93 protein-coding genes, 2 tRNA genes and 1 pseudogene (2 of these 96 running past the window's edge) are annotated in these 115343 nt (G+C 64.1%); 53 read left to right on the top strand and 43 right to left on the bottom strand.

Annotated features, from left to right (window positions below; genetic code table 11):
* Positions 1–628: the 3' portion of a lactate utilization protein gene (locus JIN95_RS06830; protein WP_095636937.1), read on the top strand. The gene continues 29 nt to the left of window position 1, outside the view; only the last 628 of its 657 coding nucleotides appear in the window; the start codon falls outside the window, past its left edge; its stop codon occupies positions 626–628.
* A 144-nt stretch (positions 629–772) separates the two neighbouring features.
* Positions 773–1594, top strand: coding sequence for an alpha/beta hydrolase (locus tag JIN95_RS06825; protein WP_200530927.1), 822 nt, complete (start codon positions 773–775; stop codon positions 1592–1594).
* A 174-nt stretch (positions 1595–1768) separates the two neighbouring features.
* On the opposite strand, the gene JIN95_RS06820 is transcribed toward JIN95_RS06825, so the two are convergent.
* A tRNA-Lys gene (locus tag JIN95_RS06820) sits at positions 1769–1842 on the bottom strand.
* 111 nt (positions 1843–1953) lie between these two features.
* Here JIN95_RS06820 and JIN95_RS06815 point away from each other — a divergent pair.
* Positions 1954–3345 carry a M20/M25/M40 family metallo-hydrolase gene (locus JIN95_RS06815; protein ID WP_200530926.1) on the top strand — a complete coding sequence of 464 codons (1392 nt, stop codon included), beginning with the start codon at positions 1954–1956 and terminating at the stop codon, positions 3343–3345.
* Here the strand turns inward: JIN95_RS06815 and JIN95_RS06810 are convergent.
* Positions 3318–3986 carry a hypothetical protein gene (locus JIN95_RS06810; protein WP_095636940.1) on the bottom strand — a complete coding sequence of 223 codons (669 nt, stop codon included), beginning with the start codon at positions 3984–3986 and terminating at the stop codon, positions 3318–3320. The two genes, JIN95_RS06815 and JIN95_RS06810, sit on opposite strands and share 28 nt — an antisense overlap.
* 164 nt (positions 3987–4150) lie before the next feature.
* Between JIN95_RS06810 and JIN95_RS06805 the strand changes: the two genes are divergently transcribed.
* Positions 4151–5284 (top strand): aminopeptidase, encoded by a 1134-nt coding sequence (locus JIN95_RS06805; RefSeq protein ID WP_200530925.1) that lies wholly within the window; start codon positions 4151–4153, stop codon positions 5282–5284.
* A 380-nt stretch (positions 5285–5664) separates the two neighbouring features.
* On the opposite strand, the gene pheT is transcribed toward JIN95_RS06805, so the two are convergent.
* Positions 5665–7401 (bottom strand): phenylalanine--tRNA ligase subunit beta, encoded by a 1737-nt coding sequence (gene pheT, locus JIN95_RS06800; protein WP_200530924.1) that lies wholly within the window; start codon positions 7399–7401, stop codon positions 5665–5667.
* Positions 7401–8909: a phenylalanine--tRNA ligase subunit alpha gene (locus JIN95_RS06795; protein ID WP_095636943.1), complete on the bottom strand. Its 1509-nt coding sequence runs from the start codon at positions 8907–8909 to the stop codon at positions 7401–7403. The genes pheT and JIN95_RS06795 overlap by 1 nt, the downstream gene beginning before the upstream one ends.
* Before the next feature lie 288 nt (positions 8910–9197).
* Here JIN95_RS06795 and JIN95_RS06790 point away from each other — a divergent pair, with 288 nt between their 5' ends.
* Positions 9198–9515 (top strand): HalOD1 output domain-containing protein, encoded by a 318-nt coding sequence (locus JIN95_RS06790; RefSeq protein ID WP_200530923.1) that lies wholly within the window; start codon positions 9198–9200, stop codon positions 9513–9515.
* 33 nt (positions 9516–9548) lie between these two features.
* Here JIN95_RS06790 and JIN95_RS06785 read toward each other — a convergent pair whose 3' ends face one another.
* The 3 genes from JIN95_RS06785 to JIN95_RS06775 all read right to left on the bottom strand — a co-directional run bounded on the left by JIN95_RS06785 (position 9549) and on the right by JIN95_RS06775 (position 11830).
* Entirely contained in the window at positions 9549–10268 is a 720-nt protein-coding gene (locus tag JIN95_RS06785) for a peptidase (RefSeq protein WP_200530922.1), read from the bottom strand.
* Between the two features lie 108 nt (positions 10269–10376).
* A complete protein-coding gene (locus tag JIN95_RS06780) occupies positions 10377–11027 on the bottom strand; it encodes a chromosome partitioning protein ParA (protein WP_095636946.1) in 651 nt (216 codons plus the stop codon).
* A complete protein-coding gene (locus JIN95_RS06775) occupies positions 11024–11830 on the bottom strand; it encodes a hypothetical protein (RefSeq protein ID WP_200530921.1) in 807 nt (268 codons plus the stop codon). The genes JIN95_RS06780 and JIN95_RS06775 overlap by 4 nt, the downstream gene beginning before the upstream one ends.
* Positions 11831–11920: 90 nt before the next feature.
* On the opposite strand from JIN95_RS06775, the gene JIN95_RS06770 reads away from it, so the two are divergent.
* The 8 genes from JIN95_RS06770 to JIN95_RS06735 all read left to right on the top strand — a co-directional run bounded on the left by JIN95_RS06770 (position 11921) and on the right by JIN95_RS06735 (position 20851).
* A complete protein-coding gene (locus tag JIN95_RS06770) occupies positions 11921–12382 on the top strand; it encodes a 6-pyruvoyl tetrahydropterin synthase family protein (protein ID WP_200530920.1) in 462 nt (153 codons plus the stop codon).
* Entirely contained in the window at positions 12382–13188 is an 807-nt protein-coding gene (locus JIN95_RS06765; protein WP_200530919.1) for a 7-carboxy-7-deazaguanine synthase QueE, read from the top strand. The genes JIN95_RS06770 and JIN95_RS06765 overlap by 1 nt, the downstream gene beginning before the upstream one ends.
* A gap of 57 nt (positions 13189–13245) precedes the next feature.
* Entirely contained in the window at positions 13246–13938 is a 693-nt protein-coding gene (queC, locus tag JIN95_RS06760) for a 7-cyano-7-deazaguanine synthase QueC (RefSeq protein ID WP_200530918.1), read from the top strand.
* Between the two features lie 110 nt (positions 13939–14048).
* On the top strand, positions 14049–15218 hold the full coding sequence (locus JIN95_RS06755; RefSeq protein WP_200530917.1) for a hypothetical protein: 1170 nt from the start codon (positions 14049–14051) through the stop codon (positions 15216–15218).
* 54 nt (positions 15219–15272) lie between these two features.
* Positions 15273–16553, top strand: a complete 1281-nt coding sequence (locus JIN95_RS06750; protein ID WP_200530916.1) for an amidohydrolase — start codon at positions 15273–15275, stop codon at positions 16551–16553.
* 108 nt (positions 16554–16661) lie between these two features.
* On the top strand, positions 16662–17309 hold the full coding sequence (locus tag JIN95_RS06745; RefSeq protein WP_095636950.1) for a hypothetical protein: 648 nt from the start codon (positions 16662–16664) through the stop codon (positions 17307–17309).
* A gap of 419 nt (positions 17310–17728) precedes the next feature.
* Complete coding sequence (locus tag JIN95_RS06740; RefSeq protein ID WP_198951538.1) at positions 17729–19420, top strand: BCCT family transporter; 1692 nt, start codon at positions 17729–17731, stop codon at positions 19418–19420.
* 69 nt (positions 19421–19489) lie between these two features.
* Positions 19490–20851 carry an aminotransferase class III-fold pyridoxal phosphate-dependent enzyme gene (locus JIN95_RS06735; RefSeq protein ID WP_095636951.1) on the top strand — a complete coding sequence of 454 codons (1362 nt, stop codon included), beginning with the start codon at positions 19490–19492 and terminating at the stop codon, positions 20849–20851.
* A gap of 110 nt (positions 20852–20961) precedes the next feature.
* Here the strand turns inward: JIN95_RS06735 and ilvA are convergent, their stop codons facing one another.
* A complete protein-coding gene (gene ilvA, locus JIN95_RS06730) occupies positions 20962–22236 on the bottom strand; it encodes a threonine ammonia-lyase (RefSeq protein WP_200530915.1) in 1275 nt (424 codons plus the stop codon).
* Positions 22229–23554, bottom strand: coding sequence for an amidohydrolase (locus JIN95_RS06725; protein WP_095636953.1), 1326 nt, complete (start codon positions 23552–23554; stop codon positions 22229–22231). The genes ilvA and JIN95_RS06725 overlap by 8 nt, the downstream gene beginning before the upstream one ends.
* Positions 23555–23689: 135 nt before the next feature.
* Here JIN95_RS06725 and JIN95_RS06720 point away from each other — a divergent pair, with 135 nt between their 5' ends.
* A complete protein-coding gene (locus tag JIN95_RS06720; protein ID WP_095636954.1) occupies positions 23690–24694 on the top strand; it encodes a D-2-hydroxyacid dehydrogenase in 1005 nt (334 codons plus the stop codon).
* Positions 24695–24754: 60 nt separating this feature from the next.
* Here the strand turns inward: JIN95_RS06720 and gdhB are convergent, their stop codons facing one another.
* Together gdhB and JIN95_RS06710 are read right to left on the bottom strand one after the other, a co-directional pair.
* Positions 24755–26077, bottom strand: coding sequence for a glutamate dehydrogenase GdhB (gdhB, locus tag JIN95_RS06715; protein ID WP_200530914.1), 1323 nt, complete (start codon positions 26075–26077; stop codon positions 24755–24757).
* A gap of 134 nt (positions 26078–26211) precedes the next feature.
* A complete protein-coding gene (locus JIN95_RS06710; RefSeq protein WP_200530913.1) occupies positions 26212–27393 on the bottom strand; it encodes a M24 family metallopeptidase in 1182 nt (393 codons plus the stop codon).
* A gap of 130 nt (positions 27394–27523) precedes the next feature.
* On the opposite strand from JIN95_RS06710, the gene JIN95_RS06705 reads away from it, so the two are divergent.
* Together JIN95_RS06705 and JIN95_RS06700 are read left to right on the top strand one after the other, a co-directional pair.
* A complete protein-coding gene (locus JIN95_RS06705; protein ID WP_200530910.1) occupies positions 27524–29191 on the top strand; it encodes an aldehyde ferredoxin oxidoreductase C-terminal domain-containing protein in 1668 nt (555 codons plus the stop codon).
* Between the two features lie 175 nt (positions 29192–29366).
* On the top strand, positions 29367–29960 hold the full coding sequence (locus JIN95_RS06700; protein WP_200530908.1) for a type IV pilin N-terminal domain-containing protein: 594 nt from the start codon (positions 29367–29369) through the stop codon (positions 29958–29960).
* A 26-nt stretch (positions 29961–29986) separates the two neighbouring features.
* Here the strand turns inward: JIN95_RS06700 and JIN95_RS06695 are convergent, their stop codons facing one another.
* Together JIN95_RS06695 and JIN95_RS06690 are read right to left on the bottom strand one after the other, a co-directional pair.
* On the bottom strand, positions 29987–31348 hold the full coding sequence (locus tag JIN95_RS06695; RefSeq protein ID WP_200530907.1) for an aspartate aminotransferase family protein: 1362 nt from the start codon (positions 31346–31348) through the stop codon (positions 29987–29989).
* Between the two features lie 147 nt (positions 31349–31495).
* Positions 31496–32917 carry a hypothetical protein gene (locus tag JIN95_RS06690; RefSeq protein ID WP_200530905.1) on the bottom strand — a complete coding sequence of 474 codons (1422 nt, stop codon included), beginning with the start codon at positions 32915–32917 and terminating at the stop codon, positions 31496–31498.
* A gap of 449 nt (positions 32918–33366) precedes the next feature.
* Here JIN95_RS06690 and JIN95_RS06685 point away from each other — a divergent pair, with 449 nt between their 5' ends.
* The 5 genes and pseudogenes from JIN95_RS06685 to JIN95_RS06665 all read left to right on the top strand — a co-directional run bounded on the left by JIN95_RS06685 (position 33367) and on the right by JIN95_RS06665 (position 38251).
* Positions 33367–33876: a type IV pilin N-terminal domain-containing protein gene (locus JIN95_RS06685; RefSeq protein WP_321169253.1), complete on the top strand. Its 510-nt coding sequence runs from the start codon at positions 33367–33369 to the stop codon at positions 33874–33876.
* Positions 33877–34941: 1065 nt separating this feature from the next.
* Positions 34942–35382 carry a DDE-type integrase/transposase/recombinase gene (locus JIN95_RS06680; protein WP_234699171.1) on the top strand — a complete coding sequence of 147 codons (441 nt, stop codon included), beginning with the start codon at positions 34942–34944 and terminating at the stop codon, positions 35380–35382.
* A 66-nt stretch (positions 35383–35448) separates the two neighbouring features.
* The gene (locus tag JIN95_RS06675; RefSeq protein WP_200530903.1) at positions 35449–36279 is read left to right on the top strand and encodes an IS5 family transposase; all 831 of its coding nucleotides are present in this window, start codon (positions 35449–35451) and stop codon (positions 36277–36279) included.
* Between the two features lie 48 nt (positions 36280–36327).
* Positions 36328–36528, top strand: a pseudogene (locus tag JIN95_RS06670) (IS6 family transposase); the annotation flags it as partial.
* Positions 36529–37240: 712 nt separating this feature from the next.
* Complete coding sequence (locus JIN95_RS06665; protein WP_200530901.1) at positions 37241–38251, top strand: tyrosine-type recombinase/integrase; 1011 nt, start codon at positions 37241–37243, stop codon at positions 38249–38251.
* Positions 38252–38321: 70 nt separating this feature from the next.
* Here JIN95_RS06665 and JIN95_RS06660 read toward each other — a convergent pair whose 3' ends face one another.
* Positions 38322–39167, bottom strand: coding sequence for a hypothetical protein (locus JIN95_RS06660; protein WP_200530892.1), 846 nt, complete (start codon positions 39165–39167; stop codon positions 38322–38324).
* On the bottom strand, positions 39164–40114 hold the full coding sequence (locus JIN95_RS06655; protein WP_234699170.1) for an HTH domain-containing protein: 951 nt from the start codon (positions 40112–40114) through the stop codon (positions 39164–39166). The genes JIN95_RS06660 and JIN95_RS06655 overlap by 4 nt, the downstream gene beginning before the upstream one ends.
* Positions 40115–40395: 281 nt before the next feature.
* Here JIN95_RS06655 and JIN95_RS06650 point away from each other — a divergent pair, with 281 nt between their 5' ends.
* Both JIN95_RS06650 and JIN95_RS06645 read left to right on the top strand, forming a co-directional pair.
* Positions 40396–41220 carry an IS5 family transposase gene (locus JIN95_RS06650; RefSeq protein WP_050034033.1) on the top strand — a complete coding sequence of 275 codons (825 nt, stop codon included), beginning with the start codon at positions 40396–40398 and terminating at the stop codon, positions 41218–41220.
* Positions 41221–41494: 274 nt separating this feature from the next.
* Positions 41495–42364: a DNA adenine methylase gene (locus JIN95_RS06645; protein WP_095636966.1), complete on the top strand. Its 870-nt coding sequence runs from the start codon at positions 41495–41497 to the stop codon at positions 42362–42364.
* A 15-nt stretch (positions 42365–42379) separates the two neighbouring features.
* On the opposite strand, the gene JIN95_RS06640 is transcribed toward JIN95_RS06645, so the two are convergent.
* A complete protein-coding gene (locus JIN95_RS06640; RefSeq protein ID WP_095636967.1) occupies positions 42380–43417 on the bottom strand; it encodes a restriction endonuclease in 1038 nt (345 codons plus the stop codon).
* A 269-nt stretch (positions 43418–43686) separates the two neighbouring features.
* Here JIN95_RS06640 and JIN95_RS06635 point away from each other — a divergent pair, with 269 nt between their 5' ends.
* The 4 genes from JIN95_RS06635 to JIN95_RS06620 all read left to right on the top strand — a co-directional run bounded on the left by JIN95_RS06635 (position 43687) and on the right by JIN95_RS06620 (position 46909).
* Positions 43687–44697, top strand: coding sequence for a site-specific integrase (locus JIN95_RS06635; protein WP_200530890.1), 1011 nt, complete (start codon positions 43687–43689; stop codon positions 44695–44697).
* Positions 44698–45035: 338 nt separating this feature from the next.
* Positions 45036–45686, top strand: a complete 651-nt coding sequence (locus JIN95_RS06630; RefSeq protein WP_200530888.1) for a hypothetical protein — start codon at positions 45036–45038, stop codon at positions 45684–45686.
* Positions 45687–46214: 528 nt separating this feature from the next.
* Positions 46215–46607: a hypothetical protein gene (locus JIN95_RS06625; protein WP_200530886.1), complete on the top strand. Its 393-nt coding sequence runs from the start codon at positions 46215–46217 to the stop codon at positions 46605–46607.
* On the top strand, positions 46604–46909 hold the full coding sequence (locus tag JIN95_RS06620; RefSeq protein WP_094590572.1) for a hypothetical protein: 306 nt from the start codon (positions 46604–46606) through the stop codon (positions 46907–46909). Before JIN95_RS06625 ends, JIN95_RS06620 begins: the two co-directional genes overlap by 4 nt.
* 326 nt (positions 46910–47235) lie before the next feature.
* Here JIN95_RS06620 and JIN95_RS06615 read toward each other — a convergent pair whose 3' ends face one another.
* The 3 genes from JIN95_RS06615 to JIN95_RS06605 form a co-directional block, all read right to left on the bottom strand.
* On the bottom strand, positions 47236–48351 hold the full coding sequence (locus JIN95_RS06615) for a site-specific integrase (RefSeq protein WP_200530884.1): 1116 nt from the start codon (positions 48349–48351) through the stop codon (positions 47236–47238).
* Positions 48352–48353: 2 nt separating this feature from the next.
* Complete coding sequence (locus JIN95_RS06610; protein WP_200530882.1) at positions 48354–48611, bottom strand: hypothetical protein; 258 nt, start codon at positions 48609–48611, stop codon at positions 48354–48356.
* A gap of 1016 nt (positions 48612–49627) precedes the next feature.
* Positions 49628–50581, bottom strand: a complete 954-nt coding sequence (locus JIN95_RS06605) for a DUF4268 domain-containing protein (RefSeq protein WP_200530881.1) — start codon at positions 50579–50581, stop codon at positions 49628–49630.
* Positions 50582–50951: 370 nt separating this feature from the next.
* Between JIN95_RS06605 and JIN95_RS06600 the strand changes: the two genes are divergently transcribed.
* Complete coding sequence (locus JIN95_RS06600; protein WP_200530879.1) at positions 50952–52220, top strand: AAA family ATPase; 1269 nt, start codon at positions 50952–50954, stop codon at positions 52218–52220.
* Between the two features lie 104 nt (positions 52221–52324).
* Here JIN95_RS06600 and JIN95_RS06595 read toward each other — a convergent pair whose 3' ends face one another.
* The 7 genes from JIN95_RS06595 to JIN95_RS06565 form a co-directional block, all read right to left on the bottom strand.
* A complete protein-coding gene (locus JIN95_RS06595) occupies positions 52325–54751 on the bottom strand; it encodes a putative phosphothreonine lyase domain-containg protein (protein ID WP_200530878.1) in 2427 nt (808 codons plus the stop codon).
* Between the two features lie 80 nt (positions 54752–54831).
* Positions 54832–55716, bottom strand: coding sequence for a phospholipase D-like domain-containing protein (locus tag JIN95_RS06590; protein WP_200530876.1), 885 nt, complete (start codon positions 55714–55716; stop codon positions 54832–54834).
* Positions 55709–57775, bottom strand: coding sequence for a hypothetical protein (locus tag JIN95_RS06585; RefSeq protein ID WP_200530875.1), 2067 nt, complete (start codon positions 57773–57775; stop codon positions 55709–55711). Before JIN95_RS06585 ends, JIN95_RS06590 begins: the two co-directional genes overlap by 8 nt.
* Positions 57772–61632: a helicase-related protein gene (locus JIN95_RS06580; protein WP_200530874.1), complete on the bottom strand. Its 3861-nt coding sequence runs from the start codon at positions 61630–61632 to the stop codon at positions 57772–57774. The genes JIN95_RS06585 and JIN95_RS06580 overlap by 4 nt, the downstream gene beginning before the upstream one ends.
* Before the next feature lie 157 nt (positions 61633–61789).
* On the bottom strand, positions 61790–62488 hold the full coding sequence (locus JIN95_RS06575; RefSeq protein WP_200530872.1) for a DUF6339 family protein: 699 nt from the start codon (positions 62486–62488) through the stop codon (positions 61790–61792).
* A 1-nt stretch (position 62489) separates the two neighbouring features.
* Positions 62490–63500: a hypothetical protein gene (locus JIN95_RS06570; RefSeq protein WP_200530871.1), complete on the bottom strand. Its 1011-nt coding sequence runs from the start codon at positions 63498–63500 to the stop codon at positions 62490–62492.
* A 2-nt stretch (positions 63501–63502) separates the two neighbouring features.
* Positions 63503–65398, bottom strand: coding sequence for a hypothetical protein (locus tag JIN95_RS06565; protein WP_200530870.1), 1896 nt, complete (start codon positions 65396–65398; stop codon positions 63503–63505).
* A gap of 95 nt (positions 65399–65493) precedes the next feature.
* Here JIN95_RS06565 and JIN95_RS06560 point away from each other — a divergent pair, with 95 nt between their 5' ends.
* The 3 genes from JIN95_RS06560 (at position 65494) to JIN95_RS06550 (ending at position 69649) form a co-directional block, all read left to right on the top strand.
* Positions 65494–66672 (top strand): DNA cytosine methyltransferase, encoded by a 1179-nt coding sequence (locus tag JIN95_RS06560; RefSeq protein ID WP_234699169.1) that lies wholly within the window; start codon positions 65494–65496, stop codon positions 66670–66672.
* 148 nt (positions 66673–66820) lie between these two features.
* Positions 66821–67618 carry a hypothetical protein gene (locus JIN95_RS06555; RefSeq protein WP_200530868.1) on the top strand — a complete coding sequence of 266 codons (798 nt, stop codon included), beginning with the start codon at positions 66821–66823 and terminating at the stop codon, positions 67616–67618.
* Positions 67619–67792: 174 nt separating this feature from the next.
* Entirely contained in the window at positions 67793–69649 is a 1857-nt protein-coding gene (locus tag JIN95_RS06550) for a hypothetical protein (protein ID WP_200530866.1), read from the top strand.
* Between the two features lie 194 nt (positions 69650–69843).
* Here JIN95_RS06550 and JIN95_RS06545 read toward each other — a convergent pair whose 3' ends face one another.
* Positions 69844–70728, bottom strand: a complete 885-nt coding sequence (locus JIN95_RS06545) for an IS1595 family transposase (protein WP_200530865.1) — start codon at positions 70726–70728, stop codon at positions 69844–69846.
* A 104-nt stretch (positions 70729–70832) separates the two neighbouring features.
* On the opposite strand from JIN95_RS06545, the gene JIN95_RS06540 reads away from it, so the two are divergent.
* Together JIN95_RS06540 and JIN95_RS06535 are read left to right on the top strand one after the other, a co-directional pair.
* A complete protein-coding gene (locus tag JIN95_RS06540) occupies positions 70833–71642 on the top strand; it encodes a hypothetical protein (protein WP_200530864.1) in 810 nt (269 codons plus the stop codon).
* Positions 71635–72366, top strand: coding sequence for a DUF6339 family protein (locus tag JIN95_RS06535; protein WP_200530863.1), 732 nt, complete (start codon positions 71635–71637; stop codon positions 72364–72366). Before JIN95_RS06540 ends, JIN95_RS06535 begins: the two co-directional genes overlap by 8 nt.
* A 3-nt stretch (positions 72367–72369) precedes the next feature.
* On the opposite strand, the gene JIN95_RS06530 is transcribed toward JIN95_RS06535, so the two are convergent.
* The 5 genes from JIN95_RS06530 to JIN95_RS06510 form a co-directional block, all read right to left on the bottom strand.
* Entirely contained in the window at positions 72370–73335 is a 966-nt protein-coding gene (locus JIN95_RS06530; RefSeq protein WP_200530861.1) for a restriction endonuclease, read from the bottom strand.
* Positions 73336–73503: 168 nt separating this feature from the next.
* Positions 73504–73800 carry a hypothetical protein gene (locus JIN95_RS06525; protein WP_200530860.1) on the bottom strand — a complete coding sequence of 99 codons (297 nt, stop codon included), beginning with the start codon at positions 73798–73800 and terminating at the stop codon, positions 73504–73506.
* A 477-nt stretch (positions 73801–74277) separates the two neighbouring features.
* Positions 74278–74350 (bottom strand) — tRNA-Arg (locus tag JIN95_RS06520).
* Positions 74351–74377: 27 nt separating this feature from the next.
* The gene (locus tag JIN95_RS06515; RefSeq protein ID WP_200530858.1) at positions 74378–77056 is read right to left on the bottom strand and encodes an MMPL family transporter; all 2679 of its coding nucleotides are present in this window, start codon (positions 77054–77056) and stop codon (positions 74378–74380) included.
* Entirely contained in the window at positions 77057–78841 is a 1785-nt protein-coding gene (locus JIN95_RS06510; RefSeq protein ID WP_200530856.1) for a CARDB domain-containing protein, read from the bottom strand.
* A 217-nt stretch (positions 78842–79058) separates the two neighbouring features.
* Here JIN95_RS06510 and JIN95_RS06505 point away from each other — a divergent pair, with 217 nt between their 5' ends.
* From JIN95_RS06505 to JIN95_RS06495, 3 genes are all read left to right on the top strand, one after another.
* Positions 79059–79865, top strand: a complete 807-nt coding sequence (locus JIN95_RS06505; RefSeq protein ID WP_095636970.1) for a helix-turn-helix domain-containing protein — start codon at positions 79059–79061, stop codon at positions 79863–79865.
* Between the two features lie 135 nt (positions 79866–80000).
* Entirely contained in the window at positions 80001–81617 is a 1617-nt protein-coding gene (locus tag JIN95_RS06500) for a PAS domain-containing protein (RefSeq protein WP_200530855.1), read from the top strand.
* A gap of 57 nt (positions 81618–81674) precedes the next feature.
* The gene (locus JIN95_RS06495) at positions 81675–83093 is read left to right on the top strand and encodes an IS4 family transposase (protein WP_200530274.1); all 1419 of its coding nucleotides are present in this window, start codon (positions 81675–81677) and stop codon (positions 83091–83093) included.
* On the opposite strand, the gene JIN95_RS06490 is transcribed toward JIN95_RS06495, so the two are convergent.
* Entirely contained in the window at positions 83057–84406 is a 1350-nt protein-coding gene (locus tag JIN95_RS06490) for an RNA-guided endonuclease TnpB family protein (RefSeq protein ID WP_200530851.1), read from the bottom strand. The genes JIN95_RS06495 and JIN95_RS06490 overlap by 37 nt on opposite strands.
* Positions 84407–84632: 226 nt before the next feature.
* On the opposite strand from JIN95_RS06490, the gene rimI reads away from it, so the two are divergent.
* The 6 genes from rimI to JIN95_RS06460 all read left to right on the top strand — a co-directional run bounded on the left by rimI (position 84633) and on the right by JIN95_RS06460 (position 90524).
* Entirely contained in the window at positions 84633–85115 is a 483-nt protein-coding gene (rimI, locus tag JIN95_RS06485; RefSeq protein WP_095636972.1) for a ribosomal protein S18-alanine N-acetyltransferase, read from the top strand.
* A gap of 73 nt (positions 85116–85188) precedes the next feature.
* On the top strand, positions 85189–86988 hold the full coding sequence (gene pepF, locus JIN95_RS06480) for an oligoendopeptidase F (protein WP_200530850.1): 1800 nt from the start codon (positions 85189–85191) through the stop codon (positions 86986–86988).
* A gap of 54 nt (positions 86989–87042) precedes the next feature.
* Positions 87043–88884 carry an SLC13 family permease gene (locus JIN95_RS06475; protein WP_095636974.1) on the top strand — a complete coding sequence of 614 codons (1842 nt, stop codon included), beginning with the start codon at positions 87043–87045 and terminating at the stop codon, positions 88882–88884.
* 116 nt (positions 88885–89000) lie between these two features.
* Positions 89001–89903 (top strand): tetratricopeptide repeat protein, encoded by a 903-nt coding sequence (locus JIN95_RS06470; RefSeq protein WP_095636975.1) that lies wholly within the window; start codon positions 89001–89003, stop codon positions 89901–89903.
* Positions 89904–90203, top strand: a complete 300-nt coding sequence (locus JIN95_RS06465; RefSeq protein ID WP_095636976.1) for a DUF424 domain-containing protein — start codon at positions 89904–89906, stop codon at positions 90201–90203. It begins immediately after the preceding gene.
* A gap of 9 nt (positions 90204–90212) precedes the next feature.
* Positions 90213–90524 (top strand): hypothetical protein, encoded by a 312-nt coding sequence (locus tag JIN95_RS06460; protein WP_095636977.1) that lies wholly within the window; start codon positions 90213–90215, stop codon positions 90522–90524.
* A gap of 30 nt (positions 90525–90554) precedes the next feature.
* Here the strand turns inward: JIN95_RS06460 and JIN95_RS06455 are convergent, their stop codons facing one another.
* A complete protein-coding gene (locus tag JIN95_RS06455; protein ID WP_200530847.1) occupies positions 90555–91667 on the bottom strand; it encodes an alanine--glyoxylate aminotransferase family protein in 1113 nt (370 codons plus the stop codon).
* A 206-nt stretch (positions 91668–91873) separates the two neighbouring features.
* On the opposite strand from JIN95_RS06455, the gene JIN95_RS06450 reads away from it, so the two are divergent.
* Positions 91874–94237, top strand: coding sequence for an amino acid permease (locus JIN95_RS06450; protein ID WP_200530843.1), 2364 nt, complete (start codon positions 91874–91876; stop codon positions 94235–94237).
* A gap of 504 nt (positions 94238–94741) precedes the next feature.
* Here the strand turns inward: JIN95_RS06450 and hisA are convergent.
* Together hisA and JIN95_RS06440 are read right to left on the bottom strand one after the other, a co-directional pair.
* Positions 94742–95482: a 1-(5-phosphoribosyl)-5-[(5-phosphoribosylamino)methylideneamino]imidazole-4-carboxamide isomerase gene (gene hisA / locus JIN95_RS06445; protein WP_095636980.1), complete on the bottom strand. Its 741-nt coding sequence runs from the start codon at positions 95480–95482 to the stop codon at positions 94742–94744.
* Between the two features lie 60 nt (positions 95483–95542).
* Complete coding sequence (locus JIN95_RS06440) at positions 95543–96448, bottom strand: hypothetical protein (RefSeq protein ID WP_234699168.1); 906 nt, start codon at positions 96446–96448, stop codon at positions 95543–95545.
* Positions 96449–96618: 170 nt separating this feature from the next.
* Between JIN95_RS06440 and JIN95_RS06435 the strand changes: the two genes are divergently transcribed.
* The 3 genes from JIN95_RS06435 (at position 96619) to JIN95_RS06425 (ending at position 100877) form a co-directional block, all read left to right on the top strand.
* The gene (locus tag JIN95_RS06435; RefSeq protein WP_200530841.1) at positions 96619–97902 is read left to right on the top strand and encodes a thiamine ABC transporter substrate-binding protein; all 1284 of its coding nucleotides are present in this window, start codon (positions 96619–96621) and stop codon (positions 97900–97902) included.
* A gap of 106 nt (positions 97903–98008) precedes the next feature.
* Positions 98009–99751 carry an iron ABC transporter permease gene (locus tag JIN95_RS06430; RefSeq protein ID WP_234699300.1) on the top strand — a complete coding sequence of 581 codons (1743 nt, stop codon included), beginning with the start codon at positions 98009–98011 and terminating at the stop codon, positions 99749–99751.
* Entirely contained in the window at positions 99732–100877 is a 1146-nt protein-coding gene (locus JIN95_RS06425) for an ABC transporter ATP-binding protein (RefSeq protein ID WP_200530839.1), read from the top strand. Before JIN95_RS06430 ends, JIN95_RS06425 begins: the two co-directional genes overlap by 20 nt.
* Positions 100878–101280: 403 nt before the next feature.
* On the opposite strand, the gene JIN95_RS06420 is transcribed toward JIN95_RS06425, so the two are convergent.
* Positions 101281–101538 carry a hypothetical protein gene (locus JIN95_RS06420; protein ID WP_095636984.1) on the bottom strand — a complete coding sequence of 86 codons (258 nt, stop codon included), beginning with the start codon at positions 101536–101538 and terminating at the stop codon, positions 101281–101283.
* A 515-nt stretch (positions 101539–102053) separates the two neighbouring features.
* On the opposite strand from JIN95_RS06420, the gene hisB reads away from it, so the two are divergent.
* The 5 genes from hisB to JIN95_RS06395 all read left to right on the top strand — a co-directional run bounded on the left by hisB (position 102054) and on the right by JIN95_RS06395 (position 109126).
* Positions 102054–102650: an imidazoleglycerol-phosphate dehydratase HisB gene (gene hisB / locus JIN95_RS06415; protein WP_200530838.1), complete on the top strand. Its 597-nt coding sequence runs from the start codon at positions 102054–102056 to the stop codon at positions 102648–102650.
* A 91-nt stretch (positions 102651–102741) separates the two neighbouring features.
* On the top strand, positions 102742–105225 hold the full coding sequence (locus JIN95_RS06410) for an ATP-dependent DNA helicase (RefSeq protein ID WP_200530837.1): 2484 nt from the start codon (positions 102742–102744) through the stop codon (positions 105223–105225).
* Entirely contained in the window at positions 105222–105824 is a 603-nt protein-coding gene (gene cgi121 / locus JIN95_RS06405; protein WP_200530836.1) for a KEOPS complex subunit Cgi121, read from the top strand. The genes JIN95_RS06410 and cgi121 overlap by 4 nt, the downstream gene beginning before the upstream one ends.
* 453 nt (positions 105825–106277) lie before the next feature.
* The gene (locus tag JIN95_RS06400) at positions 106278–106886 is read left to right on the top strand and encodes an IMP cyclohydrolase (RefSeq protein WP_095636988.1); all 609 of its coding nucleotides are present in this window, start codon (positions 106278–106280) and stop codon (positions 106884–106886) included.
* 98 nt (positions 106887–106984) lie between these two features.
* On the top strand, positions 106985–109126 hold the full coding sequence (locus JIN95_RS06395; RefSeq protein WP_200530829.1) for a S9 family peptidase: 2142 nt from the start codon (positions 106985–106987) through the stop codon (positions 109124–109126).
* A gap of 4 nt (positions 109127–109130) precedes the next feature.
* Here the strand turns inward: JIN95_RS06395 and JIN95_RS06390 are convergent, their stop codons facing one another.
* The 4 genes from JIN95_RS06390 to JIN95_RS06375 form a co-directional block, all read right to left on the bottom strand.
* On the bottom strand, positions 109131–109508 hold the full coding sequence (locus JIN95_RS06390; RefSeq protein ID WP_095636990.1) for a helix-turn-helix domain-containing protein: 378 nt from the start codon (positions 109506–109508) through the stop codon (positions 109131–109133).
* Between the two features lie 114 nt (positions 109509–109622).
* Positions 109623–109865, bottom strand: coding sequence for a hypothetical protein (locus JIN95_RS06385; RefSeq protein ID WP_095636991.1), 243 nt, complete (start codon positions 109863–109865; stop codon positions 109623–109625).
* A gap of 76 nt (positions 109866–109941) precedes the next feature.
* Positions 109942–110628 (bottom strand): DUF5828 family protein, encoded by a 687-nt coding sequence (locus JIN95_RS06380; protein WP_095636992.1) that lies wholly within the window; start codon positions 110626–110628, stop codon positions 109942–109944.
* A gap of 232 nt (positions 110629–110860) precedes the next feature.
* Entirely contained in the window at positions 110861–111121 is a 261-nt protein-coding gene (locus tag JIN95_RS06375) for a hypothetical protein (RefSeq protein ID WP_095636993.1), read from the bottom strand.
* 139 nt (positions 111122–111260) lie between these two features.
* Between JIN95_RS06375 and JIN95_RS06370 the strand changes: the two genes are divergently transcribed.
* Together JIN95_RS06370 and JIN95_RS06365 are read left to right on the top strand one after the other, a co-directional pair.
* Entirely contained in the window at positions 111261–111671 is a 411-nt protein-coding gene (locus tag JIN95_RS06370) for a cupin domain-containing protein (protein ID WP_095636994.1), read from the top strand.
* A complete protein-coding gene (locus JIN95_RS06365; protein WP_200530828.1) occupies positions 111664–112332 on the top strand; it encodes a hypothetical protein in 669 nt (222 codons plus the stop codon). The genes JIN95_RS06370 and JIN95_RS06365 overlap by 8 nt, the downstream gene beginning before the upstream one ends.
* Positions 112333–112403: 71 nt before the next feature.
* On the opposite strand, the gene JIN95_RS06360 is transcribed toward JIN95_RS06365, so the two are convergent.
* Positions 112404–114260 carry a carbon starvation CstA family protein gene (locus JIN95_RS06360; protein WP_095636996.1) on the bottom strand — a complete coding sequence of 619 codons (1857 nt, stop codon included), beginning with the start codon at positions 114258–114260 and terminating at the stop codon, positions 112404–112406.
* 294 nt (positions 114261–114554) lie between these two features.
* Positions 114555–115343, bottom strand: partial view of a TRC40/GET3/ArsA family transport-energizing ATPase gene (locus tag JIN95_RS06355; RefSeq protein ID WP_095636997.1) — the 3' portion only. 219 nt of this gene lie beyond the right edge of the window; the window shows 789 of its 1008 coding nt (coding positions 220–1008); its start codon lies beyond the right edge, outside the window; the stop codon is at positions 114555–114557.

Genomic DNA, 115343 nt, shown 5'->3' with positions numbered 1-115343 from the left:
CGACGCCGAGATCGACGCGGAACTAGACGAGCTTCCGGACGAGGAGACGGTCGAGGCGACGGTCGAAAGCCTCGAGGAGCGCGGCTTCGACGTGGTTGTCGTCGACGACGCCGACGAGGCGTTGGAGGCGGTCCAGTCGCAGATTCCGGCGGGCGTCTCCGTGATGAACGGGCACTCGACGACGCTCGAGGAGATCGGGTTCGACGACCTGCTCGGCGAGGGCGACCACGAATGGGAGAGCCTCCCCGACCAGATCTGGAGCATCGACGACGACGACGAGCGACAGACCGCGCGACGGGAGTCACAGACGGCCGACTACTTCCTCGGCGGCATCAACGCGATCGCGCAGACCGGCGAGCTCGTCGCCGCCGACCTCTCGGGCAGCCGGATCGGCGCGTACCCGTTCGCCGCGGGCAACGTCGTCATCGTCTCCGGGACGAACAAGATCGTCCCCTCGCTCGACGACGCGCTCGACCGCCTCGAGTCCGTCGCGTACCCGCTCGAGAACGAGCGCGCGCAGGAGGCGTACGGCGTCGAGTCGGCGATCGCCAAGCAGCTCATCTACCGCCGCGAGACCGAGGAGGGCCGGACGACGGTCGTCCTCGTGCGCGAACAGCTCGGGTACTGAAACACGAATACGCCGTCGGTCGACGGCGACACGCTCACCTTTCCCCCGGTTTTCACCGCCGTGAGCGCCGCGGTTCGCGGCGTCGAAGCCGCGAGACCGCAACCCGTTTGCCGCCCCTCCGAGAAGCGGCACGTAGGTCCCATCATGACGCCCCGCCCAACCGATCTCCGGACGGACGCGTGTACCCTCTCCGACGGACGTACCCTCTCGTACGCGACCGGCGGCGACCCGGACGGTCACCCGGTCGTCGTTCACCACGGCACGCCGGGGTCGCGGCTGTTCGGGGCGCTGTTGTCGGCGCCCGCGACCGAGGCCGGCGTCCGGCTCCTCGTCCCCGATCGGCCGGGATACGGTCGGTCGTCGCCGCCACCGAGCGAGTGGTCGAGAGAAGAGTGGGCGGCGGACGTGACCGAGCTCCTCGACGCGGAATCGATCGACCTGGCCGGCGCGCTCGGCTTCTCCGGCGGCGGTCCGTTCGCGCTCGCGGCCGCGGCCGACGATCGAGTGACCCGAGTCGGCCTGATCAGCACCGTCGTCCCCCCGGCCGAGAACGCCCTCGCCACGCTGGCGTCGGTCCCGTTCGCGCTGCGCGCGATGTTCCGCCTCTCGAAGGCGTTCGCGTCGGTCTCCGGGCCGAACGCGGTCGTCTCCCAGTACACGGACCGGGACGTGTCCGACGCGGTCGCCGAGGCGGTCGCGGCCGACTTTCACGAGGCCCTCGACCGCGGCGCCCGCGCGGTCGAGCGCGAAAACCGGTCGTTCGCGAGCGCGACGCTCGATCCCGACCCGTCGGGCGTCCCCCTCCGCGCCTGGCACGGCACGGGCGACGAGAACACGCCGCTTCCGCCGGTTCGGTCGCTCGTCCAGGAAAGCGGCGGGACGCTGGAGACCGTCGACGCCGATCACCTCGGGACGCTGCTCGACCGCCGGCGGGCGGCGTTGGAGTGGGTCGGCGAGACGCGGTGACCGCGGCCTCGACGCGGTCGGCGGCCTCGCGGCTCACAGTTTGCTCGCGGCGGTACAGCGGGCCGGGAGGGATTCGAACCCCACTCGCACGGTCGCCTCGCTCCGCTCGGCGCTGCGTGCTCCCTGGTTCGAATCCCTCTGGCGTTTTCACTGCTCCCGTTGGTCGCAGGAAAACGGGCCGGGAGGGATTCGAACCCCCGACCGTCCGGTTAAAAGCCGGACGCTCTCCCTAACTGAGCTACCGGCCCAGACAGGAATCCGTACGGCGAGACCACGGATAAACGTTTAGAAACCGCGTGCGGCGGGGCGATCGCCCGTCGATCCGAAACGGTTTCCGAGCCCCCGCCGTCGCCGACGGCATGGACTTCGACATGCGCGCGTTCGCCGCCGACCTCTGCCGGTTCGCCTCCACGGCCGGCGAGGAGGCGGCCGCCGCCGACTTCGTCGAAGGCGAGCTCGACGCGCTCGGCTTCGAGACGTACGCGTGGGACGCCGACCCGGACCTGCTCGCCGACCACCCCTCCTTCCCGGACGACCTCGACGAGTCCGACGTGGCGGGCCGCCGGAGCGTCGCCGGCGTGCTCGAACTCGGCGGGACCGAGGAAGGAGGAGGCGACGGCGAGGACGCGACCGACGACGCCCCCACGGTCGTCCTGAACGGTCACATCGACGTGGTACCGGCCGAGCCCGCCGAGTGGTCGATCGATCCGTTCGAACCGGTGTGGGGAGCGGCCGAGGGGGGGAGCGCAGGCGACGAGCGTGGCGAGACCCTCACGGCCCGCGGCGCGGCGGACATGAAGTCGGGGGTCGCGGCGTGCGTCGGCGCGGCCGTCGACGTGCGAGAGGCGGTCGCGGCCGGCGCGATCGACCTCCCGGACGCGGGGCTCCGGGTTGTCGTCGAGGCGGTCGCCGGCGAGGAGGACGGCGGGTACGGGGCCGCGACCGCGGCGCTCGCGAACCCCTACCCCTTCGAGCGCGACGCCGCGATCGTCGCGGAGCCGACCGAGCTGCGTCCCGTGGTCGCCTGCGAGGGGTCGCTGATGGCGCGGCTGGAGCTGACCGGGCGGAGCGCGCACGCCGCCACGCGCTGGCGCGGCGAGGACGTGCTCCCGCGGTTCGAGGCGATCCGGGAGGCGTTCACGGAGCTGGAGACGGAGCGCGGCGAGGCGGTCGACCATCCCCTGTACGGCGAGTTCCCGGTCCCGTGGCCCGTCGTCTGCGGGACGGTCGAGGCCGGCTCGTGGGCGTCGACGGTGCCGGCGACGCTCTCCGCGGAGTTCCGGATCGGCGTGGCGCCCGGCGAGACGGTCGACGAGGTGGAGGAGACGTTCCGCGAGCGACTCGCAGAGGTGGCCGACGACGACCCGTGGCTCCGCGAGCACCCGCCGTCGTTCGAGCGGTTCTCGGTGCAGTTCGAGCCCGCGGAGATCGCCGTCGACGAGCCGATCGTCGAGGCGGTCCGCGCCGGGATCGCCGACGCCGGCCTCCCCGACGCGGAGCCGACCGGCGCGACCTACGGCGCCGACTCCAGACACTACGTCGCGGCGGGGATCCCGACGGTCCTGTTCGGTCCCGGCACGATCACGGAGGCGCACTACCCGGACGAGACGATCGCGTGGGAGGAGGTCGAACGGGGGCGCGAGGCGATCGCGGCCGCGGTCGACCGGTTCGCGGCGGGGTACGCGGCCGGACCGGAGGGACACTCCGCGGCCGGATCGGGAGATTACGCCGCGTCAGACTCGGAGAAGTAGTCGGCGAGCGCCTCCGCGACGAGGTCGCCGGGGTCGACGTTCCGGTTCGAGGCGCGGCGCCTGAGCTCCACGTAGGCGTCGAGCGGGAGCCCGATCTCGACGCGGCCGAGCTCGACGCCCGCCTCGCGGACCGCGGCCTCGACGTCCTCGCCGTCGTTGACGGCGGAGGCGATGGAGCGCACCTCCCGGACCGTGAGGTCGCCGTCGATCGTCGCCCACGCCAGCAGGTAGCGGTCGGTCCCGCCGAGGCGCGCGACGTGTTTCGCCGCGCTCGGCGCAATCTGCCCGCTCGCGACCTGCCGGCGGATCGCCTGCGGGAGGTCGTGGACGCGGGCCCACTTGCGGATGAACGCCACCGAGACGCCGTCGCCAGCGCGCTCGGCGGCCGCCTTGTACGAGCCGACGCCGCGGACCAGCGCGGCGCAGGCGGCCGCCCCCCGGAGCATCAGCACGTGGTCGTCGTCGCCAACGTCGCCGGCCGCGAAGCGGGCGACCGTCTCGGCCGCTTCGGCGACGCTCTCGGGGTCGTCGGGGTCGAACCCCACCGCCTCGGCGGCGCGCTCGCCCGTGACCTCCGGGTCCGCCCGGACGACGGGCTCGCCGACGGGAGAGCGTCTGTCCGCGGGTGACTCCTCGTTCATGTCCTACCACTTCGGGTGCGCGCACATAAGCGGCCGGCACCGGGGCAGGTTTCGCTGACGACGGCGACGGCCGAGACGGCCGGTTCGGCGGGCGGGCGGGACCGCGTCCCGGCGCGTGCGGCCGACGAGGAGGGATTTTTACCGGGGGACCGACACCTCACGGCATGGACGAACGCGTACGCGAACACGCGGAAGTGCTCGTCGACTGGAGCGCGCGGGTCGAGGCCGGCGACGACGTGGTCGTGAGCGTCGCCGAGGACGCCCACGACCTCGGCGTCGCGGTCGCCGAGGCGCTCGGCGAGCGAGGGGCCAACGTCACGACGCTGTACGGGTCGGCGGAGCTGTCGCGGGCGTACCTGAAGGGCGCCGAGGCGGGGGCCGACGGCGACGTCCCCGCCTTCGACGACGACCCGGCCGTCGAGCGCGCGCTGTTCGAGGCCGCAGACGCCTACCTCCGGATCGGCGGCGGGCGCAACACCACCGCGACCGCGGACGTGGAAAGCGAGACCCGGCAGGCGTACGCGAAAGCGCGGCGGGACGTGCGCGAGGCGCGGATGGACACCGACTGGGTGTCGACGGTCCACCCCACGCGCTCGCTCGCCCAGCAGGCCGGGATGGCCTACGAGGAGTACCAAGAGTTCGTCTACGACGCGGTGCTCCGCGACTGGGAGGCGCTCGCCGACGAGATGGCGGCGATGAAAGACGCCCTCGATCAAGGCGACGAGGTACGGATCGTCACCGAGCGCGACGACGCGCCCGACACGGACATCACGATGTCGATCGCGGGCCGCACCGCGGTCAACTCCGCCGCCTCCGTGGCGTACGACTCCCACAACCTCCCCTCCGGCGAGGTGTTCACCGCGCCCTACGACACCGAGGGGGAGGCGTTCTTCGACGTGCCGATGACGATCGACGCGACCCGCGTCCGGGACGTGCACCTCGTCTTCGAGGACGGCGAGGTCGTCGACTTCTCGGCCGGCGCCGGCGAGGACGCGCTCGCGAGCGTGCTGGACACCGACGCCGGCGCCCGGCGGCTCGGCGAGCTCGGCATCGGGATGAACCGCGGGATCGACCGGTTCACCGACTCGATCCTCTTCGACGAGAAGATGGGCGACACGATCCACCTCGCGGTCGGCCGCGCCTACGACGCCTGCCTGCCGGAGGGCGAGTCCGGCAACGACAGCGCGGTCCACGTCGACATGATCAGCGACGTGAGCGCGGACTCCCGGCTGGAGATCGACGGCGAGGTCGTCCAGCGGAACGGGACGTTCCGGTGGGAGAACGGCTTCGAGGGCTGATCGGGGAGGCTCGGCGGCGGAGAGACGGTATATAAACGACAAACGGTGCGGTGGCGCGTGCCTTCGAGGCCGCCCCGCGGCCGAGAAGCACGCGCGAGGGAGTCGCGACGCGAGGGGGCGACCGAAGGGAGCCCCGAGCGAGCGACGAGGCTGGGGAGGCCTGAGGCTGCGGTGCCGTGCGGTCGGGTGGGACTCAAAGGGGCAGTCGCGCTCGGCGAACCCCAGCGACGTAAGCACCGCAAGGAGCGAGCAACGCGAGCGACTGAGGAGCACAGCGAGCTGTGGGAGCCGAGCGCGACTGGGGCTTTGGAGATCCTCACCGTCGATCTGGAGTCAACGCCGTATAAACGACCGACAGCAACGTGAAGATCGACTCCGAATTACTGCAGCGCGTTAAGGTGGAACTCGAAGGCGGCGACGGGCACCTCCAGGTCGTGTTCGACGAGCACGGCGGGATGGATCTCACCGATCACGCCGACTTCCTCGCCGTCGATCACGACCGCGGCGGTCCGGCCGTCGATGAACGAGGGGTGCTCCGTGCGCGGCGTCTCCAGCTCGGCGCCGAAGTCGTCGCACACCGCCTGCAGCCGGCCCTTGGCGGCCTCGTAGGAGGCGTCGCGCCGGGCGACCGCGCCGGCGACGTGGCGGCGCTCGGCGACGTTGGTGTCCTCGGTCTCGTCGCGCTCGGCCGCGAAGCCGACCTCCGCGACGTCCTGCGGGTAGGCGTTGTGGGTGTTCCGCTCCAGCAGCATCAGCAGCGAGGGAGTCGCCCACGTGCGGAGCTGGGTGTACTCCTCGCTGTACGGCTCCGTGATCTCGACGGGGTCGCCGCCGCCGAAGGCGTCGCTTCCGGACCCCAGGTTCATCCGGTCGTAGTTCTCGGTCCCGCTCGTCATGTGGAAGTTCAGGAGATCCTCGAAGCCGAGGCCGACGAGGCTCGTCCGGACCGCGTCCTCCAGCCGGGAGCGCTCGTGGCGCCCGCCGACCGTCCCCACGTCGGGGTAGCGCGGCTCCAGGTTGTCGAAGCCGTACGCGCGGCCCACGTCGTCGACCAGGTCGAGGGGGTGGAGCACGTCGACGCGGTACGGGGGAATTTCGACCTCGTAGGTCACGTCCTCGTCGAGGGTGTAAGAGGCGTCGAGGCCGGCGCGCTCGAAGCAGTCGACGACCTCCTCGGGCTCGAAGTCGACGCCGAGGAGCGTCTCGATCCGGTCGTGGCCGACCGCCTTCTCGTCGGTGTCGAAGTTCGGACGGACCAGCTCCGCGCCGTACTCGCTCGGGTGCGTCGCGCCGTCGGCGTAGTGCACCTCGACCTCCTCGATCGTCGCGCCGCGGGCCGAGAGGGCGTAACAGATGATGTTGCACATCCGGTCGATCGTCCATTGGTCGGTGCCGGTGAGCTCGACGAACAGCTCGCGGGAGCCCGTCGTCACCTCGGTCCGCTTCCCGTTGATGACGGGCGGGAACGAGAAGAGGCCGAGCTCGTCGTAGATCGCGGGGTACCGGTCCAGGTCCTCGACGAGGTCGGCGTACGTCTCTCCGGTGGCGTGCTCGTCGAGCACCTCGTTCGGCGTCAGCTCGTCGTTCGAATCGAGCGGGACGAACGTGTCGCCGTCGGGGTCGACGCCGCGGTAGGTGATCGACGGCTCCGCGCCCTCCTGTAAGGGCGCGCCCTTGACCATCGCGAGGTCGTGGATGCCGATCGCGCCCTTCGCGCGGCCGCGCCCCATCGTCGCGTGGAGCTTCTCCTGCAGCTGGATCAGCGACTCCAAGGCCCCCTCGTCGAGGTCGACACCGCGGACCACGGCGCCGGTGACGTACGGGCGCTCGTCGGGGACCGACTCGTCGACCTCGATCGTCCACTCGGGGTCGTTCGTGTCGGGCACGTAGACGCCGCGGTCGTCGCCGTAGTGGTAGCGCAGTGAGCGCGCGACGCCCTCGACCGAGAGCCGGTCGAGCCGGTCGGGCGCGAACTCGAACTGGAGGAGGCCGTCGTCGGTCTCCCCCTCGAACTCTAAGCCGAGCCCGAACAGGTCCTCCTTGAACTCCTCGTCGCTCGTGTCGGTGCGACCCGTCAATCCGCGCAGCTCGTCGGTGTCGATGTCGACGACGGGCATCAGTAGCTCACCTCCGCGTCGCGCAGGAACTCGATGTCTGCCAGCGTCCCGTGGAGGTCGCGGATGTCCTCCGCGCCCGTCGTGAGCATCGCGAGCCGCTCCAAGGCGAGCCCCCACGCCATCACGTCGCAGTCGACGCCGAGCGGGCCGGTGACCTCCTCGCGGAAGACGCCGGAGTTCCCGATCTCGATCTCCTCGCCCGTCTCCGGGTGTTCGCCGAACAGCTCGAAGGAGGGCTCCGTGTACGGGTTGTAGTGCGGCTTAAAGCGGATGTCCGTGATCCCGAACTGCCGGTAGAACTCCTCGAAGGTGCCCATCAGGTCGCGCACCGAGAGGTCCTCGGCCATCACCCACCCCTCGATCTGGAAGAACTCCAGTAAGTGCGTCGGGTCGAGCGTGTCGTTGCGGTACACCTTCTCGACGGAGAAGTAGCGCTGCGGCGGTTCGAGCTCGGCGCCCGCGATCCCGGAGAGGTACCGCATCGACAGCGAGGTGGTGTGTCCGCGGAGGGCGACCTCGCGGGCGAAGTCCTTGGACCACGGCGAGTGGTAGCCGTCGCCGTCGATCCCCCAGCCGTCGCGGTGGGCGGCCTCGACGCGGGCCATCAGCTCGTCCGGGATCCCCTCCATCGGCGGCACGTCCAGCGCGAACCGGTCCCAGTGGGTCCGCGCCGGGTGGTCCTGCGGCATGAACAGGCAGTCGTTGATCCAGAAGTCGCTGTCGGCGTGGGGGCCCTCCATCTCCTGGAACCCCATGCCGACTAAAACGTCCTTCACGCGGTCGGCGGTGCGGCGGAGGACGTGTTTCCGGCCGCCCTGCGCCGTCGGCGCGTCGGCCTCGACGTTGTACTCGGAGAACTCCACGTCGCGCCACTCGCCGCTGGCGAGCAGCTCCGGGGTGAGCTCCGAGACGGTCTCGGTCGCCTCAACGCCCGTCATCAGGGCGTCGACGCCGTCGTCGGTGAGCGTCACCGACCGGGTGACCGACTCGCCGCGGTCCACGAGCCCGCGGGAGTCGAGCTGGTCGAGGACCGCGTCGTCGACCGCCGGGTCGTCGCCGTCGGCGAGCGCCGCGAGCGCGGCCGCCTCCCGGTCGGCGTCCGGGTCGGCGTCGGCGGCGATCCGGAGCTCGCCCGAGTCGATCGAGCCGAGTCCCTTGCGCGCGAAGTTCGAGAGCGCGATGTCGACCTCGGGCCCGTCGAGGTCGGCCTCGCCGATGACCCGCCCCATCGAGACCGCGGCCTCGTCGGCGCCGAGCGCGAGCCCGGCGCGGTAGAGCCGCGTCTCGGGGAGGTCGTCGTCGACGTACCGCCGGCCCTCGTCGGTGAGGCCGAGCGTCTCGGCGGCGGTCTCGACGACGGAGAGGAGTCCCTCGTCGCGAAGGTCGAAGGCCGCGCCGGTGACCGTCTCGGGCTTCAGTCCGGTCTCCGCCGCGATCTCGTCTATCGTCCGTTCGTCCGTCGCGCTCGCGGCCTCGAGGACCGCGAGCTGTCGTTCCGGGAGTCGCATTCGAGTTGTCTGTATACGCGTCTGGCTGGTTGGTAACGGTTCCGGCACGTCGCCGCCGATCCGCCCGGTTTCACCGCCCCGCCGCGGGGCGGATCCGCCGCGCGCGGATCAGGCGAAAAAGAACCCGAACGCGTCGCCGTCGGCTCCGGTGGCGATGCCCGCTCCGGCGCGTTCGAGTGCCATGGTGTCGCGTGGCAAGCGAACGGTAATAGTCGTTTCGCCCGGCCAAATTTCAGCGACGATAAACGAGCCCGGAGAGTTATATGTGAGTTCGACGCGGAAACGAGCATGAGCAGCGCACCGGCGGAACCGCGGGGTCACGGAGCGAACTCGGGGGCGGTCCCGGAGACAGTCCGCGTCGAGCACGGCGACGACGGTCCGGCGCCGAGCCGCGCCGTCGTCGAGGCCGTCGCCGGCGCCGCCGGCGTCGAGCCGGTCGATCTGGCCGACGAGGCGGGGATCGTCCTCTACGATCACGTGGATTTGGACGCACTGGACGCGCTCGTGGCCAGCCGTCACGGAGGCGACATCGACGTCACCCTCTCCGTCGCCGGCTACGAGGTCACCGTCGACGCGACGGCGGTCGTCGCCGAGCGCGCGCGATAGCGATACCGACCCCGGGCTCGTCGAGAGGCAGACTTACGAAGCGTCCTCCGACGCGTTCTCCGCCCCGTCGCGCTCCCGCAGCGCCGCGATCCGATCGCCAAGCGGCGGCTGTACCTCGAACCACGTCGACCAGTCGCCGGTCGCCGGCTCGACCCCGCGGATCGCCGCCGCGCGCTCGAACGCGTCGGCGACCCGGTCCGCGCCGACCGCGTCCGCGGCCCGGTCGTCGGCCGCGTACTGCACCCGCCGGCCGACCCAGAACGCGGCGAGCCCGACGGCGACGAGCGACGCGAACCCCGCGTCGAACGGGACCGTCGCGGTGACGATCGCGGCCAGCACGCCGACGACCGCCGCGACCGCGACGGCCCGGAACTCCCCGTAGTACGTCTCGACGCGGCCGGCCTCGGCGGCGAGAAGGCCGATCGCGACGTCGTCGTCCAGGTCGTCGAGCACCGCCTCGGAGAGGAACAGCACGCGCCGGCGGGGCGGCCCGCGGACCGCGACCTCGATGGATCCGGCGTTCTCGCCGGCGTCGTCGCCGGTTTCCCCTTCGGCCCCGTCCGCGCTGCGGCGCTCGATCGCGACCCGATCCACGTCAAGCCCGGCCGTCTCGCGAAGGTAGTCGAGGCGGCCGCGCTCGGCGTCGGTCGGCTCCCGGAGGTCGCGGAACCGGTCGACCGCGTACAGGGGCCCGATCTCGACGGCGAGAAACGCCACGGCGGCGACGCCGACGAGGAAGACGGGCGTGAGCATCGTCCGCGGGTCCGTCCCCGAGCGGTAAAAAGGCGGGAGTTCGCGGGTCGCCGGGGAGGGGAAGGGAAAGAAAGGAAAGGAAGGGAGGGCGCCGCGGGCCCGCCCCCGTCAGCGGGGAACCCGCCGAGCGAGTTCGCGGACCGCCTCCGCCGCGGCGCTGTCCGGCGCGGCGTCGACGACCGGTCGCTCCTCGGCGACCGAGCGACCGACCCGCGGGTCCGCGGGGACGACGGACGCCGGCGCGCCGAGCGCGTCGGCGATCGCGTCGGTCGGCGGCTCCTCCGTCACCCGGTTGACCGCGCAGCCGACGAGCCCGGCGTCGAGTTCGCGGGCGAGCGCCCGCGTCCGGATCGCGTCGGCCAGCGCGAACGCCCGCGGCGACACGACGAGCAGGCAGGCGTCCGCGACCGCGAGCGGGACGCCGGCGTCCGCGCGACGCCCCGCGGGACAGTCGAGCACGACGGTGCCGCGCTCCCGCTCGATCGCCGCCACCGCGGACTCGAGCCGGCGGAGGTCTGCCGCCCGCGCGCCGGCGAGGGTCCGGCCGCAGGGGACGACGTCGACCGGGCCGGCCCGCAGCGTCTCGCGCGGGTCGGCCGCGCCCGCGAGCGCGTCGTGGAGGTCCGGGCCGCGCCCGCCGGGGAGGTCCGCCATCCCGAGGTCGGCGTCGACGACGACCGCGTCGAGCGCGGCGGCGACGTTGTACGCGAGCGTCGTCTTCCCGACGCCGCCCTTTCCGCCGGCGACCGCGAGGATCACGCGAGTTGCTCCAGCGCCTCGATCGGCGCGTCGGTCGCCTCCGCGCGCGCCGCGAGCGCCGACGCGCGGTCGCTCAGCTCGCGGAGCCGGTCGGCGTCCGCGGCGACACTCTCGTCGAGCCCGGTAAGTGCCTCGACGCCGTCGACCGCTTCGACCGTCTTCGTCGCGGTCGCCAGGTCGGCGTCGGTCAGCCGCTCCGCCCGGTCGATCCGGGACTCGACCGCGTTCAGTCGGGCGTCGACCGCGTCGAACCACTCCGTCGTCGCTCCCGGCGGCGCGGGAGCGGTGGGGTCGGGCTCCGGTTCGGCCCCGTCAGCGACGGCGGGTCCGGGCTCTGGCTCCCCGCCGCCGTCGCCGGCGGATCCGGTCGCCACCACCGGATCCGCGTCGGCGAGGCGGTCAGAGCCGTCTGCGACCGCGTCCCTCGGCGGACGGTGGTCTCCGAGCCGCCGAAGGGCGGCGGCCGTCGCCGACGCGGTCGATTCGTCGCCCTCGCCGGGGTCCGCGTCCCCAGACCGCTCCGTCGGATCGACCGCCGCCACCTCGGCGATCTCGACCGGCGGCTCGGTCGGGGGAGCCCGGGCCGCGAAGCCGAGCGCCCGCCGTTCGCCGGGGTCGAGACGAAGCGTCGCGCCCGACTCGTCCCACCCGTCCTCCGGGACGCCGCCCCGCCGAGGCGGGAGCACGGGCGCGTCGAGCCGGCTCTCGATCCGGACGCGCCGCGGGACGGCGTCGTCGTTGCGCACGCGACACCGGACCAGCGACGCGTCCCCTTCCCGGTCGACGTCCCACGCGAGATCCATACGGCGGGTGCCGCGGTATCGCACTTAAACTGCGGGGCCGTGAGCGAGCGAGAATGCAACCGTTAAATAGCCCCTCAGTATTCTCCGAGTATGTCTCAAGGCATATCGGGAGCGGAAGACGACGCCGACCTCCTCGGAGCCGCCGGGGAACGGCGGCTCGTGATCGGCGACGACAGGCCGATCCGGATCAGCGCCGGTCACCGCCTCCTCCACCACGACGGCAAGTGTTCGCGGCCGCACGGCCACAACTACGAGATCACCGTCGCGGTGACGGGAACGCTCGGCGACGAGGGGTGGGTCGTCGACAAGGGGGACGTGACCGACGTCGTCGACGCGTGGGACCACCGATTCCTCGTGGAGCGCGGGGATCCGCTGGTGGAGGCGTTCGACGCGTCGGGCGACCGCGAGTCGCTCGTCGTCCTCGACCACCCGCCGACCGCGGAGGTGATGGGGGCGCTCTTGGAGGAGCGGCTGCGCGAGTCGCTCCCGGACACCGTCTCGGACGTGTCGGTGAGCGTGCGCGAGACCGGGGAGCTCTGTGCCACCTACTGATGCCAGTCGCCAGCGACGTCGAGGCGGTTGCGCGAGACGGCGGGGCGACCGACGACGAGACGGCAGGCGACGAGACAGCCGGCGACGGGCTCCCGGTCAACGAGGTGTTCTACTCGCTCCAGGGAGAGGGGCGGCTCGCGGGCGTTCCGTCGGTGTTCGTCAGGACCGCCGGCTGTAACCTCCGGTGTTGGTTCTGCGACTCGTACGACACCTCGTGGGAGCCGAGCGGCGCGTGGCTCGACGTCGACTCGATCGTGGAGGAGGTTCGGTCCTACGAGCAGGCCGACCACGTGGTTCTCACCGGAGGTGAGCCGCTGATCCACGAGGAATCCGTGCGGCTGCTCGACGAGCTTTCCGACGCCGGCTACCACACGACCGTCGAGACCAACGGGACGATACACCGGGACGCCGCGATCGATCTGGCGAGCGTCAGTCCGAAGCTTTCGAGCAGCGCCCCGACACCCGAACGGGACCCGAAGGGCGACGGCGAGTGGGCGGAGCGACACGAGGAGCGTCGGATCGACGTGGACGCGCTCGCGGCGCTGGTCGACGACTACGAGAGCCAGCTGAAGTTCGTCGTGACCGACGGCGACGACCTCCCGGAGATCGCCGCGGTCGTCGACCGGGTCCGGGAGGCGTCGACGACGGGGGTGCGCGACGACGAGGTGTTGCTCATGCCCGAGGGGATGACGCGAGACCAGTTGGACCGCACTCGAAACGAGGTCGCCGAACTGGCGATAGAGTACGGCTATCGGTACACGCCGCGGCTGCACGTCGACCTCTGGAACGACGCGAAGGGGACGTGAGACGCGGACCGGTAGCGGCATAGTGACGACACCGAACGCAGTACATAAGCGATACACATGAGCAACGACGACGGCGCGGTGATTCTGGTATCGGGCGGCATGGACAGCGCGACGGCGGTCTACGAGGCGATGGACCGCGGCTACGAGCCGTACTTCCTCCACACCTCGTACGGGCAGCGCACCGAGGACAAGGAGTACGCGTGCGCCGAGGCGCTCGCCGACGAGGTGGACGCCGCGGAGTTCCTCCGGGTCGAGACGGGTCACCTCTCGGCGATCGGGGCGTCGAGCCTCACCGACGAAGAGATGGACGTCGCGGACGCGGACATGGAGAGCGACGAGGTCCCGACCTCGTACGTCCCGTTCCGGAACGCGAACCTCCTCGCGATGGCGACGTCGTACGCCGAGGCGAACGACTGCTCGGCGGTGTTCATCGGCGCGCACTCCGAGGACTTCTCGGGGTATCCCGACTGTCGACCGGCCTTCTTCGAGGCCTTTCAGCAGGTGATCGACGCCGGCACGAAGCCGGAGACGGAGATCGAACTGGTCGCGCCGTTCGTCGAGTGGTCGAAGACGGAGATCGCGGAGCGCGGGCTGGAACTCGGCGTGCCGTACGAGCTGACGTGGTCGTGTTACCGCGACGAGGAGCCGGCGTGTGGCACCTGCGACGCCTGCGCGTTCCGGCTGGACGCGTTCCGGCGGGCGGGGACTCGCGACCCGATCGAGTACGCGGAGCGGCCGGCGTTCGACTGAGCGGTCCGCGGTTCGACGAGCCGGTCCGCGGTTCGACGAGCCGGTCCAGCTCGACCGGGACCCCCGAGACCGCACGGAGGATTTAGGACCCGACGCGATCACGGACCGGTATGAACGAGCCGGCGGTGTTCGACCGCGTGGTGACCGCGCTCGACGAGCGGAACTACGAGCCGCTGGTCCACGTTCCCGAGGCGCACGCCGACGCGTACGCGGACGTGCTCGACCGCTGTCGCCGTCACCGGATCGCGATCCGCGGGCGGTACCCCGACGTGCTCGGCTTCACCGACGCGAACCGCGTGTTCGCGATCGAGGTGAAGGGCTCTTCGAACCTCCTGCGGGGAATCGGCCAGGCGCTCACCTACCAACAGGGCGCGCACGTGTCCTACCTCGCCGGCCACGGCGACGCCGTGCGGCCGCACGCCGACCTGCTCCGGTCGAAGGGGATCGGCGTCATCGGCGTCGACGACGACGGCGCGACCGCGTGGCGCTCGCCGCCGAGCGCGGAGTCGACCGCGGAGGTCGCGGACGTGGAGGGGCAGCTCTCCCTGCGGCTCCGCGGGGACGAATTCGGCGGCGACGTTACGACGCTGAGCCTCGCGCAGCCCTTGAACTACTTCGCGCCGGTCGTCGCGCTCGACCGGGACGGCCCCCGCGCCCGCGACGAGATCGTCGACGCGATCGCCGACGAGTACGGGTTCGGCGCCGGCGGCGAGACCGTCGCGAGCGCGCAGACGCTCGGACTGGTCACGGCCGGCTCGCCGCACGAGCTGACCGAGCAGGGGGAGCTGGCCGCGACGGTGCTCCGCGGCTACGGGGTCGAGGACCTCGACGACCTCCGCCTGACGAAGGAGGACGTGGGGCGACGCACGGTCGCCGAGGTCCACCCCCCGCTCGCGGTCCTGCTGAAGAACTCGTTCGTCAGACACCCCGAGTTCGGGCTGCTGCTCGACGCGCTCCGGAAGGAGGGGCCGCGGGTCCACTTCCTCGATCTCGTCGAGCGGCTGGTCCGCGAGTACCCGAACGTCTTCCTGAGCGCGTTCTGCACGACCCGCGGCGCGGCCCGCGCCCGGGAGCTGATCGAGCGCGGCGAGACTTCCCGGCTCTACCGAGACCGGGGCGTCTGGACCGACGTGATACGCACCAACGTCCTGTTCAACTTCGTCCAGCAGCTGAAACACGTCGGCGTCCTCGCCCCCGAGACGCGCAGCCACAGCGGCGCGATCGCCGACTACGACCCGGACGCGAAGCCGTGGATCGTCGTCGGGGGCGGGGACGACTGACGCGGTGAGTCATCGGCTACGGTTAAGTAGCCTGACCGCTTCCCCTTCGGACAGATGCCCCACGACGCGCGATCCACACTGACCGAACTTCGACGGGCGTTTCACCGACACCCGGAGCCCGGATGGCGCGAGTTTCGGACGACCGCCCGCGTCGTCGAGGAGCTGGAGCGGATCGGCGTCGACGAGATCGCGGTCGGCCGCGACGCGCTCGCGACCGACGAGCGCATGGCCGTCCCGGACGATGACGAGATCCGGCCGTGGATCGACCGCGCCCGTCGCGCCGGGGTCGACGAGGATCTGCTCGAACGCACCGCGGGCGGGCACACGGGCGTCGTCGCGACGCTCTCGCAGGGCGAGGGCCCGTGTATCGGGCTCCGTGTCGACCTCGACGCGATCTCGATCCGGGAGTCGGACGAGAGCGACCACCGGCCGGCGGCGGAGGGGTTCCGGTCCGAACACGACGGGTACATGCACGCCTGCGGTCACGACGCGCACCTCGCGATCGCGCTCGGCACGCTGGAGGCGGTCAAAGAGAGCGACTTCGAGGGGACGCTCAAGGTGTTCTTCCAGCCGGCCGAGGAGATCTCTGGCGGCGGCAAGGCGATGGCCGAGAGCGGCCACCTCGACGGCGTCGACTACCTGTTCGCGCTCCACGTCGGGCTCGGCCACCCCACCGGCGAGATCGTCGCCGGCGTGGAGAGCCCGCTGGCGATGGCGCACCTGACGGCCACCTTCGAGGGGGCGAGCGCGCACGCCGGGAAGGCGCCGAACGAGGGGGCGAACGCCATGCAGGCCGCCGCGGTCGCGATCCAGAACGCGTACGGGATCGCCCGCCACCGCGACGGCGCGACGCGGGTGAACGTCGGCCGCATCGAGGGCGGCTCCGCGAGCAACGTCATCGCCGAGGAGGTGACGATCGAGGCCGAGGTGCGCGGCGAGACGACCGCGCTGATGACGTACGCGCGCACCGAGCTCGAACGGGTGCTGTACGCCGCCGCGGAGCTCCACGACTGCGACGTGACGCCGCGCGTGATCAGCGAGTCGCCGTGCGTCGACAGCCACCCGGCGCTCCGGGAGCTCGTCGGGAACGTGGCGTGGGACGTCGACGGGGTCGAGCGCGTGATCCCGTCCGAGGAGTTCGGCGTGAGCGAGGACGGCACCTATCTGATGGGGCGGGTGCAGGACGCCGGCGGGCTGGCCTCGTACGTCTTGGTCGGCACGGACCACCCGACGAGCCACCACACGCCCACCTTCGACGTCGACGAGGAGAGCCTCGCGATCGGCGTCGGGCTGCTGTCGGACGCGTTCGTCGAGCTGTCGCGACGCCGGCCGTAGCGGGAGCGGGGCCGCGAGGCGGGAGCGGGGCCGCGAAATCCGGCTCGGTCGGCGGCGTCGGTTGGGGCGATCAGTACTGTTAATCCGGTGGCACCCGCTATATCGGCCATGAGCCAGAACGACGTGCCGGAGTCGCTGGAGGCGGCTGCCGAGTCGGACCGGCCTCGCGGAATTCTCACGCCCTCCGACCGTGACTTTCTGCTCGGACGAAAGACGGACTACACGGATCACTCCCGGAAGCAGAAGCGGAACCGGATCCGACGCCGCGTCCGGAACGCGATCTTAGACTTCAGCATCCTCTTCGAATGCCTGGAAGAGCGCGACCGGGAGACGGTGTTTGACCCGGACGACGAGGACCGCGAGGCGTACACGCAGGGGATCACGGACATGCTCGCGTTCCTCCACCTCGGCACGATGGGGTACCACACGCCGTTCAAGGACATGCTCTCGGAGGGCGTCGGGAAGGCGGAACAGCGGCTCGCGGGGTCGAACTACCGGATGGTCAACGTGGAGTTCAACGTCGAGCCGGTCGGCCAGATCGACGTCGACGAGGTGGTCGGGAAGCTCGAAAACGACGAGTTCGCGGAGCTCACCGACGAGGAGCTCCGCGCGTTCGTCCGCCTGCTGACCATGTCGGAGTCGTTCTCGCCGGAGGAGGCCGGCGAGGAGATCAAAGACCGCGTCGACGAGTTCGCCGAGAAGCTGACGGAGAGCGCCGCCTCCCACGAGCGCACGCTCGAAGAGCTGACGAACTAGCGGACCGGCGGGCCGAAACGGCCGAGGTCGCCGCTCCGCGCGGTAACGAATATCGATGACGCGCGGACACGCGGGCGCCGATCCCCCGCGGCGGCGGTGGCGCGGGAGTAGCGCGGAGGCGGATCGAGAACGGTCGGATAGCACGTCGTTCGGTGGAATGATTGAAGGATTGTCGCTCGTTTCTCGCTGATCATCTACTACACTGCGGCTATCGGTGTGTATCCCGTCGCATCCGAACCAAGACACGAATTGCGTTGATCATCCATACACAATACATAATCCGAGTAGAAACCGGCTCCTTGAGAAACACTTATTGTGTATAATTTCGATCCACCGTGCATGCCAGCACGTGGCATGGTACTCGGCGGGCGGAGGCAGCGTGGGTCAAGTAGTCGTCGCCGTCGCGGAGGTGTCACCTGATGAGCGGCTCCGAGTCGGGCGTGATCGCGGAGTTCCGCGAGGAGATCGACCCGATCGTCTTCGCGTTCGGCGCCCTGATAACGCTGGGCGTGATCGCCGCGTTCTTCATCAGCCCGTCGACCGTCGAGAACGGGATCTCGTCGCTCAACGACCAGCTGCTCGGCGCGTTCAACTGGGCGCTGCTGTTGATCGTCTTCCTGATCGTGCTGTTCCTCCTGTTCCTGATCGTGGGGCCGTGGGGCGGGATCAAGCTCGGCGACGAGCCGCCTGAGTACAGCTTCCTCTCCTTCTTCGCGATGCTGTATTCCGCCGGTTTCGCGGCCGGCGTCGTGTTCTGGGGGCCGACCGAGGCGCTGTTCTACTACGACAACCCGTCGCCGCTGTTCAGCGGCGTCGAAGGGGGAACGGCCGAGGCGATGACGGTCGCCGTCCAGCAGACGCTGTTCCACTGGGCGCTGCCGCAGCTCGCGGTGTTCACGATCATGGGGATCGCAATCGGCTACTTCGCGTACAACTACGAGGACGTTCCGCTGCGCGTCTCCTCGGCGCTCACGCCGATCCTCGGCGCCGACAACCTCGACGGTCCGGCCGCGAAGGTCGTCGACATCCTCGCCGTCTTCGCGACGATCGGCGGCGTCGCCACGTCGCTCGGGTTCATCGGGAGCCAGTTCGTCACCGGCCTCGACTACCAGTGGGGGATCAACATGGGCGATCTGGGGATCCTGCTCGTCGTCACCATGATGACCCTGCTGTTCACGACCTCGATGGTGCTCGGGGTCGACAAGGGGATCCGGCGGCTGTCGAACTTCAACATGATCCTGTTCGTCGCGCTCATGCTCGTGACGTTCGTCGTGGGCCCGACGCTGTTCCTCGTGCTGCTCGGCACGCAGGCGTTCGGCGGGATGATAACCGAGTTCGTCTCGATGAGCCTCTTCACCGGCGCCGGGCCGATGGGCGGCGGCGACGCCAGCGCGACCGGCTGGATGAACGCGTGGACGGTGTTCTACTGGGCGTGGGCGCTCTCGTGGTCGCCGTTCGCGGGGCTGTTCATCGCCCGGATCTCCAAGGGGCGGACCGTCCGCGAGGTGGCGTTCACGGGGATCGTCGCGACCTCCGGCGCCACCATCCCGTGGTTCACCTTCGTCGGCGGCACCGCGGTCTGGGCGCAGCACAACGGCATCGCCGACTTCGGCGCGGTGATGTCGGGCGAAGCCGGAGCGGAGGTGTCCGGATTCATCCTCTTCGAGGCGCTGAACTTCACGCTGAACCTCGGTGGGGCGTCCGTCAGCCTCCCGGTCGGGTCGGTGTTGATCTACGCGTTCATGATCCTCGTGACGACGTTCTTCGTCACGTCGGCGGACTCCTCGACGCTCGCCGTCTCGATGATGACCACCGGCGGGAAGGCGAAGCCGTCGAACATCAATCGGGTCTTCTGGGGCGTCGTCCTCGGGATGACCGCGGCGATCCTGATGATCCTGGGCGGCAGCGGCAGCGCGAACACGCTCCAGCAGGCGGCGATCATCACCGGCACGCCGTTCGCCTTCGTCTGCTTCCTCGCGATGGTGGCGCTGATCAGGGACTTCGGCAAGCACTACGACCAGGTGCTCTTACAGGACGAGACGGTGCTGTACGGCCGGAGCGACGAGGCGGACTCGCGGTCCGGACAGGCCGCCGGCTCGGACGACGACTGACGGGCTCGCGTTCCCGGGGCGAACCGATTTATAACAAGTTTTAATGTACGTTGTACACATTATCCGTGTATGGATAGGGACACGGCGGAACCCACCGCGGACGCACTCCCCGGCCCGAACGCGCGGCGTTGGGTCGAATTCCACCAGGAGAACGCCGCACCCAGCGAGTACTCCCACGAGTTCGTCTGGGACGTGACCCGCGAGGCGGACGGTCCCTTCGTCACGGACGTCGACGGCAACGTCCTCCTCGATTTCACCTGTCACATCGGCGCCGCGCCGCTCGGGTACAACAACGAGAAGGTGCTCTCGAAGCTCCGGGAGTTCGACCTCGTCGAGCCGATGAAGATCGCCGGCCAAGACATGTACTTCGGCTCGGGGGCGACGCCGGAGGACGCCTCGTTCCCCGGATCGAGCCACCTCATGGAGAAGCTGACCGAGGTGTCCGGCCACTACGGGATGGACACCGTGTTCCTCTCGAACTCGGGCGCGGAGGCGATGGAGAACGCGATGAAGATCACGCACGACCACCGCGCGCCGGCGAAGTACGGCGTGGCGTTCGAGGGGAGCTTCCACGGCCGCACGCTCGGGACCCTCTCGCTGACGAAGTCGAAGGACGTGTACACCCGCCACTACCCCGAGATCAGCGGCATCGAGACAGTGCCGTTCTGCGCGGACCGCGGCTGCGACGCCGCGAGCTGCGACTGCGGCTTCTTCGCGGGCGGCGGCTCGCGGCTCCGGAACATGCTCGCGCCCGAGGGCGGCCACGTCGACCCCGACGAGATCGCCTTCCTGACGCTGGAGCCGGTCCAGGGCGTCGGCGGCTACCGCTTCCCGAGCGAGGCGTTCATGGAGGAGGTCGCGGCCGTCACCGAGGAGTACGACATCCCGCTCGTCGTCGACGAGATCCAGTCGGGCGTCGGCCGCACCGGCGAGATGTGGGCGGCGGACCACTACGCCATCGAGCCGGACGTGATCGCGAGCGCGAAGGCGCTTCGCGTCGGCGCGACGATCTCCCGGTCGGACGTGTTCCCCTCGGAGAAGAACCGGCTCGGCTCGACGTTCGGCGGCGGCGACGTCCTCGGCTCGATGATGGGGACGTTCACGCTGGAGGCGATCCAGGAGCACGACCTGCTGGCCAACGCGACCCGTCGCGGGCGGCAGGCGCGGGAGCTCCTCCGCGACGACGCGCCCGACACCGTCGTCGACGTCCGCGGCAAGGGGCTGATGCTCGCGGTGGAGTTTGACACGCCCGAGCGCCGCTCCGCGGCCGTGGAGGCCGCCCTCGACCGCGGGCTCCTGACGCTCGGCTGCGGGAAGAAGACGATCCGGCTGCTCCCGCCGCTCGACGCGACCGAACGCGAGATCGCGCTCGGCACCGGGATCTTCCTCGACGCGATCGACGCCGTCAGCGCGAGCGCGCCGGCGAACTGAACGGCCGGGGGCGGGCGTTCGCTCGCCGGTTTCGACGGTCGACGCCGTCCCGTTTTCGAGACGACGCAGTCCTTTTCCGACGACGACGCGGTCCGTTTTCGAACGACGACTCAGCCGTCGTCTCGCACCGATCGCTCGACCACGGAGACCCCGTCGAGCGCCGAGACCGCCGTCAACACCGCGTCGAGGTGATCGGGGCCGCGCCCTTCGATCCCGATCGTCACCGGCGTGCGGTTTGGGTGATCGGCCGCCGTGCGGCGCGCGCGCTCGAGGGCGTCGAGTTCGGCGCCTTCGGCGGTCACCGCCTCCACGACCTCGCCGACTCGCGCCGGCCACGACGCGAGCGCGAGCCGCGCCTCGGCGTAGCGCCCGAGCTCGAACAGTCCGGTGCGCGCGAGCTCGGCGTGATCGGTGAGGTTCGCGTTGCCGCCCGAGACGACGACGGCCGGGTTGGCGTCGGCGAGGTCCAGCCGGTCCGAGAGGGCGGCGGCGAGCGGCGCGGCGCCGGCGCCCTCGGCGACCGTCTTCTGGCGTTCGGCCAGCAGCGTCACGGCCGCGGCGATCTCGCGATCGGAGACGGTCACCACGTCGTCGACGACCTCGCTCGCGATCGCGAACGTGGTCTCCAGCATGCGCGTGTCGGCGATCCCCTCGGCGACCGTGTCCACGCCGTCGAGCGGTCGGAGCTCACCGGCCTCCAGCGACGGTCCGGCGTGGGCCGCCCCCTCGGGCTGAACGCCGACGACACGGACCTCCCGGTCCGCGGCCGCCGTCGCCGTCCCGATACCGGAGATGAGCCCGCCGCCGCCGATCGAGACGAGCACGGTGTCCATCGCGGGGTACTGCGCCAGCAGTTCGAGCCCGACCGTCCCCTGTCCGGCGACGACGGCCGCGTCGTCGAAGGGGTGGACGAACGTCTCGCCGGTCTCTTCGGCGCGCTCCAGGGCGTGTTCGTAGGAGCGCTCGTAGATGTCGCCCTCGACGAGCACGGTCGCCCCGTACTCCCGCGTCGCCGCGATCTTCGCCGCCGGGGTCACCTCGGGGACGACGATCGTCGTGTCGATCCCGAGCAGGTCGCCCGCGAGGGCCACGCCCTGCGCGTGGTTGCCCGCGCTGGCGGCGATCACCCCGGTCTCGCGCTCGGCCGGCGAGAGCTGCGCCATCGCGTTGTAGGCCCCGCGGATCTTGAACGAGCCGGTCCGCTGGAGCTGTTCGAGCTTGAGCCCAAGCGACGCGGCCCCGCTCATGTCGGCGAAGGTCCGCGAGGTGTCGAGCGGCGTCCGGTGGACGACGTTCGCGAGCCGGCGGCGGGCGGCCTCGATGTCGTCGACCGTGAGGGCCGGACCCCGTTCGGCCTCGTCACTCGCGGAATCCCCGTCAGTCATCGGCGCTCTGGCGGTCGGCCGCCGGGTCCTCCACCTGCGGAACGGGATGTCTCCGTTCGAGGTCGCGGACCGCGCCCACGAGCACGTCCACGCCGTGCCGGAGGCTCCGCTCGTCCACGTCGAACGTCGGGGTGTGGTGGCTCGTCGGGTGGTCCGTGCCGACGATGAGGTACGTCGCCAGGCCGCCGTCCCCCTGGACGCGCTCCATCAGGAACGTCGCGTCCTCGCTCGCGCCGAAGTCCGCCGCCGGGAGCACGGCGTCGATCCCGTCGACCCCCTCGGCGACGTTGCTCACCAGCGCCTGGAGCTCCGGGTCGCTGTCCGCGCGCGGCGACTCGCTCACCAGGTCGACGGTCGCGCGGCAGCCGTGCATCGTCGCGGCGCCGCGCATGACGCGCTCGAACTCGCGTTTCATGAACTCCATCAGCTCGGTCGTCTCGCCGCGCACCTCGGCCTCCATGCGCGCGCGCTCGGCGATGACGTTGCTCGCGGTGCCGGCCTCGGCCTTCCCGACGTTGACCCGGGTCATCCCGTCGGCGTGGCGGGCGATCCCGTAGGCGTTCACGATCGCCGTCCCCATCGCCTGCATCGCGTTGTCGCCCTCGTTCGGGGCCTTGCCGGCGTGCGCCGACGTGCCCTCGATCGTCGCGTCGAGGTGCGCCATCGCCAGCGGCTTCTCGATCCCGGCGACGACCTCGCCGGTCGGGTGATCTAAGCCGACGTGGACCGCGAGCAGGTAGTCGAGGTCGTCCGCGAAGCGGCTCTCGGCCATCGGCCGGCCGCCGCCGCCGGTCTCCTCGGCGGGCTGGAAGAAGACGACCAGCCGCCCGCCGAAGTCGCTCTCGGCGATCGCCTCGAGGACCGCCAGCCCCCACGTCATGTGGGCGTCGTGGCCGCAGGCGTGCATCGTCCCGTCGATCTCCGAGCGGAACCCCTCGTCGACGGGGTCGTGGTCGGGGTCGGTCGACTCCTCGATGAACAGGCCGTCGATGTCGACGCGGAGCCCGATCGCGGGGCCGTCGCCGCGGTCGAGCACCGCGACGGCGCCGGTGTTGCCGCCGGCCATGCGGTCGAGCAGCTCCTCGTCCGCGCCGTGCTCGCGGGCGCGGTCGATCCACGGCCCAAGCTCCGTCTCCGGGACGGCCATGCGGTCGGCCGGGTCGTACGCGTCCGGTCCGACCGCGAGCTCGTCGACGCCGATCGACCGGATCTCCTCGACGAGCGTCGCCGTCGTGAGGAACTCGCGCCACGCGGGCTCCGGGTGGCGGTGGAATCGTCGGCGGACGCTGGCGAGCCGATCGCGGATCGGTTCGTTCATGCGAGTGGCTCTCTCACTCGACCGTCTTAACAGTAGCCCATTGTACACGATTGTCGTGTACGTGAGATACACAAAAGGATAAGGCACCCCCCTCGCATTGATCGGCCAACGCGTCGTCTCGACGCGCGCACACCCATGACACAACAGCCCGCAGACTCCGACGGACAGCAGCCGGCCGATCCCGACGTGGTCGTGTTGCGAGAGGGGACCGAAGGCCTGTCGATGGCGTCGTACGCGGACGCGCTCCGCGAGCGGCTCCCGGACCGGACGGTCGCGCTCGCCCGGACGCCCGCGGAGGAGCGCGAGCTCGTGCCGAGGGCCCGCGCGGTGACCGGTATCACGCTCGACGCCGACCTGCTCGACCGCGCCGACCGGCTGGAGCTGTTCGCCTGTACCTTCGCCGGCACCGACCACGTCCCGACCGACGCGCTCCGGGAGCACGGCGTGGCCGTGACGAACGCGGGCGGGATCCACGCGCCGGGCATCGCCGAGCAGACGATCGCCAACATGCTCGTGTTCGCGCGGAACCTCCACGAGGGGTTCCGCCGGAAGGCGAACGGCGAGTGGCGCCACTTCCAGTCGCGCGAGTTCACCGACAGCACGGTGACGGTCGTGGGGCTCGGGTCGATCGGGCAGGCGGTCGTCCAGCGGCTCGCCGGCTTCGAGGTCGAGACGATCGGGATCCGCTACACGCCGGAGAAGGGCGGGCCGACCGACGAGGTGCTGGGCTTCGACGACGACGACGTCCACGAGGCGTTCGCCCGGAGCGACTACGTCGTGCTCGCGTGCCCGCTCAACGACCTGACTCGCGGGTTGGTCGGGGAGGCGGAGCTGGCGACGCTCCCGCCGAACGCGGTCGTCGTCAACGCGGCCCGCGGCGGGCTCGTCGACACCGACGCGCTCGTCGCCGCGCTCCAGACCGAGGGGATCCGCGGTGCCGCCCTCGACGTGACCGACCCCGAGCCGCTCCCGTCGGACCACGTCCTCTGGGACCTGGAGAACTGCCTCATCACCCCGCACACCGGCGGTCACACGCCCAAACACTGGGACCGGCTGGCCGACATCGTCGCGGACAACGTCGCGGCGCTCGACGCGGGCGAGGAGCTGGAGAACGCGGTCGTCACGCCGGACGACGACTGATCGGACCGCCGGGTTCGAACGACTGATCAGACGGTTGCCGTCGTCGGCCCGACGCGGCGCTCAGGGCCAGAGCCCGCGCGCGCCCTTCGCCTCGGCGATCCGAGACAGCGCGACGACGTAGGCGGCGTCCCGCCACGTCAGGTCGCTGTCGACGACCTCGTCGCGCACGTTCTCCCACGCCTCCAGCATCTGCTCTTCGAGCTCCTCGTTGACGCGTTCGAGCGACCACGTCCGCCGGTTGATGTCTTGGAGCCACTCGAAGTACGAGACGGTGACGCCGCCCGCGTTCGCGAGGATGTCCGGGATCACCGCCACGCCGCGCTCTTCTAAGATCTCGTCGGCGGCGAACGTCGTCGGCCCGTTTGCGCCCTCGACGACGATGTCCGCGGCGATGTCATCGGCGTTGTCCGCGGTGATCACGTTGCCGACGGCCGCGGGGATCAGCACGTCGACGTCGAGTTCGAGGACCTCCTCGTTCGACAGCGTCGCCGGGGCCTCGTGGGAGAGCACCGCCTCGGGCTCCTCCTCGTGCGTGGGAACGTCCCGGGTGTCGAGCCCGTCGGGGTCGTAGATCGCGCCGTTCACGTCGCTGACGGCGACGACGGTCGCGCCCCAGTCGTCGAGCAGTCGGGCCGCGTTGGCGCCGACGGACCCGAACCCCTGGACCGCGACGGTCGTCTCCGCGAGGTCGCGGTCGTAGTGGTCGACCGCCTCCCGCGCGGCGATCGCCGTCGACCGTCCCGGCGCCGCCTCGCGGCCGTACGACCCGCCGATGACGGGGGGTTTCCCGGTGACGACGCCGGGGATCGTCTCGCCCTGTTGCATCGAGTAGGCGTCCATGAACCACGCCATCGTCTGGGCGTCGGTCCCCATGTCCGGCGCGGGCACGTCCTTCGTCGGCCCGACCACGTCGCGCAGCTCCTCGGCGAAGCGCCGGGTGAGTCGCTCGTGCTCGTCCTCGCTCAGCGACTTGGGATCGACCGCGATCCCACCCTTTCCGCCGCCGAACGGGAGGTCCATCACGGCGCACTTCCAGGTCATCCACATCGAGAGCCCGGTGCACTCGGCGGCGGAGACCTCCGGGTGGTAGCGGAGCCCGCCCTTGTACGGGCCGCGGACGTCGTCGTGCTGGGCCCGGTAGCCGGTGAACACGTCGACGGTGCCGTCGTCGCGTTCGAGCGGGACAGAGACCTGCTGGACCCGCGTGGGGTGTTTGAGGCGCTCCACGATCGCCGGGTCGACGTCGACGTTGGTCGCCGCGCGCTCGAGCTGTTTGCGCGCGGTGGCGAGCGTTGATTCGGACGTTTCGTCGGTCGCCGCGGTGGTCGCTTCGTCGGGCGTTTCGTCTGTCGCTTCGTCGTCGGCGGTGGGTGTTGTGCTCATAGTGGGTGTCGGCCGTAGTGTGGTGGTGGTCGGCGCAGCGGTGGTACGGCGGTGGTACGGCGGTGGTCAGCGCAGCAGTGGTCAGCGTCGTGGCCGCACAGTCGGCGCGGGGCTGGTACCCCCGACGCCGACGGTCAGGCCGTGAACAGCTCGCGGGGGAACTCGGCGAGCGTCTCCGCGCCGGTCGACGTGACGCGGAACGTCTCGCTGATCTCCATGCCGATCTCGTCGGTCCAGATGCCGGGGATCATGTGGAACGTCATGTCCTCCTCGAGGACGGTCTCGTCGCCCGGGCGGATGCTCGCGGTGTGCTCTCCCCAGTCCGGCGGGTAGCCGAGCCCCATCGAGTAGCCGATGCGGTCCTCCTTCTCGAGCCCGTACTGCTCGATGGTGGTCCGCCACGCCTTCTCGACGGTCTCGCATTTCACGCCGGGCGCCGCGGCGTCCAGCGCCGCCTCCAACCCCTCGACGACGATGTCGGCGGTCTCCTGCAGTTCGGCCGGCGGGTCGCCCACGAAGGTGGTCCGGGCCAGCGGCGAGTGGTAGCGGTGCCGGCAGCCGGAGAGCTCGATGATCACCGGGTCGCCGTCCTCGAACTCCCGATCCGTCCACGTGAGGTGAGGGGTGCCGGTGTGATCGCCCGACGGCATCAGGGGGACGATCGCCGGGTAGTCGCCGCCGAACTCGTCGGTCCCGTCGATCAGCTGCTGGTAGATGGCGCCGGCGACCTCGTACTCCGGAACGCCCTCGCCGACGGCGTCGAGGCCGGCCCGCATCGCGTTCTCGGAGATGCGCGCGGCCTGCCGCATGTACTCCAGCTCCTGGTCCGACTTCTTGATCCGGAGCCAGCCGACGAGCAGGGTCGCGTCCTCGAACTCGGCGTCCGGGAGGTTCCCCTGCAGGCGCGTGTACGACTTCGCGGTGAAGTAGGCGGCGTCCATCTCCAGCCCGATGCGCCCGTCCGCGACGCCCAGCTCGTCGAGGACCCCCGCGACGTAGTCCATCGGGTGGAGGTCGTGCGGCGAGTGGACGTGGTCGTCGCTGTACGCGCGGATGCTGTCGTCGGAGAGGTGCGTCGTCGCCCGCGCGCCGTCGCCGTCCATGTCGCGCCCGATCCACACCGGCTCGTCGCGGTCGGGCGTGACCACGACCGCCTGGTGGACGTAGAAGGACCAGCCGTCGTAGCCGGTCAGGTAGTTCATGTTCGCCGGGTCGGCGACCACGATCGCGTCGAGGTCGCGCTCGCGCAGCCGCTCCCGCGTCCGGGCCACCCGGCGCTCGTACTCGGACTCGTCGAAGATGTGTTCCCGTGGCATGACAACAGGTGTCTACGAAGGCGATTATCCAGCAGCAGTATAAATTTATCGTGTATATTGAAAACACATACTGTGTACAGTTTGGCCTCTTCGGCCGGGATTTTTGTACCGCCCCCGCGGACACTCGCACATGCTACACAGTACCGGACCGTTGCTGTCGATCGACGTGGGCGAGCGGACGACGACGGAAACCGACATCACGGAGGTTCAGGAGCGGTATATCGGCGGGCGCGGCGTGGCGACCCGGCTCGCCCACGAGCGGATCCCGTTCGACGCGGACCCGCTCGGTCCCGAGAACCGCGCGGTGTTCACCACCGGACCGATGCAGGCCTCCCAGATGAGCTTCACGGGCCGGACGAACTGCACCGCGGTGTCGCCGCTGACGGACGGGCTCCTCTCGTCGAACGCGGGCGGGTTCGTCTCCCGGCACCTCGCGGCGACGGGGTACGGGGCGATCGAACTGGCCGGCGCGAGCGACGAGCTGGTGGTCGTCCACGTGCGCGACGACGGCGTCGAGTTCGAGGCCGTGCCGGAGCTCGCCGGCGCGACCGTCTCGGAGACGACCGGCTACCTGGAGGCCGAACGCGACATCTCCAGCGACCGGACGGCCGTGATCGGCCCGGCGGGCGAGAACGAGGTCCGGTTCGCGTCGGTGATGACGACCGAGGAGCGCGCGTTCGGCCGCGGGGGGCTGGGCGCGGTCCTCGGCTCGAAGAACGTCAAGGCCGTCACGTTCGGCGGCGACTCGGCGCCCGAGATCGAGATCCCGGCGACCGCGGGCGAGATCCACCGCGAGGCCGCCACCGAGGACCACATCATGAAAGAGCAGGGGACGGTGGCCGTGATGGACCTGGCCAACGAGATGGACGGGCTCCCGTCGTACTACTTCTCCGAGCGCTCCTTCGCGGGCGTCGACGGGATCAACGGCGACGCCGTCGCGGAGAAGAAGTACAAGAAGGGGACCTGTTCGGCCTGCGCGTTCGCCTGCAAGCTCCCGACCCGCGACGAGGCCCGCGGCGTCGAGACCGAGGGGCCGGAGTTCGAGGTGGCGATGGCGTTCGGTTCGAACTCGGGGATCGACGACATCGTCGACGTGATGGAGTCGAACCGGCTGTGCGACGAGTACGGGCTCGACGCCATCTCCGCGGGCAACACGATCGCCGCGTACCTCGCCGCCGAAGGCGAGTTCGGCAACCGCGAGCTCGTCTGGGACCTCGTCGAGAAGACCGCCCACCGCGACGGCGTGGGCGATCAGCTCGCGGAGGGGATCGGCCGGATCCACGACGAGCTCGGCGTCGGCAACTGGTCGGTGAAGAACATGGACTTCGCGGCCCACGAGGGGCGGCTGCTCCACGGGCAGGCGCTCTCGTACGCGGTCGCGAACCGCGGCGCCGACCACATGTACGCGACGTTCTACTCGGTCGAGTACCCCCTCGTCGAGGAGGACGAGGCGATGGAGCCCGCAGGGTTCGAGGGGAAGGCCGAGCGGCTCGTCCGGCGCGAGAACCTGATGGCGCTCAACGACAGCGGCGTCGTCTGTAAGTTCTCGCGGGACTTCATGACCCCCGAGCGCTACGAGCTGCTCTTCGACGCCGACTTCGAGGAGCTGCTCGCGGCGGGCGCGCGGACCGTGACCTTGGAGCGCCACTTCAACAACCGGCGCGGGATCGACGGCGACGACGATCGGCTCCCGTACGAGGACGAGCTCCCCGGACTCAACGACGCCATCGACTCGTACTACGAACTCCGCGGGTGGAACGACGACGGGACGGTGCCCGACGCGGCGCTGCCGGCGTAGGGACCGTCCGCGCTGCCCGACTACGGCACACCGGACCCCGTTGCGTCCTCGTCGGCCTCGCCTCCGACGGAGCGTGTGCGGTGAGACGGAGGAGAGAGTACCGAATCGTCTCCGCCGTCGACGGTGTGAGATGAGGCGCAATTGTTATTTCAATCATGGTAATACAGTATCAATAATGGATGCGCCGGGAGACGAACGCGCGGTTACGCCGGCCGTCGGAGTCGTGCTAATTGTCGCGATTACTGTTGTTCTCGCGGGAGTAATCGGTGTGTTCGCGTTTGGGATCGTCGACGATCTCGGAGAGAGGCCCACCTTTGCTGCGCTCGACTTGACATTTGAGGAGGAACCCGCTTCGGCACCAGATTACGACGAGTTTCGCTGGGACCTCAAACTCACCAACAGAGGAGGCGAGACGGTGGAGGCTGACGAAATCGTTGTCTACCTCGATCACGGAGACCAGCGGGTTACTGGAACGCTCAACAGATCGCTCAGATCAGGCGAAACGGTCGATCTCACGGTAGTCCATAACAACCAAGACGGCGAGACGATTCCGGATGGTCTCAGCTGTTCAGACGTCAACGTGGCGTGTCGGTTGGCCGGTGATGAGGACAACTATCCCGAGGACGACCGGGTCCGACTCCAGATGATACACGAGCCATCGAATTCGATTCTCTACCGAGAAGAGATCGGCATCTCCGGTGAGTACGGGATATTCAACGGAAACCCGAGTGATATTGACATCACAGATGAAACGCTGACGTTTGCGTAACGCGTGTCCGACCCCGTCGCGCGGCCCTACTCCGCGGTCGCCGCGATCGCGTCCGCGATGATCTCCGTGCCGACCTCCGCCTGCCGCTGCGTCAGTACGAGCGGCGGGAGCAGGCGCACGACGTTGCCGTACTGGCCGGCCGTCCAGACGAGCACGCCGTGCTCGTAGCAGTACTCTTGGATCGCGTCGACGCGGTCGTCGTCGGGCTCGCCGTCCGCGTCGACGAACTCGGCGCCGACGAAGAGGCCCTTGCCGCGGACCTGGCCGAGCCCCGGATCGCCCTCGCCCGCGTCGCGGAGGCGGTCGCGGATCCACGCGCCGACCTCCGTCGCGTGGTCGAGCAGGTCGTGCGACTCGATGTACTCGATCGCGCGCAGGCCGCCGACCATCGCGGGGACGTGCCCCCGGTAGGTACCCGCGTGGTCGCCCGACCCCCACGTGTCGAGGTCCTCGTGGTACATCGTCCCGGAGAGCGGCTGGCCGTTGCCGCCGAGCGCCTTCGCGGTCGTCATCACGTCCGGCGTCACGTCGTAGTGCTCGGAGGCCCACCACTCGCCGGTGCGCCCCATGCCGACCTGGATCTCGTCGAACACCAAGGGGAGGTCGTTCTCGTCGGCGATCTCGCGCAGCCCCGAGAGGAACCCCTCGGGCGGGACGACGACGCCGCCCTCACCCTGGATGGGCTCGACGAAGATGCCCGCCGGGTCCGTGAGGCCGCCGTACGGCTCCTCGACGATCGCTCTGACCTCTTCGAGCGCGCGGTCGACCGACTCCTCGGGGGAGCGGCCTTCGCGGAACGGGTACGGGAAGGGCGCGTGGACCACGTCGGGTAAAAGCGGCGCGTACGGCTTCTTGAACTTCTTGTTCGACGTGATGCTCATCGCGCCGGTCGTCGCGCCGTGGTAGGAGTTGCGGAACGCGAGCAGCCCGTTGCCGCCCGTGTTGTACTTCGCGAGCTTGATCGACGCCTCGACGGCGTCGCTGCCGGTGGGGCCGCCGAAGACGAAGCGGCTGTTGCCGGCGAGGCTCCCGGGCGCGATCTCGTCGAGCTTGTCGATGAGGTCGAGGCGCGGTTCCGTCGGGAAGTCCACGGTGTGGGTGAGCTTGTCGATCTGCTCGTGGACGCCCTCGTTGACGTACGGGTTCGCGTGGCCGACGTTGTACACGCCGATGCCGGCGAAGAAGTCGAGGAACAGGTTGCCGTCCGCGTCTTTCAGGGTCGCCCCCTTGCCCTCCTCGAACGCGAGCGGAATGTCGTTCGGGTACGCGACCGCGCTGCTGTCGATCGCCTCCTGTCTGTCGAGGAGGCGGCGCGAGTTCGGGCCGGGGACTTGGTCGACGCTCGGCTCCTCCGCGAAGTGCAAGTCGTGGATGGGCGGTCCCGCCATGGCCCAACCGATACGACACGCCCACATATGGTTGGTGCAACCAGCAATCCATGACAGTGTATACGAAATCCGTTTCCAATCGGTCGCGGAGAGGGGCGATCACCGGTCTCGAGACTCCGTTCGGGGCGACCGGTCGGCCCGCGGCGGTCAGCGTCCGGCGTCTTCGTCGACGGCGTCCTTGTCGGCAGGGTCGCCGAGGGCAGCCAGGTCGTCGTTGATGTCGGCCCCGGAACTCTCCCCGGGGAGGATGTCGCCGAGGGCGCCGCCGAAGGAGGCGACGGTCCAGACGACGCTGATCCGGGCCAGCGCCACGACCGGCTCCTGCCAGTTCCCCACGCGCCCCCACATCGTCATCAGCGCCGCTGCGGTCAGGAACGAGACCAGCGCGGTCCCGACCAGTCGCCGGGGGATGAACCCGAAGATCGGCCGCGACACCCGCACGTCCTGTGGTCCCGCCCAGTAGACGAGCGCCAGGATCATCACCAGGACGAAGGCGGTGTTGACGAGGAAGAAGATCGGGACGAGGCCGATCCGGAACGAGAGGAAGAAGTCGGCCACGTCGAAGACGCCGTCCTCCACGAGGAACGGGATCGAGAAGAAGATGCTTCCCACGAACGCCTCCGCGATGTCCCGCGAGGTGTACTTCTGGATCCGGTCTCCGAACGCGTCGTCGATCGTCGCCTGAATCGCCTCCTCTCTGAGCCGGGTCACTTCGCGCTGGTCGGCGGTGTCGTCGACGACCGCCTCGAGGTCGTCGAACTCCTCGTGAAGCGCGTCGACGAGTGCGCCGTCGCTCATGCGCTGTACGTCCTCCGGTCGCTCCGCCGTCCCCGCGGCGTCGACGGGATCGGCTTCCCGCCGCGGATCGCCGCGCCGCGGATCGTCCCCCCGCGGATCGCCCTCCCGGAGAGCCTCCCGCGTCGACGCGCTCGACGCGGCGACCGGCGCGGGGTCGCCGTCGGAGAGGATGTCCCCGAGCGCCGCGCCGAGCGATCCGACCGTCCAGATGACGTTGATGCGGGCGATCGCCTCGATCGGTGAGCCCCAGCCGTCCACTCGGCCCCAGACGGTCATCAGGACCGTCGCGACGACGAACGAGACCGTCAGGATCATGAACACGCGCACCGGCACGACGCCGAACAGCGTCCGCGTCTCCTCTTTGTTCCGACCGGTCCACTCGAGCAGCGCGTAGGTCATGAACACGACGAACAGCGTGTTCGCGATCAGGAACACCGGAACCTCGGCGATCGTGAACGCGAAGAGGAAGTCGGCGATGTCGAAGATCCCGTCCTCGACGAGGAGCGGCGAGGCGAAGATGACGCTCCCGACGAACGCCTCCGCGGCGTCACGCGCGTCGAGGTCCCGCACTCCCGACTCGATCAGTCCCCGGTCGTGGGCCTCTGCCAGCAGGTGTTTGATGTCCCACACCTCGTCGTGCGTGTCGGCGTCGGACGTGTTCTCCATCAGATCGCGGAGGTCCGAAAGGAGGTCCTCGACCGTGGCGGGCGTCGCTCCCTCGTCACCGCCCGCGACGTCGGCGCGGTCGTTCGAAGCCGGACCGGATCCCATGTCGTGTCCCCGTGGATTCGCCGGGGGAATATAAATTCGTACTCGCTGATCGGGAGCCCGAGATCGGCGGCGACGGCCCCATCGGTGTGACGGACCGCGACGGTCGCGGCTCGGCCGGGACCGATGCGTTGCCGACGCGAGTCCGTCCCGCGTTCGGTTTGCTGGCCGCGTACTCGAGGACGCGGTGGTGATCGAGGACCTCCTGCCGCGGGTCAGGGGACACCCGATCGCTGTCGGTGCGAGCGAGCGTTCGGGGCGCGGGCCGTGCGGCCATCACGTGTCAACCGGCTGGATTGAGGGGTCTCGCCTAATTTTCGGCGGTGATATTCCCGCCACTAAGTACATAAGTCTGGTCTCCGTTTGTACGGGTAACCAGCAACCGATCGGAACGTGCTCGGGGTTCAACGTCGCCTATACGGGCGTGAGGACCCCTCAGTCGACGTTCCTCGGTGAACCGCTGGGTTCAAACCATGAAACCAAGCAACATGTTCAACACGGACGACCGTGCCGTGAGCCCCGTGATCGGGGTCATTCTGATGGTCGCGATCACCGTCATCCTGGCCGCCGTCATCGGGACGTTCGTGCTCGGCCTCGGTGACTCGCTCGGAGACAATCAGCCGACGGCGCAGCTCAATGCAGATATTGACTACGACTCTGAAAATGTCACAATTGAGCACTCCGGTGGTGACTCAATCGAGTCGGGAGAATTAAGAGTGGTTGTGAATATTGACGGTAGCGAGATCGAGTCGAACAGCAATTACGATAGTCGCCTATCGGTCGGTGATACGATTACTGGCTCGATCGCAGATGGTTCCGGAACCGGTGGGCCAGCAGCTGGATCTGAAGTTCGAATTCGCGTTATTCACCAGTCTAGTGACAGTATCATACTAGACCGGTCGTTCGAAACAACTAGTGAACTTGGTACTCTCGATACTGGCATCGATCTAGTTGAAGCCTAATAGGTAATTAGCGCCACCGACTTTTTATTCGCGTGCGATACTGAAGCCCGAGAGCCGAGTGTTACAGCGCTGCTGAACTGTCTCGGAGTCGTACTTGTCACGTCCCCCGCGAATGCTCTCGTCACTCTCTACCAAGTGCGCGACCGCAACGTCGATCTCGATCGACTGACCGGATTCGTTTTTATACCCTCGCCGTCGACGACGGCGGACGGCGTCGATCGAGTCGATGCCGAACTCCGTCCGATCGACGTTCAAGTTCTAGGGAGACCAGCATGCGGCGCCTGGTGACGCTGACGGTGGGTACGCGCTGGTGTGGTACCGGGCAGAGAGGTGGGAGATTGCGGTCACGCCGTCACGGACAATCCGTGCTCGGGATTTTTGAGATCACGAACTGGACAAATCTCGGTGAGACGTACTATCGGAGTCACTCGCAGGGGGTGCAAATTATAAAGAGTCGACTGCGATGATAATACCAGTATTTGCGCTGCGGTTAGGATCGTACCACTTAGCGCGATATATCTTCGTAAAGGTATCTAGAGAAGAATATCGTAATGACTGGAGGTGATACAAATAATATTAAAACCATAAATAATCCAATGGTATTTTCGACTGTGTTAGTTGTTAACGGCGTATTATTTGAGATAGGTGATGCGAAAACAGAACCAACAAGCAGTAATAAAAATAATCCTATGATTACAAGAGCTACGTATACACTATGTTTTGACAATGACTGTGGGATATCTCCATCAAGAATTAGATTGTCATAAACATTTGTATGAATAATTGGCAATATGAACATTACAATTACAAGTGGTACAAATAAGAGAGTAGATAAGAGATCTTCGTATAATAGTATAACACCTAATAAAGCAGAGGTGATTAGGTACATACTCAGAACGTATAGGTAAGGGAACCTGCCTAAATTTGGGACTTTAGAAATATCAGCGTACGGTACCAGATTATATCCATTTCTGGATCTCTGCGAAATTGAACGTATGTCTATCTTTGAGGATCTACCCGGCGATGTTAAGTTAAGAACGAGGCGGTCGGTATTTCGAATGGTCTATGTCCGAATCCAACCGCCTCGGCGGCTCTACTGATTGGATCGACTTGGAGTTTGTGGAGCGTGAGCGGACACCCCACGAGATCATTGAAACCGGTATTCAACTCCACCTTGCTGGACTATCACTTTCGAATACCAAACAATATCTTGAAAGGTTGGGTGTCGAGCGGAGTCGAACAGCAATTCACAACTGGATTCAAAAGGCCGATTTACAGCCAGTTGACGGTACGAGCCCGAATCGCGTTGCGGTCGATGAAACTGCGATTCAGATCGATTCGGACAGATACTGGCTGTATGCCGCCGTCGATCCTCAGACAAACGAATTCCTTCACGTTGACGTATTCCCCGTCCAAAATCAACAATTTACGTTGGTGTTTCTCCGCGATCTCAGAGAGAAACACCACGTTGAGGACGCGCTATTTCTCGTTGATGGGCTGTGTTGAATCGCCATACAGCGGCAGGGTAGGTCGCTAAATCAAAGGCGTTGAAGCGGGAAGATTCGGTTGCCTATGACACAAATCTCCCGCTTCATTGGGGAAGTTGTGCCGGTTGCTCAAAGAGTTACTGGCGATGGAGGCGAATCCGCCGCCCCGGAAGGCGGCGGCGGATTCGCCGACTACGCACTCGTTTCCCTCCACTGTCTGCGAATTTACCTCGACACATCCTATCGGATGACGATCGACCTACTCAAAGAGATGCCACAAATAATCGGGGAGATCGGCCTTGATGCGGCCGATCTCCCCGTGCCGTCTACGTTGTGTAAAGCGTTCGACCGGATTAGTATGAGCGTCTGTCGAGTGCTGCTGCGCCAGTCGGCGCAGCTGCACGATCTCTCCGAACACGCCGCGATCGACGCCACGTTCTACGAACGCTCAGCAGCGAGCCGCCACTACTGCCAGCGAATCAGCTACCACGTTCAGAAGCTGAAAGTCACGAAACTCGTCGATACAGCGTCTCAAGCTGTCCTTGACGTTCACTGCTCAACCAACCGAGAAGGAAGTGACGCAGATCTCGCTGAGCAGATCGCCCGCCGGAACGCGGGCGATCTGCGGTCTCTCGCTGCTGATAAGGGCTACGACAAGCAATCGCTCCGCGAAGGATTACGCGATCTCGGGATCAGACCGCTGATCAAACACCGCATCTTCGCACCGTACGACCACGCACACAACGCCAGAATCGACGATAACCGCTACAACCAGCGCTCTATGACCGAAACCGTGAACTCGGCTGTCAAGCGCTCGCTCGGCTTCGCCGTGCGAGCGCGGTCGTGGTTCCGCGAGTTCCGTGAGATCGCTCTGATGTGTATGGTCTACAACATCAAGCGCTTCGTCAAACAGTGAATCTCTACGCCTTACAGCGATTCAACACAGCCCGTTGATGCTGGCGGACACCTCACAGCAGCACTCTCACGAACCTCACTTCGATTTCAAATCACTCGTCATGGAAATCGGAATGCCATCGAACGTGTCTTTCGAGAAATAAAACGACGAACTTCTTCATTTTCAAATACGTTTAGAAATGCGGAGCCGACGGCGGCAGAATCATGGCTCCGAGCCTTCGCCGTCTGCTGGAACCGATGCTTAAGTTAACACGACCGATCTACCCCCTATTTGCACTATTACGAGAAGGACTAGTGAAGTAAATGTAAGGAGTGCTTGTGTAGCCATATTTTAGTTTGTGTTTTTTGTAACATATAGGTTATTCATTTTGACTAACAACCGACACAGCACTCCACGCGAATTGATGGGTATCTTAGCTACTGTGGCCTTCGCCACACACCTAATCGTCAACCAACCACCCAGTGTCAATTCGACGGTGATACCAAGCTCATCGAGCGGGGATCAACGCTTGTGTTGCGGTCAAAATCGTCATCACTCACTAGTCAATAGGTCCGATCACGGTGAAAGCGACCACAGAAAGCGGATCGAGGCAGCGTTGCCACTCAACGAGAGATCGCGTACCGGCGGATCCAACCACCCGTCCACGCGCCTCACGCCGGCCGGATCGTCGATCCCGCTTCGTCGCGGGAGTGCGTCACCGCTTCTTGCAGTCGCTCCGGATCGAGACTCGCATCCGTCCAGAACCGTTGCAGCCGCGCCACCGGTTCCGAACCCGACTCGCCCGCGACGGTCCGCGATCCGCGGAGCGCCGTACGCCGCGCTCACGGTGAGAAATCGACGATCGCGAGGGCGCGACGGGCGCGAGTTCACACTGAGAACGGATCGTCCTTTCGGGCCTGTACCGACCGAAATCGGGGACTTCAGATCGGGGTTCTGACTACGATTCGCGCACCCAAGAGCGATGAGTCTCGAACCAATCGACCCGGAAACAGCCGTGGAACTGTACCTCGCCGATCGGGAAGCCGAGGTCTCCAAGGCAACGCTGTACTCGCACAGCTCTCGCCTCGGTCACTTCGTTCGCTGGTGTGGTGAGGAAGAGATAGACAATCTGAACGTGCTCAGCGGACGGACGCTACACGAGTACCGCCTCTGGCGACGTCGTGACGGTGACCTCGCACCCGCTAGCGAGAAGACGCAGATGGACACGCTCCGCGTCTTCGTGAAATGGCTCGAGAGCATCGACGCCGTCGTCGACGACCTCCACACGAAGGTGCGGTCGCCCGTGTTGCGAGACGGGCAGAACGTCCGCGACGTGATGCTCGAGTCCGATCGTGCTGAGGAGGTTCTCGACCACCTCTCGAAGTACGAGTATGCCTCGCGTCCTCACGTCGTTCTCACGCTGATGTGGCACACGATGATGCGGACCGGTGCAGTCCACTCGCTGGACGTCGACGACTACGACCCGGATGCGCAGTACATCGCTGTCGTCCATCGACCTGGGGAGGGAACGACGATCAAGAACGGAACCGGTGGCGAGCGACTGATCGCGTTATCGAACGACGTGTGCCAGCTTCTCGATGACTGGATCGCAGATCGGAGGCCCGACATCGACGATGAATTCGGCAGGCGACTACTCGTGTCGACAGTAGACGGGCGTGCGCACCGATCGACGCTTCGAGGAGATTGTTACAGATACACAAGGCCCTGTGTTTCTACTGGAGAGTGTCCACACGACCGCGATCCGGAGAGTTGCGAGGCGATGGTGTATAGCGCCGCCTTCGACTGTCCGTCGAGCGTCAGTCCACACGCCCTTCGGCGTGGTGGCATCACTCACCATCTGAACAGTGATGTTCCGAAAGACATCGTCAGTGACCGTGCAAACGTGACTGCAGGTGTTCTCGACGAACACTACGACCGGCGGAGTCAGCGTGAGAAAATGGAGCAGCGACGGGGGTACCTCGATAACATCTAAGACGTACTCAGTGACTGCCACTTGTCGTCGTCGAGCCGATGCGGGTAGTCGGTAACAACATCGACAATACCTACGATCGCGTAAATTCGTCGTGCTTGCCAGTGTCTCGAATTCCCTCGGAAGTTCGCTCAGCGAATCCGTACTCCCTGAGATACTCATATCGACGTTCGATCTCCTCTTCTGAAACACCTAACTCAGCAGCTAGTTCGCTCACGGATTTGGGTTCTTCCTCGTCCAACTGTATTCGGAGCTCGTATCCTTCCATATACCGCTGATAGTACTCCCGAACGACATCATCAAGTGGCGTTTGGATGCCCTCGGCCTCATCGAGTCGCTCCAGAGACGCAGAGACAACTGTGACGAAGAACTCCCCGCCCAAGAGCTCTACTTGGCGTTCGAGTTCGTCTGATATGACATCGAAGTCGAGTTCCGTTTGGACGAGCGTAGCCATGTCACCGATGTCGTCCGTGCGCTCTGCTACGGCTTTGAACAAGAAGATATCCTCAAACGAGACGAGGCCGACGGAGAAGTACTCCGACGAGAGAAACTGTTGGCTCCGTGCTTGCATCCCGTCGCTGAAGAACAGCTTATCGGCGATCTGGCGATAAAAGACGTCGAACTGACAGCCGGCATCGTTCCGTACGCAATGGCGTGCGCCCAGCCGATCGTACTCCTCACCGAGATCGGTGACCTCCTCATAGCCGAGCTCGTCAAGTACGCCCATCAGGCGGCTGAGGGCCGTCTCATCCACAACAACGAGATCGATGTCCTTGGTCGTGTCCTTGAGAGACGGCTGGTGAAGTGCCATCGCGCCACCACCGATGAGATACGCCTCCACCTCTGTTTGGAGGTGATCCGCGATCCTCTGAAGTTCGGCCTCGATATAACCACGGCCGAATCGTTCACGAGAGCTCATAGAGTGACCTCATACTCCCTAGCTGTTTGCTTGAACTCTTCCCATTCGGGGAGGTGCTCAGCCGTCGTTTCTCCGCTGGTTTCCAAGTATTCAATGAGGCCGTCGACGATAGTGCGTAAATCGATCGTCGCCTCAGGATGATAGTGTTCAGCGCGCTCTCGCAGTTCCGGCCGATCGATATCCTGTTTCTGTATCAGTAACAGACAGTACGTTCGGTACCGAGAGCCATCATCGATTAAGAGAGTATGGCATACTAGCTCAACAGGGTCAACCTCTGTGAGTCGATCTGTCCGGAAGTAGTGGCGGCGGTCGCGGGTGAGCAGTGGAACGCCGAACTCACCGAACAGTGCTGGTCCAGTTAGATGAAACCCTTCAGTGCTGATGTCGCTGTCGCATGCAAAAAGATACTCGTCGTGTGTTTCCCAGAGGAAATTGAGTCCAACGACGTGCTCTCTTGTTTCACGGCGATGCTTCTGATGGAACAGTCCTCGTGCGATCGAGGCCAATACGGTGAATGGCTCGTTGAGACGATACCGAGATTTCGATTTCCCGATGACACCGACTAGCTGGAGATCGTCTAACCGGCGGTAGACTGTTGCCCGACTAACGCCACTTCGCTCGGCTAATTCGGTAGCCGTCCGTCCTCGGTCAAGATAATAGAGGATTTGTAATCCGGAGCCGGCGATGAGCGCCGGTAGGTCCATATGGCGATATTCCGTGAGGAGTCCTTCGAGCTGCTCTATCGGTTCGATTTCAGTAAGAGAGACCAGCTTTTCTCGACCGCTTTGTTTGGTTTGGACGCAGCCATAGGCTTCTAATTCGGTGATAACCCGTGAGGCGTGACTGGTACTCCACTCGAGTTGGTCAGCGAGTGTACTGATACTCACTTCCGGGTCACCCCCATCTATGAGCTGAGAGATTACCCGCAAGTGACTCTCCGACATCATATTGTCTCAAATAACGCAAGTAGATTATAAAACAGTTTTGCGATTTGAGACGAAAGGTAGATTTTCTAATATAATTGGCACCGTATCTGACTAATCTCGGATCTACTCTAATTTTGATTTAGAAGAATTCTCGATCACCGGTACTCCGAAATATGATATTTCAGAATATGATTATTCAGAGTATTTTATTCAGTACCCTCTAAATCTGCCGTGTTGAATAGCGATCTAATCGGCTTATATCACGGTGTAGAAGGGCGAAGCCGAGGTAATCGATTCTGTCCATGGAAGTCGATCTCCTCGACTTCGTTGAGCAGTGTCGGCACCTAGTCAAACAAGCGTTGGGGAAACACGCGGGCGAGCCCGCCAGCGGCGGGTTCGCCCGCTGGAAGCACGTCGTCCTGCACTGTTTTCGGCTCGAAGAAGACCACAGCTACCGCGAAACGCCGAATCGGCTGGACTACATGGCTGAGATTCGTGATGTACTCGACTTAGATCGGGACAATCTACCGGATTACAGCACCATCTACAAATCGTTTGATCGGCTGAAAATGTGGGTGTGGCGGGCGCTGCTGCGCGTTTCAGCGCAGCAGCACCCGCAGTCTGGCCACGCAGCACTCGACAGCACGTTCTTTGACCGCCGCTCGGCCTCGTCATACTATCGCCAGCGGTCGGGAAGTAACGTCCAAACGCTGAAAGTCACGACACTAACCGATAGAGAGTCGCTTGCCGTTCTTGACGTACATATCTCTGCCCGGTGGAAACATGATACGAAGACCGGGCCGCAGGTCGTCCGCCGGAACGCGGACGACCTGCTGTCCGTGGCTGCTGACAAAGCCTTCCACAACTGGGTCACGAAGTACGAATTCTACGCGCTTGGCGTCGAGCCACTCATCTTACAGCGTGGGTCAAAGCCGTTGACGCTAGGACACAACGCGCTCATCCGGGCAAAAGGCTACTCTCAGCGCTGGATGGCCGAGACTTCATATTCGACGACGAAGCGCTCGCTCGGCGATGCCGTGCGAGCGCTGGGCTGGTATCGGCAGTTCCGTGAAATTGTCCTTATGTTCGCCATCTCCAACATAGAACCGCTCTGTAAGCCACTCTAACCGTGACTCAGCACCTATTCAACACGGCATCTAAATCAGCGCTATGAGAGACTTCGTGAACGGGTCAGAGAAGCTAGATCGGCTTCACGGCCATTTGACTCGAAGAACGCGGAGATCGCCGTCGTCGTATACGGACGGCGACGGCTCAGAAAGGCGCCACTCATCAGGAAGGCGTTTGGGGGACGAGAGAACACAGTCTTCTACCAGACACGACAGAAGACGAGAGCAGTCCAACGAGACAGTTTTTTGCTAATACCGAGGAACTCTATCTTGAATGGTGGAGCCGATATTGAAATGGGCGGGTGGAAAGCGCCAGCTTCTCTCAGAAATCACGGCGTTGTTTCCGACCTCGTATGAGGCGTATCATGAGCCGTTCGTCGGTGGTGGTGCTGTCTTTTTCGATCAGGATCCTGACGATGGAACGATTAACGATCTGAACACGCGGCTAACAACGTTTTATGAGATCGTTCGGGACCAACCGGACGCCCTTATTACCGAGAACAAAACGCATGAGCATACGGAAGAATACTACTACAACGCTCGCTCCGAGTTCAATGCGCTCCTTACACAGTCGACTCTCACACAGGACGATCGAGTTCGGGAGGCAAGCCTACTATTATACCTGAATCGGACATGCTTCAACGGATTGTATCGAGAGAACAGTGACGGTGAATTCAACGTCTCTTTCGGACGATATTCCAATCCAGATTGGATACAAGAGCAGCGAATTCGGAAGGCATCACGTGTTCTCCAAGACACGGCGGTATTCAATACGGATTTTAGCTACGTCGTCGATGAGGCTTCAGTTGGTGATCTCGTATATTTAGATCCGCCGTACGAACCGGTGTCGAAAACGGCGGATTTCAATTCATATCAGGCAGGCGGATTCGACCGAGAGGACCAACGGCGACTTCGTGATATCGTCATAGAACTCACCGAGATGAATGTTTCCGTGGTCCTCTCGAATTCACCCCCAGTCACGGAATTGTACGAAGACCACGACGTATTCTCGATCAGCTACGTAGACGCCGCTCGTGCGATAAATAGTGATGCCACCAGTCGCGGGGAAGTCTCGGAAGTACTCATCACGAACGTTCCGCCGGATGACCAAAGGCGAAAGACTCTCTCTGACTTTACTGAATGAGTCGTCGAAGATCGCTTAACGTGGCGTCGAAGATAGGACGTATTGTTGCTCGGATCCTCGACCGGTTGTAGTGATCTCAGGGAGGCGGACGAGCCACTGCCCGACGGTTCGAGCGCGTCGACGAGTAGTTGAATCCGAGAGATCTGTTTCGGCGGCGAGAATCTCCGTAATATCATGTCGGAAAAGCGTACCGTCTGCTTCTAGCTGAGCGTATACGCGGGAAATGATCTCGACATCACGGATCTGCTGTGTGAGAAGGTCATCCGCGGATTCTCGATTGCCACGATCGAGATGTGTGACGTATTCCTCGCCGAGCCGAGTGAGTCCCCAACGACGGATGGTGCGGTTGTCGATTTCGATCTCCTGTTCTTTGTGGAGAAACTGGAGAAGCCACGCGGCGATACCGTAATAATCTGCTTGCCGTGGATCGAACGTATCTGTATCCATCTGTTTTTGAACGTATGCCGCGATATCGGGCTTGATATCCGAACCCGTATCTACCGCTCGGATGACGGTGCGTATCACGTCAAAGTTGTCAGCCTGTGGTACCTCTAGCGACGGGATCGTGTCGGTGCGCTCCGGCTTCTCGAACGCACTCCAGAACGTGGGATCGAGTTCGTATGATTCGCCGTCTGTAACGACGCCGATACTGCTCTCGATCATGATATCCGTGAGCCGGTCACCGTCGATCAATCGGATGAAATCTTGGTCTGCGCTCGTCTCGGCTCCAGACGTGAACGAGGATGTCGTGATCACCGTCCCGATGTGATACTGTTGCTCTGAGAGTGCGCCTTTAAATCCGCGGAGAGTTCGAGCGCCGACGGTGTTCCCGATAGCGTATTGTTTTGCTTGTACACCGAGTCTCGCGTGGAACAGTTCTCGATCGATGACAGCGTGAATATCGATCCCACCATCGCCGCGGAACGGTGTTAGCTCAAGCTCACGAGTCGGCTCTGCACGCTCGATCACCATTTTACAGAGCTGTTCAAACTGCTCGTGATCAATCTGTAACCCCTTATCGAGCAGTTCCTCTTTCGCCGTCGATGCTCTCATTCAACTTTGAGGTTTTCACGGCTGAACAAAAATCCTCTTGCGGGACAGAATCACGGTCGGACAGGTACCGTTAAACACACAAAAACGCAAGGGCGCGACGGGACCCTCGCGAGTGAGCGGAGCGAACGAGCGAGGGTCAGTCGCGCCCGTGACTGAGCGAAGCGAAGGAACGGGCGCGACGGGATAGCGGTAGCAGCATGAGAAAGTTGGTAATTCACTGAACGGGTGTCGAAGGCCGGCCCTTCGTGTGGTTCGAGACCGATCGAACCATGGAACTCGAATCAATCGACCCCGAAACGGCGCTCGAGCTGTATATCGCAGAGAAAGAAACCTCGGTTGCGGACGCGACGGTTGTCTCTCACAAATCGCGTCTGAGTTTCCTACTCAGATGGTGTGAGGAACGTAACATTGAGAATCTGAACGAGCTGACCGGGCGGAGACTTCAGGAGTTCCGACTCTGGCGGCGCAACGTCGGTGACCTCACCAAGGTGAGTGAGAAGACGCAGATGGACACGGTACGTGTCTTCGTTAAGTGGCTGGAGTCAATCGACGCTGTTGAACAGAATCTCCATAAGAAGGTTCTCTCGCCGGCCATCACATCCCAGGAGAATAGTCGCGATGTGATGCTCGAAACTGACGACGCCGAAGCGATGCTAGCGTTTCTCGAGCGATACGAGTACGCCTCAATCAATCACGTGACTGCGACGCTCCTGTGGCACACGATGCTTCGGATGGGCTCTGTACGAGCGCTTGACGTGGAAGACTACGATCCAGAGGAGCAATCGCTCCGGCTCCGGCATCGACCTAGTACCGACACGCCACTCAAGAACAAACAAGAAGGCGAGCGAATCATCGCCGTCTCAGGCGAGGTCTGTCTCGTTCTCGACGACTGGATCCGTGAACAACGGCCTGAAGTTACGGACGACCACGGTCGAAACCCCCTTCTTACGACAAGAAACGGACGGGTTGCGAAGACTACCCTCCGAACGTACTGCTACCAGATGACCCGTCCGTGTGAGTACGGCCAAGAGTGTCCGCACGACCGCGACACAGCTGACTGTGAAGCCCTAGAAACGGGCGGGGCATCGAAGTGCCCGTCTAGTGTTAGTCCGCATCCGTTCCGTCGTGGCGCAATCACACACTACCTACAGAGCGACGTACCGGAGACGGTGGTCGGCGACCGGGCGAACGTGACGTCTGACGTCATCGACCAGCACTACGACCAGCGCTCGCAGAAAGAGAAGATGGAACAACGGAGGGGATACCTCGACGACATCTAAAAGCATTCCAAACTTTTGTTGCTGACCTCCCCGACACAGCGATACTCAATATAACTACAATCACCATCTGTATATAAATCATAAATAAATATCATAACAGATCCTTTGCATACCAAAGGATTTCGAATATTGACTCCGAGAATGGGTGCAGATCCTTCTTGATATACCTATGTGGATACGGAATGTTGCTTTTCTTGACTACGAAACAGTGACCACACAGCCGATTTTATGATAGTGTTGTTATTATCTTGGAATCGTATTTTCATCACAGAATATCAGGAAAATGATTAAATCACCACGCTCCATTCTGCTTGGTAACAGGCGATATCCGGTGGTGGGTGACAATCGAACGAATACGAACCGACAAAGGCACCGAGCAACAAGATAATGAACAGACGGTCGACGACCAGCCTGACGCGAAACCATCAATAAAGCGACAGCGTGACCACCAGCCGGATGCCTATCCAACCGGCTATGACCCATTCGGCGAAACCCGAGTCGGGATTGGAACTGCGGACGGCAACATCGAACGCCTCATTCGACACAACGAAGGACGACATCATTCCGAGGGAAACCACAGCACACGAGAGGCCGCACGCGACAAAAAGCGGATCACGCAGTCTCTTTGTTCGTCGATTGAGGTGACACAGTATCAGCAACAACAGGCAATCTCCGCGATGGGAAGTATGAATCTCAACCGCTTCGGGCAACAGAAACGGATCGAGAAAGTCGCTCTCTGTACGATCAGAGTCGTCGTTGACCGGGATAGAGAACAATATTTTCTGAATGGAAAGGATCCTGCTGATCTTGACCTCACCACCGTTGATCCGGACCAATTTCCGACGAAGCTTGAGGAGGACTCACAGTACGATTCACTCTGTGAACAGCACGACCTCCCGAAGACGGACCGAAACACTATCACACGGCTCGTTAAGCGCGAACTGAGGCAGATCGGTTACTTTGAGCGGGAAGACCGGCCGTTGCGGTAATCCGAACACTAGTCACCATCCTCCGCGATTGTTGCCGTTTCACCACTCGATCGCTCAATCCTGTCTTCCTTTAAGTGTTTCTTGCGACAATATGCGGGTTGAGGAGGTCCGTCCGAGAGGTCCCCCGTAAGGGGGCCGATTGGTCGGCCCGTTATCGCGGCCGATTAACTCCCTTCGAAGCCTAGTGGCTTCGGTATGCCGCTATTTGATTCTTGAAAGGGCTAAACAAGGCCCTTCGGGGTTTGAACGCTCGCGCGATGACCCCCGAAAGACCACGGCCTATGGGGGTTGAAGTTGTACCGTTGTTTAACGACGCGCGCTCGATTCCCGCGCGATGTAACCCGAAGTCGTCGAATCCCTTTGCTCAGTACCGACCTCACAATTAGTCGCCACCAGCTCTTAGCCTCGCTACTCACTTTTCGGTAGCAGTAGCTCCGGAAGTTGCTTTCTGCGCCCAGTGGCGACGCTGTCCAACGATGCCGCGATAACCGGTTGAGCAGAGGCTTCGACGGGGAATCACAGAAAATAATGTTCGGACACTACACCCACGACGAGTCGTACGTCCCGCCAATTAACGAGCCTCACGCTTACGAGCAGTGGGAAGCACGCACGCCTGCAGAGATATCGCTTGAAGAAGGCTGGCGAGCGGCCATCCCGGTTCACGCTCCCGAGTGTAACGCGACGTTCACTCGGCTGTATGCCCCGTACAACGTGCTGTTCGTCGTACGTGATGGACTCCTACGGACAGAGCTGAACAACGACGGTCGCATCGACACGGAAGGCCTCTCAACCTGTCCGTCTTGTGAGGAGCTCATTGACCCGCTTCGAGCAGAGGGTAACTGTCCGTGGTGTGATGCTGTACTCCCCAACCGTCAGACGACGGGGGGAGTCACCCTTGTCACCGGGGGTGCACAGCGATGAGTGGACCACCCAAAGTGGAGCTAGGCGATCTAGACGGGACGCACGGTTGGGTCCGGACATCGGGGTTCGTCAACTGGATCGAGGACGTCGCTTCGCACCAGCCGCAGCAGCGCGTACATCTCGGTGACGATTCGACGCAAGAAGGTGTTATCTGCACGGTCTGGACAGATGATATCGAGCTGGAGGAGGGTGTCGGCTACTACTTCGGTGGCATCGATGACACCTACGAGAAACGCGAGGAGGTCCAGCTGAAACTGGTCACGAAATCCTGGGCGAACGAGTTCTGGCGGCGAGACCAGTAGAGTAGCTCAGAACGACCTTCTCACTAGAACTGCTCGGCTCTACGGGCCTGAAACGACCGTTGATATACAGATCATGAATCACGACAACACGGATGCAAACGGCTGGAGGCATCGAAGCGGCGGCAGTCACAACATCGGCGAATCCATGCCAGGAACGATCGGGGATGCAGAGCGGGTCCTACATGATCGGGACGGCCAGACACCGACTGTCGATCCTTCGGTTGAGGTCCCTGCTGAGGAAAGCGAGACGTGCACTGATACGACGGAAGATAATGGCGTTGACGTCAACGACCTCGTGAGTCGCCTTCGAGAATAGGGAACGAATCTCAGGTGTACGACGAGCCACGACCGTCCACATCGTCAAGAGCTTCCTGGCGTTGTTTCATTTTGTCCTCCTTCGACCGGACGTCGTAGTGCTGGTCGATAATGGTCGGCGAGACGTTACACCGATCACTGACGATCTCAACTGGAACGCCTGCCCGGAGCAACTGTGTGATGTATCCCCGACGGATCGGATGGGGCGTTACGCTCGACGGACAGCGCGCGGCTCGTGCCTCGTTGTTGGCGGCTTCACAGTCGGCGGGGTCGCGGTCGTGCGGACACTCTCGGCCGATAGCACACGGCCGTGACCATCGGTAGACGTAGGTCCGGATGGTCGATGTCCCCACGCGACCTCGCTGTGTCGCGAGGAATGGCTCTCGACCGTGGTCGTCGACGACGTCCGGACGGCGCTGTTCGAGGTAGTCGTCGATCACCTCACACGCTCCTTCACTGATGGCAACCCGTCGCTCGCCCGGTTCCTTGTTCTTGATCGGCGTATCCGAGTCCGGCCGATGGTGGATCTCGATGTGGGGCGTCTCCGCGTCGGCTTGGTAGTCCTCCACGTCGAGGGTACGAGCCCCTCCCAGGCGTACGCCCGTTTCCGTGAGGACGACCCAGCAGACGTGCTCCGTCGTGGCGTACTCGTATCGTTCGAGGTAGGCGAGGACCTCTTGAGCGCGTTCCGCGTTGAGCACTGTGTCTCGCGCGTTCTCGCCGTTGTCGAGGTTCGGCGAGTCGACCTTGCGGTACAGCCCGGACTCGACGGCGTCGATGGTCTCGCACCACTCGATGAACACGCGCAGCGAGTCCATCTGCGTCTTCTCGCTGACGACGTTGAGGTCCTCGCGCCGCCACACGCGGAATTCGTGGAGGTCCCGAGCGGAGAGTTGGTTGAGCGTATCGATGCCTTGGTCGTCACACCAGTCGACGAAGAAGCCAAGCCGAGAGCGGTGGGCATTGACGGTCGCCTCCTGGCAGTCGCGGGCCTTATCGTCGAGGTAGAGTTCGAGGGCTCGCTCCGGAGCGGTCGGTTCGAGCGATTCGGTCGTCTGCTCAAGCAGTTCCTCGAGACGATTCTCTAGGCTGTCCGGGTTGGCTATGGATGGAACCTCGTTGGACACGGTTACTCCAACCCCTCAAGCATTTCCTCGACGAATCCATCCGGTGATTCCTCGCGTGTAGTGGTTGTCGTCTCGTCAGGATCCCGGGTAGTGGATGATTCGAGAGCTCGAAGATTATGGGGGTTCCGGTCGATGTGCTCCTCAATAACGCTCTCAAGGTACGCGGAAACCGTTAGGTCACACTCCTCGGCAGCACGAGTGAGCTGGGTCTTCGAGTCCGATTCGATACGAGCGGCGACCGATTCCGTGGGACTGGTCACGTCAGGGCACAGACCGAACTTACTGATATAGGTTAGTCAGAATTGGTGGTTGGTGGACTGATTTTCACCAATTACCGCAAAATTCGGGGCTATCTCGGATAATACCTGATCAGTCCAGCGGTTACTGTCCCAATTGTCGCTTCGAATTTACAGAGGGGTACCAACTCCAGAGGAAGAGCCTTAGATAATTCACCAACTCATGTTGACGAGTGATCCATTTCACCAAATCGCCATACATCAGGGACATATTGGCGACTCAGAATCTCTAGTGGGTTTCTGTTGACCGTGACGCCGAGATAAATACGCAGGAATTTGTGATGAGAGAATCCTCGCGCGACATCGATATTTTGACTCAAACATTCGTCCTGTACTGTTTCTAGTCTTGGTTGAATGCGTGAACTTGAGCCACCCGAGACTAACAGCACGAATGGCATGATCTGTGGAGATCAGTAGCGGCCTTCGGTACAATCAGTCCGTAACGGATCTGTTGGAAGCGACGGTCCGTGAGGTCACCACCGATCTCCTTGAGACGTAGAGCTTATCGCAACCGATGCTGAGGAGGTGAAGCTGCAGGTCGTTACCACAAGAAACACAATGTAACGGCCGAGTGAGAGCTCGGTGCCACGTATGCTATCACACGGGTGGACGGCCAAGCGATACAGCGACACCTTGTGTCCCGAACTGCGTATCCACAGTAACGCGGATTTAATGTTCAACGGGTTACACCTGATTCAGGTCCGTTACAGCTTCTCGTCGTCGGGAATACACACGTCGGGAGCCGCAGTTCGGTAGCGAGCTACGAGACCTCATTACCGGATCAACTGCAGAGATCAGCAAATCGACTCAGGAGAATTATCCCCTGACTTGGCTGTTGACGATTTCCGAGGGGGAAGTCCAGGTTAAACGGCAGGGACTAGCCTAATACACATTAGAGCTGGGGGAGGGGGGTGCGTCCGACAAGTCAGTGGGGTGGAGGACCCCTACGTAGCGAGTCGTTACACCGGTGGAGTCAGCGATCAGTTGGACCTGAGAGTGGAAAGACGGGGTTCAAACTCTTCTTGGAATTCGTCCATCACATCCACACCCCATTCGATTAGATGGTTTCGCTGGTCAGCGGTCAACTCAGTGATCGTTCCGTCAATATCTTCCGGCTGCTTGATCCGGGAGGCTTGTTTCTCGGGCAAGCGTTCCCACTCCAACTCGACACCTAAATTGTCCTCAATATCTGTTCGTTCTCGTTTCAACGCCTCGAATATCTCTTCGTTACGTTCCTTATCTGACGTGGAGATGTAGAGCTCGACCGAAAACTCCGGCCCCTGATGGAACACCCATCCAAATCGAACCCCAGAAATGCCAGCGCTAAACGTCAGATAGTTCCGAGGCCCAGGCTTGAGTTTGTACCAATTCGGTCGTCTCTGGGAGTACGCCTCAACCATCTCGGCGAAGAACTGACGATAGCTCTGTTCGGAGTCGGAGAGAGACTCGTTACTCACCTCTCGTTCCCATTCGTTGGGCTCAACGACGACTTCGAACTCGAAGCCACGCTCCTCGGCCCCCTCGATACTCACGACGCGAGGTTTGATCGCGAAGAATTTCGCACCTTTCGGCCCGGATTCGTTCAACCATTCGAGTACGCTCCGGTGCTCCGGCCGAAACTCCTCGGCGAGCCACATCGTAAACCCGGCGTTCTTCCCAGACGAGTACGTCAAGAGCTTACCCAAATGATCGTGGTCCGTCCTGTTGTATTGATTCTCGATAACGACGGTCTCACCTGTGTTCATCTCCCGTGCGACGATGTCAGCCGAGAAGTCGCCGACAGCTTCCTCTGCTCGTGCGTCCTCGATCTCTATTCCCAACTCCGACGCGAGTAGGTCGATGTTCTCCGTCAACCACCTTGTGAAATCCCGCTCCTCGTTCTCCCAGACCGAACGGAGGCCGTGTTCTTGGATTCGCGAGATATTCCGATCCATGAACACCCTTCCGGAGGAGATCTGATAAAATGCCGTGAGGCGTGTACTCCTAGAGTGCGATTCATTGCGACTTGTTGCCGGACGCATCCCCCCCACCCCAATGGAGATTGGTCTGAAGGCGATGTCTTTGATCACTGTTCCCCTGTGGAAATAGCCTTGAGATCGTCTGTGTCTCGTTGTTACGGGACTGAACTCCGTCTAGTATCTCGATGATTTGCTGGACGCACCCCCGTCTGTCCCTATCTTCTACCCGAGGCACAGTAGAATCGCAAGGGAACCAACACCGATATTCTGGACACTACTCCGTCTGCTAGACAGGAAGACATGTAGGACATGGGGGTTTTATATACAACCGTGAAAACGGAAGCGTATGAAGGCGTTCGGTGACGAGGACACGATCTTCGAGGACATGGACGTCCTCAACCCCAACGAGCAGACGTACCAGCCCGAATCGTTGCCGGAGCGCGAGGTCGAACTCGACCAGATCCACTCCGCGCTTCGTCCAGCGACGATGGGTTCGACGCCGCTCAATCTGATCGTGTACGGTCAATCCGGTCAAGGAAAGACAGTCGGAATCCGCCTCAAGACGGATCAACTTCAGGAGTACGCCGATGACTCTGAGATGGACCTCACCGTGGTTCACATCCGGTGTAAGGGCATGGACGGGTCCTACCACGTCCTGACACATCTCGTCAAGCGACTCCGTGAGAAACGGTTCGGCCCGGGTGAGGAACTCCCGAGCGGTCACCAGCGGAAGACTCTCCTCAACATGGTGATCGATAACTTGGAGAAGATCGGCGGGACGGTCATCGTTGTCCTCGACGAGATCGATGCCATCGGTGACGACGACTACATACTCTACGAACTCCCACGGTCGAATCCGGACGGGGTCCGACTCTCGCTCATCGGGATCACGAACGACCTCCAGTTCCGCGAGAACCTTGACGCCGACGTCCGGTCGAGCCTCGGCGAGGACGAGGTTCGCTTCGAGCCCTATGACGCCGATCAGCTCCGCAACATCCTCGCACGGCGTGCCGTCGGTGCCCTCCGGGACACGTATTTCGAGGACGATATCGAGAACTACCAGCATCTCCGAAGTGAAATCCTGAGTGACGACACGATCCCGCTTGCCGCGGCGTTAGGTGCACAGGATACGGGAGACGCTCGTGAGGCGATCCGTCTGCTGTTCCGTGCGACCCGGTTTGCCGACGATAGAGGTGAGACGGCCGTCACAGAAGAGCATGTGCGCGAAGCACGTGACTTCCTTGAGACGAAGGCCATCGAGTCGGGGATTCAGACACTCCCGAATCAACGAATGCTCGCGCTCATGGCGGTTACGTATCACGGGATACACGACGACACACCCGTGACGACGACGCCGATCTACACTCAGTACAAGACCTTCTGTGAGTACGCCGATGTGAACGTCCTCTCGAACCGGCGGTTCCGTGATCGGCTCAACGATCTCGCCGATACGAATGTGCTCAATAAGCGGCAGGGTCGGGGCCGTGGAGACGAAAACCAGTATTCGCTGGCGGTCGATCTTGATACGGCGCTCGAGAACCTTCCGAAGGAATCGGAGCGTCTGGGGGATGTAGCAAAAGTTCTCCGAGAGCAGGGCGGTGTTTCGGACAAATGATTGTCCACCAAACTGGTGTCAGCACCACTACGATCCTAGCTCTTAATATTGGTTTATTAGTAATATAAGCTAACAGAGCAATTGAGGCTCAGAGCTATCCAAGCCTAGTCTCGATCCGAGATATCAAGCTTATTCAGCGCACTTAGCGTGTATCGAGTAGATGAATCTAGCCCGTAGTCTCTAGCATTCCGTCTGGCAACTCCAAGTCGGGTGTAAAAGAGCGGTTTAAAAAAGAACATACCCTCATCACCGACGAGATCTTCTGACGTAATTACGTTCCCGACCCTGTAGACATCCGCCACGTCAAAGTAATTCGGGACGGCAAGCCCCATGTAGTATCTTTTTGAACGATCACCGCGTGCTTCATGATGCCAAGCAGTACTCACCTGAGCGTCGTAGAGTACTCCTTCGTCAACAAGTTCCAGAGCCTGTTGCCAAACACTCCCAATTGTCTGGCGCTTCGGAAAGACTAACCACTCACCCCCTAATTCGCTGCGCTCATAGGCACCACGGTCAAGTTCTTTGTGCGCCTCTGACATATCCTCCGGAATCGGTGGGGCGACTTTATCAAATGGACGATTGGTTGTTTCCTGCACGTCTTCGATATTGTATCGCCGGAAGTACTTTGCTCGTTCGTGCGGCTGAACACGCAATAGTTTGCTAGCCTGTTGTGAGGATTCGTCGTAGACGCTTCGAGGGTCTGGGATCAAAGGTGAATCCGGGGTACGTCGTCCATCAATAGTGGGGCCGCGATCCTTGATCCCAAAGTAATCTTCGTAGATTCTTTCCGAGACATACTCCCGGAATTGGGTTTCCTGCTCTGAGGTCAGCTTTGCTGTGTCTGCCACAAACTCAACAGCGCCATCTAAATCAAAATCCCGTTTGTCATGACGAGCTTTCCGGGCTCCCGTAATAAGCCACTCCTCAAAGTATCGCTCTTCGTTATGACAGAAGATACAGCGGTCTCCTGTATCGGTGAACTGGAGTCCCCGATCTATATGATCAGGACACGTGACAAGGCCGGCATCGTCAAACGAAATGAGATTGTGGGAGTTAATCCCGTCGTCGGTCAGTGTAACGTCATGAATTCCACCCGCGGCATCAGGTCGCATCGGGCCGACATTCTCCATGGAATACATCGGAGCGATGGAGTTGTTTACTGTCCGGCCCGGCAACTGTCCCCCAGCAATATACGCGAGTGAATCATGATTATTCCAGAGTTCAGGATAGAGATCTGGAGTTACGATGACGCAGTTATCCTCTGAAGCTGCTATTGCTGGGTTCTGAGTTAATGAGAGATGTTTGAGGCTAACGGTTTCTTGAGTGGGGATGTACCTGAGTTCTTCATTCGGAGCGGTTACAAACGGATCCGAGGTGCTCCCCGGTGCGTACTCAAATTCGTCGTAGACAGTGTCAAGCGGATCTCCGTGACCAAAGTCTCCGGTGATGAAGTAGACAGGAAGTTTTGATGCAAGTGGTCCAAGCTGGTCAATTAGTTCTTCAAAACAGCTCTGGGGACCTAGCTGTTCGTGGTGGGGTGATGGCGGAGTAAATCCGGAATAAATCGCCGCATCAAATGAAGAGAGATCGTACCCCTCTGTCTCTAATACAGCACGGATACGTATTCCAGCTACCTCACCGTCTTGAATATTTGGTCGTGCACTGCCGATGAGTAAGAGACGCAATTCGGTATCGTCCGAATTAGTAGATGGATTAGACACAGTACTAGGATTGTCTTTGAGCTCGGATGTATTCTGTCTTTCTGACCTATCGGAACTTTTCGTTTGTGAATCTGTACTCTGGGAATTCGGTGAGCTCTCACCAGACTTCCCGTTTGAATCCTGAGATTCAAGATTACGTTGCCCAGATTTGGTTCGTCCGAGTTCTCGTTGTGCGGCTTCAATAACGAGTTGGGCGGTCTTCGTTCCAATTGATCTTGCCTCCACAATATTGACAACATTTGAATCCGCAATCTGCTCAACTGTCTCAAAGCCTTCCTGACGAAGATAGTGGGCCTGCTTCATATCTAGGCCACATGCCTCTAGGAGTGACGGTTCCTGATTCAGTATCTTGATGAGTTCGTCAACAACGTCACTAGGAGGAATACCATCCGAAATCAACGATCGAAGATGTTTCACTAGTTGAGTATCCGATATGTCAGTTTCATTCTGCAATCGATCAAGTACGTCTGAGTCGTTGAGAATGATTTTGGCACCTTCGATGATCGACTCAGCCATTGATTTTGATCCGATATCTGCGTTCGCGACACTTGATGGATCAGCTGCTGCCAGCGAGCGTACGTCTTCAATTCCATTTTCTACTAGTAAGCCTGCTCGGGGGAAAGTTACACTCGGAACATCAAGCAAGGATATTGTTTCTGTATTATTATATTTTATTGATACTGTCTTTAGAATTGCCTCATCGCCAACACCATATTGTTTCAGCTGCCGGATATCATCCCTAATATCCTCTTCAGCCGCGGATGTTCGCCGGCAGGCAAGAGTAGTCAGTTGATCTATGTCCGACGGCATTTGATATCTAACTGATGGTTGACCGTGAAGGAATAATGTTTGTCGATCAGAGAAGGACTCTGAGTCTTAAATTATTGCAGTCACTCAGTGCCTGGAGTTACTAGCGTGGCGGTATCTCCGACAACGTGGGCTACGACTGAGTTCAGCGATTTAACCGCAGGTGCTTGGATGACAACTCCGATCTCCAAATTCTGTGAGAATCCATACTTCGTGAAATTCGCACTCCCAACGTACGCGGTCCGTTGATCCGCAATAAGGATTTTCGAATGGAGTGTATATTTTGGATGCTTTCCGTCCTCTTCTGGTTCATAGTAATCATACACTGCCAATTGACCGTCATGTCCTTCAGCGATCTCAAACAATCGCTGGACTGCAGTATGATTTGGTTGTCCAGGTTGGAGCTGCCGAGATACCAAGGTGAGATCAACACCGCGTTCAAGAGCGCCTTCTAGACCAGGAAGGAGCCAATCCATCCCTTCAACTTCAAGGAAGGGGCTAGTTAAGACGAGTTCGTCAGATGCATTCCGGCACAAGGTAAGCAAGCGAGTAGTGATTTGGCGCATGCCAAAATCAACGGGATCCAGGTCGCTGAACCCCGGATCGTTCTCTGGTAACGTACAAACAAAGTCGATCGCGACCTGTTCGGTCCTTTTGTCCACGTAATCAAGTACGTTAATAGAACGCCGGCAGTCAGAGAGTAAATTAATACAGTCCTCGCCATTAATCTCGATAACTTCCGGTGTTTCACCTCTTGTTGCGTAACCTCGTGACAGAAGGAATTGGAAAAACAAATCCGCGAGTTCCCGGTTGACAGAACTGCTCTGATTTACTACCGTTTCGGCAGATAATGGTACTTTCTGCGTACTGTTCAGGGCCACTACGCTCAGCAATTGTGTTATAATCTCGGTATCTCCGAGGAGTTGCGCTAAATCGGTCGCGTCGCCGAGCGTGTCGGGGCTATTCATCAATGTTAAGTCCGAGATACCCATCAACGTGCCGTTCTGACACTCCTTTCGAGCCGTAAACAAAATCACGACCTACGTTCCGGTTGAAGTGGACACACGAGACCTCCGAAAGGTGGAGACAGTTGTGACACGCCCCACCTTCGCGACTGCAGACTGGGTCGTAGACACAGTCGTTGCCACGATTTTCCAGCTCGGTGAGCAGATCGGAAAACGTTGACTCAACCAAGGTATACAGTGCACCGATGTTGAAATCGGTCCGCTGGTTGCTGTACAAGACGAACGAAAGCGCTCGAGGCATTAGGAACTCTGCTAGACTCGATCTGGAGAATCCAGAGAGCTGCGTCGCGTGTTTCAATACTAAATGGGAATACGTATGCAGCAGATGGTAGACAAAGTAGGTCAACGCATCTACTCCGTCATCGGGATCCATTTTGAGTTGGTCGAATGTCGGGATCTCGTCCATATTGGCAGCGAGCCAGGACCGGATTGCCGGCTCGTCCCATTCCGATAGGGGCTCTGTATCCACAGCGTCGATCCCGTGTTCGGTACACCACGTGGCGACCGCTGAACCGTCCCAGCTATCTGGAACCGGATACTTGCGACCGCGGGGTAGGTGACTGTTGACGATCGCGTCACCGAGCGCGGCGACATGTTCTCCGTCACCACGCGAGTTTTCGAGTACCCACGTGACTACTCGTCGCGGTGATAGTTCAACCTGAATCGCCTCAGTTTCGACCGTGTCGGTAAATAGTGGCGTCCCATCACCTGACGAGTCAACGTCCGACTCGCTGAAGGCGATGAGGCGAGAATCGTCCGGCTCTCGATTGATACGCGTAAACCCAAACACTACATTTGTTATCGGGAAGTCTTCGACGAATGCGACGTTTTCGAGACCTAACTGGTGGAATTGATTTTCGAGTCTATCTGCACGGAGTTCGCGCCGTTGTCGGCTCTGAGGTGTATCTGCGCCTGCTTCGAGGATGATCTCACGGGCAGTCCGCCGTTTGAGTTCCTCCGTCAGGTTGTGATATTGGAAGATGTCAACGATAGCTTGTTGCCCACCCTGTGAGATATCTCCGTCCGTATTCAGGAAGGGGACCAATCCGGCGACTTCGTCACCGATCGGTTCATCGCCGTTGTCCATGTCGTCAAGTTGCTCTTTGAGATCCTCAATTTCATCTGCGATTTGCTTGGCCAGATCCCCTTCTTGAGATTCATACATGTCCTGATACGTCTCAAGTTGGCTCTCAACCCGCTCTCGCTCTTCAGATACACGCCGGGAATCCAGCTCAATCCGATCAAATGGTTCGTCGGTCAATCCAAGATACTTTGCGAAGACCGTCTTGCCGAAGCGTGGAGCCGAGGCGTCTGCTGCAGCACCATGGCCGATGTTGATAACCGTGAGATGGTGTGGCTGAAACGCTGAGCTTGCTCTGTGGACGGTCAACTGCATCCGGCTGTTCGGGAGGTCACAGTTACACCAGGCTTCGATGTCTTTCTCATTTTTACAATTGAGACAGAACCATCTGGCGTTCCGAAATCGCTGACTACCAAACGATTCGAACTTCCAGTCGTCGTAACTGTTACATCGGGAGCACTGACCAGGAAATGGGGATTTGATTTCTCCACACTCGTGGATGAACACGAACTGATGTTGTTGGATACTCCCCGAGCATCCGTCGCTCTTGCAGTTCAAGCTTCGATTGTACTTTGCTAATTCGTTAGTATTCTTGTACGAGTGAATCCGCTCACACGTTGTACAGCGGAATAAGAGTGGAAAGACACTTGTTGTGACTTCACGAGGTTCCACCAGCTGGAACGAATCTGCATACTGTGGAAAGCCGACCGCACTGTATTCGCCGGAGCGCCATGCCTGAACCTTATTCAATACTTGACGTCCAATATAGCCGATGTCAAGATCCGACCGTTCTACGGCATCGATCCCCTCAACACGGTGAATCCCGGACTTCCCCGTATAGTCAAACGTATTACCGGGAAGGTAATTGAACAAGACCTGTGCTTTTCCACGTTTCATGTAGCTGTCGTCTGAGTTCGTCATTGTTCGTTCATAGTATAGAATAGGTTCTCGTTGTCACGATCCACCGGCAAGAACGGGATCTGGTCGTCAATATCCCGGAGGCTCATCATCGTTCCAGGACTCAACGCTTCACTGGCCATGTCCTGCTGAATGTTCTCAAGGTTGGTGAACGCCCGATCGCGCTCACGGTCCAGAATCTCGCGAAACGCCTCTGGAAGTTCACCACGGAGGTCACTGCCGTATGACGCCTCCAGCAAACCCTGAAAGTCTTCAGAGTTGTTGATACTGACACCGTATTGATTCCCGCGCCCGGATTGCAACGACCGAATCAATTCACTCACTTGGTCGCCAAAGTAGAGCCATTCACCGCTTTCATAGAGCCATTGATTCAAGATCCACGCAAATATCATGCTGGGCAGGGTCCGACGGACACTGAAGTGGCTCCAACGATTGATCGGCACTGGTTCAACAAGACGATCCAAGAATTCGTGATACTTCTCAAAGAGATGGTAATGACTCTGATCTCGCTCACGGGCGGGGTTAAAACAGACAAATACGCTTCCTGGGAACGACCGCCCAGCGCGAGAACTAGATTGGATGTATTCTGCCGTTTGACGTGGCATTCCGAAGAACAACATGTGATTGAAACGGTTGACGTCTACCCCGTGGCTAATCATATTGGTCGCTGCAATGTTGTTGAACCGTTGTCGGTAGTCTTCTGGTGGGTTTTCTAGGTTCCCTAAGATATCCTCAACTTCCTCGAATGGGGTATCGCCAGTCAGCTCGGCGAGATTCGGTTCACGAAGTCCGTCCTCACGAAGATACCCGGCAATTTGTCCTCGCATTGACTGCGTGTAACGATTCTTGTCTCGCTTGCTGATCGTGTACGTGAGGGCCGTTTCGTACAACTCAAGAATCGATAATAATTCGTCGTTTGACGCAGCTGTCTCAAACTCTAATTCGTTGAGTAACTCGTGTTTGCCGCTTCCAGAGAGCAACTCCTGGCGCAATTGCTCGATCGTGCGAAGGTAGTAGTAATCAAGTTGGATGATCGCGTTGATGTGGGTCTTCCCATGAGGCATGATCCCGACAAAATGCCTCCGTGTCGCTTCTCGTGTTGTTGCATAAAAATTCTCGCCGACAGCAGGACCCTGAGCGGGGAAGCGCTCTGCCTTCCTCAGATACAATTCTTTGGCTTGCTGATCGTACTCTTCTATCGTCGCGGTAGCACCAATAATCTTCGTCCGCTGTTCCCCATTATATCGCTGGTATTTATCGACGAATGTCTCGAAATGGCTATCAAAGGTACCGAGTGATTCCTCCAGTAAGTGTAGTTCGTCTTGAATCTGTAATCCCGGAGCAATATCGTACGACTCTCCGAACGGCGTATCTGAGAGCGGAACCAAGTGACCTCCACGTTCAGCGTTCTCGCCGCCAAATCGGCTGTCACAGCCGTATTTTTCGGTACACTCCCCAAAGCTTGCAAATCCATGGTCGGGACACCAGTGTGACATTTTACCGCCGTAAAGGTGAGCAGATTTTCGCTCATAGCCCACAGCAGTGATCTTGTCAATGGTACCGACGATCATGGTCGGTGCGTATCGATAGAGTTCGTTATCAACGATGTGAACGGGGAGTTCGTCGTCGGCGAAGATCTGGTAGTCACTATCGGAGCGATTACGCTGTTGATACCGACAGTCGGATCGATTCGCCGTACAGTAGTGTGCGAGTCGAAGGTCGTCGGTTGCCCGGATCTTGACATCACTCCCGCAGACCGGACAGGATGGGAAAACTTTCACACTCTCTCTAGCGCCCTCTCCACCCTCCGGATCCCGGAACCGCTCAAATTCCCGCCGGTAGTCTGATTTTTTTGCTCCTTGTTTGTTTGAACGGTTTGTGACCTTGTTGGGGGTGTTTTTCGATCCCACGAGGTATCCTAGTGTGAATGGGAAGTTTTTGGCTGATCGAATGTCTGGCTCCTGAAGACGGTGCAGCTCGGCATACATGAGGATCTCGCCGATCCGCTGCGTCTGCTGTAGCGAGAGGAGTCTGAGCGGGAAGCGTGTCCAAGCTGTTACACCGTATCTTTTCCCTCGCTTCCTGTCGAAGAACGCGTTGAATACGGCTAGCCCCAAATACGCCTCAGTCTTCCCACCGCCAGTCGGGAACCACAAAATATCTACAACGTCCAAGGCTTCTAACGGACTCCCGTCAAAGTTTTCACTCTGAGATCCCTCATCACGCCATGAGGTTTCAGACCATTGGTCGTATTCGCGACTGGCGATATCCGGAAGGACCCTGAGAATAAACGCAATCTGGAAGAGATGCCACGCGTCGTATTCCATCTCTCCATCCTCGTTGGTAACCTTCGATACGAAAGTCTCATTCATTAGCTCAAACGACCGAACAAGGTGGCCGTCACCCTCTTGTAAATCCCACTCAAGGGCCTGGATCCCACGTTTGACTCGCTGTATTTCTTTTTTGAAGGCTGTTTTATCGGCTTCGAAATCTTGTCGATCTTCCTCACGGAAGTCGCCACTCGCTTCATAATCGGCGAGATACTCTGGATACTCCTGGTTAAGGTACCACCGCATCTGCTCCTCAAGGTTCCGTAATGCGTCTAACCCACCCCCTTCAATATCTGTCAGGGTTTGAAAGCTTGTGTCGATCTCCGGGTCAAAATCATCTGGATCGCGCGTTTCGTATCGCTGTTGCCGGTACGTCGGGACATAGTTGGTTCGCAAAGTTGACTCGTCCACTCTGCTTACGGTGCAGTTTGTTCCATACCCTGCCAGATTCCGATCGTAGCGGAAGTCCTCATCCAATCGCTCAAACGTGAAGTCATAGAACTGCCCCTCACTAAGCGACAGTTCGATATTGACATCAAAAAGCGTCGGATCGTAGTCATCTGCCGCAAAACGTGAATCGAAGCCTGATGTGTCTGGGCTTGGGGCCGACACATTTTCAACCGTGACCACACCGCGAACGTGGTCATCTTTATCATCGAAAAATTCGCACTGGACGTTGATATCCCAGTCGGGTTGAAATGCAGGTCCCTGCGAGGCGATTCCCCCAATGAGTTGTTCGTATCGAGCTCGGGCCTCTTCCTCCGGGACATTCTCAAAGAGTTCTGGCGGGAACTGATAGTCCCCACTGTAACTATCAGCCTCAACAGCAACCGTGAATGGTTCGCCATCTTCAGCGTCATTTTGCACCGTTATTGGTGTCTCAACATCAGCCGCGGCACGCCAGACGGGAGGCTCTGATGCATCGGTCTCTGCGGCCTGAATTTCTTTACGGAGTTCCTCTTGGAGCGTGTCCAACACCTGTCGTTGGATATTGGTACTCACCGCATCTTTGCTTTCAAACGCCCCGACACCGGGGAGATCGATTGATATCGGCTCCGTCTTAAACGGGAGTCGTCGGTAGACTGTGGTGAGTTCTCCATTCTGCCGAGCAGGATCTGAATCATCGTCGTCACCGGATGGGGTTCCCGCGATAGACTTCTCAAATTGTTCCTCGTAGGTGGGGAAGGATCGATAATAGACATTCCCTGAGACCGAGACGGTAAGTTGACTTGCAGACTCAGTCTTAAGGAGGAATTCAGCCTGCAGTGCCGTCGGCGAGAGCTTTGATTGGAGATCTTCTGATAACCCACTCAATTCCGCCTCTTTGCTCGGTATTAACGACCCAGCAAAGTAGGTATCTCTTGGCAAGTCACCGTAACAGTTTCTGCCATCCGGTCCGCTTCCGGTTCCGGATGCTTCTTCAAGGACGGATTCAGCAATCCATTGACCGAGTCGTTCCTGATCACGGTAAGCCGCGTCACCAGCTTTTGACGGGTGTTGATCCAAGAAGGAACCGCGGTCGATTTGCATTAGTAATTACATTTGTGTCGGTGGTGATATAATTAGGGGAACACGAGGCGGTGGTAAGTGTGACACCGTCGGTAGCTCTACTGGTTGATATCCGTATTCCACCGACTACTGCGAGTATTACACGGCTCAGTATGTAGAGGGGAAACAATCGGAGCGGTTACTTTACGTCCTTGACAATCCCTCGGATTATCTTTTCTGCCTCGCTCTCATTAAGACCCTCCAGTTGGACGCTAGAAAGAGTGTGGTTGAACTGGCTGGTGGCTTTGTCAACGACGGTGGAATCTTCGTCCGTGACCGCGCGCACAACAGCGACCGCTGCTGGTTCATATCGTGCAAACCAGCGGTCAAATACCTTGTTTACAATCGTTTGGTTCGCGAAGACTTTCTCTGTGAGTCCATAGTCCTGCGTTGATTCGTCGTGCGTCAATTCTGCAATCCACCAGAGACGGTGGATCGCGTTGGAGTAGAGGTCAGATCCAGCACCAAGGAACTTCTCTCGCATGGCAGTCTCTGAACGGTATTTCCAACGATGCCGGACAAAGTGTGGATAGCGCTCTACTGCGAGCCAGTGCCAGAGTCCGGGGTCGCCAGCGACACGTCGACTCACGTTGAGGCGACGATGGACATCGGAGGCGAGAGCGCCATCCATAGCTGTGTCGTATCGTGAGTGGTTTGAGACAACCCGGTTGACAGCAGAGTCAAGTGTCTCCAGATCTGCCGTCGGCTCTCCCGGCATGGGCTCTATGAACTTGGCGAGCTTGTCGGGATCTATCTCGGCGTCGCCCTTCAGAAATGGATCGCTGACTAGTCGCCGTCCGTCTTCGGTTAGTCTGTAGAGGGTGTTCGGTTCGGTCATGCTAGATCTGGAGTCCTTCTTCCATGAGGTTGATCAGCTGCGATCTGGGGTCCAGATAATCCTGCAGTTCGATGTCGATACGACTCATCAACTTCGGGAGCGTCTCGGGATCGCGTACGTCTCGTCGGAGTGCGAGGGCGGCTTCTTTGACATCATCGACATCGTAGATCTCCCGAGCGAACGCCTCAATGACCGTCCGCTGCCACTGGTGTTTGACCCCACCGTCGTCATCAACAGCCGTACCCGCACGCACGATAAGTTGCTGCCAGACCGAGTAGGAGATCTGGTCAAGAATCACGTCTCTCATCCGTGGCTCGGCACCGACCGATCCATCTGATTCCAGTACGTCGGTAATCCGTGGATGATCTGCGTTGACCCACAGCTTGGGTCTCGCCTCGTTGCGGAGATCAAGGTAATATAGCTTCTCGTCACCGGGTAAATGGGGTGACTGAGAGAAGCTGACCTCCTCTCCGTCAATCTGAGCACGGCCGTCGTCTTTGACTGGATCCACTACTGCAGTGTAGATCCGGCCGCTAGCGACTCGGACGTTAGCCTCGGACGCGTGTGGACCGTCCCGTTTGCTTGATTCGGTACGAACCAGATAGGGCCGTAGCTCCACTTCGTCACGGAAATCTTCCCGGTCAAGTACGACGTTAATTTCGTACTCTCCCGCACTTGTCGGTGCGTCTCGTACGGGGATTCGTCCGCGGTATATCGTCTGATGACACTGCACCGTTATGTAGAGCTTGGCCGGCGGCTGCGCGCGCTCGTCGGCGGGGAAGACCGCTTCCACCGTACTTTCAGGAAGGAGTATAGTACCGGACAGCTCAACGGTCTTCCATTCGTCTTCCTCTCCCGGCGGTATCTTGATACGGGTCTGGCCGGCTTTGAGATTGAGATTGCGTGGTTCTCCACCGTCGACAGAGTATTCGGTGAGCTCAAAGTCTAGTCCTTCGTTCCGGTAGGCATAGGGGAGAGAAGTTGAACGGTAGCGCTGGGACTGTCGATCCACAGTTATTCACCCCCTGAGGTTCGCAGTTCGGCTCGGATCTCCAAACGTGTCTCTCCGATGGAGACCGGTGCAGCAACTCCGTCTCCAACTGGCTTCGACTCTCCCTCAAACTCCACCAACGAGTCGTCGTCTTCAGCAACCAGACGCGCTATCCCATCCTCACAACCTACGGTCAAGTCGTCGGAGGAGACGCGTATAGTGTCGATTGGGACATTATCGGAAATTACTCCGTCCTCACCGATTCTCTGCATGGAGATTTCGGCAGTCCAGCCCTCAAACTCTTCTTCGATAGGCTCAATTTGCCCCTTGAAACGCCACCGACCGTCATCGTAGACAGAGTGACTGTCGATCTCGAAAATCGACGAGGGGCTCTGTGTAGACCGTCGACGCATGCGTTCCTCATGGATCGGGAACCGCTTCAGAACCTTGTCCGAGAGGGCGTCTGTGCTCCCGTCGTTCCGTGAGATCAGATGTCGAAGCCCGTCTCGAGCAGTCTCGAACATGTTGTCTAGTGCGGTCCGGAAGCCTCGCTTGTACTGCTCTCGGAGGTTTTCTGTAGAAACCCACTCGTCGTGCTCCGGGGGCTCGGAAAACCGAAGGAACCTGTCAATCTCAAGGTCTGCCTTAGTTGATCGGTCCTCGGATCTCGCTTCCCCCGCGGCCAGCACGCTGTGGAAGTTTCGATCACCGAACGCAACCCGACTCTGGTCGTAGTACTTCACAACCATGCCAGCCCCTCTGAACATGGCGACAGTATTGAGGTAGGTGTCATCGTCTGCTGGTGACGCGAGACGAGCCGCAAGGCGTACGGGCCCGTCCGGTGTCGCAGTCTCGTCCGCTCGTGGCGGTACGTCTATCGGGATATTAAGCCCGGCGACGTCACCCGGTTCGCTCAACGTATTCCCTTCTTCATGACGTCGCTCAAAACACTTGACGAACGGTCTGATCTCTGGGACACTCTCAACATCCGCTTCGCGCTCCATGTCGTCCGTTTCAACAACGACACGGAGATCACCCCGATAGATGGCAGGCCAGAAGTACTTGACTGCTGCGGCCTCAAACTGCTCCGCCAGTTTGTCCACTTCTGGGTGCGTATCTCGTGTTGGATCGCGATAGCCGACCACCATCGCACTAGTCCCGCTCACTGCTGGTCGCGAAAGATTAAGACGCTCGGCGAGTGCCTCTGCCTCATCCCCCCAGATCGACTGCGGCCGCAGCCCATCGTCGGTCTCGCGTGGGTTGCACAGCCAACCAGCCCCTTGGTACGTCACGTCGTTGAGTTCGTGAGTTGGTAGTTTTGTCCGCCCAATAAGTCGTGGCGTGGTGACGTTCTCCGGTGTGTCGATTGGATGAGAGTTGAACAATACCGTGGAAGCTCCTGAAAACGTCCACAGAACGGATTTCCCTAATCCATACGATCCTCCCGCCGTGTCGTCCTGCTTACTGCTGTACAGTTCGTCGCGGACGAGCGCTGCGTAGTTTGAGTCTTCGTCCCACCGTCCGGTCAAGCCCGTCGTATTACTGTCTTCTACTATAAGGAGGCGAAGTTCAGAGGCCGGGTCGCCTGCCCGTTCAAGAAACCGATCGTATCCACGGCCCGTATCGTGGTCCGCAACTGTTTGGATTTGATCACGCAGATGCGATTTCCACCCGAGAGCTTCCAGGAACTCGGAACGCTCATCACCAGTTAATGTGATAAATCGGAATCGTACTTCTACCGGATCCTCATTGTCCAGTCGCTGGTCATTAGCGTTCTGAACGACTTCCCTCACGAAGCTTTCTGAATCGTGGTCAATCGCGTGCTTCGTCGGGTCATCACCGTACCGTGGAGCGCCTGGTCCCCCGCTGAAAAAGAACCAACTACCTGGTCTTTCGACAATATTCTTGCTCGTCGTCATGTTTGTCCTCTATGCTCGCCCATCAACGTTCGTCTCGACTATTGGATACTCGAGAAACATGACTGTTCGCAATCTCGGGAGAATAAACTCTCTGCATGCAATCCCTCAGGCTCACCCGTGTTGTCCTCTTGCCCAATTTAATATACTACCTGCCTCAAAGAATATCCATGGATGTCTCTGCGGTGGATCTGTTCTGTGGCGCCGGCGGCCTGACGTACGGGCTGGAGCAAGCGGGAATTTCCGTGGAAACCGGATTTGACAACAATCCCGACTGTAGATACGCCTTCGAAGCCAACTCAAGCGCCGATTTCAGGAGCATGAACGTCGAAAAACTGACTCGTGAACCGGAGGGCATCAGGAGACAATATCCATGGAATGCCGATCTAAAGGTGCTAGCCGCATGTGCCCCATGTCAACCCTATTCAACTCTCAGTCATGCGAAGGACAAGACTCCTGAAGAACATGACAAGTGGGGATTGCTTGATGAGGTACGTAAGATAGTCGAAGAAGTTGAACCCGATGTCCTTGCGATGGAGAACGTACTTCAAGTCAGGAACGACAATATATATCACCGACTTATTGACACTCTTGAGGACCTGGGCTATTTCATTAACCCGGATGAGGACAAGAATGTGTACGGTCCCGAATACGGAATCCCACAGAAGCGCAAACGTTGGGTACTTCTCGCATCAAAGGAGGGACCGATTGAGCTAGGCGATCCACTGTTTCCCTCTGAATCGGACTATCCGACGGTCAGAGAAACGATCGGTCACCTACCAGCCATTAAGCACGGTGAGACGCATCCGAACAACCCACTACACCAGGCGCGTTCGCTGTCGGATCTTAATGAGGAACGAATATCGAACATGGAGCCAGGAGAAGACTGGACTGTCTGGGAGGAAATGGGTAAAGAGCATCTTCTCCTTGACTGCCACAAGAAGGAGAGCGGTCGGTCTTACAAGGCTCCTTACGGGCGGATGTCGCCGGATGAGCCAGCCCCTACAATCACGACGCAGTTCTACAACTACGGTAGTGGTCGATTCGGGCACTACGACACCGACCAGAACCGTGCTATTTCTCTTTTGGAAGGCGCGATGCTGCAGACGTTCCCCGAAAACTACCAGTTCGTCGAAGACTGGGAAGAGGCGACGATAACTCAGCTCGGACGCTGGATCGGGAACGCCGTACCACCACTACTGGGTCAGCGTATCGGAGAGGCGATCTTGGACCACGTTGATTCCGAACAACCGACACGCGCATTGGCGAACGATTAACGCACACTCCAGCAACCGGTAACGAGAGGTCTTTATTTGCTCCACCATATCGTCTTCCTGATGAGGAACTCTTCGCTCTATCTCACGGGATATCTACACCTTGCCACTTTCGCGGCTGCGGCAACAGACATTTCCGAGGAGGTTCTTAATGAGTAGCGAATACGGGGAACCCGATCGACCGACCATTCTCCACTGTTTTGCGGACGCTGGTACTGAGTCCGAGATTCTCTCAGAGTTTGGAGACGTAATCCGGGTCAGCATTAACCCGAAAGACACCAACGAGAGTGACCCGATCAGAGCTGATGCCCATCTACATCCTGAAAATGGAGTGAAGGATTGGGGCTTTCCTATTAAGCAAGACCGCTCCTTTGATCTCGGGCTCTTCCACCCAGTCTGTTCAAAGTGGGCATCAACGACGAGTATCTCGGGTGATCCGGATTCCCATGAAAACATGATTCCGAGTGCTCGGCAGATCGCGAAAGAGTACTGCGACCACTATATCATCGAGAACGTCCCAAAAGCTCCTCTACGAAATCCTACGAAACTTAATGGACGCATGTTCGGGTTACCAATTGAGTACGAGAGGGGATTCGAAACGTCCTTCCGCGTCCCCGAACCGCCACGTCAGGGGTCCTTACTGACTAACACCGGAATCTCTGACACGGCCGAAACGTCATCGTTCTACTTCTCAGAACGATCTAAAGAGTGGTGGGCAGCCACTAAGGCCTATGACCCTCGACCATACGCGAAGCAACATTTAGCGAAGAATGCCATTCCCGGACCGTATATTCATTATTTAATTCGTGCTTGGCTTGTTGTGTATGAGGAAGAGCAGGGCATATCCGAGGGGAGAGTGGACTACTCAGACTACGATGCAGAGATGAAAACCAAGCGACGGGACGACGCGAATCGAAATCTCGATGAGTTCACAGACGAGTCTATGTGACAGGGATGTTCAGCTACTTCTCGTCATTTCCCGGTATAATTAACCACGCGCTGACCGAGATGTTACGTAGAAATCCTCAAGTACCAACAAATCAAATCCCGTAGATGTGAATCGGGTAGAGGTATACCGTCCATGATTTCTTACTTTAGGACACGAGTGGAGGGAGAGCGTCGGATGGGTAAGGCCGTCACCGACGTTGCCCTCGACCGGAAACTTGAACAGTTTGTTCGCGAGACCGCACAGAACAGCGCTGACGCTGCCCTAGAAGGTGAGACACCCCATCTCATCTATCGGTACGTACAGCTAGAAGGGGATGAACTCGAAGACTTCCTTGAGGCTATTGACTGGGATAACCTTCAACCTCATCTTGAGGCTGTCGCAGAGGAAGATGACGAAATCGGTGTTCGGTCGATGTTGGACCGAATCAACCGGGGGAAGCTTCCACTCCTCGTCGTTGAAGACCGCAACGCCGAGGGGCTGGGGGGAGAGGAGTTTTCAAAAGAGACAAACTACGCATCGCTGCTCCAGGACTTTGGTAGTTCGACCAAAGACGAAAATGAAGGTGGTGTCCACGGTGTCGGAGCCTCGGTACTCTGGGGATTCTCCGCGTTCAAGACCTCTCTCTTCTTCACGAATCCTGCCGAGTGGAGTGATGACGAATCTCCTCGACTCGTTGGACGAATCGACCTTCCCTACCACGAATGCTCTGATCAGGACGGCAATCTGCAAGAGTGGCAAGGTGACGGATGGATCGGTGCTGAGGACGACCAGGGCCGAAGAGCCGTCTCTATCACGGGTGAAGAAGCCACGGAGATAGCGACAGATCAACTCCATGTCGAAGCAGCTGACGAACGCTCCGATTCTCCCGGAACAACTGCCGTAGTCGTAGGTTTCAGAGAACCCAGCCGAAGTCGTCGATCGCCGGCGAAAGTCGTTGAGCGGATCGGTGAACTCGCCGCTAGGTACTACTGGCCGCTGATCGTTGAGGGAGGCCTCAAAGTGTCCGTAGAGGGACCAAACGACGATGAACCCAAAGAGGTCCATCCCGAAGACGTTGACTGGCTCACCCCTTTTATTGAAGCCTACGACCAGTACGAAGCGGCTGACGACGAACTTGACGAAGCACCAGATGTCGCTGCCACGGAAGTTCCAGTGGCGATTCCACATAATAGTGACCAGCCGACAGATGGTGAAGTTACTCTCGCAGTCCGGAGTGAAGATGGCGACTACGATAAGTTCAAAAACCAGGTCGCGATGTTTCGAGGGGCACGGCACGTTGTCAAGTACCGCCAGTACGGATACACCGCCCGAACGGCTGGGCAGGAGTTTCATGGGCTCCTTCTGGCGGGACGTGCAAGATATTCATCAGACGTTAACGAGAATGACGTTGCAGAATCTGACGCAACTGTTGAGGATTTCTTCAGGAAGGCAGAACCAGAAGCCCACAATACGTGGGAACAGGAGGTCAGCAAACTGGAGAACAACTACCCAGGGGGACACGAAGAAATAACTACTCTCATTGAGGAGCGTGTTCCGAGTACCTTGGAGAATCTGCTGATCGACGCGGGGACAAATGAGACAGAGTCAATGGAGTCGGTGGGCGGTCAGTTCCCGTACTTCTCCGGTGGTCCGAGCCATGGGCCGACGAAACGAAATAGTCCGGGTGGGGGTAGCTCTATAGTGGAGAATGTCTCGAGAAAGTTGAGCCACCTTGGTGATCAGTACGAATGTACAGGTACGATCGACCTCGCAGGGCAACCCGCAGACCAGTGGGAGTTTGAGATCGAGATCGGCGTCGTTGACGCGGGAGGGAATCAGTTCGATACCATCGCTCTTGACGACGTCTCGGCACGCCCCGCTGATGGAGTGGGAGTTGTGGACGACTCGGACACCAGGGTCGTTGTTGGCGAAGACGTGGCCAGTGTTGAGTATGATATTTTATCAGTATCGACTCGAGACCTGACCTCAATTGGTGACGGAAAAGCCCGATTGAACTTCGAAATTGACGCTAAATTGGAGGAAGACTCATGACTACTGTCGATTTCTCCGTTGACGAGTATCCGTATAACCACGACGGGCAATCGCTCAAGTCCGTCGTAGAATCCTATAAGTTGGACGACTCCGAGAAACAGGATGTTTCTGAAGACCGCCGTCTTGTGCTGTTCGGAACGGACGGATGGGAGACGGTAACCTTGGAAACGCTCTTGTGTAGCACATTGTTGATTTCAGAGAGTGGCTTTGACGGCGTGTTTGAGCGCTTTTCGTCCGGGTTTGCGGTAGAGTTCTCGTCTGAGTTGGAACGCTCGGAGATACTGTGTGAGGCGATCTTTTGAGATGCCTCGATGCGGCGAGAGCCACCGTCGCGCCAGCGACGCGTGGCTCTCGCAGGTGTTCACGTGGACCGTCTCGTCGGCGTATTCACCGTCTCCGTGAACAACGTATTCGCGGTCGAATTGCTCATCTTCATCAAGCGGATCGTACGCGCAAAATCCGTCGGTATAGACCGTGAGAGGCTCCTGCTGGCGGTCAGCCAGCAGGAGCCGGATCGTCGATTCGTCTGCGGATTTCGCCGGCACAACGTACCGTTGCTCGGTGCCACGATCCACGAGAACGAACACGGGCGGTTTATCTTGATCATACGTTCCGCGCCCGCGTCGAGAGAGGCCGCGAGAGCGCGACCAGCGGTCGCGCTCGCGGCCTTTTAGACCGGTAGAGACGTAGAACTCGTCAATTTCAACCGGGCCACGGAGATCGAGTGACGGCGCGTCGAGCGCTTCAGCGAAGCGCTCGACACGCCTGTGAATCGTTTTGTAGGTGACCTCGATTTCGCACTGTAACTGCCTGAGACTCGTGTTAAACCGCAAAAACGCGTAGATCGAAAACAGCCACTTGCGGAGTGCGATCTTCGAGTGAGCGAAGATCGTGCCGGTCTTATCGTTGAACGTGCGGCCGCAATCCTTACACAGATACCGCTGAAAGTGCCCGTAGCTGCCGTTTCTGACCGTTCGGTCAGAACGGCAGCGAGGACAGGAAACACCGTCACGCCAGCGAACCTGCTGTAACAGGTCCGCTGCGACCGATTCCGACCCAAACACATCCAGCGGAATCATTCGTGTCGGACACCGCTGACGCGGTGTCCTTGTCCTCTTCGACTCCACAGCGACAGCTCAGCAGTATCAACAATCTCCTACAGAAGAGCGCCTTGGAAATATCAGTGACTGTCGAAGACGAAACATTGGAGTACGTCTTCCCGAATCCGGAACAACATGAGGGAGTAATAGTGGTCGCCGGATATTGTCCCTCTACTCACAAGCGTTTCGCAGAACCCGTAATCTGGCACACGGGGCACACGGATAGCTTCGGTGGAGGTACATATACCACAGAAGTCACGTTGGAACGGAGTGATTTTCGAGAACGAGTCTCTCTCACCCCAAAACTGGTCAGGAACCGCACGCGAAGTGGTGAGGACGACTACGCTTCAAAGGCTGGTCGTGAGCTCGCGACCGGTAGGGGTTGGGACGTATTCTTTGACGAGCCCGTGCTGAGCCTTGAAGGTGATCTCCCCGTTGAAGCAGCTAGATTTAGCGAGCGGACCGATCTGGGAACCGAGAACAACGAATGGTACGTTGACGTCAGAAACGCCGAGGAACCGAAACTATGGGTCAACAAAGATCACCCTTACGTTGTGGAGGTACTTAATGCAGTAGACGACTGGGATAAGCGTGGCCACGTCGGGCGGGTAGTCCTTAATCATCTGGCAGCATCGATGTTGACTCAGTTCACGATCAAGGCCGTCCAGCATGCCGTTGTCACCGGGGAAATCGAATATCAGTGGCAGAAGACGCTGTTGACCGACGTCTGTAGCGAGTACTTCGGAACCAACCCCACGGTAGACGAACTCGAAGATCTGTTACAGCCAGAGGCGATTTCGACGACAATCAACCAGGTAGAGAGTATCGTCCAGCGTCGACGGACACCGCATGAGGACGTCCAGAAGCTTCTCGGGGTGATCGGCGATGAGTAAACTGTACCGTTTTAGTGCCGGTGGAGTGGAGACCCTCGTCACCGACGAGTTCCTTACCGAGGATATCACCTATCCCGAATCACGGCTTGAAGAGTTCCGTACCGAGACCAACTATGAAGCGGATCTAGATTCGCTCGGTCAGGTGCTTGACTGGGTGATGGACGATCGGAGTCGGTTTGACAAGGGAGATTCGGATATTGATGCCGCCGTAGCGCCGGCAGTTCGAAAGTTCGTTGACGTGCCGCCACGCGCTGCCGGTGACGAGCGTATCTGGCACTACCTCGCAGTGGGGTGGCGCCCCGACTACGTTCGTTATCGTTGGCCCTGGGAGGGCCATAGCCGGACTCTCACATCAATGCGGGAGAAGTTCACCGTGTCAATGCGAGACCTCTACACACCAGCGTTCGGTCGACTCTGGTTTATGGCAGAATTCACCAGACAAGAAGAGGACTATAAGCCGACTGAAGCGATCTTGAGCCGACAGTATGCTGCGAACAGACTCTTCGACAGGACAGACATGCGCCAGCCGGAAGTGGTGGGGGCGATTGCTCGAGTGGTCCGCGATGTCGACGACGAGGAATTTATTGATAACGGGGAAGTTTTCGAAACAACCGCAAAGGCAGTGAGTCATGAACTTTCCACGGTCTCTGTGGAGAGTATCAACACTAACGGGGTTGAGCAGATTGTTCGCGAGAAATTCGAACGAGCTTCCAACGCCGAGTAGCGCCTAAAGCCTCAGCCGAGTGTTGACTTTCTCTCCCAACACACGCTCAATAGCATCTCTGACCTCCACTGACATTGACTCAAACTTGTACTTGAGTGACTTCCCATCACTGAAGTCGAAGGTTATGCTTTCGCTGGGGCCAAACAGTGCACTATCGGAATAGACATCCTCAACAGATCCGTACGGGGTGAATGATTGGATGTCACCACCATGGTCCCGGGCGAATATCCAGATGCCTTTGGAAGTCAGATGCAGATGGACGGGCAAGCTGTCTTCGGCCGTATCTGTGTGGATATCTAATTTCTTCGACTCACTATCTTGAACCCGGATAGGGCTGTCCGAACAGGAGTGGATGACCTGGACTGTCTCATTAGACTCGTAGAGATTAACCGGAACTGTATCAGAGAGACCATATCCCTCTAATACGTGGTTTTCGAGGTCTGAGTGACTCCACTTTCCGTACGCGACATCGTCTAGCGGGTCCTTTCTGTCTGAGGTGGTGTCTGGGATCTTAATGCTCCCCTCAATATATGTGTCGACAAGTTTGTAGGCCTCAGTATCTTCGATCAATCTACAGAGGCCAGTCCCGTCAAGCAATTTCACATTGAGTGCCTTTGCCGTCTCTCGGGCTTGGTCCGAGAAGCCGGCGGTAGTGATTATCGTGACCGCGTCAACGTTCTCTCGCTGCCGCCGAAGACTGCTGTATTGTTGAACTTCAGTACTACTTACATTCCGACTTGCACCGTACCGTTTGGCTTGGATAACGAGAGTCAGAGGGATTGGGAGATCCCGTGTGGCGACGACATCAATTCCCCAGTCTTTCGCCCGTGGTGTCACCTCCGTCTCCCATCCTCGTTGCTCCCAGAGTTCTCCCAAGAACTCTTCGAAGGCTTGATTATCGAGTCGTTGAAGATGGGATAGAAGTTCTTCTCTCTCGTCGGGAGAAACTCTTGTGGGCAATTCACTCATCGCCGGATGAGAATGACGTGTTTATTTTCCCGACTGACCTCATCTTGATGAGCATTCATCGCGGGTGAGTAAGTAGTCTACGGCCGTTCGACGAGATGAAGACTACAGTAGGATGAATTCAGAGAGACAGTCACATTAGTCTGAACCGATGCTTGATTCCTCCCAGACCTACGCAGCGTTGAGGTAGTCGTCGGGAGGATACCCGGCCTTCGAGACGAGTTTTCGTGCGTTCTTCCGGACGGCTTGGTTGGCGGGGCGCTCTTCGTGTGTCCGGATGTGGTCCTTGATCGAGGCTGCCACCTCGTCCATCAGATCCGGCCCCGCAATATCGAGCACGCTATTGAGCGTCTTCCGATAGCCGGTCTCCGATGCCGGGAATCCCTGACGGGAGCCGAGCACCTCGTCGTTTACCGACGCGATCTCGTACAGATGGCCGTTACGGCGGAGCTCCACGTCTCGTTCCATCACTGGCAGATAGAACGGAACCGGGTATATAATCGGGGATCGCCAATCTTGAGCGGATCCGGATCGCCTTGAGTAGCAATCCGGGGATTGCCAACTCTCACAATCGTCGGATTTCCTTTAACCAGGATCCCCGGATGGCTCATCTGCTCTTTCTCGTGACCGCTTTTGCCTCGGGTTTCACAGTTTCCATCGACGCTGGTCCGCGGTTCGGTTATCGTGGAGTTCCCGGAATGGTCTGCGAACCGCTCACGACGACGGTCGTCTTTCGTGGAGCTCTCCCGACCTAGGTCGATCCGGCACGAAGAAGCCACCAACCACCCAAAGGACTTTACCCCGACTCCGTCATGTGTATTTCACGAACCGCACGAAGGCGACGACCCCCGTCAGCCTGCGTGACGAACTCAAACCCGTCACTGGGGGGTCGCCTTATATACACCCGGCCGCCGTCCTGTCAATTTGCCCCGTCAGAAAACGTGACGGGCGCGACGGGATTTGAACCCGCGGCATCTTGGTCCGGAACCAAGTGCTCTGTCCGCTGAGCTACGCGCCCTCACGACCGGGTATCCGCGGCGAGCGTTTAACGCTTCTGACTGCGGTCGTCCGGGTGGCCCGGATCGCCCGGCGACGGGGGATCGGTGCGATCCGGGGCGGCGCCGTCGTCTCGCGGGGATGCCTCGAGGGGCGGGCGCCACTCGAAGCGGTCCCCCTCGCCGACGACCCCGCCGTCGGTGCGGGCGTCCTCCGCGGCGCGGTCGACGCCGTCGGGGGCGCCGGCGCCGCTACCGTCCTCGCTTCCGGACCCGATCGCGCCGACCAGCCGGCCGACCCACAGCAGGTCGGGGCGGCGCTCCACGGCGGCGGCCCAGACGACGAGCGCCGGCGGCAGCACCACGAGCGAGGCGACGTAGGCGAGCGAGATGCTCGCGGCGGTCAGGAGGCCGAACTGGCCGAGGATCGGAGTGATCGCGAGCACGAGCACGCCCGTCCCGAGCGCGGTGGTCGCCATGGTGCCGGTGAGCGCGCCGCCGGTGCCGCGGAGGGTGGTCTCGACCGCGGCGTCGGCGTCGCCGCACTCGACGTACTCGTCGTGGAAGCGGTGGGCGACGTGGACCGTGTAGTCGACCCCGAGCCCGATGGTGATAGAGAGGATCGTCGCGGTGAGCGCGTTGAAGGGGATCCCCGCCAGCCGCATCGTCGCGGTGAGCGCCGCGACGGTGACCGCCACCGGCACGAGCGTGACGAGCCCGAGCGCCGGACTGTCGAGGAACAGCCGGAAGAGGACGATCAACAGCAGCGCCGAGAGCCCCAGGGCGGCCGACAGCGAGACGATCGCCGACTCGAAGATCGTCTCGCTCACGGCCTGGAAGACGACGATCTGGCCGGTCGCGGTGGCGTCCCCGCGGTAGCGGTCGGCCACCGCGCGGGCGTCGGCGGTGATCGCGGCGTCGGAGGCGTCCGACTCCACGTCGTACACCACCCGCGTCGACCGGTCGTCGTCCGCGAGGTACTCGCCGGTGAAGCCGGCGTACCCCGAGTCGCGCAGCTCGCCGTAGATCCGGTCGAGGTTCCGGTTCGGCGGGCCGTCGTCGAGCGCCGACTCGTCGACGAGCCGCTCGAACTCGGGGTTCTGGTCGGCGTAGCCGTCGATCGCGTCGGTGACGCCGGTGGCGCTGGCGCGGCCGTCGCTCTCGACGAAGGTGTCGGGCGGGTCGCGCTCCGCGCGGTCGAGGCTCCGGAGGGCCGCGTCGCTGGTCATCCGCCGCTCGACGTATATCGTCACGGTGTCGTCCTCGCTGGTGGCGAAGTTCTCCGAGAGGAAGTCGATCGTCTCGGTCGCGGTGTACTCGCCGGGGTGCATCGGGGCGGGGAAGTAGTCGACGTAGCCGGGCTGCTCGCTCGGCGGCAGGAAGTCGTCGTCGTCGAACGTCGTGTCGACGCCCGCGCCGTAGCCGGCCGCGCCGGCGGTCAGGAGGAGGACGACGGCGAGGAAGACCGCGGGGGCCGGGCGAGAGATCGCGGTCAGCGACGGGAGCAGCCGCCCGAGCGCCGAGTCCTCGGATCCGAGCGGGCGGGAGCCGAACTCGGGGAGCGAGCGCTCCGCGCGCCAGCGGTCGACGAGCAGCTTCGCCGCCGGGAGGAAGCCGACGAAGATGACGAGGGTGAAACAGATGCCGATGCCGGCGACGAGCCCGAACTCCCGGAGGGGGTCGAGCGCGCTGGTCAGGTTCGCGAGGAAGCCGATGATCGTCGTCCCCGCGATGATCGAGTACGCGACCGTCAGCTGGCCGAGCGCGTCGCGCATCGCGGTCGTCGGCTCGACGCCGTCGGCGCGCTCCTCGCGGTAGCGGTTCACCGTGTGGATCCCGAAGTCGATCCCGATCGCGAGCAGGAGCACGGGCACCGCGATCAGCACGTCGGAGAAGGCGATGCCGGCGTAGCCGGTGAACCCGAACGTCCAGACGACGGTCATCAGCAGCGCGACCCCGCCCAGCACGAAGTCGAACGGGTCCCGGTACGCGTACGCCAAGAGCCCGAGGATGACGGCGAGCGCCGCCGGCACGACGATCGCGAGCGAGTCGAAGATCACCTGCGCGAACTCGTTGTCGACGATGCCGCCACCGAAGGCGGTGACGTCGCCCGGCCCGCGCTCGGCGACGTCGCGCGCCTCGAGCTGGAGCGCCTGGGCGTCGGCCGACGCGGGGAACGAGTGGGTGACGACGCCGAGCGCGGCGGACGCGGTCTGCGACTCCCGGTTGTAGTCGTCCGAGAGCAGCGTGTCGAACGCGGGGTCCTCGGCGGCCGCGGCGACCGCCTCGTCGATCTCCCCCTCGCTGGCGCGCTCGACGGCGTCGCGCGCGTCGGCCGCGGTCTCGACGTCCTCGTCGAGCTCGGTCGCCACGTCCATCGCCGGTGCGGACACCTCGGTCACCCGGAGGTCGTCCCGCTCTTCCAGCCGCTCCGCCGTCTCCAGCATCGCGAGCAGGCCGCGCCGGTCGAGCACGTTGCCGTCGCGCTGGATCAGCTGCGTCGTCGGCTCGTCGCCGCCGAACGCGGGCTCGAACTGTTCGTTCACCCGGTCGAGCGCGTCGGCCTCGTCGATCCCCTCGGTGAACTGGTCGCTGCCGGCCTCGGACTCCAGCAGGGCCATCCCCGGCGCGAAAAGCGCCGTGACGAGCAGGCAGGCGACGACGACCCGCTTCGGCCGGTCGACCACACGGTCCGTGATCGCCCGGAAGAGGCGCTCGACCCCCGGCATCTACCGGTCGCCGCCGAACCGCTCGCGGGCCCGGTCGCGGAGCCGCGAGAGTTCTCGGCTCACCCGACCGCGCTTCCAGACCGCCGCGGCGCCGAGCGCGAGCGCGCTCAGCAGGGCGACGATCCCGACCGGGGACCGGAGCACGCTGCCGCCGTCGTCGGTCGCGACGACGACGGGGAGCCGGTAGGTGTCGGAGAGCTGCTCGTCGCCGTCGGCGTCGTCGTACCGGAAGTCGACCGCGGCTGAGTAGGTCTTCCGCGCGGCGCCGCCGTCGGCGCTCACCTCGAAGGAGAGGGTCGTCTCCTCGCCCGGGTCCAGCGAGGTGACGAACGCCTCGTCGTCGTCCGAGGAGATGGGCTCGTCGACGAACAGCTTCGCCTGCACGTCCGTGACCGGCTCGGAGCCCGTGTTGCGGACGACCACGTCGTACCGGGCGGTCCCGCCGGGTTCGACCGACCCCGCGACGCCGCCGGCGTCGGTCCCGTTACCGCCCTCGCCGGCGTCGTCGCCGCTCGGCGCGACCGGCGAGACGGCGAACGTCTCCTGTTCGGGGCGCACGTCGACGACGGCGTCGTACGCGTCGGAGACGACCACGTCGTTATCGAGCCCGCGGTAGCGCACGGCGAGGTTGAGCGTTCGGTTGCCCGGGGTCGCGTCGCTGCGGATCCCGGCGTCGAACGTCGCCGTCGCGGTCTCGCCGACCCCGAGGTCGCCGACGGTCACCCGCGTCTCGCGGGGGACGACGTTCTCGTCGGCCGGGACCGTCTCCGCGCCGATGCCCTCCGGCGCCGGTGCCTCGTTGTCGAAGGCGACGACCGCGTTCTCCACCGGCCGGGGGCCGTCGTTGCGGACCTCGACCGTGAACGAGCCGTCCTTGCCGACCTCCAGCGAGCTGTTCAGCCCGGTCACGTCGAACGTCTGCCGCGAGAGGGGCGTCACGCCGGTCCGGACGGTCCGGGCGGTCGCGTCGGCGCGCTCGGCGTCGCGGTACTCCACGTCGAACTCCAGCGTCGAGGCCCGCGGCGTCGCGTCGGCCGCGGCGTCGAGCCGGTAGGTGAAGGTGCGGTTCTCGCCGGGCGCCCAGTCGTCGACGTACGTCTCCGTGCTCTCGGCGTCGGTGGCGAAGGTGAGGTCGGCGTCGACCGGCGTCGCCGTCACCGAGGCCTCGCGGGCGCTCTCGTTTTGCACGTTCCGCATCGTCACGTTCACCACGCCGGTGTCGCCGGCCTGCACCGCGCCGTCGACGGCGGTGACCGCGAACTGCGCGCGATCGGTGATCTCCACGTCGACGAACACGGTCTCGGTCTCGACGCGCTCGTCGCGGAGGGTCGCGCCGTTGTCGTCCTCCGCGTTGTAGACGTTCCGGTACTCCAGCTCGATCGGGACCCGGTACACGCCCGGCTCCGCGTCCTCGTCGGGGACGACGGTGAAGTCGATCGGTCCCGCCGTGCCGCGTCCCACGTCGCCGACGGTCTGCTCGCCGGTCCGCACGTCGAAGGGGACCTCGCGGTCGGTCTCGTCGCCGGTGAGGATCCGCGCGGTGGTCTCGTGGGCGGTCACCACCTCGGTCTCGAGGTCGTCGAACCCCTCTTCGTCCACGTCACCGCGGTTGTTCAGGCTCACCTGCAGCGTCGACTCTTCGCCGGGCACGAACGCCGTCTCCGGCGCGAACGCCTCGATGTCGGGATCGCCGCTGACCGTGTCGTTGGCGGCGACCAAGGCGGTGCCGGCCGCCAGCAGACAGCAGACCAGCGCGACGACCGCGACCCTCCGGATGCGACTCATATCGGTTGTCCGCGATAGGCCGCGCCGACGTAATACCCTTCGGGAACCTGAGAAAACATCGTATCAGTTTTCAGAAATAGATCGCGAACCGATCGGGAGACGAATACCGGTCCTCGATGCCTCGATCCGGATTCAGTCCCGAAATCGAGACGGGCGTGGCGAAACTAGCTCCGGTTTCAGCGCCACTCATTTATATATACTCGGCGTAGCCCGTCGCATGGAGTCGCTTCGCGACCTGGGGCTGTCGAGCTACGAGGACCGAGCGTACCGCGGGCTGCTCGCGCTCGGCACCGGGACCGCCGCGGACGTCGCCGCCGAGAGCGACGTGCCGAAGGGGCGCATCTACGACGCGCTCGGGGGGCTGGAGTCCCGCGGGCTCGTCCGGGTCCAGAGCGACCGGGAGCCGAAGCGGTACGCGCCGGTCGAGCCCGCGGTCGCCGTCGACCGGCTCGTCGGGGCGAAGCGCCGGGAGCTGGAGCGCCGGATCGAGACGTACGAGTCGGGGAAAGACGACCTGATCGACCAGCTGGCCGACGCGGAGACGACCGACGACCGGTTCTGGACCGCCGCGGTCGGCGCCGACGACTCGCTCGACCTCCTCTTCGAGCGGATCGACGCCGCGTCGGAGTCGCTCGTGGTCGTCGCCACCGAAGTCTCCTCGCAGTTCGAGGTGGACCGCGAGGGGCCGGTCCTCCTCGACCGGCTGCTCTCCGCGATCCGGCGCGGCGTCGACGTCTCGGTGCTGCTGTCGCCGGCGATGTTCGACGAGGCGCTGACCGCGATCGACGAGGACCGCGCCGTGCTCGCGATGGCGCAGGGGGCGTTCGCGCTCCGCGTGACCGACGACGTGTACGGGAACTTCTACCTCATCGACGACGAGGAGGTGTGCCTGGAGGTCGCCGACCCGCTCGCGCCGGACCGGCTGTTCGGCATGCTCGACCTGCGCGACCGCGGCTTCGCGACCCGCGTGAGCGACGGCTTCGCCGAGGCGTGGGAGTCGGCCGAGATCGTCGAGGACGTTTAAAAACGGGCGGAACGGCTCACCGATCCGATGACGGGATATCGCCCGAAGCAATCGGGCCCCGACACCGATTATCTTCTCCGATAATTTCGGGGCGCAGCTTTATCCGATCGCGTCCGAAGGGGAGACCGAACCACCGTGACCCTCCGCCCGACCGACCGCCCGTCGACCGCCCCCGGCGACGACCGACGGGAATCGGGCGACGGGTCAGGCGACGGGTCCGCTCCCCCGCCGGCGGGCCGGAACGGCGACGCGGGTGCGGGGAGCGGGGCCGACGGGGCCGAATCGTCCGATTCCGCCGCGTCGACCGGTCCGTCCGTCCCGGGCGCCGACCGGTTCGTCGCGGCGGTCGCGGTCGACGGCGAGGTGCTGTTCGCCGGCCCCTCGGTGCCCGCGGTGCTCGGGGTCGATCGGGCGGCCCTCGTCGGCGAGGACCTGCTGGAGCGCGTCCACCCGAACGACCGCGAGCCCGTCTCCGACGCGCTCTCGGCGGTCGCAACCGACCGGGTCGTCACCCACCGGCTCCGCCACGCGAACGGCGGCTTCGTCTGGGTGGAGTCCGTCGTCGACGAGGAGCTGGCCCCCGAGTTCGGCGGGCGCGTCGTCACCGCGCGCCGCGTCGACGCGGAGACGAGGTTCCCGGAGCGGTTCCGGGAGTTCTTAGAGTACGGGACCGACCTGGTCACCGTCGTCGACGCGGACGGCCGGGTCCGGTACGAGAGCCCCTCCGTCGAGGAGGTGCTCGGCTACGAGCAGGGGTCGACCGTAGGGCGCTCGCCGCTCGGCTACGTCCACCCGGACGACCGCGAGCGCGTGACCGAGCGCTTCTACCGCGCGCTCAACGACCCCGACGCGACCCCCACGATGGAGTACCGCTACCGCACCGCCGAGGGCGACTGGGTCTGGCTGGAGTCGCGAACCCGGTCGCTGCCGGCCGACGCCGCGGTCGGCGACCTGCTCATCAACTCGCGGGACGTGAGCGAGCGCAAGGCGCGCGAGCGCCGGCTCACCGACCGCAACGAGCGGCTCGACCGGTTCGCCAGCATCGTCTCGCACGACCTCCGGAACCCGCTGTCCGTGATCCGGGGGTCGATGGAGATGGCGCGGCTGAAAGAGGACACCGAGCCCTTAGAGCGCGGCGAGCGCGCCGTCGACCGGATCGACCAGCTGGTCTCGGAGCTGCTGACGCTCGCCCGGCAGGGCTCGGGGATCGACGAGCCGACCGAGTTCGCGCTCGGCGCCGTCGCCCGCGAGGCGTGGGACACCGCCGGATGCGAGCGGGCGAGGCTCGTCGTGGGCGCCGACGCGACGGTTCGCGGCGACCGCGGCCGCCTGCGGCAGGCGCTCGAGAACCTGTTCCGGAACGCGACGGAACACGCGGTTCCCGGCGGCTCGAACGACGCCCGAACGACCGACGGCGGGGAGGACCTCCCACTCACCGTGGTCGTGACCGCGACCGACGGGGGATTCCTCGTCGCCGACGACGGGCCCGGGATCGACCCGGCGCACCGCGAGGACGTCTTCGACCCCGGCTTCACGACCCGCGAGGACGGGACGGGATACGGGCTCGACATCGTCCGCGAAGTCGTCGAGTCGCACGGCTGGGCGATCGGCCTCCGGGGCGACGACACCGAGCCCGCGGCCCCCGACGACGTGCCGGTCCCGGACGGCGCGTGCTTCGTGGTCCGGGGCCCCGACCCCGACGCGGCCGAGGCGGGCGAGCCGTGGATCGACAGGTCAGTAACCCACGACTGAAGTCCTGTCTCTTACCCACAACTCCTATCGCTGTAGTTCGCCGAGAAAGAGGCCAAGATGCAGAGTGGTTCACAGAACCGGCGGTCTGACGTAGACGATGAGAGTGAGCGATGTGAGACAGATGTCTCTGGCAAGGTTCGTGAGGAGTTCCAGTCTGCTGAGTTTGGTGACCAACGGCTTACGAAGCGATTGATAGAGGTCGGAGATCGGCTCGGCAGGGCACCTGCCGAGTCGATCCCAAACGCGTGCGAAGACTGGGCCTCCACAAAGGCTACGTACCGATTTTGCGACAACGAGCGTGTGGATCCGAACGAGATTCTTGATGCACATAAGCGAGCACAACGGTCACGAGTGCAGGACAACGACGAGCTCTTGGTCGTCTCCGACACCACTGAACTCGTCTTTCCGAGACATCCGTCGAAGGAAGGGCTTGGCGACATCGGCAACTCCAAGACAGATCTTGAAGGCGTCAAAGTTCACTCGACGATTGGACTTGATCCACAGACTCACCGCATGACGGGGGTCATCGATCAGCAATCGCTGATCGAGGACCAGCAAGCCAGCACGAAGCACGATGCGAATGGAAAGAACGATCCAGTCGAATTAGAGAGTGAACAGGAAAAATGGATTCGGGGAGATAGACAAGCCAGCGACTGGCTTGCCGAGGAGGTTCGGCCGATATTCATCCACGACCGAGGAGCTGACGCATTTGCCTTCTACCGCGAAGTTACAGACGACTTGGACGCTGGATTCGTCGTCCGTGCGAATCAGAACCGGTGTATTCAGACGCCGTCCGGAACGGACGGCCGTCTGATTGACTGGAGTGAAGACCTTCTTGAACAAGGTCGCACGTCTATCGAGATTGACCAAGGGAGCGGAAGAGAGGCCAGAGAAGCTGAGCTACTCGTCAAAGCCGGTTCATGTGAGTTACTCCCTCCAAAGAACGATTCAACTCATACGGATCCAGTTGAGGTAAACGTCGTACGAATCGACGAACTTGGAGAACAAGATGACCCGATTCAGTGGGTGTTACTCACCACTGAATCGGTCGATACGTTCAGTGATTCGCTGAGGGTGGTAGAGTCCTACCGCGCCCGGTGGACGATCGAAGACTGGCACAAGGTGCTGAAAACTGGATGCCGAATCGAGGAACGCCGGCTAGAAACATGGGAACGTATGGAGGTCTTGTTGAGTGTCTACTCGGTAATTGCGTGGAAGGTGCTGGAGTTGCGGGAACTTGCTCGGGGAGAGACATACTACTCACCTGATGTCCTCCTGAGCGAGACTGAACGGTCAATTCTGGAAACGAAATTTCCAGAATTGACCGACAATGGGGATCAAGCGTACGCAATTGCGGTTGCGAAGATCGGTGGCTACCTTGACCGAAGTTCCGATCCACCGCCTGGTTGGGAGACGATGTGGAAAGGTCTCAAGAAACTTCAGACCTGGGCGGAGGGATACGAACTGCACTCCTGAGACTTATGGGTAAGAGACAGGACTGAAGTCGTGGACTTGTCAGTGGACTCCCCTTCTACCGTCGAATCGACGGAGGCGATAAACTCGCCGTTCAGGTTCAGCGTCCCTGACTTGAGCGCACACTGACAGGGTGCGCCTCCATCCGAAGACGTCTGCCTCGAATGGAGTCGTTTCAACAGTTTTCGAGCAATATTCTTGCTCGCGTTGTAGTCCGCGTTCAGTTCGTACGCGCACTTTTGACACACAAACTGGTGTTTCGATCGTCGATTCGTCTCGTGCGTAAAGCCGCACTTCGAACATCGCTGGCTCGTGTACGCAGGACTCACCTGCTCGACCTCGATACCGAGCATCTCGGCTTTGTACTCGACGTACTCGTACAAGCGCCGGAACGCCCACGCGTGGAAGCGCTTTGCACCAGCCATCCGCGTGCGAATATCGGTCAGATCCTCGAATGCAATGTGTGTACACCCGTGGTCGCGAGCTTCGTCGAGAATCTGGTTCGAGGCACGGTGGAGTTCGTCCTGCATCCAGCAGTGTTCACGGTTTTCCATCGACTGAATCGACAGGTGGGCCGACCGCGTCCCCGCCTGTTGCATCGACCCGCGAGTCTTCTCAAACTCGCGGCGTCGATGGGTTATCTCGTCGGCATTCCCGATGAACGCGCCCGTAGAAGTCACGGCAAGCGAGCCGTCCACGTTTAGGTCAACGCCAAGGACTGTTCTGTGCTTGGCGTTAGAAGAAGCAGCTGTGGACTGCTCATGTTCGTCGGTTTGGGTACGACGCATTCGCGCGTGGAGGTAGAACGCTTCGGTCGAGCGGTCGTACTGGAGCGTGGACATCCGGAACTCGTAGTCCTCGTTCAGCAGGTACTCACCGATCGGTGTCCCCTCGGGTTCGTCGGGAATCACATAATCACATTCGACGCGCCCGTGTACCGTTGAAAGGGACACGTGGTCGCGGTGGAACGTCGCGCTGCGCTTGTCGTAGACGACGCTCCACGCGTTGAAGTGTGGTTGACTGGTGGTCTCACCTTTCTTGAGTCGGGCGACACCGCTTTTGGTAGCCTCAATAGCGCGCCGAATCCCCTTCTGCACGAGGTTCGCAGTCAACTCCGTTTCGTTGCGAAGTCGCTCGTAGAGCGCGTTCTCGGCTTGCTGTTTTGAGGTGACGCAATACTCGTCCGGGTGTCTCCACGCCCATTCTGCGGTCGTGTTCGCACAGTGGAGAAACTGGTCTTTCGTCTGATGGAGGTCGTCGCACCGCTCGTGGGGTACGTCGAGTTTAACTTTGACGGTGCGAATCACGTCCTCCATCCGTACTTCACATTTTGATCTATTTATTTATAAATTTACGGCTGGTGTCGGGGAGTTGGGTTGCTACTACTCGTGGTTTGTGTCGAGCCTTAGCGGATTCCTCCAACAAGTAAACACGTGGGCTTCTTCCTTGCATCTCTGTGAGCGTAGTCGACGCGCCGCCGACCCGCGCGCCGACGCCGGGCCGTCCCGTCGCGTTTATTTCTCTCGCCCGCCAATCCGGCCCGTGACCCCCGTCGACGCCACCGTCCGGCCGGTCGACCGCGCCGACCTCCTCGCCGTGGTGCGGATCGAGCGCGCGTGCTTCTCGGACCCGTGGCCGTACGACGCCTTCGAGCGGCTGCTCGACGAGCCGGCGTTCCTCGTCGCGGAGCGGGAGGGGGCGGTGGTCGGCTACGTCGTCGCGGACTCGACCCCGAACCACGGGCGCGACATCGGCCACGTCAAGGACCTGGCGGTCCACCCCGAGGCGCGCGAGCAGGGGATCGGGCGGACCCTGCTCCGGTCCGCGCTCGCGCGGCTCCGCGCCGTCGGCGTCGCCGTCGTGCGGCTGGAGGTCCGCGAGAGCAACGCGGCCGCGCGCTCGCTGTACGCGGACGAGGGGTTCGACCCGATCCGCCGCGTCTCGAACTACTACCGGGACGGCGAGGACGCGCTCGTGCTCGTCGTGGACCTCGCGGAGTGGAGCGCGGGGGTCGACGCCGGCTGACCGCCGGGCGACGAAGCGGCTCGCCGGGCGGGGTTTGACAAGGCTTAGTGCCCGCGAGACCGACCGGACCGACATGAGTTCGGTTCCCGAGCGGTCCGACATCGACGAGACGTACAAGTGGGATCTGGAGAGCATCTACGCGGACGACGAGGCGTGGGAGGCGGCCTACGAGGCGGTCTCGGACCGGATCGAGGAGCTCGCGGCGTACGAGGGACGGGTCGCCGACGACGCCGCGACGCTCCTCGAACTGCTCGAACTCCGCGAGGAGATCTTCCGCGAACTTCAGCAGGTGACGACGTACGCCCGGCTCCGCAGCGCCGAGGACACACGGAACCAGGAGTACCAGGCGATGTCCGCGAAGGCGTCGGCGCTCGGCTCCGAGGCGTCGAGCGCGATCTCCTACCTCGAACCGGAGCTGCAGTCGCTCTCCGAGGCGGCGGTGGACTCGTTCGTCGACGACGAGCCCGACCTCGCCGAGTACGAGCACTACCTCGACGACGTGTTGCGGATGAAGGAACACACGCGCTCGGCGGAGGTCGAGGAGGTGCTCGCGGACCTGTCAGAGGTCACCGACGCCCCGAGCGAGATCTACTCGATGCTGACGAACGCGGACATGACCTACGGCGTCGTCGAGGACCCCGACGGCGAGGAGGTGGAGATCACGCAGGCGAACTTCACGAAGCTCCAGAAGAACCCGGACCGCGAGTTCCGCGAGCGCGTCCACGAGACGTTCTACGACGAGTGGGCGGGCGTCCGCAACACCGTGGGCACCTCCTTAGAGAAGGCCGTCCGCGAGCACGCGACGAGCGCCGAGATCCGCGGGTACGACTCCGCGCGGCAGGCCGCGCTCGACGGCTCGAACGTCCCGGTCGAGGTGTACGACACCCTCGTCGACAGCGTCGACGACAACCTCGGCGTGCTCCACCGCCACGCCGAGCTGAAGGCGGAGGCCCTCGGCGTCGACCAGCTGCAGAGCCACGACCTCTACATGTCGCTGACGGGCGATCAGGGGCCCGACGTGGAGTACGAGCAGGCCCGCGAGTGGGTGATCGAGGCGGTCGCGCCGCTGGGCGAGGCGTACCAGGATCGGATGGCCGAGGGGCTCGACTCGCGGTGGGTCGACGTGTACGAGAACCGCGGGAAGCGCTCCGGCGCGTTCTCCTCGGGGACGTACGACACCCAGCCGTTCATCCTGATGAACTACCAGGACGACATCTCCTCGATGTTCACGCTGGCCCACGAGCTGGGCCACTCGATGCACTCGGAGCTGGCTGGCGACGCGCAGCCGTGGCACGACGCGAGCTACGAGATCTTCGTCGCCGAGATCGCCTCCACCGTCAACGAGACGCTGCTCACCCACCACCTGCTCGACACGGTCGAGGACGACGCGCTCCGCACGCACGTCCTCGACGAGTACCTCGAACGCTTCCGCTCGACGCTCTTCCGCCAGACGATGTTCGCGGCCTTCGAGCAGCGCATCCACGAGCGCGTCGAGGCCGGCGAGGCGCTCACGCCCGACGCCTTCGACGAGATCTACGCCGACCTCAAGGGCGACTACTACGCGCCCGCGGAGCTGACCGGCGGCATCGAGCGCGAGTGGGAGCGGATTCCTCATTTTTACTACAACTTCTACGTCTATCAGTACGCGACCGGGATTTCGGCCGCGGCGGCGATCGTCGAGCGCGTCTTAGAGGAGGGCGAGGCGGCCGCCGCCGACTACCGCGAGATGCTGAAGGCGGGCGGCTCCGACTACCCCCTCGACGTCGTCGAGCTCGCGGGGATCGACATGGCCTCGCCCGACCCGATCGAGTCGGCCGTCGGGATCTACGACGACTACCTCGACGAGGTCGCGGCGCTGCTCGACCTGGAGTAGGCGGCGAGGGCCCCTGGGGGAAATAGTGAAGACGCCGACGCGAGTCGTCACGGTATGCTCGGCGTCGAGGTGTCAGGAGCCGCCATCGTCTTCCTCCTCATTCTCGTCGTGTTGGCGGCGTTTATCACCGAGGTGGTTCCGAACGACGTGACCGCGATCGGCGTCGTCGCCACGCTGGCGATCCTCGAGCCGTGGACCGGTGTCGGGTCACGGACGGCGATTTCGGGGTTCGCGAACCCCGCGACCGTCACGATCATCGCGATGTACATGCTCAGCGCGGGCGTCCAAGCCACCGGACTCGTGGAGCGTCTCGGCGTGTATCTCGCCGATTTCACCGCCGGACGGGAGTTTCGCGCCCTCGTCGCGACCGTCTGTACGACCGGACCGATCGCGGGATTCGTGAACAACACGCCCGTCGTCGCGGTGTTCATCCCGATGGTCACCGGACTCGCGGAGGACACGGATCTGAGCCCCTCGAAGCTCCTGCTCCCGCTGTCGTACGCCGCAATCCTCGGCGGAACGCTGACCCTCATCGGGACCTCGACGAACATCCTCGCGAGCGACTTCGCCCGCCTCCTCATCGACGGCCGGAACGGTATCAGCATGTTCGAGTTCACGGGGCTCGGTGTCGTCCTCCTCGCCGTCGGTCTCGCGTACCTGCTCACGGTCGGGTGGCGACTCACCCCCGCTCGCGTCCCGGTCGACAGCGACCCGGTCGCGGAGTTCGATCTGAGCGACTATCTCGCGTTCCTGTACGTCAGACCGGACGCCGCTCCCGTCGGCCAGTCGGTCGAGGCGTTCGACACCGAGCATCCGGATGTCCGCGTTCTACAGGTGCGGCGGGGCGGGGAGGCGTACGCCGGCCCGCACTCCGACCGGATCATCGAGACCGGCGACCTGCTCGTCGTTCACGGCGAACTCCGGGATGTCAACCGGTTTCGCGAGCGAACGGGACTCGGCCGGCGACCGCGGAGGTCCGTGACGGAAGCGACGTTCGAGTCGGCCGAGACCGACGGGATACTCGCCAAGGCGGTCGTTCCCGAGCACTCCTCGTTCGTGGGCGAAACCGTCTCCGAGACCGGCCTCCACGAGTTCCACGAGACCACCGTGCTCGCGGTCCGTCGCGGAGACGAGCTGACGCGGACCGATCTCTCTGATTACGCGTTACAGGCGGGCGATCTCCTGCTCGTGCGGACGACGCCGGCGTCGGTCCGATACTTCACCGACACCGGTGACCTCGTCGTCGCCGACGAGCGCGCGCTCGATCGGTTGGCCGACGCCGACGCCGACGAGCTCGCGCCCCTGTCCCCGAAGACGCCGATCGCGGTCGGGATCCTCGCCGGCGTCGTCGGCCTCGCCGCGTTCGACGTGCTTCCGATCGTGATCGCCGCGCTGGCGGGCGTCGTCGCGATGGTCACCACCGGCTGTCTGACGACCGCGGACGCGTACGACGCCGTCTCGTGGAACGTGATCTTCCTGCTGGCCGGGGTGATCCCGCTCGGCGTCGCGTTGGAGTCCACCGGCGGCGCCGCGCTCGTCTCCGAGTTCCTCGTCTCGACGGGGAGCGTCCTGCCGCCGATCGGAGTGATGTTCGCGCTGTACGCGGTCGCCAGCGTGCTCGCGAGCGTGATCACCCCGGTGGCGACGGCGGTGTTGATGATCCCCGTCGGCGTGAACGCCGCGACGCAGCTCGGTGCGAACGAGTTCTCGTTCCTCCTCGCGGTGATGTTCGCGTCCGCGACGTCGTTCATGACCCCGGTCGGCTATCAGACGAACCTCATGGTGTACGGGCCGGGCGGATACGAGTTCGCCGACTTCCTGCGCGTCGGCGGACCGCTCCAACTGCTGCTCGCCGTCGTCGCGACCGCCGGTATCGCCGCCATCTGGGGGGTCTAGCGACGCCCGTCCCGTTTCGGCGGCTGCCCCGTCCCGCCGGACGCGCGGGGACCGGCGGACCCGCCCTCGACCCGCCGACGCAACCCTTACGCCTCGTGACCGTCAAAACCGGGTATATGACCGACGAACGCGACGACGACCGCCACGAGTTCTCCGCCGGGCAGGGCGTCGACGCCGGCTACGAGGAGTTCACCCTCGACCCCGAGGAGATCGACGCGGACCCGAACACGGTCGACCCGGTCGACTCCCGCGTCCTCACCGACATCATGGACAGGCGGAACGTCGAGAGCGACGCCGTCGACGTGGAGCGACTCATCGACGTGGGGCTGTCGTACATGGGGATAAACAGGTTCGAGGAGGCGACGGAGACGTTCGAGCGCGCCGCCAGCTTCGCCGAGGAGGACTCGCTGGAGGCCCAGGAGGCGTGGGTGAACAAGGGCGCGGCCCACGCCGAGCTCGAGGAGTTCGACCAGGCGATCGGCGCCTACCAGGAGGCGCTGCGGATCGACGACGACTCCGAGCACGCCGCGACCGCCGAGACCAACCTCGCGTACGCGCTCTGGGAGTCGGGACAGGGCGAGCAGGCGCTCCGACACGCCGAGCGCGCGGTCGAGACCGACCCGCGCTTCGCGGAAGCGTGGTACAACCGCGGGTTCCTGCTGGTCGAGCGCGGGCTCGCCGAGGACGCCGTCAGCTGCTTCGACAACGCGATTCGCCTCGGCTACCGGAACGCGGACGTGTTAGAGGAGAAGGCCCGCGCGCTCGAGGAGGCCGGCGAGCACGAGCAGGCCGAGGAGGTCGCCGACCGCGCCGAGGAGCTCCGCCGCGAGACCGAAGAGGAGCTGATCGAAGAGCAGACCGGACAGGCGCCCGGTCCCGGCGGCCAGCGGCGTCAGGGTGGCGCCCCGGGCGGTCGACCGGGCGCCGGCGGGCAGCCCGGCGCCGGCGGTCGCGGCGGGCAGGGCGGACGCGAGGAGCCGGAGCGGGAGCTTCAGGGCGAGGGGCCAGAGGGCTTCTGAATGCTCCTCCGCGAGCGCGAGACCGCCGAGGGGCGGCTCGTCTCCGTCTGCGACGCCGACTGCCTCGGCGAGACGTACGACAACGGGCGCGCGACGATCACCGTCAGCGAGGAGTTCTACGGCGGCGACGACGCGGTCGAGGCGACGGCCGAGGAGGTCGTCGCGGGGCTCCACCGCGCGCAGGTCGCGAACATCGTCGGCACCGAGGCGGTCGGCGTCGCGGTCGACGCCGGGCTCGTCGACGAGGAGACCGTCCTGGAGTTCGACGAGACCCGACACGCACAACTGCTCTGGCTCTGAGGTGCGCGTATGAAGCGACTCACGCGAGCGGAGCTGGCGGAGCGGCTCGGCCCGCGACCGCCCTCCGACGCGTTCTGGAACCGCGTGATCGCGGCCGAACGCGGGACGATCAGCGTCGGCCCCGAGGTCGTCGGCGACACCGACCGGCGCGCGAGGGAGAACCGGCGACGGCGCGGGGAGTCGGGCGAGGACGGCCCCCTGTCGCCCGGCGACATGATCGACGTGGGCGAGGAGTCGTTCGTCGTCGTTGGCGTCGAGGAGACGCATTCGGGCGGACGGCGGTACCGGATCGATCTGGTGGAGCCGCGGCGAGACGGGTAGCAGTGCCGAAGTGAGACCGGGGCGCCCGCGCTACAGGTCCGCGACGTCTTCGATTGCGTCGGTGAGCTCCTTGACGCTCTCGACGGTGTGTTCGCCCATGTGGCCGATCCGGAACGTCTCCTCGCCGAGCTGCGAGCCGTAGCCGTTCGAGAACGCCATGTCGTACTCCTCGCTCACCTGCTCGATGGTCGCGGCGACGTCGATATCTTGGGTGTTCTCGATGCAGGCGACCGTCTGCGACTCGTACCCCTCCTCGGGGAACATCGCGAAGTGCTCGTCCGCCCAGTCGTGGACGTACTCCATCATCTCGCGGTGGCGCTCGTCGCGGGCGCGGTGGCCCTCTTCGAGCATGTGTTTCATCTGCTTGCGGTACGCTAACATGACCGGGATCGCGGGGGTCGAGTGGGTCTGGCCCTTCCGGTCGTAGTAGTCGATGGTGCGGCGGAAGCCGCCGTACCACGAGGAGTCGCCCTTCTCGACCTCGCGGTCGTAGGCGTCGTCGCTGACGACGCAGACGGCGAGCCCTGGCGGCATCGCGAACGCCTTCTGGGTCGACGCGAAGATCACGTCGATGTCGTGTGCGTCGATGTCGACGTGGTCGCCGCCCAGCGCGGAGACGGCGTCGACGACGAAGTACGTGTCCGGGTACTCCGCGACCACGTCGCCGATCTCCTCGATGGGGTTGCGGACGCCGGTCGACGACTCGTTCATCACGGTCGCGACCACGTCGTAGTGTTTGTCCGACGATTCGAGGTGCTCGCGGATGTCCTCGGGCTTGACGGCCTCGCCCCACTCGTACTCCAGCCGGTCGACGTCTTTGCCGAGCCGCTCGGCGACGTTGGCGTGGCGCTCGCTGAAGCTCCCGCAGGTCGGCACTAATATGTTCTCGTCGACGAGGTTCAGCGTCGACGCCTCCCAGAACTCGGTGCCGGAGGCGGTGAGGATGACGACCTCGTTGTCGGTGCCGAGGAACGTCTTCGTGTCCTCGACGATGGTGGTGTACAGGTCGGTCATCCGGTCCATCCGGTGGCCGAACATCGGCTCCGCCATCGCCTCGATCACGTCGTCGCGGACCTCTGTCGGGCCGGGGATGTACAGCGTCTTGTCGTCGTAGTCGTCGCGGTATTCGCGTTTCTTCGTCACGGGATCCACCTGATGGATCGTACCGCGTCGTCCGGGGGTATGGACTTTGTGATACGTTCAAACGAGGCGGTCGTCACGTCGACACGGATCGCTCCCCGTTCCGGAGACGGTGCCGTTGCCCGGATCAACCGGGTTTATACGACCAGAGAAGAGAAGAACGGTATGACACACGCCCGGAGAGTCGCAACCGACCGAGGTGGTCCGCAGTGAGCGGCGACGAGGAGTTGGCGAAGGACCTCGGGCCGCTCGCGGCGCTCACGATCGGGATCGGGACGATGATCGGCGCCGGGATCTTCGTGCTCCCCGGCACCGCGGTCGCCCGCGCCGGCCCCCTCGCGGCGTTCACGTTCGTCCTCGGCGGGGTAATCGCGCTGTTCACCGCGCTGTCGGCCTCGGAACTCGGCACGGCGATGCCGAAGTCCGGCGGGGCGTACTTCTACGTCAACCGCGCGCTCGGACCCATGTTCGGCTCGATCGCCGGCTGGGCCAACTGGCTCGGGCTCGCGTTCGCGTCCGCCTTCTACATGTACGGATTCGGCGAGTACGTCAACGCGCTCGTCGGGCTCGAACCGGTCGGGCTCGGGGTGGTGACGCTGGAGGCGGCGCAGGTGATCGGGCTCGCCGGCGCCCTCCTCTTCATCGCGGTCAACTACTTCGGCGCGAAGGAGACGGGCGGCCTCCAGATCGTCATCGTGATGTCGCTTCTGGGGATCCTCGCCGTCTTCACCGTCGTCGGCCTGCTGAACGCCGACATGGAGTCGCTTCGCCCCCTCGCGCCGCCGGGGACGACGAGCCAGGTGCTCCCGGTGACGGGGATCATCTTCGTCTCGTACCTCGGCTTCGTGCAGATCACCTCGGTCGCGGAAGAGATCAAGAACCCGGGGCGGAACCTCCCGCTCGCGGTCCTCGGCTCGGTCGTGATCGTCACGGTCGTGTACGCGCTGTTCCTGCTGGTGTTGCTCGCGGCGGTGCCGAACGAGCTGGTCGCGAACAACGAGACCGCGGTCGTTGACGCCGCCCGGCTCCTCTTCGGCAACTACGAGGTGTTCGGCTACTCGCTGGGCGCCGTCGGGGCCGGCATGCTCCTGATCGGTGGCCTGCTCGCGACCGCGTCGTCGGCGAACGCCTCGATCCTCTCGTCGTCCCGGATCAACTTCGCGATGGGGCGCGAGAAGATCGTCACCCCGAAGCTCAACGAGATCCACGAGCGGTTCGGCACCCCCTACAAGTCGATCGCGCTCACCGGCGCGCTCATCCTCGTCTTCCTCGTCGCCGGCGGCGTGGAGTCGCTGTCGACGATGGGCTCCGTGCTCCACCTCATCGTCTACGGGCTGCTCAACCTCGCGCTGATCGTGATGCGCGAGTCGGAGGTCGAGGGGTACGACCCCGACTTCGAGGTCCCCTTCTACCCGGCCGTCCCGATCATCGGGACCGTGTCGTCGTTCGCGCTGATCGCCTACATCGAGCCGCGGATCATCGCGCTGTCGGCCGGGCTCGTCGTCTTCGCGGCCCTCTGGTACCTGCTGTACGCCCGCGGGAAGGTGGAGTCGCGGGGCGTGTTGGGGACGTGGGTCCTCGACCGCTCCGACGAGCTCCCCAAGCCCGCGGTGTCGGCCGCCACCTCGGTCCAGCCGAGCGGCGGCGACTACCGGGTGATGGTGCCGCTCGCGAACCCCGCGACCGAGGAGCACCTGATCACGCTGGCGTCGGCGATTGCCAAACAGCGGAACGGGACGGTCGTCGCCGTCAACATCGCGAACGTGCCCGACCAGACCTCGCTGGAGGCCGCCCGCGACCGGGGCGCCCACGAGTCGGCACACGAGCTGCTCGACTGCGCGAGGGACGACGCCGAGACGTTCGGCGTCGACGTGGAGACCCACGTCGTCTTATCGCACCGCGTGTTCGAGGAGGTGTTCGACGCCGCGCGAACCTACGGCGCCGACCTCACCGTGATGGGCTGGGGCGAGGACTCCCACGGGGCGCCGGGGCGCGCCGAGTCCGCCGTCGACGAGCTGGCGTACTCGCTCCCCTCCGACTTCCTCGTGTTCCGCGACCGCGGCTTCGACGCCTCGCGGATCTTGGTGCCGACCGCCGGCGGTCCGGCCTCGGACCTGTCCGGCGCGGTCGCGAAGATGCTCCAGGCCGAGTTCGACAGCGAGGTCACCCTGCTCCACGTCGCCGACGACGAGGCCGAGGGACGGGCGTTCCTCTCGGCGTGGGCCGACGACCACGGACTCTCGGACGCGACCCTGCGCGTCGAGAGCGGCGACGTCGAGGCGTCCATCGAGCGCGCCGCGCGCGACGCCACGATGCTCATCGTGGGCGCGACCGAGAAGGGGCTGCTCTCGCGGCTGGTCACCGGATCGCTCGTGTTGGACGTGTTGAACGAGGTGGAGTGCTCCGTCCTGCTCGCAGAGAAGCGCAGCGAGCGCGGGATCCGCGCCCGGCTGTTCGGCAGCGGCGCGCGCTCGAACGACATCGTCGAGACCGACGAGACGCCCGCCGACACGGGCGTCGAACCGGAGCCGTCGACGCCGGAGCTCGACGGCGACGGCGACGCGGAGAAGTGAGGTGCGAGCCGGCGGCCGGACACGCGGCTCCGGTCGGCGGGAGCGATTTATCAGTGACCGCGGAAACGGTGGATCCCCTTCAAAAGAGATGTGCGGTGGCGCGTGCCTGTGAGGCCGCATCGCGGCCGAACAGCACGCGCGAGGTCGCCGGCGCTCCGCGCCGGCTGCCAGAGGGACCTCCGGTCCCTCGCTGGAGTCGCTGGCGCCTTATAAGTCGCCAGCGACGAGGCTGGGGAGGCGTGAGGCTGTGCGGTACTGTGCGGGGCGGGATTCAAAGGGGCAGCCGTGAGAGCGGCGTACGCTCGTTGCGCTCCTCGTCACTCGCTGCGCTCGTTCCTGCGGTGCTTACGTCCCCTACGCCACTCTCACGGCTGGGGCTTTGGTGGCGTTCACCGCGGAGGTTTCGATCGCGTATCGCCGAGCGGCTGGGGCTTTGGCGGTGTTCACCGTCGATCCGCAATCAACTACTTATAAGCGATCGACGACAGCCTCTCCCTCAGACGCTTAAGCCTCGTCGGCCGCGTCCTGCGCCTCCCGGAGCGTGAACGCGCCCTCGTAGAGGGCGGTCCCCACGACGACCGCGGCCGCGCCGGCCGCCTTCAGCGCGACCACGTCGTCGGTCGTCGCCACGCCGCCGGAGGCGATCACCGGAATATCGACCGCGTCGACCACGCTCTCGACCGCGTCGCGGTCGATCCCCTCGAGCTGTCCCTCCACGTCGACGTTCGTGAAGAGGATCGCGCCGGCGCCCAGCGCCTCGTAGCGCGCGGCCGCCTCGGCGGGGTCGAGGCCGGTCCCCTCGGTCCAGCCGCTCACGACGACCTCGCCGTCCTTCGCGTCGAGGCTGACGACGACGCTTCCGGGGTGGGTCTCGTCGATCTCGGCGACGATCTCGGGCGACTCGACCGCCGCGGTCCCGAGGATCACGCGGTCGAGCCCCAGGTCGAGGAGGTCGCGCGCGCCCTCGGCGGTCCGGATCCCGCCGCCCAGCTGGAGGCCGATCCCGTCCGGAACGCTCTCGACGACCGCCTCGATCGCGTCGGCGTTGACGCGCTCGCCCTCGAACGCCCCGTCGAGGTCGACGAGGTGGAGCGTCTCGGCGCCCGCCTCGATCCAGCGGTCGGCGGCCTCGACGGGGTCGCCGTACCGCTTGCCCGTGCCGCGCTCGCCGCCAACCAGCTGGACGACCTCGCCGTCCTGCACGTCGACGGCGGGGATCACCTCGAAGGAAGGGAAGTGGCTCATACCCGGGCAGAGCCGCGCGTGCCGATTAAACCGGTCGGTTCGTTCGCTCCCCTCGGAGCCTCACTCCACCGATATCAGCAGCTGCGAGACGTCCTCGTCGAAGGCGGCGGGGTCGGTCGCGAGCGCGTCCGCCGTCTCCTCGTCCGCCAGCTCCGTCACGACCGTCTCCGCGTCGGCCAGGTCCGGGAGGGCGTCGTCGATGACCTCGATCAGCGGGTCCGTCGGGTAGGCGCCGCCCGCGACCAACACGTCGGTCCCGTCGTGCCAGACGCCCAGCCGCGACTCGATCTCGACGGGGTCGCCGAGACTCGTCGTCGACCCGTCGGGGAGCGGGACTTCGCCGTCGAAGGCGTACTCCCCCTCCAGCCGCCACGCCGTAGCGGTGTGGCCGCTCCGTACCGTGGTCGTCCCCTCGTCGACGATCTCCACGTTCTCGATGCCGCTGTTCCGGAGCTGCGAGCGGAACGCGTCGACCGCGGCGGTCTCCACCTCCTCCATCAGCCGCTCTCGCCCGACCTCGGCCGGGAGGCTGTCGATCGCCGGCCGGACGTCGATCCGGGTGGCGAAGAAGACCACCGGCGACCCGCTCGCGTCGAACGTCTCCGCGAGCGCCTCGGCGACGTCGACGTACTCGTAGATCCGCGTGTGTTCGAGCGCGGTCACCGTCACCGGCCCGTACGACTGCTCGAACACCGTGCTCTCGGACTCGTCTATCTGTCGCCAGTCGTCGATCCGGTCGCTCGTCACCGTCGGCGCCGGCACCGGCCCGTCGCGCCCGCCGAGACAGCCCGCCAGCCCCGCGACCGCGACCGCCGCGCCGCCCGCGAGCAGGCGCCGCCGCGTGACGCCGTTTCCGGCCCCGATCGGTCCGTCACGGTCCCCGATCGATCCGTCACCGCCACCGGTCGAGCCCTCATCGCCTTCGATCGACTTCGGCGTCTGCCGTCCGGTCGGCTTCTCGTTCATGGAACGACGGAGGTCGGGACGCGGTATATCGGTGTCGCCGGCGCTATCGAGGCTGATACGCCGCCTCGTTGGTGCGTTTCGCTCCCGTCGCTCTCGGCGCCGCTCCCGACCTCGACCCTCCGCCGCCGACACGGATCCCTTATGTAATCACTGGGTGTAACTACTCGGTAATGACCGACGACGACGCGACCGAGACGGACCGGCGCGACGCTCCGGACGACCGGCAGGCTGATTCCCTCGATACCGCTTCCGGACTCGCCGGCGGACGCGGCGGGCGCCCCACGCGGCGCCGGTTCCTCGCGCTCGGCGGCGCGGCGGGGGCCGTCGCGCTCGCGGGGTGCAGCGCCGAGCCGACGGACGGCGGGGACGGAAGCGACAACTCTGACGGCTCTGACGGCTCCGACGGCGAGGACGGCGACGACGGCGACGACGGCGACGACGAGGAGACCCCCACGCTGACGGTCGCAACCTACGGCAGCTTCATCGACGCGCCGTCGGTGAGCCCGGGCGAGTGGCTCAAAGAGGCGTTCGAGTCGCGCGTCGACGCCGAGCTGGAGTGGGCGACTCCGGACAACGAGGTGAACTACTACGTCGAGCGCGCGGGCTCCGGCGTGTCGATCGACGCCGACCTCTACGTCGGGCTCACCACCGAGGACCTCGTGCGCGTCGACGAGGCGCTCGACGACGACCTGTTCGCCGAGCGCGGCGAGATCGACGGGTTCGGCGACGTGCGCGACGGGCTGCTGTTCGACCCGTTCGACCGCGCCGTCCCCTTCGACACCGGCTACGTGAGCCTCGTGTACGACGGCACCGCGACCGAGGCGCCGGAGACGTTCGAGGGCCTGCTCGACGACGAGCACGCGGGCGCGCTCATCGCGCAGAACCCCGGCGGCTCCTCGACGGGACGGTCGTTCCTGCTCCACACGGTCCACCGGTTCGGCGACGGGCCGGACGGGTCGGTAGAGGGCGGCGACGGCGACGCGGACTACGACTACCTCGACTACTGGGCGGAGCTGCAGGACAACGACGTGCGCGTGCTCGGCTCGTGGGACGACGCCTACACCGCCTGGAGCAACGGCGAGGCCCCGATGGTCGTCTCCTACTCGACCGACCAGGTGTTCGCGGACATGGAGGGCGAGCCCCTCGAAGAGCACCAGATCCGGTTCCTGAACGATCAGGCGTACGCCAACCCGGAGGGGATGGCCGTCTTCGCCGACGCCGACGAGCCCGAGCTCGCCCGCGAGTTCATGTCGTTCATGCTGGAGCCGGACGTGCAGGGCGAGATCGCACAGCGCAACGTCGCCTTCCCGGCGACCGACACCGCGGAGCTCCCCGACGACTACGCCGACCTGGCCCAGGAGCCGGCCGAACCGGTGACGTTCACGTACGACGAGCTCCAAGGCTCGGCCGGTGAGTGGGTCGAAGACTGGGAGCGGCAGTTCGCCGGGAACTGACGGCGGCGTGTCGGACGCCAGCCGCGGCGCCGCTTCCGGCGGCGCCGACGACTCGCCCGCGACCCGACCCCTCCGCGAGCGGGTCGCCCGACGCCTCCGCGGGCGCCTGCTGACCGCGCTCGCCGTCGTCACGAGCGCCGTGCTCGTCGCCGCGTTCTACTACCCGGTCGGCACCGTCCTGATCGAGGCGGTCGTCGTCGACGGCGTCGCCACCCTCGCCGTGTTCGCCGAGCTGCTCCGCGACCCCTTCTACTTCGGGGAGCTCGCCCGCCTGTTCGCGGGCGAGTCGCCGCTCGCGGTCGCGCGCGCCCTGCTCGGGCCGGACCGCAGGCTCGGGATCGTCGGCTTCACCGCGTACCAGGCCGCGCTGTCGACGGTCGCCAGCGTCGCCTTGGGGCTCCCGGCCGCCTACCTCCTCGCGCGCTTCGAATTCCCGGGCCGGCGGACCCTGCGGTCGCTGACGATCGTCCCGTTCGTGCTTCCCTCGATCATGGTCGCCGTCGGCTTCGTCGCCACGTTCGGCGCCAACGGGACCCTCAACCGGGTCCTCGGCGCGCTCGGCCTCCCGCCGGTCGACCTCATGTTCACGCTTCAGGCGATCGTGATCGCCCACGCGTTCTACAACGCGCCGCTCGTCGCTCGCGTGACGACCGCGGCGTGGGAGTCGGTCGACGCGAGCGCGGTCGAGACCGCCCGGAGCCTCGGCGCGGGACCGGTCCGGGCGTTCTTCGACGTGGTCGCGCCGCAGGTGTACCCCGCCGTGCTGACGGGCGCGGCGCTCACCTTCGTGTTCACCTTCGGAACCTTCCCCATCGTCCTCGCGCTCGGCGGGTTCGAGCTGGCGACCGTCGAGGTGTTCGTCTACCGGCTCGTCCGCGACCTGAACTACGCGGAGGCGGCCGCGCTGGCGATCGTCGAGCTCCTCATTTCGCTCGGAGTGCTCCTCGCGTACCTGCGCTACGAGGCGCGCAACGCGGTCAGTTCACGGGGCGTGCGGCCGCTTCCCCGGAAGTCGCTGCTCCCCGCGGCGCCGACGGCGCGGGAGGTCCTGCCGCGCGCGGGCCTGGCCGTCTACGCCGCCGTCGCCGCGCTCCTCTTTCTCGCGCCGCTCGCCTCGATGGTCCTCGCGAGCGTCACGGGCGGGGACGGGGCGCTCACGCTCGACCACTACCGGTTCCTCCTCGACCGCCAGCGCACGGGGGCGGCGTTTCAGGTGCGGCCGTGGCCGGCGATCCGCAACTCGCTCGCGTTCGCGTCGGCGTCGACCCTGCTCGCGCTCCCGATGGGGGTCGTCGTCGCGGTGCTGACGACCCGCCGGTACCGCGGGCGGAAGCTGGTCGACGCGGCCGCGATGGCTCCCCTCGCCGTCTCCGGGATCGTCGTCGGGCTCGGGCTCCTCCGCGGGCTCGTCTTCGGCGTGGAGATCGCGGGCTGGCGGTTCGCGGCGACCGGCGCGGCCGCCATCGTCGTCGCGCACGCGGTCGCGGGCTACCCGTTCGTCGTCCGGACGGTCGCGCCCGGGCTGGAGGGGCTCGACCGTTCGCTGATCGAGTCGGCGCGGGCGCTCGGCGCGTCGCGGGCGCGGGTGATCCGCGACGTGGAGCTCCCCCTCGTCTGGCCGGGGGTCGTCGCGGGCGCGGCGTTCGCGTTCGCCATCTCGATCGGGGAGTTCACGGCGACGGTGGTGCTCGCGACCGGCGCCGACGCGTACACGATGCCGGTCGCCATCGAACGGTTCATCGGGCGCCGGCTCGGACCGGCGACCGCAATGGGCGTCGTCCTGCTCGTGGTGACCGGGCTCAGCTTCGTCGTGATCGAGCGGCTCGGAGGTGAGACGCGTGGGCTCTGAGCGGGGCGCCGACTCGACGGACGCCGCCGGCGACAGCGACGGGGCTCCGTCCGACGACCCCCCGGCCGTCGAGCTCGACGGCGTCACCAAGCGCTACGGCGACGCCGCCGCGGTCGACGACGTGAGCCTCGCCGTGCGCGAGGGGGAGTTCTTTACGCTGGTCGGCCCCTCCGGCTGCGGGAAGACCACGACCCTCCGGCTGATCGCGGGATTCGAGGAGCCGACTACGGGGACGGTCCGCTTCTCGGGCGAGCCGGTCGCCGGGGTCCCCCCGGAGGACCGCGACGTCGGCGTCGTCTTCCAGAACTACGCGCTGTTCCCGCACATGACCGTCGGCGAGAACGTCGGGTACGGACTCAACTTCGCGGACCCGCCCGAGGGAACGAGCCGCGACGAGCGCGTCGCCGAGCTGCTCGAACTGGTAGACCTCCCGGACGCCGCCGACCGCGACCCCGAGAGCCTCTCCGGGGGGCAACGGCAGCGCGTCGCGATGGCCCGCGCGCTCGCGCCCGGTCCCGATCTGCTCCTCTTAGACGAGCCGATGAGCGCGCTCGACGCGCAGCTCCGCGAGCGCCTCCGGGTGCAGGTCCGGCGCATCCAGTCGGAGCTCGGAATTACCACCGTCTACGTCACCCACGACCAGGAGGAGGCGCTGGCGATCTCCGACCGCGTCGCGGTGATGCGCGACGGGCGCCCGGAGCAGATCGCGCCCCCGCGGACGGTGTACCGGGAGCCGTCGAGCCGCTTCGTCGCCGAGTTCGTCGGCGACAACAACGTCTTCGCGGGACGGGTGGTCGACGTGGAGGGGGGAGGGGGCGAGGACGCCCCCCGGACCGTCGGCGTCGACGTCGGCGGCGAGGTGCTGCGGGTCGAGGCGGACGAGAGGGTGGCCCCCGGCGACCGTCTCTCGTTCTGCGTCCGCCCCGAGTACCTGCGGATCGGCGAGGGCGAGAACCGGGTCCGCGCAACCGTCGCGAGCGCGGAGTTCCTCGGCGAGACGACCCGCGTGACGCTCGACTGGGGCGGGCGCGACCTCGTGGTCCGGACGCGCGACCCGCTCTCCGGCGAGGTCGTCGTCGGCTTCGATCCCGAAGACGCGCACGTGATCGACGGCGACGAGGCGTGACGGACGACGATTTATAACTGAACGAGGCGGTGGCGCGCGCCTCCGAGCGCCCTCTTAAGGGCGCGAGGAGCGCCGCGCGAGGGAGTCAGTCGCCCGGAGCGACGCGGAGGGCGACTGACGAGGCTGGGGAGGCGTGAGGCTGCGGTTGCGGTCGGGTGGGACTCAAAGGGGCAGTCGTGAGGGCGGCGTAGGCGATGTAAGCACCGCAGCGAAGGAGCGTGAGCGACTGAGCGAGGAGCGCAACGAGCGTACGCCGCCCTCACGACTGGGGCTTTGATGGTGTTCACCGTCGATCTGATCGTAGCTATTTATAAGTAATCGGCTGGTGCTTTGGAAGGCCTCACCGTCGCTCCGGTAACAACGATTTATAGGGGATCGACCGGGGAAACGCGCTCCAAGCCGTCTACTTCCAGTGCCAGAAGTGGTTCCCGTCGTCCTCGACGGGCTCGGTCCGCTCCCGGAGGGCGGCGACGTCGTCGGCGGTCGGCTCGTGGTCGTCCGGGAGCGACTCCATGCACTCGAAACAGAGGAAGAACTCGGAGCCGTCGGTCAGCTCCAGCGTCAGTCCCTGCGTCGACTCGAACGCGAAGTTCCACAGGTCGCCGATCCCGCCGGCGATCCTGACGGACCGCTCGCAGACGTCACAGGACTCCGAGGCCATACCACCGGTTGCGGCTCCGAGCGCTAATGCGTGTCGCCGCGGAGACTCCGACGATCGCTTATAAGTATCATACGTGGCTACCGGCTGATCGACGGTGAACACCGCCAAAGCCCCAGCCGCTCGCTTATAAACCGCGGACTGCAGATCGACGGCGAACACGTCCAAAGCCCCAGCCGCGAGGCGGGCGTACGCTCGCTGCGCTCCTCACTCGGTCGCTATCGCTCCCTCGTTGCGGTGCTTGTGTCGCCTGCGCCCGCCTCGCGGCTGCCCCTTTGAGTCCCACCCGACCGCTCCGCACCGCAGCCTCACACCTCCCCAGCCTCGCGGTTCGCGCTCTCCGAGCGCTCACCGCGTCCCTCGCGCGTGCTGGCTCGGCCGCGAGGCGGCCTCGCAGGCACGCGCCACCGCACACCCTTCAGTAACGAATTCGCTACCCCCACGGAGCTCCCCTCTCGTTCCGATCCGAACCCCGCCACACCCGCAATTCCCTTAAGAACCGCCCGTGACGGTCACGTATGAGCGAGCACGACCGGGTCGCGGCCGTCTCCCGCGAGACGAGCGAGACGACGATCGACCTCACCCTCGCGATCGACGGCGACGGCGACAGCGAGGTCTCGACCGGGATCGGCTTTTACGACCACATGCTGGCGTCGTTCGCGAAACACGGCCTGTTCGACCTGACGGTCGACTGCGACGGCGACCTCGAGATCGACGACCACCACACCGTCGAGGACGTTGCGATCTGCCTCGGCGAGGCGTTCGACGAGGCGCTCGGCGACAAGCGCGGCATCCGGCGGTACGCCGACCGGCGCGTCCCCCTCGACGAGGCGGTCGCGAGCGTCGTCGTCGACGTGGCCGGCCGCCCGTATTACGAGTTCTCGGGGGCGTTCTCGCAGGAGTCGGTCGGGGAGTTCACGAGCGTCATGGCCGACCACTTCGCGATGTCTTTGGCGCACAACGCCGGCCTGACGCTCCACGCCGAGATCGAGCGCGGCGACAACGCCCACCACGAGGTGGAGGCGCTGTTCAAGGCGCTCGCCCGCGCGCTCGACGACGCGACGCGGCTCGACGAGCGCCGCAGCGACACGCCGAGCACGAAGGGCGAACTGTAGCGGGCGACCGCGCCGACGGCGCACCGGCCGCCGATCCCAGCCACCGCCCCGTTCCGACGGTTTAAATCGGATCGGAGCCCACTCTCCGGTAATGCAACCGAGTTCGCTCGCCGGGCTCCCCGCGGGCGTCGGCGAGGCGCTCGAAGCGGAGGGCGTCGCGGAGCTGTATCCCCCGCAGGAGGCCGCCGTCGAGGCCGGCGTCGCCGACGGCGAGAGCCTCGTCGCCGCGGTCCCGACCGCCTCCGGGAAGACGCTGATCGCCGAGCTCGCCATGCTCTCCGCGGTCGAGCGCGGCGGGAAGGCGCTGTACATCGTCCCCCTGCGCGCGCTCGCCAGCGAGAAGAAGACCGAGTTCGAGCGCTGGGAGGAGTTCGGCGTCACCGTCGGCGTCTCCACCGGCAACTACGAGTCCGACGGCGAGTGGCTCGCCAGCCGGGACATCATCGTCGCCACCTCGGAGAAGGTCGACTCGCTGATCCGGAACGGCGCGCCGTGGATCGACGACCTCACCTGCGTCGTGAGCGACGAGGTCCACCTCGTCGACGACCCGAACCGCGGCCCCACCCTCGAAGTGACCCTCGCGAAGCTCCGGAAGGTGAACCCCGGCCTCCAGACGGTCGCGCTCTCGGCGACCGTCGGCAACGCCGACGTGATCGCCGAGTGGCTCGACGCCGAACTCGTCGAGTCCGACTGGCGGCCCATCGACCTCCGGATGGGCGTCCACTTCGGCAACGCGGTCGACTTCGCCGACGGGAGCAAACGTGAGGTCCCCGTCGAGCGCGGCGAGGACCAGACCGCCCGGCTCGTCGCCGACGCCTTGGACACCGAGGAGGACGGGCAGGGCGGCTCCTCGCTCGTCTTCGTCAACTCCCGGCGCAACGCCGAGTCGTCGGCCCGGAAGCTCACCGACGTGACCGGCCCGCGGCTCACCACCGACGAGCGCGACCGGCTCCGCGAGCTGGCCGAGGAGATCCGGTCGGGCTCCGACACCGACACCGCCGCCGACCTCGCGGACGCGGTCGAGAAGGGGTCCGCCTTCCACCACGCGGGGCTCCGGAGCGAGGACCGCGCCCGCGTCGAGGACGCGTTCCGCGACCGGCTGATCAAGTGCATCTCCGCGACGCCGACGCTCGCCGCCGGCGTCAACACCCCCGCCCGCCGGGTGATCGTCCGCGACTGGCGCCGCTACGACGGGGAGTTCGGCGGGATGAAACCCTTAGACGTCTTGGAGGTCCACCAGATGTGCGGCCGCGCGGGACGCCCCGGCCTCGACCCGTACGGCGAGGCGGTCCTGCTCGCGAACGACGCCGACACGAAAGAGGAGCTGTTCGAGCGGTACCTCTGGGCCGACCCCGAGCCGGTCCGCTCGAAGCTCGCCGCCGAGCCCGCGCTCCGGACTCACGTGCTCGCCACCGTCGCCTCCGGGTTCGCCTCCACGCGCGACGGCCTGCTCTCCTTCCTCGACAACACCCTCTACGCCACCCAGACCGACGACGAGGGGCGGCTCGCGGCCGTCACCGACACCGTCCTCGACTACCTCGCCGTCAACGACTTCGTCGAGCGCGACCGCGACGACGGAAGCGAGAGTCTGACCGCGACCGGCATCGGCCACACCGTCTCGCGGCTCTACCTCGACCCGATGAGCGCGGCCGAGATGATCGACGGGCTCCGGTCGGTCGCCCGGGGCGCCGACGGTGCGGCCGCGGGCGCCGACGGAGAGGCCGGCGAGTTCGTCAGGACCGGCGACGACGGCGACGAGCCCGGGTTCGGGACGTACGCTCGGCCGGGCGAGGACGGCTCGCCGGACGAAGGGGAAGTGGAAGGGGAAGCGGAGGAGACAGGGGGGAAAGCGACCGACGAGGCGGCGACGGACTCCCCCGAAGTCACCCCGCTCGGCTGCTATCACCTCGTCAGTCGCACCCCCGACATGTACGAGCTCTACCTGAAGTCGGGGGACCGCGAGGAGTACACCGAGCTCTGCTACGAGCGCGAGGCGGAGTTCCTCGGCGACGTGCCTTCCGAGTACGAGGACGTGCGCTTCGAGGACTGGCTCGCGTCGCTGAAGACCGCCCGCCTGCTGGAGGACTGGGCGAACGAGGTCGACGAGGACCGCATCACGGAGCGGTACGGCGTCGGCCCGGGCGACATCCGCGGCAAGGTCGACACCGCCGAGTGGCTCCTGCGCGCGGCCGAGACCCTCGCGCGCGACGTGGAGGGAATCGACGGCGACGCGGTGGTCGCGGTCCGGGAGGCGAGAAAGCGCATCGAGTACGGCGTCCGCGAGGAGCTGCTCGACCTGGCCGGCGTCCGAAACGTCGGCCGGAAGCGCGCCCGGCGGCTGTTCGAGGCCGGGATCGAGACCCGCGCGGACCTCCGCGAGGCAGACAAGGCGGTCGTCCTCGGCGCGCTCCGCGGGCGCGAGCGCACCGCCGAGCGCATCCTCGAACACGCCGGCCGCGAGGACCCCTCGATGGACGACGTGCGGCCGGACAAGTCGGCCTCGGCGGCGGCGACCGCCGGCTCCGCGAGCGACGACGACGGCGAGGGACAGGCGAGCCTGGGTGATTTCCGATGAGCGGGGAGTCCGACTCGGCTTCGTCTCACCGAAATCCGCCCCACCGGGCCCCGCCTCACCGCCTCGTCGCGGGCATCGCGGCCATCGACGACCTCGACGCCTTCCTCGGGGCCCTCGACGAGATCGCGGCGGAGACGGGCGCAGTCGTACAGGCGTTCGACGCGGAGCTGGTCGTCTCGACCGAACACCTCCGCGAGGCGACCCGGCTTGCGGCGCGGTCGATCGCTCGGGACGTGGCCGTCGCCCGCGATCCGGGCGTCGAGGTCATGCTGTACGCGGCCGGCAGACGCCAGATCGACCGGGCGTTCGCGCTCGGCGTCGAGGAGGGCGAGCGGCGCGCGGTCGTCCTCGTCGCCGACTTCGGAGGGGTTCCGGGCGCGGACCGTCCCGACGCGGACCTCGACGCGGCCGCCGCGTCGGTGCGGGAGCTGCTCGCGTCGCCGGCGGCCGACACCGGAGGCGGCGAGTTCGAGCCCGCGTTCGACGCGGAGCGGGTCCGGGGGTTCTACGACATCGGGGAGCGCGAGCTCGCGGCGACCGCCGGCGACCTCCCGGACATCGTCCGCGAACGCGTCGCGCTGCTGGACGTCGAGAAGTAGTCGAAACCCCCTTGCTTCGATTGGAAAACGCGGTACGTGACGGGGATTCGGTTCCAGTCGAAACGTCGACAGAGACCGGGCCGAAGCGCGACCATGAGGGAGATCGAGACGCGGGCCCGGCGGCGAGCGGATCGACGCGCCGGGCGAAAACCGACCGAAGCGAACCGCGAGAATAGTCCATCCTGGATTCGAACCAGGGTCGTTGCCCCCAGAAGGCAACAGGATTGGCCACTACCCCAATGGACTGTGCGCACTCATCGATAGCCAGTGGGTCTTTGTAAGCGTTGCGCGTCGCGGGCCCTCTGTCACGCGTTCACAGGATCTCGAAGGCGGAGCGGGGCGCGAGGGGGTGCGAGACCGGCGGAGGAGATGGCGACGAGCGTCCCCGGGAGACCGATCGCCGAAGGTGCGCATATCGATGCGCTTTAGCCGGTCGGATAGCCACGAACCTGTATGTACGTCGGACGATTCGTCGTCGTCGCGCCCGGTATCGGCGCCTACCGCGTCTCCTCGCGCTCGTTCCCGAACCGCCGCGTGACCGACCGGGACGGAACGCTCACGGTCGGCCCCACTCCGGACGCGCCCGAGACGGACAACCCGTACGTCTCGTACAACTGCGCGCGGGCGGTCCGGACCCCCGCGGACGAGCCGCTGGCGGTCGTCGGCAACGGCTCACACGTCGACCCGATCGCGGAGAAGCTCGAACTGGGGTACCCCGCCCGCGACGCGCTGGCGACGCCCCTGCTCGCGCTCGACTTCGAGAAGGACGACTACGACACGCCCCGTATCGCCGGCGTCGTCGGCGCCGAGACCGCGACGATCGGGGTCGTCCGCCGCGACGGCCTCGTCGTCGAGGCCGTCGACGAGCCCACCATCGTCGCCACCTACGAAACGGACAGCCCCGAGCCGTACGACTTCGCGGCCGCGGACGCCGAGGCGCCCGACGCCGCGGCGGCCGCGACGGAGCTCCTCGGCGCCGACTTCGAACACCCGGTGTGCGCCGCGGGCGCGACCGTCGACGCCGACGGCGTGACGCTGGCGTTCGACAACGACGCGGAGTAGCCGGGCAGCGGACGGAGCTCCGCCCGCTCCGCCGTTTCCGCCTCATGGCCCCTTTCCGCCTCCCGACCCCTTTTGAGTCCGGCGGGCGACCCGCGGGCATGGAGCGCGTCACTGCGGCCGACTACCACGACATCGCGACGCCCGCGGACCCGCGGCTCTCGCCCGACGGCGACCGCGTCGCCTTCCTGCGGCAGGAGCCGATCGACGGCGAGACGACCGAGTCGACGGTGTATCTCGTCGACGCCGCCGGCGACGAAGGCGACGACGCCGGCGACACCGCCGAGGACCCCCGCCGGCTCACCCTCGCCGAGGGCGCCGACGCGGAGCCGCGCTGGAGCCCCTCCGGCGACCGGATCGCGTTCACCGCCACCCGCGGGGCCGACGACGACCGCCAACAGCTGTGGGTGCTCCCCCTCGCCGCCGGCGAGGCCCGGCGGGTCACCGACGTCGTCGGCGGCGTGTCGGAGATCGCGTGGTCGCCCGACGGCGAGCGGATCGCCTTCGTCCAGTCGGTGACGGCCGACGACCGGGAGGCCGACCGGGACCTCGCGGTCCCGGAGGAGTACGAGCCCGAGGACCACCCGGACCCGCGGGTGATCGACCGGACCGTCTACCGCTCCGGGCAGCGCTACTTCGACGGCCGGCGGTCGCACGTCTACGTCGCCGACGCCGACGCGGCGGTCGACGGCGCGACCGGCGGCGACCCGGCCGCGGGGATCGAGCGCGTCACCGACGGCGACGCCGACTTCGGCGCGCCCGAGTGGGGAGGCGCGGAGACGCTCTACTTCACCGAGGCGGTCGGCGACGACCCCGACGACTCGGTCGAGATCGCGATCCGCGCACACGACTTCGGGACGGACGAGACCGAGACCGTCCACGAGACGACGGGGTGGGGCGCCGCGCTCGCGGCGACCGGCGACGGGCGGATCGCGTTCACCCACGCGGAGGCGGAGCGGGTCTCCATGCGGCAGACGGACCTGCGCGTGCTCGACCGGGAAAGCGGGGACGTGACGGAACTCACCGCGGACCTCGACCGCGGCGTCGGCCGTGCGATCGCCCCGCAGTGGGGCCCCGACGACGCGACGCTGTACTTCGCGACGCCCGACGAGGGGAAGACCGCCGTCTGGCACGTCCCGGGGGACGGGAACGACGACCCCGAGCGGCTCTGCCGGCCCGGCACGGTGGCGGGCGGTACCGTCGGCGGCGAGGCGGGCGCCGGCCCCGAGGAGGTGACCGTCGCGTTCGCCGCCAGCGAGTGGGACCACCCGGGCGACGTCTTCGTCTACGACGCCGGGGGCGACGAGCGGACGCGCCTGACCGAGCTCAACGCCGACTACCTCGCCGAGCGCGCTGTGGGCGAGCCCGAGGAGGTCCGGTTCGAGTCGGACGGGACGGAGATCCAGGGGTGGGTGTTGACGCCGCCGGAGTTCGACCCCGAAGGGGAATATCCCCTCGCGGTCGAGATCCACGGCGGCCCGCACGCGATGTGGTCGACGGCGGGGACGATGTGGCACGAGTTCCAGACGCTCGCGGCCCGCGGGTACGTCGTCTTCTGGTCGAACCCGCGCGGCTCGACCGGCTACGGCGAGGCGTTCATGCAGGCCATCGAGCGCGACTGGGGCGCGGTCACCCTCGCGGACGTGATGGCCGGCGTCGAGGCGGTCGCGGACCGACCGTACGTCGACGAGGCGAACGCCTTCGTCACCGGCGGCTCCTTCGGCGGGTTCATGACGGCGTGGACGGTCGGCCAGACGGACTACTTCCGCGCGGCCGTCTCCCAGCGCGGCGTGTACGACCTGACCGGATTCTACGGGTCGACGGACGCCGCCTACAAGCTCGTCGAGGGGGACTTCGACGCGGTCCCCTCGGAGGAGCCGGCGTGGCTCTGGGAGCAGTCGCCGACCGGCCACGCCGACGCGGTCGACACGCCGACGCTGTTGGTCCACGCCGAGGACGACACCCGGACGCCGATCTGCACGGCGGAGCTGTACCACCGGCTGCTCCGCAAGAACGGCGTCGACACGCGGTTCGTGCGCTACCCGCGCGAGGGCCACGAGCTCTCGCGGTCGGGGGAGCCCGCCCACGTGGTCGACCGCATCGAACGGATCGCCCGCTGGTTCGACGGCTACTCCGAGCACCACGACGCGCCGCGGGCGCTCGACCGTCCCGACGAGGAGGGGTTGAGCGCGGCGGACGACGAGGGCGGCGAGGGCGGCGAGGAGCCGAACGACGAGGGGTAGGCGTTCACTCCCGGTCGTCCGGGTCGAACGCGTCGATCGCGCTATGAACCCCCTCGACCCACTCGTCTAAGGCGTCGTGGAGCCGCTGTTTCGCCTCCGGGACCGGGATCGCGGTGTACTGGTAGACGTAGCCGCCCGAGTCGAGCAGGCGGCGGCGGCGCTCCACGAGCCCCTTCTCGCGCAGGGTCGACAGCGACCGGTTCACGTTCGATCGGTCCCGGTCGAGGGTCTCGGCGAGCTCGGCGACGGTGCTCCCCGGGTGATCGAGCAGCGTCAGGTACGTGCGGCTCTCGTGGTCCCGGACGCCGAACACGCAGGAGAGCACGTGATCGAAGGACGGGGAGACGTCGCCGACGAGGTCCTCGATCTCGGGATCGCTCATGGACTCCGTTCGACGGCGGACGGGTTAAAAGCCGCCATCCGGCCCGTGGGGTCGCAGCGTCCCCCGACCGCGATCGGCCTCGCCGGCCAGCTATCGGTCGGGGCTCGCCGGCGATCAGTCGTCCGCCGCGGCGTATCCCATCCGGCGGACGCAGCCGCGCATCGCCGACTCGTCGCTGTGGCGGTGGAGGTTCGTCGGCGTGTCGCAGTGATAGGTCTCGCCGTCGTACCGGAGCACGACCTCGTGGTCGCCGCCGGCGACCTCGACGTCGACGAGGACTCGCCGGCCCTCGTTGAGCGCGTCGATGATCTCGTCGACCGACAGCTCGCCGGCCGCCACCCGGAGTACCTCGGTCATTGGCGTGTGTTCGCGGCTCCGCGAGTTAAGTTCGGCGTGTTGGCGTCGGCGGGGCGTCGGGGAACGGGAGATCGGGTCAGGTCATCGTCGAGTCCGGCCCGCCCTCCTCCTGGGGCGGCTCGACCCCTTCGGCGGCGGCCACGTCCTCGGTCCGCTTTTCGGCCTCGACGTGCCAGCGGTCGATCTCGGACTCGTACTCGGCGAGGATGTCGCTCACCTCCGCTTTCAGCTCGTCGTCGTTGACGTTCACCTCGAAGACGAACGTCTCGCCGTCCTCGCCGCGGCCGACCTCCTGGATGTTGGCGCTGACGAGCTCGTTGTCGAAGTAGTACGGCGCCATCTGGGTCATCACCTTCCGGTACACCGTGTCCTCGACCTTCCGGAGCGCCTTGCGGCTCGCGGAGTCGGCCGCGCGGGCGACGTGGCCGATCGACTCGCCCCACCTCTCCATCGCGCTCTCGGTGTCGTTCTCCTCGACCTTCTCGTAGGACTCGGTGAGCTTCTCGCCGGCCGTCTGGAGGTCTTCGCCGGGCGACTTCCCGGCCTGCTCGCCCTCCCCCTCGCTGACGGACGCCTGCTCGGCGGTCTTCGCCGACACGTCCTCGTCGATGCGCTCGTGGGACTTCGGGCGCCAGTCGTCGAACTCGTGGAACGCGTCGCCGTCGGCGCCCGTCTCCCGGAGCGCCAAGGCGATCCGCTCCCCGTGTTCGACCACGTCGCCCCAGTCTCCGCGCACCTTGAAGCCGGAGATGCTCTCTTCCATCGATTGGCCCCGCTACGGAACGAACGCGTATAAATCTCTCCGAACTGACGTGAGCCGGCGTCGACGGGCGGCGGCGGTTCCGACGCGGCCGGAGCGGCGTCGACGGGCGGCGGCGGTTCCGACGCGGCCGGAGCGGCGTCGACGGGCGGCGGCGGTTCCGACGCGGCCGGAGCGGCGTCGACGGGCGGCGGCGGTTCCGACGCGGCCGGAGCGGCGTCGACGGGCGGCGGCGCTACTTCCCGTACGCGATCCGGCGACCGAGCTCGTTGATCCGGTCTTTGAGGTCGCCGAGGACTCCCGCGGGCGAGATCCGGCGGATGGACGACTCGTCGACCTCGATCCGCTCGCCGGCGAACGGGTCGCGCTCGGCGCGCTCGTCCGGGCTCTGGTCGCCCGCCACCGCCCCGACGACGGTCGACATCGAACACCGGCCGCACGCCTCCGCTTCGATCGTCGCGTCGGTCGGCTCCGATGTGGCTGTCTCGTCTGTCATGTGCTCTCTACCCATGGGTAGGCGGCTCAGTTCCTTAAAACCGCGCCTCGGACCCGCTCGACGCGGTCGAGGTCGGCGGTCGGCGCAATCGGAACCGCCTCCCGACGCCCTTTTTACCTGCACCGTGGAACGAGTTCGCATGGGATATCGCGTCGTCGACGTCGACTCGGTCGACCCGGAGTCGGGCCGCCCCTGCGAGTGTCGCAAGCTGTCCGAGCCCGGCGGGCTCGACGCCGCGGCGATCAATCGATTCCGCGCGGAGCCGGGCGAACAGCTCCCGCTGGCGTACCACTACCACGAGACGCAACAGGAGGCGTTCTACGTGCTCGACGGGACGCTCTCGGTGGAGACGCCCGAGGGGACCCACGAGGTGCCGGCCGACGACCTGTTCGTCGTCGACCCCGAGAGCCCCCAGCGCGCGTACAACCCCGCGGACGCCGACGGCCCGGTGACCGTGCTCGCGGTCGGCGCGCCGCCGGCCGACGACGACGCCGTCGCGTACGACCCCGACGAGGACGGCGCGGGGGCGGGCGACGCCGACGATGAGTGAGAACGCGACGCCGGGCGAGGGCGCCGAGACCGACGGGACTGCCCAGCCCGGCGAGGGGCCCCGGCGGGACCCCGAGGAGCTGCCGACGGAGATCCGCGAGGCGGTCCCGGAGTACGACGACGAGTACCTCGACCGCGTCTCCGACCGCCTGATGTACAGCTACGACCTCGACCGCGACGTCGTCGTCGACGGCGAGCGGTTCGAGCTATCCGCCGAGATGCGGGTGCGGAACCAGAAGCAGTTCCTCCACCCCGCCCTGAGCTACGCGGACCACGACATGATGGAGTTCCTGTTCGCCCGGCGCGTCTCCACGCCGTCGGTCGCCGAGCTGGAGCGGCTCGTCGAGTTCGCTCACGGCGTCGCCGACGAGCGCGTCGAGGGCGACGAGGAGCACTACGGCACCGACGTCACCGTCGCGCTCGTCGCGGACCGGATCCCGGAGGCGGTCGCCGACTTCGTCGACGGGTTCCGCGACCGCACGCTCCTGAAGTTCGGCTACTATGGCCACTACGAGGTGAACCTGATCGTCGTCGCGCCCGACGAGGAGTCGCTGGTGGCGAGCGAGACTGCCGACGTGGCCGGCGCGTTTCGCCTGTGGGAGTCGGTCGCGGAGCCGGACGAGGGGTTCTTCTCGCGGCTCGCGAAGCGGTTCTGGCGGTGACGGTCGCCGGCTTTCCCGAAAAATGACCGCGGAGCGCGCGGAGGGCGCGGAAGCGGGGGCGGTCGCTCGCGTCAGTCGTCGCTCGGCTCCGCGGCCGGGCGGTCCCCGTCGCGAACGCTCGTGATGTTGCCGTAGCCGATGCGCACGAGCGACAGCGCGAGGTAGACGAGCACGACCGCGAGCGCGATGCGGACGACCATCGATATCTGGTTGCCGATACCGGTCACGCCGCCCTGTATCAGGTTGACGAACAGCCACTGATACCCCGCCAGGAACGCCAAGGCGATCACGGTGATGGCGACCATGATGGCCATCGGCACGCCCGTGCTGACGAGCTGTTTCGTCTCGTCCCAGTTGGCGAGCCAGACCGTTCCGGTGAGCAGCGCGAGCGCGGCGAGCAGCTGGTTCGCGCTGCCGAACAGCGCCCACAGGGTCGCCCACTCGCCGGAGATGACCAGCGCGTACGCGATCAGCCCCTGAACGACCGGATTCGTGTACCGGCCGCGGGCGAACGAGCCGATCCCGCCGCCGAAGCCGGTCTCGCTCTGGGTCCCTTTCGTGCCGACGATCTCCTCCATCATGTACCGGCCGAGCCGCGCGGCCGTGTCCGTGGAGGTGAGCAGGAAGCTCACGAGCACCAGCGCCATGAACGGGGCGCCGTACTCGGCGGGAATGCCGAGGCTCGTCAAGATGATGCCGCCGCCGCTCGCGAAGTTCGGCAGCGCGCCGCCGATGCCGCCGGCCGCGGCGTCGGAGGCGAACCCGGCGATGGCGAGCGCGGACAGCGCCGTCGCCGCGAGCAGCCCCTCGCCGAGCATGCCGCCGTAGCCGATGAGCCGGGCGTCGCTCTCCTTGTTCAGCTGCTTCGCCGTCGTCCCCGAGGAGACCAGCGAGTGGAACCCGCTGATGGTCCCGCAGGCGATGGTGACGAACAGCATGGGGAAAAGCGGGTACGGCGCCCGGCTGTCGACCCCCATGAACCCCTGGAACGGCTGGATGCTGCTGTCGATCACGAGCGGCTGCGACGAGGTGCCGAAGATCGTTCCGACGATGATCGCCAGCAGCGCGCCACCGACGCCCGCGTACAGCAGGAACGACGAGAGGTAGTCGCGCGGCTGCAGCAGCGTCCAGACCGGGAGCGCGCTCGCGATGACCGCGTAGATCAGGATGACGGGCACCCAGGCCGCCGTGTTACCGCCGAGCGCGCCCGCGCCGGGCACCCACGAGCCCGTGCTCCCCTCGAAGAGGACGAACGTGCCCGCCGTGTGAGAGGCGTCGCCCGCCAGCTGGAAGAACGCGAACGGGTACTGGATGCCGACCCAGACGCCCGCGAACACGCCGGCGACGAACAGGGCGGTCCCCGGGATGAACGGGCCGTCGAGCTGGTAGAGGTACACGCCGAACACGACCGCGAGCGCGATGTACACGAAGCTCGCGGTCGCCGCCGACGGGAACGCGTTCAAGACGATCCCGACGACGAGGGCGAACACGGCGACGACGAGGATGATCGTCAGGAACGCGAACCACAGCAGCAGGTTCTTCCCGCGTTCGCCGACGTACTGCCCCACGATGTACCCGATCGACCGCCCCTCGTGGCGGATCGAGCTCGACAGCGAGATGAAGTCGTGGACCGCGCCCATCAGGGGGTTCCCGATGGCGACCCACAGAAGCGCCGGGACCCATCCCCAGATGGCCCCGGCCGTGATCGGGCCGACGATCGGCGCGCCGCCCGCGATGCTCGAGAAGTGATGCCCCAGTAGTACCGGCTTCTTCGACGGTACGTACTCCTGTCCGTCCTCGTACTTGTGCGCCGGCGTCTCCCGTTCGTCATCGAGTTCGACGAACTGCGAGAGGTACCGCGAGTACCCCATATACCCTACGGTGAAGGTGCCGAGCACAGCGACGACGATCCAAATTACACTTGTCATAGGTTCCCTCCCTCATGGTACCGATTCACGATCGGCCACTTAAGTATTATCTTCAATAGTGATCTATCGGCGGATCCCGCCGCAGGTGCGCGATTTCGATCCGTCGAATTGCGTTTATTTAATTTATTCTTATATGAAAGGTTCCGCGACGGCGGTCGCGGTCGCCGCCGCGCGCCCGCGTACCGGGGACCGGAGACCGGAACCGGTAGTGAGAACGGAGACCGGGAATCGGTGGTGACGAACAGGGGATCGAGCGCGAGCGGGTCTGCGGCCCGGTGTCGGCTCCGGAGACGGCTACCGCTCGGCGGAGGCGGGGTCCTCGGCGACCTCGCCGTCGCCGCCGTCGCCGCCCGTCTCGACGTCGAGCGCGGCCGCCACCTCGGCGAGCACGTCGCCGCGGACCTCGCTGGTCCGCGACTCGATCTCGGCGACGAGCGGGGGATCGAACCGCTCGCGGACCTGCCGGAGGCGGTCGCGTTCGGTCGCCGCCTTCTCGCGGAGGTAGCGCGCTCCGCGGCCCTCCTCGTCGTCGTCGGGCTCGGGGGTGAGCTTGTTCGCGACGAGCCCGCGGACGCGCAGATCGCGCTCGCCGAACCCCTCGATCGCCCGCTCCGTCTCGTTGACCGAGAGCTGGTCGGGGTTCAACACGAGGAAGAAGGCCGCGTCCTCCCGCATGGTGTCGCCCGCGAACTCGAAGAACTCCTTGCGCCGCTGGAGGCGCTCCAAGACGGGGTCGCCGTCCATCAGCCGCCGCGGCTCCATGTCGCCGATCGCGGCCTTCTCGAACAGGTCGATCGACTGCCTGCGCTTGTACAGCAGCCGGTCGATCCAGTCGCCGAGGAAGTCGGGGAGTTCCAAGAGCCGCAGCGTCGAGCCGGTCGGCGCGGTGTCGAAGACCACCCGGTCGTACGCCTCCCCCTCCTCGCGCATCACGCTCACGAACGCGTCGAACAGCGCGGCTTCGTACGCGCCCGGGGTCCCGTGCGACAGCTCCAGCTGGCGGTTGATCTCCGAGACCATCGCCGCCGACACCTGCTCGGAGAGCGACTCGCGGATCTCTTGAAGGTGCCGCTGCATCTCGTC

The organism is Halorubrum sp. LN27 (assembly GCF_016635065.1).
In the GTDB taxonomy this organism is placed as follows: Archaea; Halobacteriota; Halobacteria; order Halobacteriales; family Haloferacaceae; genus Halorubrum; species Halorubrum salipaludis.
This window is presented reverse-complemented; position numbering and strand designations above follow the sequence as displayed.

What these genes read in the sequence shown, in the direction of transcription:
- JIN95_RS06705 (WP_200530910.1), top strand. Translation starts at nt 27,524, where the DNA reads ATGCTACACAGTACCGGACCGTTGCTGTCGATCGACGTGGGCGAGCGG.
- cgi121 (WP_200530836.1), top strand. Translation starts at nt 105,222, where the DNA reads ATGAGCGGGGAGTCCGACTCGGCTTCGTCTCACCGAAATCCGCCCCAC.
- JIN95_RS06490 (WP_200530851.1), bottom strand. Translation starts at nt 84,406, where the DNA reads ATGGAGGACGTGATTCGCACCGTCAAAGTTAAACTCGACGTACCCCAC.
- JIN95_RS06385 (WP_095636991.1), bottom strand. Translation starts at nt 109,865, where the DNA reads ATGACCGAGGTACTCCGGGTGGCGGCCGGCGAGCTGTCGGTCGACGAG.
- JIN95_RS06435 (WP_200530841.1), top strand. Translation starts at nt 96,619, where the DNA reads ATGACCGACGACGACGCGACCGAGACGGACCGGCGCGACGCTCCGGAC.
- JIN95_RS06640 (WP_095636967.1), bottom strand. Translation starts at nt 43,417, where the DNA reads ATGAGAGCATCGACGGCGAAAGAGGAACTGCTCGATAAGGGGTTACAG.
- JIN95_RS06660 (WP_200530892.1), bottom strand. Translation starts at nt 39,167, where the DNA reads ATGAGCTCTCGTGAACGATTCGGCCGTGGTTATATCGAGGCCGAACTT.
- JIN95_RS06505 (WP_095636970.1), top strand. Translation starts at nt 79,059, where the DNA reads ATGGAGTCGCTTCGCGACCTGGGGCTGTCGAGCTACGAGGACCGAGCG.
- JIN95_RS06545 (WP_200530865.1), bottom strand. Translation starts at nt 70,728, where the DNA reads ATGATTCCGCTGGATGTGTTTGGGTCGGAATCGGTCGCAGCGGACCTG.
- gdhB (WP_200530914.1), bottom strand. Translation starts at nt 26,077, where the DNA reads ATGAGCACAACACCCACCGCCGACGACGAAGCGACAGACGAAACGCCC.
- JIN95_RS06805 (WP_200530925.1), top strand. Translation starts at nt 4,151, where the DNA reads ATGGACGAACGCGTACGCGAACACGCGGAAGTGCTCGTCGACTGGAGC.
- JIN95_RS06585 (WP_200530875.1), bottom strand. Translation starts at nt 57,775, where the DNA reads ATGACGAACTCAGACGACAGCTACATGAAACGTGGAAAAGCACAGGTC.
- hisA (WP_095636980.1), bottom strand. Translation starts at nt 95,482, where the DNA reads ATGAGCCACTTCCCTTCCTTCGAGGTGATCCCCGCCGTCGACGTGCAG.
- JIN95_RS06510 (WP_200530856.1), bottom strand. Translation starts at nt 78,841, where the DNA reads ATGAGTCGCATCCGGAGGGTCGCGGTCGTCGCGCTGGTCTGCTGTCTG.
- JIN95_RS06700 (WP_200530908.1), top strand. Translation starts at nt 29,367, where the DNA reads ATGGATGCGCCGGGAGACGAACGCGCGGTTACGCCGGCCGTCGGAGTC.
- JIN95_RS06360 (WP_095636996.1), bottom strand. Translation starts at nt 114,260, where the DNA reads ATGACAAGTGTAATTTGGATCGTCGTCGCTGTGCTCGGCACCTTCACC.
- ilvA (WP_200530915.1), bottom strand. Translation starts at nt 22,236, where the DNA reads ATGACTGACGGGGATTCCGCGAGTGACGAGGCCGAACGGGGTCCGGCC.
- JIN95_RS06680 (WP_234699171.1), top strand. Translation starts at nt 34,942, where the DNA reads ATGTCCGAATCCAACCGCCTCGGCGGCTCTACTGATTGGATCGACTTG.
- JIN95_RS06535 (WP_200530863.1), top strand. Translation starts at nt 71,635, where the DNA reads ATGAGTAAACTGTACCGTTTTAGTGCCGGTGGAGTGGAGACCCTCGTC.
- JIN95_RS06810 (WP_095636940.1), bottom strand. Translation starts at nt 3,986, where the DNA reads ATGAACGAGGAGTCACCCGCGGACAGACGCTCTCCCGTCGGCGAGCCC.
- JIN95_RS06675 (WP_200530903.1), top strand. Translation starts at nt 35,449, where the DNA reads ATGACACAAATCTCCCGCTTCATTGGGGAAGTTGTGCCGGTTGCTCAA.
- JIN95_RS06690 (WP_200530905.1), bottom strand. Translation starts at nt 32,917, where the DNA reads ATGGGATCCGGTCCGGCTTCGAACGACCGCGCCGACGTCGCGGGCGGT.
- JIN95_RS06580 (WP_200530874.1), bottom strand. Translation starts at nt 61,632, where the DNA reads ATGCAAATCGACCGCGGTTCCTTCTTGGATCAACACCCGTCAAAAGCT.
- JIN95_RS06645 (WP_095636966.1), top strand. Translation starts at nt 41,495, where the DNA reads ATGGTGGAGCCGATATTGAAATGGGCGGGTGGAAAGCGCCAGCTTCTC.
- JIN95_RS06665 (WP_200530901.1), top strand. Translation starts at nt 37,241, where the DNA reads ATGAGTCTCGAACCAATCGACCCGGAAACAGCCGTGGAACTGTACCTC.
- JIN95_RS06655 (WP_234699170.1), bottom strand. Translation starts at nt 40,114, where the DNA reads ATGATGTCGGAGAGTCACTTGCGGGTAATCTCTCAGCTCATAGATGGG.
- JIN95_RS06465 (WP_095636976.1), top strand. Translation starts at nt 89,904, where the DNA reads ATGCTCCTCCGCGAGCGCGAGACCGCCGAGGGGCGGCTCGTCTCCGTC.
- JIN95_RS06720 (WP_095636954.1), top strand. Translation starts at nt 23,690, where the DNA reads ATGACACAACAGCCCGCAGACTCCGACGGACAGCAGCCGGCCGATCCC.
- JIN95_RS06600 (WP_200530879.1), top strand. Translation starts at nt 50,952, where the DNA reads ATGAAGGCGTTCGGTGACGAGGACACGATCTTCGAGGACATGGACGTC.
- JIN95_RS06550 (WP_200530866.1), top strand. Translation starts at nt 67,793, where the DNA reads ATGGGTAAGGCCGTCACCGACGTTGCCCTCGACCGGAAACTTGAACAG.
- JIN95_RS06395 (WP_200530829.1), top strand. Translation starts at nt 106,985, where the DNA reads ATGGAGCGCGTCACTGCGGCCGACTACCACGACATCGCGACGCCCGCG.
- JIN95_RS06650 (WP_050034033.1), top strand. Translation starts at nt 40,396, where the DNA reads ATGGAAGTCGATCTCCTCGACTTCGTTGAGCAGTGTCGGCACCTAGTC.
- JIN95_RS06525 (WP_200530860.1), bottom strand. Translation starts at nt 73,800, where the DNA reads ATGGAACGAGACGTGGAGCTCCGCCGTAACGGCCATCTGTACGAGATC.
- JIN95_RS06735 (WP_095636951.1), top strand. Translation starts at nt 19,490, where the DNA reads ATGGATAGGGACACGGCGGAACCCACCGCGGACGCACTCCCCGGCCCG.
- JIN95_RS06365 (WP_200530828.1), top strand. Translation starts at nt 111,664, where the DNA reads ATGAGTGAGAACGCGACGCCGGGCGAGGGCGCCGAGACCGACGGGACT.
- JIN95_RS06770 (WP_200530920.1), top strand. Translation starts at nt 11,921, where the DNA reads ATGTCTCAAGGCATATCGGGAGCGGAAGACGACGCCGACCTCCTCGGA.
- JIN95_RS06530 (WP_200530861.1), bottom strand. Translation starts at nt 73,335, where the DNA reads ATGAGTGAATTGCCCACAAGAGTTTCTCCCGACGAGAGAGAAGAACTT.
- JIN95_RS06745 (WP_095636950.1), top strand. Translation starts at nt 16,662, where the DNA reads ATGAGCCAGAACGACGTGCCGGAGTCGCTGGAGGCGGCTGCCGAGTCG.
- JIN95_RS06495 (WP_200530274.1), top strand. Translation starts at nt 81,675, where the DNA reads ATGCAGAGTGGTTCACAGAACCGGCGGTCTGACGTAGACGATGAGAGT.
- JIN95_RS06370 (WP_095636994.1), top strand. Translation starts at nt 111,261, where the DNA reads ATGGGATATCGCGTCGTCGACGTCGACTCGGTCGACCCGGAGTCGGGC.
- JIN95_RS06515 (WP_200530858.1), bottom strand. Translation starts at nt 77,056, where the DNA reads ATGCCGGGGGTCGAGCGCCTCTTCCGGGCGATCACGGACCGTGTGGTC.
- JIN95_RS06765 (WP_200530919.1), top strand. Translation starts at nt 12,382, where the DNA reads ATGCCAGTCGCCAGCGACGTCGAGGCGGTTGCGCGAGACGGCGGGGCG.
- JIN95_RS06725 (WP_095636953.1), bottom strand. Translation starts at nt 23,554, where the DNA reads ATGAACGAACCGATCCGCGATCGGCTCGCCAGCGTCCGCCGACGATTC.
- JIN95_RS06785 (WP_200530922.1), bottom strand. Translation starts at nt 10,268, where the DNA reads ATGCTCACGCCCGTCTTCCTCGTCGGCGTCGCCGCCGTGGCGTTTCTC.
- JIN95_RS06420 (WP_095636984.1), bottom strand. Translation starts at nt 101,538, where the DNA reads ATGGCCTCGGAGTCCTGTGACGTCTGCGAGCGGTCCGTCAGGATCGCC.
- JIN95_RS06375 (WP_095636993.1), bottom strand. Translation starts at nt 111,121, where the DNA reads ATGACAGACGAGACAGCCACATCGGAGCCGACCGACGCGACGATCGAA.
- pepF (WP_200530850.1), top strand. Translation starts at nt 85,189, where the DNA reads ATGAGTTCGGTTCCCGAGCGGTCCGACATCGACGAGACGTACAAGTGG.
- JIN95_RS06390 (WP_095636990.1), bottom strand. Translation starts at nt 109,508, where the DNA reads ATGAGCGATCCCGAGATCGAGGACCTCGTCGGCGACGTCTCCCCGTCC.
- JIN95_RS06440 (WP_234699168.1), bottom strand. Translation starts at nt 96,448, where the DNA reads ATGAACGAGAAGCCGACCGGACGGCAGACGCCGAAGTCGATCGAAGGC.
- JIN95_RS06710 (WP_200530913.1), bottom strand. Translation starts at nt 27,393, where the DNA reads ATGCCACGGGAACACATCTTCGACGAGTCCGAGTACGAGCGCCGGGTG.
- JIN95_RS06595 (WP_200530878.1), bottom strand. Translation starts at nt 54,751, where the DNA reads ATGCCGTCGGACATAGATCAACTGACTACTCTTGCCTGCCGGCGAACA.
- JIN95_RS06460 (WP_095636977.1), top strand. Translation starts at nt 90,213, where the DNA reads ATGAAGCGACTCACGCGAGCGGAGCTGGCGGAGCGGCTCGGCCCGCGA.
- JIN95_RS06750 (WP_200530916.1), top strand. Translation starts at nt 15,273, where the DNA reads ATGCCCCACGACGCGCGATCCACACTGACCGAACTTCGACGGGCGTTT.
- JIN95_RS06635 (WP_200530890.1), top strand. Translation starts at nt 43,687, where the DNA reads ATGGAACTCGAATCAATCGACCCCGAAACGGCGCTCGAGCTGTATATC.
- JIN95_RS06620 (WP_094590572.1), top strand. Translation starts at nt 46,604, where the DNA reads ATGAGTGGACCACCCAAAGTGGAGCTAGGCGATCTAGACGGGACGCAC.
- JIN95_RS06575 (WP_200530872.1), bottom strand. Translation starts at nt 62,488, where the DNA reads ATGACCGAACCGAACACCCTCTACAGACTAACCGAAGACGGACGGCGA.
- JIN95_RS06470 (WP_095636975.1), top strand. Translation starts at nt 89,001, where the DNA reads ATGACCGACGAACGCGACGACGACCGCCACGAGTTCTCCGCCGGGCAG.
- pheT (WP_200530924.1), bottom strand. Translation starts at nt 7,401, where the DNA reads ATGCCCGTCGTCGACATCGACACCGACGAGCTGCGCGGATTGACGGGT.
- JIN95_RS06815 (WP_200530926.1), top strand. Translation starts at nt 1,954, where the DNA reads ATGGACTTCGACATGCGCGCGTTCGCCGCCGACCTCTGCCGGTTCGCC.
- JIN95_RS06410 (WP_200530837.1), top strand. Translation starts at nt 102,742, where the DNA reads ATGCAACCGAGTTCGCTCGCCGGGCTCCCCGCGGGCGTCGGCGAGGCG.
- JIN95_RS06475 (WP_095636974.1), top strand. Translation starts at nt 87,043, where the DNA reads ATGCTCGGCGTCGAGGTGTCAGGAGCCGCCATCGTCTTCCTCCTCATT.
- JIN95_RS06555 (WP_200530868.1), top strand. Translation starts at nt 66,821, where the DNA reads ATGAGTAGCGAATACGGGGAACCCGATCGACCGACCATTCTCCACTGT.
- JIN95_RS06740 (WP_198951538.1), top strand. Translation starts at nt 17,729, where the DNA reads ATGAGCGGCTCCGAGTCGGGCGTGATCGCGGAGTTCCGCGAGGAGATC.
- JIN95_RS06790 (WP_200530923.1), top strand. Translation starts at nt 9,198, where the DNA reads ATGAGCAGCGCACCGGCGGAACCGCGGGGTCACGGAGCGAACTCGGGG.
- JIN95_RS06605 (WP_200530881.1), bottom strand. Translation starts at nt 50,581, where the DNA reads ATGGATCGGAATATCTCGCGAATCCAAGAACACGGCCTCCGTTCGGTC.
- JIN95_RS06755 (WP_200530917.1), top strand. Translation starts at nt 14,049, where the DNA reads ATGAACGAGCCGGCGGTGTTCGACCGCGTGGTGACCGCGCTCGACGAG.
- JIN95_RS06795 (WP_095636943.1), bottom strand. Translation starts at nt 8,909, where the DNA reads ATGCGACTCCCGGAACGACAGCTCGCGGTCCTCGAGGCCGCGAGCGCG.
- hisB (WP_200530838.1), top strand. Translation starts at nt 102,054, where the DNA reads ATGAGCGAGCACGACCGGGTCGCGGCCGTCTCCCGCGAGACGAGCGAG.
- JIN95_RS06380 (WP_095636992.1), bottom strand. Translation starts at nt 110,628, where the DNA reads ATGGAAGAGAGCATCTCCGGCTTCAAGGTGCGCGGAGACTGGGGCGAC.
- JIN95_RS06695 (WP_200530907.1), bottom strand. Translation starts at nt 31,348, where the DNA reads ATGGCGGGACCGCCCATCCACGACTTGCACTTCGCGGAGGAGCCGAGC.
- JIN95_RS06775 (WP_200530921.1), bottom strand. Translation starts at nt 11,830, where the DNA reads ATGGATCTCGCGTGGGACGTCGACCGGGAAGGGGACGCGTCGCTGGTC.
- JIN95_RS06560 (WP_234699169.1), top strand. Translation starts at nt 65,494, where the DNA reads ATGCAATCCCTCAGGCTCACCCGTGTTGTCCTCTTGCCCAATTTAATA.
- JIN95_RS06400 (WP_095636988.1), top strand. Translation starts at nt 106,278, where the DNA reads ATGTACGTCGGACGATTCGTCGTCGTCGCGCCCGGTATCGGCGCCTAC.
- queC (WP_200530918.1), top strand. Translation starts at nt 13,246, where the DNA reads ATGAGCAACGACGACGGCGCGGTGATTCTGGTATCGGGCGGCATGGAC.
- JIN95_RS06825 (WP_200530927.1), top strand. Translation starts at nt 773, where the DNA reads ATGACGCCCCGCCCAACCGATCTCCGGACGGACGCGTGTACCCTCTCC.
- JIN95_RS06590 (WP_200530876.1), bottom strand. Translation starts at nt 55,716, where the DNA reads ATGAATAGCCCCGACACGCTCGGCGACGCGACCGATTTAGCGCAACTC.
- JIN95_RS06565 (WP_200530870.1), bottom strand. Translation starts at nt 65,398, where the DNA reads ATGACGACGAGCAAGAATATTGTCGAAAGACCAGGTAGTTGGTTCTTT.
- JIN95_RS06625 (WP_200530886.1), top strand. Translation starts at nt 46,215, where the DNA reads ATGTTCGGACACTACACCCACGACGAGTCGTACGTCCCGCCAATTAAC.